Annotated in this window: 103 protein-coding genes, 1 tRNA gene and 6 pseudogenes (1 of these 110 cut by a window edge); 57 read left to right on the forward strand and 53 right to left on the reverse strand. The window is 62.2% G+C overall.

Going from position 1 to position 113,503, the window contains the following annotated elements; all coding sequences use genetic code 11:
- Positions 1-450, reverse strand: a 450-nt coding sequence (locus tag AC1RLZ_RS12840) for a hypothetical protein (protein WP_493188941.1), incomplete at its 3' end; no start/stop codon positions are given.
- A gap of 721 nt (positions 451-1,171) precedes the next feature.
- On the opposite strand from AC1RLZ_RS12840, the gene AC1RLZ_RS12845 reads away from it, so the two are divergent.
- On the forward strand, positions 1,172-1,441 hold the full coding sequence (locus AC1RLZ_RS12845) for a hypothetical protein (RefSeq protein WP_493188942.1): 270 nt from the start codon (positions 1,172-1,174) through the stop codon (positions 1,439-1,441).
- Positions 1,442-1,646: 205 nt separating this feature from the next.
- A pseudogene (locus AC1RLZ_RS12850) lies at positions 1,647-2,456 on the forward strand (IS481 family transposase); the annotation flags it as partial.
- A 174-nt stretch (positions 2,457-2,630) separates the two neighbouring features.
- Here AC1RLZ_RS12850 and AC1RLZ_RS12855 read toward each other — a convergent pair.
- Positions 2,631-3,524 (reverse strand): LysR family transcriptional regulator, encoded by an 894-nt coding sequence (locus AC1RLZ_RS12855; RefSeq protein WP_493188943.1) that lies wholly within the window; start codon positions 3,522-3,524, stop codon positions 2,631-2,633.
- A gap of 135 nt (positions 3,525-3,659) precedes the next feature.
- Here AC1RLZ_RS12855 and AC1RLZ_RS12860 point away from each other — a divergent pair, with 135 nt between their 5' ends.
- From AC1RLZ_RS12860 to AC1RLZ_RS12870, 3 genes are read left to right on the forward strand one after another with little or no spacing between them, the layout of a single operon-like run.
- Positions 3,660-4,856 carry an MFS transporter gene (locus AC1RLZ_RS12860; RefSeq protein WP_493188944.1) on the forward strand — a complete coding sequence of 399 codons (1,197 nt, stop codon included), beginning with the start codon at positions 3,660-3,662 and terminating at the stop codon, positions 4,854-4,856.
- Between the two features lie 26 nt (positions 4,857-4,882).
- Positions 4,883-5,977, forward strand: coding sequence for an alpha/beta hydrolase (locus AC1RLZ_RS12865; RefSeq protein ID WP_493188945.1), 1,095 nt, complete (start codon positions 4,883-4,885; stop codon positions 5,975-5,977).
- A 47-nt stretch (positions 5,978-6,024) separates the two neighbouring features.
- Complete coding sequence (locus AC1RLZ_RS12870; protein WP_493188946.1) at positions 6,025-6,522, forward strand: cyclophilin-like fold protein; 498 nt, start codon at positions 6,025-6,027, stop codon at positions 6,520-6,522.
- A gap of 101 nt (positions 6,523-6,623) precedes the next feature.
- Here the strand turns inward: AC1RLZ_RS12870 and AC1RLZ_RS12875 are convergent.
- Positions 6,624-6,803 (reverse strand): annotated as a pseudogene (locus AC1RLZ_RS12875) (LysR substrate-binding domain-containing protein); the annotation flags it as partial.
- Between the two features lie 57 nt (positions 6,804-6,860).
- Between AC1RLZ_RS12875 and AC1RLZ_RS12880 the strand changes: the two are divergent.
- The 3 genes and pseudogenes from AC1RLZ_RS12880 to AC1RLZ_RS12890 all read left to right on the forward strand — a co-directional run.
- Positions 6,861-7,024: pseudogene (locus AC1RLZ_RS12880) on the forward strand (transposase); the annotation flags it as partial.
- A 403-nt stretch (positions 7,025-7,427) separates the two neighbouring features.
- A pseudogene (locus tag AC1RLZ_RS12885) lies at positions 7,428-7,634 on the forward strand (DUF4864 domain-containing protein); the annotation flags it as partial.
- Between the two features lie 155 nt (positions 7,635-7,789).
- Positions 7,790-8,182 (forward strand): hypothetical protein, encoded by a 393-nt coding sequence (locus tag AC1RLZ_RS12890; protein WP_493188947.1) that lies wholly within the window; start codon positions 7,790-7,792, stop codon positions 8,180-8,182.
- Here AC1RLZ_RS12890 and AC1RLZ_RS12895 read toward each other — a convergent pair.
- Positions 8,179-9,399, reverse strand: coding sequence for an MFS transporter (locus tag AC1RLZ_RS12895; protein ID WP_493189130.1), 1,221 nt, complete (start codon positions 9,397-9,399; stop codon positions 8,179-8,181). The genes AC1RLZ_RS12890 and AC1RLZ_RS12895 overlap by 4 nt on opposite strands.
- A 241-nt stretch (positions 9,400-9,640) precedes the next feature.
- On the opposite strand from AC1RLZ_RS12895, the gene flhA reads away from it, so the two are divergent.
- Together flhA and AC1RLZ_RS12905 are read left to right on the forward strand one after the other, a co-directional pair.
- Positions 9,641-11,878 (forward strand): flagellar biosynthesis protein FlhA, encoded by a 2,238-nt coding sequence (gene flhA, locus AC1RLZ_RS12900; protein WP_493188948.1) that lies wholly within the window; start codon positions 9,641-9,643, stop codon positions 11,876-11,878.
- A gap of 328 nt (positions 11,879-12,206) precedes the next feature.
- Positions 12,207-12,413 carry a hypothetical protein gene (locus AC1RLZ_RS12905; protein ID WP_493188949.1) on the forward strand — a complete coding sequence of 69 codons (207 nt, stop codon included), beginning with the start codon at positions 12,207-12,209 and terminating at the stop codon, positions 12,411-12,413.
- A 429-nt stretch (positions 12,414-12,842) separates the two neighbouring features.
- On the opposite strand, the gene AC1RLZ_RS12910 is transcribed toward AC1RLZ_RS12905, so the two are convergent.
- From AC1RLZ_RS12910 to fliI, 4 genes are all read right to left on the reverse strand, one after another.
- Positions 12,843-13,745 carry an anti-sigma factor gene (locus AC1RLZ_RS12910; protein WP_493189131.1) on the reverse strand — a complete coding sequence of 301 codons (903 nt, stop codon included), beginning with the start codon at positions 13,743-13,745 and terminating at the stop codon, positions 12,843-12,845.
- Positions 13,745-14,293, reverse strand: a complete 549-nt coding sequence (locus AC1RLZ_RS12915) for a sigma-70 family RNA polymerase sigma factor (protein ID WP_493188950.1) — start codon at positions 14,291-14,293, stop codon at positions 13,745-13,747. The genes AC1RLZ_RS12910 and AC1RLZ_RS12915 overlap by 1 nt, the downstream gene beginning before the upstream one ends.
- A gap of 207 nt (positions 14,294-14,500) precedes the next feature.
- Positions 14,501-14,920 carry a flagellar export protein FliJ gene (gene fliJ / locus AC1RLZ_RS12920; protein ID WP_068737112.1) on the reverse strand — a complete coding sequence of 140 codons (420 nt, stop codon included), beginning with the start codon at positions 14,918-14,920 and terminating at the stop codon, positions 14,501-14,503.
- 109 nt (positions 14,921-15,029) lie between these two features.
- Positions 15,030-16,355 carry a flagellar protein export ATPase FliI gene (fliI, locus tag AC1RLZ_RS12925; RefSeq protein WP_315841180.1) on the reverse strand — a complete coding sequence of 442 codons (1,326 nt, stop codon included), beginning with the start codon at positions 16,353-16,355 and terminating at the stop codon, positions 15,030-15,032.
- A 372-nt stretch (positions 16,356-16,727) separates the two neighbouring features.
- Here fliI and ctrA point away from each other — a divergent pair, with 372 nt between their 5' ends.
- From ctrA to AC1RLZ_RS12945, 4 genes and pseudogenes are all read left to right on the forward strand, one after another.
- Positions 16,728-17,429, forward strand: a complete 702-nt coding sequence (gene ctrA, locus AC1RLZ_RS12930; RefSeq protein WP_068737116.1) for a response regulator transcription factor CtrA — start codon at positions 16,728-16,730, stop codon at positions 17,427-17,429.
- Between the two features lie 157 nt (positions 17,430-17,586).
- Positions 17,587-17,997: a DUF350 domain-containing protein gene (locus AC1RLZ_RS12935; RefSeq protein ID WP_493188951.1), complete on the forward strand. Its 411-nt coding sequence runs from the start codon at positions 17,587-17,589 to the stop codon at positions 17,995-17,997.
- A complete protein-coding gene (locus AC1RLZ_RS12940) occupies positions 17,994-18,395 on the forward strand; it encodes a hypothetical protein (RefSeq protein ID WP_493188952.1) in 402 nt (133 codons plus the stop codon). The genes AC1RLZ_RS12935 and AC1RLZ_RS12940 overlap by 4 nt, the downstream gene beginning before the upstream one ends.
- 6 nt (positions 18,396-18,401) lie before the next feature.
- Positions 18,402-19,558: pseudogene (locus AC1RLZ_RS12945) on the forward strand (glutathionylspermidine synthase family protein).
- Between the two features lie 6 nt (positions 19,559-19,564).
- Here AC1RLZ_RS12945 and AC1RLZ_RS12950 read toward each other — a convergent pair.
- The 6 genes from AC1RLZ_RS12950 to chpT all read right to left on the reverse strand — a co-directional run bounded on the left by AC1RLZ_RS12950 (position 19,565) and on the right by chpT (position 26,229).
- On the reverse strand, positions 19,565-20,443 hold the full coding sequence (locus tag AC1RLZ_RS12950) for a CheR family methyltransferase (protein ID WP_493188953.1): 879 nt from the start codon (positions 20,441-20,443) through the stop codon (positions 19,565-19,567).
- Complete coding sequence (locus AC1RLZ_RS12955) at positions 20,440-21,606, reverse strand: protein-glutamate methylesterase/protein-glutamine glutaminase (protein WP_493188954.1); 1,167 nt, start codon at positions 21,604-21,606, stop codon at positions 20,440-20,442. Before AC1RLZ_RS12955 ends, AC1RLZ_RS12950 begins: the two co-directional genes overlap by 4 nt.
- A gap of 110 nt (positions 21,607-21,716) precedes the next feature.
- A complete protein-coding gene (locus AC1RLZ_RS12960; protein WP_068737128.1) occupies positions 21,717-22,082 on the reverse strand; it encodes a response regulator in 366 nt (121 codons plus the stop codon).
- A gap of 45 nt (positions 22,083-22,127) precedes the next feature.
- Positions 22,128-22,622 (reverse strand): chemotaxis protein CheW, encoded by a 495-nt coding sequence (locus AC1RLZ_RS12965; RefSeq protein WP_493188955.1) that lies wholly within the window; start codon positions 22,620-22,622, stop codon positions 22,128-22,130.
- A gap of 11 nt (positions 22,623-22,633) precedes the next feature.
- Complete coding sequence (locus AC1RLZ_RS12970) at positions 22,634-25,366, reverse strand: hybrid sensor histidine kinase/response regulator (protein WP_493188956.1); 2,733 nt, start codon at positions 25,364-25,366, stop codon at positions 22,634-22,636.
- Positions 25,367-25,566: 200 nt separating this feature from the next.
- Positions 25,567-26,229: a histidine phosphotransferase ChpT gene (gene chpT / locus AC1RLZ_RS12975; protein WP_493188957.1), complete on the reverse strand. Its 663-nt coding sequence runs from the start codon at positions 26,227-26,229 to the stop codon at positions 25,567-25,569.
- A gap of 169 nt (positions 26,230-26,398) precedes the next feature.
- Here chpT and cysQ point away from each other — a divergent pair, with 169 nt between their 5' ends.
- Entirely contained in the window at positions 26,399-27,235 is an 837-nt protein-coding gene (gene cysQ / locus AC1RLZ_RS12980) for a 3'(2'),5'-bisphosphate nucleotidase CysQ (protein WP_493188958.1), read from the forward strand.
- Positions 27,236-27,244: 9 nt separating this feature from the next.
- On the opposite strand, the gene AC1RLZ_RS12985 is transcribed toward cysQ, so the two are convergent.
- Entirely contained in the window at positions 27,245-27,739 is a 495-nt protein-coding gene (locus tag AC1RLZ_RS12985) for a YHS domain-containing (seleno)protein (protein WP_493188959.1), read from the reverse strand.
- A gap of 113 nt (positions 27,740-27,852) precedes the next feature.
- Here AC1RLZ_RS12985 and AC1RLZ_RS12990 point away from each other — a divergent pair, with 113 nt between their 5' ends.
- The 4 genes from AC1RLZ_RS12990 to AC1RLZ_RS13005 all read left to right on the forward strand — a co-directional run bounded on the left by AC1RLZ_RS12990 (position 27,853) and on the right by AC1RLZ_RS13005 (position 31,947).
- Positions 27,853-28,440: a DUF1134 domain-containing protein gene (locus AC1RLZ_RS12990; RefSeq protein WP_371420628.1), complete on the forward strand. Its 588-nt coding sequence runs from the start codon at positions 27,853-27,855 to the stop codon at positions 28,438-28,440.
- Between the two features lie 133 nt (positions 28,441-28,573).
- Positions 28,574-29,836: a hypothetical protein gene (locus AC1RLZ_RS12995; RefSeq protein WP_493188960.1), complete on the forward strand. Its 1,263-nt coding sequence runs from the start codon at positions 28,574-28,576 to the stop codon at positions 29,834-29,836.
- A 170-nt stretch (positions 29,837-30,006) separates the two neighbouring features.
- A tRNA-Val gene (locus AC1RLZ_RS13000) sits at positions 30,007-30,081 on the forward strand.
- 375 nt (positions 30,082-30,456) lie between these two features.
- Complete coding sequence (locus AC1RLZ_RS13005; protein WP_493188961.1) at positions 30,457-31,947, forward strand: PAS domain-containing protein; 1,491 nt, start codon at positions 30,457-30,459, stop codon at positions 31,945-31,947.
- A 101-nt stretch (positions 31,948-32,048) separates the two neighbouring features.
- Here AC1RLZ_RS13005 and AC1RLZ_RS13010 read toward each other — a convergent pair whose 3' ends face one another.
- Positions 32,049-32,660 (reverse strand): MarR family winged helix-turn-helix transcriptional regulator, encoded by a 612-nt coding sequence (locus tag AC1RLZ_RS13010; RefSeq protein ID WP_493188962.1) that lies wholly within the window; start codon positions 32,658-32,660, stop codon positions 32,049-32,051.
- Between the two features lie 71 nt (positions 32,661-32,731).
- Between AC1RLZ_RS13010 and AC1RLZ_RS13015 the strand changes: the two genes are divergently transcribed.
- From AC1RLZ_RS13015 to AC1RLZ_RS13035, 5 genes are read left to right on the forward strand one after another with little or no spacing between them, the layout of a single operon-like run.
- Positions 32,732-33,196, forward strand: a complete 465-nt coding sequence (locus tag AC1RLZ_RS13015; RefSeq protein WP_493188963.1) for a RidA family protein — start codon at positions 32,732-32,734, stop codon at positions 33,194-33,196.
- Positions 33,197-33,252: 56 nt separating this feature from the next.
- Positions 33,253-34,824: a sugar ABC transporter ATP-binding protein gene (locus tag AC1RLZ_RS13020; RefSeq protein WP_493189132.1), complete on the forward strand. Its 1,572-nt coding sequence runs from the start codon at positions 33,253-33,255 to the stop codon at positions 34,822-34,824.
- Positions 34,821-35,798, forward strand: a complete 978-nt coding sequence (locus AC1RLZ_RS13025) for an ABC transporter permease (protein ID WP_493188964.1) — start codon at positions 34,821-34,823, stop codon at positions 35,796-35,798. Before AC1RLZ_RS13020 ends, AC1RLZ_RS13025 begins: the two co-directional genes overlap by 4 nt.
- Positions 35,795-36,775, forward strand: coding sequence for an ABC transporter permease (locus AC1RLZ_RS13030; protein WP_493188965.1), 981 nt, complete (start codon positions 35,795-35,797; stop codon positions 36,773-36,775). The genes AC1RLZ_RS13025 and AC1RLZ_RS13030 overlap by 4 nt, the downstream gene beginning before the upstream one ends.
- A 55-nt stretch (positions 36,776-36,830) precedes the next feature.
- Positions 36,831-37,805, forward strand: a complete 975-nt coding sequence (locus tag AC1RLZ_RS13035; protein ID WP_493188966.1) for a sugar ABC transporter substrate-binding protein — start codon at positions 36,831-36,833, stop codon at positions 37,803-37,805.
- 45 nt (positions 37,806-37,850) lie between these two features.
- On the opposite strand, the gene AC1RLZ_RS13040 is transcribed toward AC1RLZ_RS13035, so the two are convergent.
- From AC1RLZ_RS13040 to AC1RLZ_RS13065, 6 genes are read right to left on the reverse strand one after another with little or no spacing between them, the layout of a single operon-like run.
- Positions 37,851-38,819 carry a Bug family tripartite tricarboxylate transporter substrate binding protein gene (locus AC1RLZ_RS13040; protein WP_371420619.1) on the reverse strand — a complete coding sequence of 323 codons (969 nt, stop codon included), beginning with the start codon at positions 38,817-38,819 and terminating at the stop codon, positions 37,851-37,853.
- 34 nt (positions 38,820-38,853) lie between these two features.
- Positions 38,854-39,204, reverse strand: coding sequence for a cupin domain-containing protein (locus AC1RLZ_RS13045; protein WP_371420618.1), 351 nt, complete (start codon positions 39,202-39,204; stop codon positions 38,854-38,856).
- A gap of 4 nt (positions 39,205-39,208) precedes the next feature.
- Entirely contained in the window at positions 39,209-40,228 is a 1,020-nt protein-coding gene (locus tag AC1RLZ_RS13050) for a quinone oxidoreductase family protein (protein ID WP_493188967.1), read from the reverse strand.
- Between the two features lie 20 nt (positions 40,229-40,248).
- A complete protein-coding gene (locus tag AC1RLZ_RS13055; protein ID WP_493189133.1) occupies positions 40,249-41,133 on the reverse strand; it encodes a beta-keto acid cleavage family enzyme in 885 nt (294 codons plus the stop codon).
- A 19-nt stretch (positions 41,134-41,152) separates the two neighbouring features.
- Positions 41,153-41,899: an SDR family NAD(P)-dependent oxidoreductase gene (locus AC1RLZ_RS13060; RefSeq protein WP_493188968.1), complete on the reverse strand. Its 747-nt coding sequence runs from the start codon at positions 41,897-41,899 to the stop codon at positions 41,153-41,155.
- Positions 41,900-41,906: 7 nt separating this feature from the next.
- Positions 41,907-42,797, reverse strand: a complete 891-nt coding sequence (locus AC1RLZ_RS13065; protein ID WP_493188969.1) for a dioxygenase family protein — start codon at positions 42,795-42,797, stop codon at positions 41,907-41,909.
- A 119-nt stretch (positions 42,798-42,916) separates the two neighbouring features.
- Here AC1RLZ_RS13065 and AC1RLZ_RS13070 point away from each other — a divergent pair, with 119 nt between their 5' ends.
- A complete protein-coding gene (locus tag AC1RLZ_RS13070; protein ID WP_493188970.1) occupies positions 42,917-43,936 on the forward strand; it encodes a LacI family DNA-binding transcriptional regulator in 1,020 nt (339 codons plus the stop codon).
- A 441-nt stretch (positions 43,937-44,377) separates the two neighbouring features.
- Here AC1RLZ_RS13070 and AC1RLZ_RS13075 read toward each other — a convergent pair whose 3' ends face one another.
- The 3 genes from AC1RLZ_RS13075 to AC1RLZ_RS13085 form a co-directional block, all read right to left on the reverse strand.
- The gene (locus AC1RLZ_RS13075; RefSeq protein ID WP_493188971.1) at positions 44,378-44,557 is read right to left on the reverse strand and encodes a hypothetical protein; all 180 of its coding nucleotides are present in this window, start codon (positions 44,555-44,557) and stop codon (positions 44,378-44,380) included.
- A 450-nt stretch (positions 44,558-45,007) separates the two neighbouring features.
- Positions 45,008-45,988, reverse strand: a complete 981-nt coding sequence (locus AC1RLZ_RS13080) for an aldo/keto reductase (RefSeq protein ID WP_493188972.1) — start codon at positions 45,986-45,988, stop codon at positions 45,008-45,010.
- 31 nt (positions 45,989-46,019) lie between these two features.
- Positions 46,020-46,871, reverse strand: a complete 852-nt coding sequence (locus AC1RLZ_RS13085; protein WP_493188973.1) for an SDR family NAD(P)-dependent oxidoreductase — start codon at positions 46,869-46,871, stop codon at positions 46,020-46,022.
- 157 nt (positions 46,872-47,028) lie between these two features.
- Between AC1RLZ_RS13085 and AC1RLZ_RS13090 the strand changes: the two are divergent.
- Positions 47,029-47,177, forward strand: a pseudogene (locus tag AC1RLZ_RS13090) (aldehyde dehydrogenase family protein); the annotation flags it as partial.
- A 95-nt stretch (positions 47,178-47,272) separates the two neighbouring features.
- Positions 47,273-48,766, forward strand: coding sequence for an aldehyde dehydrogenase family protein (locus AC1RLZ_RS13095; RefSeq protein ID WP_493188974.1), 1,494 nt, complete (start codon positions 47,273-47,275; stop codon positions 48,764-48,766).
- 69 nt (positions 48,767-48,835) lie between these two features.
- Here the strand turns inward: AC1RLZ_RS13095 and AC1RLZ_RS13100 are convergent, their stop codons facing one another.
- The 3 genes from AC1RLZ_RS13100 to AC1RLZ_RS13110 all read right to left on the reverse strand — a co-directional run bounded on the left by AC1RLZ_RS13100 (position 48,836) and on the right by AC1RLZ_RS13110 (position 52,640).
- Complete coding sequence (locus tag AC1RLZ_RS13100; RefSeq protein WP_493188975.1) at positions 48,836-50,353, reverse strand: acyl-CoA synthetase; 1,518 nt, start codon at positions 50,351-50,353, stop codon at positions 48,836-48,838.
- Positions 50,354-50,431: 78 nt separating this feature from the next.
- Positions 50,432-51,616, reverse strand: coding sequence for an ABC transporter substrate-binding protein (locus AC1RLZ_RS13105; protein WP_493189134.1), 1,185 nt, complete (start codon positions 51,614-51,616; stop codon positions 50,432-50,434).
- A gap of 49 nt (positions 51,617-51,665) precedes the next feature.
- The gene (locus tag AC1RLZ_RS13110; RefSeq protein WP_493188976.1) at positions 51,666-52,640 is read right to left on the reverse strand and encodes an NAD(P)H-dependent flavin oxidoreductase; all 975 of its coding nucleotides are present in this window, start codon (positions 52,638-52,640) and stop codon (positions 51,666-51,668) included.
- A 95-nt stretch (positions 52,641-52,735) separates the two neighbouring features.
- On the opposite strand from AC1RLZ_RS13110, the gene AC1RLZ_RS13115 reads away from it, so the two are divergent.
- From AC1RLZ_RS13115 to AC1RLZ_RS13155, 9 genes are all read left to right on the forward strand, one after another.
- Positions 52,736-53,626, forward strand: a complete 891-nt coding sequence (locus AC1RLZ_RS13115) for a LysR family transcriptional regulator (protein ID WP_493188977.1) — start codon at positions 52,736-52,738, stop codon at positions 53,624-53,626.
- A gap of 234 nt (positions 53,627-53,860) precedes the next feature.
- On the forward strand, positions 53,861-54,835 hold the full coding sequence (locus AC1RLZ_RS13120) for an NAD-dependent epimerase/dehydratase family protein (protein WP_493188978.1): 975 nt from the start codon (positions 53,861-53,863) through the stop codon (positions 54,833-54,835).
- A gap of 4 nt (positions 54,836-54,839) precedes the next feature.
- Positions 54,840-55,598, forward strand: a complete 759-nt coding sequence (locus tag AC1RLZ_RS13125) for an SDR family oxidoreductase (protein WP_493188979.1) — start codon at positions 54,840-54,842, stop codon at positions 55,596-55,598.
- Positions 55,595-57,025 carry an NAD(P)-binding domain-containing protein gene (locus AC1RLZ_RS13130; protein ID WP_493188980.1) on the forward strand — a complete coding sequence of 477 codons (1,431 nt, stop codon included), beginning with the start codon at positions 55,595-55,597 and terminating at the stop codon, positions 57,023-57,025. The genes AC1RLZ_RS13125 and AC1RLZ_RS13130 overlap by 4 nt, the downstream gene beginning before the upstream one ends.
- Positions 57,026-57,177: 152 nt before the next feature.
- On the forward strand, positions 57,178-58,794 hold the full coding sequence (locus tag AC1RLZ_RS13135) for an ABC transporter substrate-binding protein (RefSeq protein WP_493188981.1): 1,617 nt from the start codon (positions 57,178-57,180) through the stop codon (positions 58,792-58,794).
- 112 nt (positions 58,795-58,906) lie between these two features.
- Positions 58,907-59,938: an ABC transporter permease gene (locus tag AC1RLZ_RS13140; protein WP_493188982.1), complete on the forward strand. Its 1,032-nt coding sequence runs from the start codon at positions 58,907-58,909 to the stop codon at positions 59,936-59,938.
- Complete coding sequence (locus AC1RLZ_RS13145) at positions 59,935-60,783, forward strand: ABC transporter permease (RefSeq protein ID WP_493188983.1); 849 nt, start codon at positions 59,935-59,937, stop codon at positions 60,781-60,783. The genes AC1RLZ_RS13140 and AC1RLZ_RS13145 overlap by 4 nt, the downstream gene beginning before the upstream one ends.
- Positions 60,780-62,480 carry a nickel ABC transporter ATP-binding protein NikE gene (nikE, locus tag AC1RLZ_RS13150; RefSeq protein ID WP_493188984.1) on the forward strand — a complete coding sequence of 567 codons (1,701 nt, stop codon included), beginning with the start codon at positions 60,780-60,782 and terminating at the stop codon, positions 62,478-62,480. Before AC1RLZ_RS13145 ends, nikE begins: the two co-directional genes overlap by 4 nt.
- 172 nt (positions 62,481-62,652) lie before the next feature.
- Positions 62,653-63,633: a Bug family tripartite tricarboxylate transporter substrate binding protein gene (locus tag AC1RLZ_RS13155; RefSeq protein ID WP_493188985.1), complete on the forward strand. Its 981-nt coding sequence runs from the start codon at positions 62,653-62,655 to the stop codon at positions 63,631-63,633.
- A gap of 58 nt (positions 63,634-63,691) precedes the next feature.
- On the opposite strand, the gene AC1RLZ_RS13160 is transcribed toward AC1RLZ_RS13155, so the two are convergent.
- The 6 genes from AC1RLZ_RS13160 to AC1RLZ_RS13185 form a co-directional block, all read right to left on the reverse strand.
- Positions 63,692-65,347: a dipeptide ABC transporter ATP-binding protein gene (locus tag AC1RLZ_RS13160; protein ID WP_493188986.1), complete on the reverse strand. Its 1,656-nt coding sequence runs from the start codon at positions 65,345-65,347 to the stop codon at positions 63,692-63,694.
- Between the two features lie 5 nt (positions 65,348-65,352).
- On the reverse strand, positions 65,353-66,183 hold the full coding sequence (locus AC1RLZ_RS13165) for an ABC transporter permease (protein WP_371420599.1): 831 nt from the start codon (positions 66,181-66,183) through the stop codon (positions 65,353-65,355).
- 13 nt (positions 66,184-66,196) lie between these two features.
- Positions 66,197-67,216, reverse strand: coding sequence for an ABC transporter permease (locus tag AC1RLZ_RS13170; RefSeq protein ID WP_493188987.1), 1,020 nt, complete (start codon positions 67,214-67,216; stop codon positions 66,197-66,199).
- A complete protein-coding gene (locus AC1RLZ_RS13175; RefSeq protein WP_493188988.1) occupies positions 67,213-68,799 on the reverse strand; it encodes an ABC transporter substrate-binding protein in 1,587 nt (528 codons plus the stop codon). Before AC1RLZ_RS13175 ends, AC1RLZ_RS13170 begins: the two co-directional genes overlap by 4 nt.
- A gap of 101 nt (positions 68,800-68,900) precedes the next feature.
- Positions 68,901-70,487 (reverse strand): ABC transporter substrate-binding protein, encoded by a 1,587-nt coding sequence (locus AC1RLZ_RS13180; protein ID WP_493188989.1) that lies wholly within the window; start codon positions 70,485-70,487, stop codon positions 68,901-68,903.
- A 168-nt stretch (positions 70,488-70,655) separates the two neighbouring features.
- Positions 70,656-71,585 (reverse strand): 2-hydroxyacid dehydrogenase, encoded by a 930-nt coding sequence (locus AC1RLZ_RS13185; protein WP_493188990.1) that lies wholly within the window; start codon positions 71,583-71,585, stop codon positions 70,656-70,658.
- Between the two features lie 144 nt (positions 71,586-71,729).
- Between AC1RLZ_RS13185 and AC1RLZ_RS13190 the strand changes: the two genes are divergently transcribed.
- A complete protein-coding gene (locus tag AC1RLZ_RS13190) occupies positions 71,730-72,608 on the forward strand; it encodes an AraC family transcriptional regulator (protein ID WP_493188991.1) in 879 nt (292 codons plus the stop codon).
- A 10-nt stretch (positions 72,609-72,618) separates the two neighbouring features.
- Here AC1RLZ_RS13190 and AC1RLZ_RS13195 read toward each other — a convergent pair whose 3' ends face one another.
- From AC1RLZ_RS13195 to AC1RLZ_RS13205, 3 genes are all read right to left on the reverse strand, one after another.
- The gene (locus AC1RLZ_RS13195; protein WP_493188992.1) at positions 72,619-72,849 is read right to left on the reverse strand and encodes a hypothetical protein; all 231 of its coding nucleotides are present in this window, start codon (positions 72,847-72,849) and stop codon (positions 72,619-72,621) included.
- The gene (locus AC1RLZ_RS13200; RefSeq protein ID WP_371422665.1) at positions 72,846-73,067 is read right to left on the reverse strand and encodes a hypothetical protein; all 222 of its coding nucleotides are present in this window, start codon (positions 73,065-73,067) and stop codon (positions 72,846-72,848) included. The genes AC1RLZ_RS13195 and AC1RLZ_RS13200 overlap by 4 nt, the downstream gene beginning before the upstream one ends.
- Before the next feature lie 203 nt (positions 73,068-73,270).
- Positions 73,271-74,812, reverse strand: a complete 1,542-nt coding sequence (locus AC1RLZ_RS13205; protein ID WP_371422664.1) for an acetolactate synthase large subunit — start codon at positions 74,810-74,812, stop codon at positions 73,271-73,273.
- Positions 74,813-75,051: 239 nt separating this feature from the next.
- Between AC1RLZ_RS13205 and AC1RLZ_RS13210 the strand changes: the two genes are divergently transcribed.
- On the forward strand, positions 75,052-75,666 hold the full coding sequence (locus AC1RLZ_RS13210) for a L,D-transpeptidase (protein ID WP_493189135.1): 615 nt from the start codon (positions 75,052-75,054) through the stop codon (positions 75,664-75,666).
- Between the two features lie 106 nt (positions 75,667-75,772).
- Positions 75,773-76,591 carry a DUF2927 domain-containing protein gene (locus AC1RLZ_RS13215; protein ID WP_493188993.1) on the forward strand — a complete coding sequence of 273 codons (819 nt, stop codon included), beginning with the start codon at positions 75,773-75,775 and terminating at the stop codon, positions 76,589-76,591.
- A 945-nt stretch (positions 76,592-77,536) separates the two neighbouring features.
- On the opposite strand, the gene AC1RLZ_RS13220 is transcribed toward AC1RLZ_RS13215, so the two are convergent.
- The 3 genes from AC1RLZ_RS13220 to AC1RLZ_RS13230 all read right to left on the reverse strand — a co-directional run bounded on the left by AC1RLZ_RS13220 (position 77,537) and on the right by AC1RLZ_RS13230 (position 81,087).
- The gene (locus AC1RLZ_RS13220; RefSeq protein ID WP_493188994.1) at positions 77,537-79,129 is read right to left on the reverse strand and encodes an MFS transporter; all 1,593 of its coding nucleotides are present in this window, start codon (positions 79,127-79,129) and stop codon (positions 77,537-77,539) included.
- Entirely contained in the window at positions 79,116-80,264 is a 1,149-nt protein-coding gene (locus tag AC1RLZ_RS13225; RefSeq protein ID WP_493188995.1) for an HlyD family secretion protein, read from the reverse strand. The genes AC1RLZ_RS13220 and AC1RLZ_RS13225 overlap by 14 nt, the downstream gene beginning before the upstream one ends.
- Positions 80,265-80,379: 115 nt before the next feature.
- On the reverse strand, positions 80,380-81,087 hold the full coding sequence (locus tag AC1RLZ_RS13230) for a MarR family winged helix-turn-helix transcriptional regulator (protein WP_493188996.1): 708 nt from the start codon (positions 81,085-81,087) through the stop codon (positions 80,380-80,382).
- A 143-nt stretch (positions 81,088-81,230) separates the two neighbouring features.
- Between AC1RLZ_RS13230 and AC1RLZ_RS13235 the strand changes: the two genes are divergently transcribed.
- Complete coding sequence (locus AC1RLZ_RS13235; RefSeq protein WP_493188997.1) at positions 81,231-81,812, forward strand: amino acid synthesis family protein; 582 nt, start codon at positions 81,231-81,233, stop codon at positions 81,810-81,812.
- 49 nt (positions 81,813-81,861) lie between these two features.
- Complete coding sequence (locus tag AC1RLZ_RS13240) at positions 81,862-83,061, forward strand: amidohydrolase family protein (RefSeq protein ID WP_493188998.1); 1,200 nt, start codon at positions 81,862-81,864, stop codon at positions 83,059-83,061.
- Between the two features lie 243 nt (positions 83,062-83,304).
- Here the strand turns inward: AC1RLZ_RS13240 and AC1RLZ_RS13245 are convergent, their stop codons facing one another.
- Positions 83,305-84,813: a 4-hydroxyphenylacetate 3-hydroxylase family protein gene (locus AC1RLZ_RS13245; protein WP_493188999.1), complete on the reverse strand. Its 1,509-nt coding sequence runs from the start codon at positions 84,811-84,813 to the stop codon at positions 83,305-83,307.
- 185 nt (positions 84,814-84,998) lie between these two features.
- On the opposite strand from AC1RLZ_RS13245, the gene AC1RLZ_RS13250 reads away from it, so the two are divergent.
- The 6 genes from AC1RLZ_RS13250 to AC1RLZ_RS13275 all read left to right on the forward strand — a co-directional run bounded on the left by AC1RLZ_RS13250 (position 84,999) and on the right by AC1RLZ_RS13275 (position 90,663).
- Positions 84,999-85,685 (forward strand): MarR family winged helix-turn-helix transcriptional regulator, encoded by a 687-nt coding sequence (locus AC1RLZ_RS13250; RefSeq protein WP_493189000.1) that lies wholly within the window; start codon positions 84,999-85,001, stop codon positions 85,683-85,685.
- Positions 85,686-86,176: 491 nt separating this feature from the next.
- Positions 86,177-87,403, forward strand: coding sequence for an ABC transporter substrate-binding protein (locus tag AC1RLZ_RS13255; RefSeq protein ID WP_493189001.1), 1,227 nt, complete (start codon positions 86,177-86,179; stop codon positions 87,401-87,403).
- 89 nt (positions 87,404-87,492) lie between these two features.
- Positions 87,493-88,371: a branched-chain amino acid ABC transporter permease gene (locus AC1RLZ_RS13260; RefSeq protein WP_371424735.1), complete on the forward strand. Its 879-nt coding sequence runs from the start codon at positions 87,493-87,495 to the stop codon at positions 88,369-88,371.
- Positions 88,371-89,207 carry a branched-chain amino acid ABC transporter permease gene (locus AC1RLZ_RS13265; protein ID WP_493189002.1) on the forward strand — a complete coding sequence of 279 codons (837 nt, stop codon included), beginning with the start codon at positions 88,371-88,373 and terminating at the stop codon, positions 89,205-89,207. Before AC1RLZ_RS13260 ends, AC1RLZ_RS13265 begins: the two co-directional genes overlap by 1 nt.
- Positions 89,204-89,956, forward strand: a complete 753-nt coding sequence (locus tag AC1RLZ_RS13270; protein ID WP_493189003.1) for an ABC transporter ATP-binding protein — start codon at positions 89,204-89,206, stop codon at positions 89,954-89,956. The genes AC1RLZ_RS13265 and AC1RLZ_RS13270 overlap by 4 nt, the downstream gene beginning before the upstream one ends.
- On the forward strand, positions 89,956-90,663 hold the full coding sequence (locus tag AC1RLZ_RS13275) for an ABC transporter ATP-binding protein (RefSeq protein ID WP_493189004.1): 708 nt from the start codon (positions 89,956-89,958) through the stop codon (positions 90,661-90,663). Before AC1RLZ_RS13270 ends, AC1RLZ_RS13275 begins: the two co-directional genes overlap by 1 nt.
- Positions 90,664-90,731: 68 nt before the next feature.
- Here AC1RLZ_RS13275 and AC1RLZ_RS13280 read toward each other — a convergent pair whose 3' ends face one another.
- Positions 90,732-91,847, reverse strand: a complete 1,116-nt coding sequence (locus AC1RLZ_RS13280) for a DSD1 family PLP-dependent enzyme (protein ID WP_493189005.1) — start codon at positions 91,845-91,847, stop codon at positions 90,732-90,734.
- Complete coding sequence (hydA, locus tag AC1RLZ_RS13285; protein ID WP_493189006.1) at positions 91,847-93,313, reverse strand: dihydropyrimidinase; 1,467 nt, start codon at positions 93,311-93,313, stop codon at positions 91,847-91,849. Before hydA ends, AC1RLZ_RS13280 begins: the two co-directional genes overlap by 1 nt.
- A gap of 87 nt (positions 93,314-93,400) precedes the next feature.
- Between hydA and AC1RLZ_RS13290 the strand changes: the two genes are divergently transcribed.
- The gene (locus tag AC1RLZ_RS13290) at positions 93,401-94,060 is read left to right on the forward strand and encodes an aspartate/glutamate racemase family protein (protein WP_493189007.1); all 660 of its coding nucleotides are present in this window, start codon (positions 93,401-93,403) and stop codon (positions 94,058-94,060) included.
- Between the two features lie 248 nt (positions 94,061-94,308).
- Here the strand turns inward: AC1RLZ_RS13290 and AC1RLZ_RS13295 are convergent, their stop codons facing one another.
- Positions 94,309-95,238: an N-carbamoyl-D-amino-acid hydrolase gene (locus AC1RLZ_RS13295; protein ID WP_493189008.1), complete on the reverse strand. Its 930-nt coding sequence runs from the start codon at positions 95,236-95,238 to the stop codon at positions 94,309-94,311.
- Between the two features lie 311 nt (positions 95,239-95,549).
- On the opposite strand from AC1RLZ_RS13295, the gene AC1RLZ_RS13300 reads away from it, so the two are divergent.
- From AC1RLZ_RS13300 to AC1RLZ_RS13315, 4 genes are read left to right on the forward strand one after another with little or no spacing between them, the layout of a single operon-like run.
- Positions 95,550-97,163: an ABC transporter substrate-binding protein gene (locus tag AC1RLZ_RS13300; protein WP_493189009.1), complete on the forward strand. Its 1,614-nt coding sequence runs from the start codon at positions 95,550-95,552 to the stop codon at positions 97,161-97,163.
- 24 nt (positions 97,164-97,187) lie between these two features.
- Positions 97,188-98,165, forward strand: coding sequence for an ABC transporter permease (locus AC1RLZ_RS13305; RefSeq protein ID WP_371424744.1), 978 nt, complete (start codon positions 97,188-97,190; stop codon positions 98,163-98,165).
- Between the two features lie 4 nt (positions 98,166-98,169).
- Entirely contained in the window at positions 98,170-99,000 is an 831-nt protein-coding gene (locus AC1RLZ_RS13310; protein WP_493189136.1) for an ABC transporter permease, read from the forward strand.
- Positions 98,997-100,631, forward strand: a complete 1,635-nt coding sequence (locus AC1RLZ_RS13315; RefSeq protein WP_493189010.1) for an ABC transporter ATP-binding protein — start codon at positions 98,997-98,999, stop codon at positions 100,629-100,631. Before AC1RLZ_RS13310 ends, AC1RLZ_RS13315 begins: the two co-directional genes overlap by 4 nt.
- A gap of 135 nt (positions 100,632-100,766) precedes the next feature.
- Here the strand turns inward: AC1RLZ_RS13315 and AC1RLZ_RS13320 are convergent, their stop codons facing one another.
- A complete protein-coding gene (locus tag AC1RLZ_RS13320) occupies positions 100,767-102,071 on the reverse strand; it encodes an NAD(P)/FAD-dependent oxidoreductase (protein WP_493189011.1) in 1,305 nt (434 codons plus the stop codon).
- Positions 102,072-102,194: 123 nt separating this feature from the next.
- Here AC1RLZ_RS13320 and AC1RLZ_RS13325 point away from each other — a divergent pair, with 123 nt between their 5' ends.
- On the forward strand, positions 102,195-103,052 hold the full coding sequence (locus tag AC1RLZ_RS13325) for a VOC family protein (RefSeq protein WP_493189012.1): 858 nt from the start codon (positions 102,195-102,197) through the stop codon (positions 103,050-103,052).
- 70 nt (positions 103,053-103,122) lie between these two features.
- On the opposite strand, the gene AC1RLZ_RS13330 is transcribed toward AC1RLZ_RS13325, so the two are convergent.
- From AC1RLZ_RS13330 to AC1RLZ_RS13350, 5 genes are all read right to left on the reverse strand, one after another.
- Positions 103,123-104,505, reverse strand: coding sequence for a M20 family metallopeptidase (locus tag AC1RLZ_RS13330; protein WP_493189013.1), 1,383 nt, complete (start codon positions 104,503-104,505; stop codon positions 103,123-103,125).
- A gap of 1 nt (position 104,506) precedes the next feature.
- Positions 104,507-105,850, reverse strand: a complete 1,344-nt coding sequence (locus AC1RLZ_RS13335) for an aspartate aminotransferase family protein (RefSeq protein WP_493189014.1) — start codon at positions 105,848-105,850, stop codon at positions 104,507-104,509.
- A 41-nt stretch (positions 105,851-105,891) separates the two neighbouring features.
- Positions 105,892-106,956 (reverse strand): phosphotransferase, encoded by a 1,065-nt coding sequence (locus AC1RLZ_RS13340; protein ID WP_493189015.1) that lies wholly within the window; start codon positions 106,954-106,956, stop codon positions 105,892-105,894.
- Between the two features lie 196 nt (positions 106,957-107,152).
- Positions 107,153-107,392 (reverse strand): DUF6719 family protein, encoded by a 240-nt coding sequence (locus AC1RLZ_RS13345; RefSeq protein ID WP_371424752.1) that lies wholly within the window; start codon positions 107,390-107,392, stop codon positions 107,153-107,155.
- A gap of 307 nt (positions 107,393-107,699) precedes the next feature.
- Entirely contained in the window at positions 107,700-108,035 is a 336-nt protein-coding gene (locus AC1RLZ_RS13350; protein ID WP_371424753.1) for a hypothetical protein, read from the reverse strand.
- A 170-nt stretch (positions 108,036-108,205) separates the two neighbouring features.
- On the opposite strand from AC1RLZ_RS13350, the gene AC1RLZ_RS13355 reads away from it, so the two are divergent.
- Positions 108,206-108,661 (forward strand): hypothetical protein, encoded by a 456-nt coding sequence (locus tag AC1RLZ_RS13355; RefSeq protein WP_371424754.1) that lies wholly within the window; start codon positions 108,206-108,208, stop codon positions 108,659-108,661.
- Between the two features lie 40 nt (positions 108,662-108,701).
- Here the strand turns inward: AC1RLZ_RS13355 and AC1RLZ_RS13360 are convergent, their stop codons facing one another.
- The 3 genes from AC1RLZ_RS13360 to AC1RLZ_RS13370 form a co-directional block, all read right to left on the reverse strand.
- Entirely contained in the window at positions 108,702-110,021 is a 1,320-nt protein-coding gene (locus AC1RLZ_RS13360; protein WP_493189016.1) for a UDP-glucose dehydrogenase family protein, read from the reverse strand.
- Positions 110,022-110,092: 71 nt separating this feature from the next.
- Positions 110,093-110,884 carry an FkbM family methyltransferase gene (locus tag AC1RLZ_RS13365; RefSeq protein ID WP_493189017.1) on the reverse strand — a complete coding sequence of 264 codons (792 nt, stop codon included), beginning with the start codon at positions 110,882-110,884 and terminating at the stop codon, positions 110,093-110,095.
- 127 nt (positions 110,885-111,011) lie between these two features.
- Positions 111,012-111,779 carry a sugar transferase gene (locus AC1RLZ_RS13370; protein ID WP_493189018.1) on the reverse strand — a complete coding sequence of 256 codons (768 nt, stop codon included), beginning with the start codon at positions 111,777-111,779 and terminating at the stop codon, positions 111,012-111,014.
- 376 nt (positions 111,780-112,155) lie between these two features.
- Here AC1RLZ_RS13370 and AC1RLZ_RS13375 point away from each other — a divergent pair, with 376 nt between their 5' ends.
- The 3 genes from AC1RLZ_RS13375 to AC1RLZ_RS13385 form a co-directional block, all read left to right on the forward strand.
- Complete coding sequence (locus AC1RLZ_RS13375) at positions 112,156-112,503, forward strand: hypothetical protein (RefSeq protein WP_493189019.1); 348 nt, start codon at positions 112,156-112,158, stop codon at positions 112,501-112,503.
- A gap of 94 nt (positions 112,504-112,597) precedes the next feature.
- A complete protein-coding gene (locus AC1RLZ_RS13380) occupies positions 112,598-113,326 on the forward strand; it encodes a metallophosphoesterase family protein (protein ID WP_493189020.1) in 729 nt (242 codons plus the stop codon).
- Between the two features lie 30 nt (positions 113,327-113,356).
- Positions 113,357-113,503, forward strand: the start of a protein-coding gene (locus AC1RLZ_RS13385; RefSeq protein ID WP_493189021.1) for a polysaccharide biosynthesis/export family protein. The gene runs 555 nt beyond the window's last position; the window shows 147 of its 702 coding nt (coding positions 1-147); it begins with the start codon at positions 113,357-113,359; the stop codon falls past the right edge of the window.

Consider the following 113,503-nt stretch of genomic DNA (forward strand, 5'->3'; position numbering starts at 1 on the left):
TATCCGCTCCCTGGCATTGCCGTCTGCCGTGACATGGGTCTCTCCCCGATTCTGGTCGTGAGAGGCTCTGGATGCGCCAGAAAGCAGGGCAGCTGATGGCGTTCGATCCATCAACGCCAGATCGAGAAGCGCAGAAAGCGCTGCAAGTGCGGCTATGCTGACAAATGGCCGAGCTGCCAAAAGCTCCGCATCAGGACATGCCGTCCGGTCGAACATCCATGCTGGAACCTCCAGCCAACGATCTGTTTGCGATCCATCCAGCGAGCAGCGGAAAGCGACTTCATCAGCCTTGTCGACCGTTCCGTGAATGTAAACTTGGCGACCAAACCAAGGATGATATCGATAAAGAACCTCGCGAAGAACGGTCCTGTGGGCGTTCTCAAACCTTGTTGTACAACACGATCCGACCGCACTCCTCGCTGAACTACCGACCACCTGCACCGCAGACATCAGCACCTGACACCCACCATCTAGATCGGAGCGTAGCAATGCAGTAGTCTCTATCCCGCTGGTCCAAAATATCCGTCAGGTCAGTGTTTCCGCTATTAGCGATGAGAAAGAAACTCGTTGAACGTGCTTCGGACATATGCGTAATGCCGACCGCCGATCACTGGCACAGGGAAAACGCAAATGAACGTCGCACGCCTTCGTCCGCATGTACCGCTTCCGAAGACTTCGACATGGAGATCACGAGGCACGCTCACGACCGGCATTTATTATGCCGAGGCAATTTTTGGGGCCAAGACCAGGATCGGCATGTGGGTCGAACGCGTCGCACCGCGGCGGTGGAAAATTGAACTGATAGTGCCACCGGACGGTCAAGACGGAGACGACGTCGTAGCTACGGGATTCGTCGCATCTCGGCACTATGCGAAACAGGTCTTGCAAGGGCGCGCAGAGGCACTTGTGTCACGCGAACTCCTGACGTCATCATTATAAGCGGGTGGCGGCACATTGCTTTCGATCTTCGCGGCAGGGAAACCACGGCCGTTTTTCTCAGGCCCGCTCAAAATATTTCTACACTGAGAATCCCCAGCGTTTGCCTACGTAATCTCTGGTCGGCCCCCCGGCGCGCCGAGCGCAGAGGCTTGCACCATGCAGATTTTGCACTCACCATTTTTGTGTAACCGGCGGAAATCGTTCCCAGGTACAAAGAACAGGAAGGCCATACATGTCCACGAGAGCAGACCGCGTTTCGCTGAACTGGGACGGCTTCGATCACGAAGGCTATCGCTACATGACGCAAGGTGTGGCGAACGTGAACGGGCGCCGCAAGGTCCAGGTCCACGTCTTCGAGCAGAACGAAGATGGTCACTATTGCTTCGAGCACAACGTTTACGTCCCGGTCCCCGGCAACACGGTGACGACCAACAAAGATAAGCTGATCAGTTTGGTGTGGCAGCGCATTCGTGAACTCACCGAAGACAACTACGCCGCCTGATCTGATGAAACGGTGACCACCGAATAGGTGGCTTGAAGACAAGGAGATTTGAGAGAGCGAAAATCGCAAAGGACGACAACGCTGTAACGCTGATCTATGACCATCCTGTTGATGCAACATTTCGCATAAACCGCAGGTTGTAGGAATGTACGGACTTGCGAGACATCCTTTAACCTGAGCCACAAGGGCAGGAAGGATGATTGCGATGCACAAATTCAGGCGAGATGGGGACCACAAGCTGCGTGTGCTTCAGCACGCTGATAAGATTGGCGATGTCGGCAAAGCTTGCCGCTATTTTGGTGTCGGTCGGGCCAGTTTCTATCGCTGGCGCACCGCCTATCGGCAGCACGGTTTGGCTGGCCTCGAGAACCGCAAGACAGCGCCGAAGAATCCTGCCAATCGCACGGCTCCAGAGGTTGTCGAGAAAGTACTGCACCTGCGCACGACCTACCGCTTAGGGCCAATTCGCATTGTCTGGTACCTGGCTCGCTATCACGCCATCACTATCTCCGATGCCGGCGTATATCGTATTCTCAGGCGGAACGGCCTCAGCCGATTGCCCGGTGGCACGCGCGTCCGCAAGATCCACACTCAGCGATACCAACAGCAGGTGCCGGGTCATCAGATCCAGGTTGACGTCAAGTTCTTGAAGTTCGAAGGCAAAGACGGCAAGCCGGTGAAGCGCTACCAGTACACGGCGATCGACGATGCGACGCGCGTTCGCGCCTTGAAAATCTACGATCGCCACAACCAGTCAAACGCGATCGACTTCATCAATACCATTATTGAGAAATTCCCCTTCCGCATCCGTGAGGTGCCAACTGACAACGGCCATGAATTTCAGGCTCAATTCCACTGGCATGTTGAGGACCTGGGCATGCGCCACGCCTATATCAAACCCGCGTCACCACAGCTTAATGGCAAGGTCGAGCGGTCACATCGAACGGATGAACAGGAGTTCTATCAGCTCCTCACCTACACCGACGACGTCGACCTTTGCGCGAGGCTGTCTGAGGCATCGAATTGACCGCCAAGGAGATGCTGTGTTTCGGCGTGGGGTTTGGACGCCGATCGGCACCGGGGTCACCGTTGTCACGCCAATAAAATCAGGACCTTAGATTCGCGCGTGCGACAATTGAGGGGTCAAAATTCGATCAGCATTCACAGCGTGCATGAAAATCCTCTCGCATCACTCCCGATGTCGTAGCGCATCAACGATGATCTTGAATGCGGAGAGATTCTGGCGGCGGCTCGGATAGTAGAGGAAATAGCCGTCGAAGAAGGGCGACCAGTCGTCCAGAACCTGGACCAGCGCGCCGGAGGCGATGTGCCGCTCCACGATGTTCTCTGGGACATAGGCCATGCCGTAGCCGTTCACCGTAGCATCGATCATGGCGTAGGAGTTGTTGAAGGTCAGTTGGCCGTTCACACGGACGCGCAATGCCTGTCCGTCCCTCTCGAACTCCCAGGCATAAAGGCCACCAGCGGTTTCGTGGCGCATGTTGATGCAGACGTGCCGGACGAGATCCTGGGGACGTTCCGGCACGCCATGCGCGGTGAAATACTCGGGCGAAGCCACGGCGACCAAGCGCCAGTCCGGACTAATGCGGACCGCGATCATGTCCTTCTCGACGCTTTCTCCAAGCCGGACACCGGCGTCGAAACCTTCCTCGACGATGTTGCGAAAGGTGCTGTCCAGGATCAGTTCGACGCTAACGTCGGGATATGCGGTGAGAACAGGCTTGAGCTTTGGCCAGACCACGCTTTCAAGCGCATGGTCGGATAGCGTCAGCCTGATCGAGCCCGAGGGTTTCTCACGAAACGCCATCAACGCCGCGATCTCGTCTTCGATTTCGCCGATGCGCGGGGCGATCGTCTGTAGCAGCCGTTCGCCTGCGGCGGTTGTCGCGACATTGCGCGTGGTGCGGGTCAGGAGGCGTATGCCCATGCGTGCTTCGAGCTGCTTGATTGTGTGACTGAGCGTCGATTGCGCCACGCCGAGCTTTGCCGCCGCCTTGGTGAAGCTGCGCTCTTCAGCAACGGCCTGAAACCACGTCAGTTGGTTGAGATCGGTTCTGGCCATGAAATTCCTTCGCTTGCCGTACGCTCGACAGATTATTCGATCAGGTCGATAAGTTCATGCCGATTTTGACGGGTAATCGTTTTATGGCAAAAGCGCTAGATTTGCACTGCAACAATTCAGCAGGAGCGAACGAACATGGTGGTTGCCGCCACAGCAGATGCAGGTAGCAAACCGGCCGCTTGGGGCGCGGTCCTCTCCATGGCGCTTTGCGTGGCGATGCTGATCGCTTCGGAATTCATGCCGGTCAGTCTGCTCACGCCCATGGCCGAGGGGTTGCGCGCAACCGAGGGCCAAACGGGACAGGCAATCTCGATCAGCGGCCTCTTCGCGGTCGCGGCCAGCATGGTCATCACCACCGCCGCCGGAACGCTGAACCGGAAATGGGTTCTGGTCGCCATGACGGCCTTCATGCTGCTGTCTCTGGTTCTGGTCGCCGCCGCGCCGAATTTTGCCGTGCTGATGATCGGTCGCGCCCTGCTCGGCATCTGCATCGGCGGCTTCTGGTCGCTGGCGACGGCCGTCATCATGCGGCTGGTTCCTGAAAGCGACGTGCCGCGTGCGCTTGCCCTGATGTATGGCGGGCAAGCCATTGCGGCCGCCTTCGCAGCGCCGATCGGCAGCTATCTCGGCGGCATGTTCGGCTGGCGCGCGGTGTTCTGGGCGTTGACGCCCATCGTTGCCATCAATCTCATCTGGCATGTGATTGCGCTGCCCTCGCTACCCGCACGCCAGCGGCAGGATTTCCGAACCATGTTCGACCTGCTGAAGCGTCCCTATTTCCTGCGCGGCATCATCGCCTCGATGCTGTCGTGGGGCTCGGCCTTCACCATGTTCACCTATCTGCGCCCGTTTCTGGAAAAGGTGACGGGGGCGGATGTAACAACGCTCTCGATCCTGCTGCTCGTGCTGGGCTGTGCCGGCTTCGTCGGCACCTGGGCATCCGGCCGCTTCCTGAGCGGCAGCGTTGCGCCTCTATTGAGACTGCCGGCATTGCTGATGGGCGGCTGCACGCTGGGGCTTTTGTTGTTGGGCGGCTCGGTGATCGCGGCGGGCCTGTTCCTCGCGATCTGGGGCGCGATGAACACCGCGATGTCGGTGATCTGGATGACATGGATGTCGCAGAATGCGGACGATGCGCCGGAGGCCGCCGGCAGCCTGATGGTTGCAGCCATCCAGGCATCGATCCTGCTGGGCGCCGTCGTCGGCGGGCTGCTACTCGACAGCATGACGGTCTCCGCGACCTTCATCGGCAGCGTGGCTCTGGCCGGCATCGCAATCGCGCTGATCGGCAATGGCCGGCGCTTGCTGAAGCCCGAGAGCCCACAGCGATGACTCATTCAACCAACAGGAGATCGGAAATGCCTATGAACAACCTTGACACGAACTTGTCGGCGCGCGGCATCCACCGGCGCGAGCTTCTGAAGCTGACCGGCGCGGGCGTCGCCGCATTCGGCGCAGCTTCGCTATTCAACACCTCCAACGCAAAGCCTCAGAACATGTCAAACGAATGGGACAAAACTTTCCCCAGAAGCGAAAATGTCGACCATCAGAAGGTCACGTTCAAGAACCGCTACAGCATCACCCTGTCGGGCGATCTCTATCTGCCGAAGGATCGTGCCGACCGACGCCTGCCGGCCCTTGCCGTCGGCGGCCCGTTCGGCGCCGTCAAGGAACAGTCCTCGGGTCTCTATGCACAGACGATGGCCGAGCGCGGCTTCGTCACCCTGGCGTTCGATCCGTCTTATACCGGCGAAAGCGGCGGCGAGCCGCGCAATGTCGCCTCGCCGGACATCAACACCGAGGATTTCAGCGCGGCCGTCGACTATCTCGGCCTGCACACTTCCGTCGACCGCGAACGCATCGGCGTCATCGGCATCTGCGGGTGGGGCGGCATGGCGTTGAATGCCGTCGCCGTGGACAAGCGCGTCAAGGCCGTGGTCGCCAGCACCATGTACCATATGACCCGTGTCATGTCGAAGGGCTACAACGACAGCGTGACCCCCGAACAGCGCGCACAGACGCTGGAGCTACTAAGCTGGCAGCGTTGGACGGATGCAGAAAACGGTGCCCCGGCTTATCAGCCGCCTTACAACGACCTGCACGGCGGCGAGGCGCAGTTCCTGGTCGACTACCACGACTATTACAGGACGCCACGCGGGTACCATGTGCGCGCGGTCAACTCAGGCAATTCCTGGACGCAGACCACGCTGCTGTCGTTCATGAACATGCCGATCCTGACCTACATCGCGGAAATCGCGCCGCGCCCGGTCCTGTTCATCCATGGCGAAAAGGCCCATTCGCGTTATTTCAGCGAAACTGCCTTCGCGGCAGCGGCGGAGCCAAAGGAACTTGTGATCATTCCGGGGGCCAGCCACACCGATCTCTACGACAAGGCGGACATGATCCCGTTCGACAAGCTGACCAGCTTCTTCAATCAGCATCTTGCTGCTTGACCGGGTCGTATCATCGAAAGGGTGCGACGTGTGTCGGAACGATGGACATGGCCGCACCGACTGGGGCGCCTGAAATGACACACGCCGCCGCAAGGCTTTCACGCCGCACTGTCCTGGCAGGCGCTGCCAGCTTCGTGCTTCCCTCGTTGGTGCGCGCGCAACCCAACATAGTTCCGGACCGGAAAGGAACCGCCATGCGCCTCAGATTTACCTTCGCGGATCAGGTCTTCACAGCAACGCTGGAGGATAATCCCTCCGCGCGCGATCTATTTTCCATGGCGCCACTTGATCTGACGATTAGCGACTATTCGACCAATGAAAAGATCGCCTATCTGCCGCGTAAGCTCACCGAGGAAGGTAGCGGTCGTTTCGGAAACGAGGCCGTTAGCGATCTTTGCTACTACGCTCCCTGGGGCAATCTGGCGATGTTTCATGGTCCCTATCGCTGGTCGCGCGGCCTGATCCGGCTCGGGCGGCTGGACCAAGGGCCTGCGCCGCTTCTGGTGCGCGGAGAACATCCGCTGCGCGTTGAAATCTCTTCTTGAAATTCACCGAACGACAAACATGGACGCAGTCGTCCTGCGCTGCCCCGGCGATATCCGCTGCGATCCTCAAACGCGCTTTTCGGAAACGTCGCGGGGCATCCCTAGCAACGGTATCTCAAGGCGTCGACCAGCAAGGCGAACGCCGGCGTCGGCTGACGGCGGCTCGGATAGTAGAGATGATAGCCGGGAAACGGCTCGCACCAGTCGGCAAGGACGCGGACAAGCCGTCCGTCGGCAAGATAGGGCGCGATCTGACCTTCGGTTAGATAAACGAGCCTGAGCTGCTGCCGGTTTGATGGACACCAAGTTTGGGTGTTTCATAAAGCCGGAGGAGGTTCATGCAGAGAAAAAGGTTCAGTCGCGAGTTCAAGGTCGAAGCGGTCAGGCGCGTTCGCGAGCGCGGGGTCTCGGTTGTGCAAGCGAGCCGCGACTTGGACGTGAGAACGTGTTGCGCAAATGGGTGAAGGAGTTTGGCTCTGATCCCGTGCAGGCCTTTCCCGGCGGCTGCGGCGCGAGGGCGACACGTCGCCGATAATGACGGGCATAGCTACGGCGAAGGCTGTGTTTCCTTCTCCCACGTTGGCATCAATATATGGTGATGCTTACATCCTAGTCCCGATAGGGTCTTCCGCTAAGTATCGAAACTCAGAAGTCGGTTGTTTTCGCCCCCCCCCGGGGGGGACGTGCTGGATTATGCAACAGATCTCAGGCGAGTATGGAAGCGAGGAGAAAGACATGGTCGGTCCAAATGACAAGAGCCGTGCGCATGCGCCACTGCATCCGTTTTCTGTTGGATTGGGTGGCGCGTTGCTTGACCGGCCCCCACGGAGTGGTCCGATTGGAATGTTAGTTTAAAGATTGCATTTTGACTATCTCCTTTGCTGCTGGCCAGACGAGGGCCTCGGGTGCGCAACGCCTATGCACCGGTCTATCGCCATCGCAGTTTCGAATTCACCGAGAGCAACACATCGGGCGGCACCATCGAGCAGAAGGTCCGCATCATCGATGCCGATGGCGTGCCGTGGGATGCGCTCTATACGCTGCAGCCGCAGCCGGATGGCAGTTTGAAAATCAGCGGCTGCATGCTGTTGAAGGTCGGCCAGGGCGTGTAGCACGCCACAGCGGCATTCACATTCGCACCGCACGTCATCTATAATAGGTTCTGCACTTCTCTCGTCCTGCGGTTGCTTCCCGGGTGAATTTGTTGCGGTATCCGTCCCTCAGCGCACTGTGTCCTATTGTCCTGGGCAGCCTGCTGGTATGCGGGATGCCGACGCTGTCGCTGGCCGACGCGCGCCGCCTGTCCCTGATGCCCGATCCGCGCGGCGAGTTCATCCGGCTCTGCGCACCCTTCATGGTGTCGCGCTATGCACATCCCGAGGCGATCTGCGACTGCGTGCGGAGCGCGCTGATCGGCGAGATCGGCGATCGCGACATTCTCGATGCCATCCTGTACGGCGTCACCGAGCGCGGCGTGCCCACGCTGAGCGAGAACTGGCTATCGCCCGAAAAACGAACCTTGATCCCGCGGACCATGACGGCAATTGCCGAGCCGACGCTGGATTGCATGTTCGGCGAGGGCCCGGCCAAACGCGCCCTCGAAAACGTGCCGATCGATGGATTTCCGGCGATGCCGCCGGTGCAGGATCTGACGCCTTAGGCGACCGACGGTGCCGACGGGAAAGCCAGCTGACGGCGCGCGCGCAGCATCAGCGCGGTGATGATGGTGACATTGAGCGCATTCCAGGCGAGCCCGTTCATGAACGCTGCCGCATAGGAGCCCGTGGCGTCGAAGATCACGCCGGACATCCAGCCGCCAAGCGACATGCCGCCAACCGTACCCAGGATAACGATGCCGACCCGCGTCGCGGCCTGGGACGCCGGCATCGCCTCGCGGATGATGATGGCATAGGCCGGCACCAGACCGCCCTGGAACAGGCCGAACATCGCCGAGATGATGTAAAGCGAGGCCAGACTGTCGAAGAACAAATAGAACAGCAGTGCGAATCCCTGCAGCAACGAGCCGATCAGCAACGTGCGAATGCCACCGATACGATCGGCCAGAAAACCCGAACCGACACGGCTGACAATCCCGCAGGCCAGCATCAGCGACAGCATCTCGGCGCCGCGCGTCACGCCGTAGCCGAGATCCCCGCAATAGGCGACGATATGGACCTGCGGCATCGCCATGGCAACGCAGCAGCCGATGCCGGCCACGAAGAGAAGCGTCGTCAGTGTGTTGTTGCTGAGCTGGAGATCCACCTTGGGCGGCGGCGCATTGACGTGACTCCGTCGTGTGACCGTGCCCATCTGCGCGCGCAGAACCGCGAGCATCAGGAGCATCAGGACGGTCGTGACGACCCCGACACCGATATGCGTCGAGCGCCAGCCAAAAGTCAGAATGCCCCAACTGACAATGGGCGGCCAGAGCGTGCCGCCGATATAGCTGCCGGTCGCGGCGACGGTGACCGCGATGCCGCGCCGGCGCTCGAACCAGTGCGACGCCTCCGCCATCAGCGGTCCAAAGGTCGCCGACGATCCTGCCCCGATCACCACATGCAGAAGATTGAACTGCCAGAGTGCCGTGGACCGCGACGCAATGAGATAGCCGATACCCATCAGGACGGCAGCGAGCGCAATGGTGGCCACGATGCCGAACCGGTCAGTGAGCTTGCCGGCGACCACGCCGCCGAGACCGAAGCCGACCATGGTCAGGGTAAAGGCCAGCGACGCCGCGCCGCGGCTGGCCGCGAAGTCGGCCTGCACGGCCGGCAGCGCCACCACCACCGACCACATGCCCACCGACCCCAGCGAGCCGATGACCAGGGCAAGCGACAGCCTGATCCAGGCCTGACGGGAGTCGGGCAGGAACGGCATCGAATCTGAGGTGGGGGTCGCGACGATCACGGCGGCAACATCCTCGGCGCGTCCCCACAGGTCAAGCGACATGCCGAAGGATTAGGCATGCAGAAGCAGTGCAACAGGGGCCGCCCGCGAAACCGGGCCCGGGCTTGTGGCAAAGCCGCGCAGTAACGCCTCGTTAACCCTTTGCTAACCATACACACGGCAAAAATTGCCGAGTGGAGTCGCGTCTCGTCAGCCGACCGGGGAAATGCCCGTGGATGCCAGTGCGGTGCCTCACTTGCGGATCGGCGGCCCTTCGGCCGCCGCGCAGACGTTCGGCAGTCGCGAGCGACATTCGCGCGGGGAAGCGGCATCGATGACGGATTTGATCGCGGGTCAGGGTCTCGGAGCGCCGCAGAGCGGCGGCTTCAACTTCACCGACCTTCGCACCATGGTAATGCGCGGCGACCTGGCGCTGGCATTCGGCGTTCTGACCATCCTGGTCGTGCTGATCATGCCGCTGCCGGCCATCGTGCTGGATCTGTTTCTGGCGATCTCGATCACCATGTCGGTGCTGATCCTGATGACGGCGCTGTTCATCCAGACGCCGCTGGAATTCTCGTCGTTCCCGACCGTGCTGCTGATCTCGACCATGCTGCGGCTGTCGCTGAACATGGCCTCGACCCGCCTGATCCTGTCCCACGGCCACGAAGGCACTGCCGCAGCCGGTCACGTCATCGAGGCGTTCGGCAATTTCGTGATGGGTGGCAATTTCGTCATCGGCATCATCGTGTTCGCCATCCTGGTGATCGTGAACTTCGTCGTCATCACCAAGGGTTCGGGCCGTATCGCCGAAGTCGCCGCGCGCTTCCAGCTGGACTCGATGCCCGGCAAGCAGATGGCGATCGACGCCGATCTCTCCGCCGGCCTGATCGACGAAGCCACCGCCAAGGCCCGCCGCAAGGACCTCGAAGACGAAAGCGGCTTCTTCGGCGCCATGGACGGTGCCTCGAAATTCGTCCGCGGCGACGCCATCGCCGGCCTGCTCGTCGTGTTCATCAACATCATCGGCGGCATCATCATCGGCGTCGCCCAGCAGGGCCTTTCCTTCGCCGAAGCCAGCCGCACCTATACGCTGCTGACCGTCGGCGATGGTCTGGTGACGCAGGTGCCGGCCCTGATCGTTTCGACCGCCGCTGGCCTGCTGGTGTCGAAAGCCGGTATCAGCGGCGCGGCCGACAAGGCGCTCATCAAGCAATTTTCCGGCTATCCGCAGGCGCTGGGCATGTCGGCCGGCGTCATGCTGACACTGGCGATGCTGCCGGGCATTCCGATGCTGCCGTTCCTCGCACTCGGCGGCGGCGCCGCCTATCTCGCGATCAACGCCAACAAGCGCAACAAGGTCGCTCGCGCCGAAGTCGCGCAACAGGCCGCAGCGCCCGCCGCTGCCGCCGCAGCACAGGCCGCCGCCGCTGACGAGCCGATCTCCGCATCCCTCAAGATCGATGACCTCAAGATCGAACTCGGCTACGCGCTGCTGCCGCTGGTCAACGGGCCGGACGGCACCGATCGCCTCACCGAGCAGATCAAGGCACTGCGCAAGTCGCTCGCCGTCGAGATGGGTTTCGTAATGCCGTCGGTCCGAATCCTCGACAACGTGCAGCTCGAAGCCAACACTTACATCATCAAGATCAAGGAAGTGGACGCCGGCACCGGCCGCATCTGGCCGAACCAGTTCATGGTCATGGATCCCGGCGGCAACCAGGTCAATGTGCCGGGTATTCACACGACAGAGCCGACCTTCGGCCTGCCCGCCACCTGGGTCGATGCCGGCCTGAAGGAAGAAGCCTCGCTGAAGGGCTACACCGTGGTCGATGCCGCCACGGTATTGTCGACGCATCTGACAGAGCTGCTGAAGGGCAATATGTCGGACCTGTTGTCCTATGGCGAAGTGCAGAAGCTGCTGAAGGACCTGCCAAAGGAACAAGGCGAACTGGTCAAGGATATCGTCCCGTCGCTCATCACCGTGTCGGGCATCCAGCGCGTGCTGCAATTGCTGCTCACCGAACGTATTTCGGTGCGCGATCTCTCGACCATCCTCGAAGGCATCGCCGACGCCCTCGCCTTCTCGCGCAACCCGTCGACCATCGTCGAGCATGTACGTGCGCGCCTCGCGCGACAGATCTGCGCGCAGAATACCTCCTACAACGGCTACCTGCCGCTCATCGCACTGTCGGCGCAGTGGGAGCAGGCCTTCGCGGAATCGATCATCGGCACCGGCGAGGAGCGCAGCCTTGCGATGCAGCCGTCGAAGCTGTCGGAATTCATGACCACCGTACGCGATCGCTTCGAACAGGCCGCGCGCGAAGGCGAAGCGCCGGTGCTGGTTACCTCGGCATCGATCCGGCCGTTCGTGCGCTCGCTGGTGGAACGGTTCCGCTCGCAAACCACCGTGCTGTCGCAGGCGGAAATCCACCCCCGCGCCCGCCTGAAGACAGTCGGCAGCGTCTGATCTGCCGATTCAAGGCCGAAAACGCCGCCCGAAAGCGATGCAAATTCGTCACAGACAAGGGATTTGCCAGAATGTCGCATCCCAAGGCCATTTTGGGCCGGACGCGCGAATCATGCACAATACACTGACAATAAATGATAATTCATGATTTTTGAGGCTGGGCCGGGTGTTCCAATCGCGCCGGATCACGTCTTATCACCGCCTTGTGATCGCCTATTTGGAACGTAAAGGCCCAATACTACGTTTCTTGAGCGTGATCAGTTGAACCTGCCGATGCGAGCCCGACACCAACGGACGTAGGCAGCGTAAGACGGCAGGGAGCGTTTCCATGAACCACTCGATTTACAGCGCGGATCGCATGACCCACCTCAAAGTGGTCATCGTTGCTCTCGTCGCCGGTATTTTCGTTGCAGGCTTTGGAATCTCGGCCCGTATGAATGCTGACGAAGGCTACGGCCAGACCGCGAGCGCCCGTGTGATCAAAGCGGGCCAGCCTTTTGCTGTAACCAATTCGAACGCCAGCATGGTGCGCTAAGGAATTTCGGAATTCGCGTGGCGATGTCCCCCAAGGTCGTCAGGTGAATACATAGAAGCTCTACTTCCCCCCGAGTGAGCTTCTGAATGGAAAACGCCCGCTCCCCACGGGCGTTTTTCTTTTGTGGGGTGCTTTGTTTGCGACGTCATCTGCGCCGCGATCACGGCGTAACGCCGCAGGATGGGGTGAGCGCCTTCGCAAAATCCATCATCTTCGTGAAGCGCGTGATCGATGGGTTTCGCGCCAGCGCGATACGCCTGTGCTCTCCCATCCCACGACCTCGACAGATGTGATTGTCAAATAGCCAAGCTTTCGTAGAGGTTCGCATTACAGCGACTGCGCCGCTTTCATACGTCCCAGGCAAACCAATTGGTTTGCCTGGGACTGACGAACATAGGACCAATGCCAAATGGCGAGAGAGCTAAACGATCACCGCGCCGGCGGCACGGTCTCGATCAGCTTGCCGGTAAACACGATCGGGCCCGTGGCGAGGCCGGTCGGCGAACCGCCTTCCGGCTCGACGGTCACGGCATAGGTGGCCTGATTGACGACATCGGGATCATAGGCCGCCAGCGCAGCGCGGGACGTGAATTCGTTGCTGCCAATCACGCCGAGCGAACGCGGGCGCTGCAGCTTGTCGGACACGATCCAGAGCTCGTAGCTCTTGCCAGCCTGCGGTTCGGCGCCAACCTTGCGTACTGTAAAGTTTTTTGTCGCCGCATCGACAGTGAGGATGAATGCCGGCGACGCAGCGTCGGTCTGCAGCAAGGCCACATACTGAGCCTGCGCGGCAGTTGCAGTCTGCGCGGTCGCTGGCGCAGGCGCCTGCACCACCTGCTGCGTCGCCTTCGGGCGCAAGCCCGCCGGCAGCAATTCGGGGCGATAGGCCTGCACGGCAATCAGCGTAACGAGCATGGCGGCAATCGCAGTCATGCCGGTGGCGATACTGCGCCAGCGCTTTGCCTGTTGCGAGAAGTCGATCACGTTCGAACCATCGAGCGTCGGACGATCAACTGCCGGACTATCAATGGCAGATGGTTCAGCAGCGGCGGCGGCTGCAACGGCAGGCTGCGCTGCTTCCGGATGCACGATCGCGTCCTGCGTACCGGCCAGACCGACTGCCGTGCGGATTTTCTCCCAGACCTCGGGACGAGGTTCGACCAAGCCGACCATCTGATTCAAAACGCCGAGCTTGCGCTCCCACGCCTCGACCACCGCGGCAAAATCCTTGTCGACGGACATCATGGTCTCGACCTGCACGCGCTCCTCGGCACTGAGCGTGCCAAGCGCATATTCTGCGGCAAGCGCGATATGGTCTTCGCTATAGGCCATCATGTCAGTCCCAGACACTCCCGGATGTCCATCATACTGCGGCGCAGCCACGTCTTCACTGTATTGACCGGCGCTTCGAACTTCGTCGCGAGTTGCTCGCGGCTCCAGCCATTGTAGTAAGCAAGCAGAACCAGTTTCTGCCGGTCCGGCTCAAGCCGGCCCACGCACTCCAGCAGGCGCTTCAATTCCTCGGTCATTTCCCGACGCGCGAGCGGGTCAGGTGTATCGGCTGCCACTTCCATTGCAGCCGGCTCTTCCTCGATGGACGTTTCGCTTCTCTTGCGAACCACATCGATGGCCCTGTTGCGAGCAATCGACACCATCCACGTGATCGGCGACGCGACACCGGGATTGAACTGCCCGGCGCTGTTCCAGATCCTGACATAGGCCTCCTGGATGACTTCTTCCGCGAGATCCTGTCTGCGCAAGATACGGAGCACGACTCCAAAGAGTTTCGCGCGCGTCGCTGCATAGAGTCGCTCGAAGGCGACTTCATCCCCTTTGGCAACTGCGGAAAGAAGCCAGACCAGTTCAGCCGGCGTCAGCATTACGTCTCCCCAACCTCAATATACCTTTCGCCTTACGGAGGTGCCGCCCGGCGGTATTCACTGTCGTAACATAGATCACGTTTGACGAGTCATGACCCTGTTTATGCTGTGGACAGACCACAAACAGCAAACCCGGACCTCGCGGCCCGGGCTTGATGACTTCAATCTTGGAAATCTTGGAGGCTTGTGGCTCGCCGCTGTTGCGGATCAGGCCACTGCACCGATGCGGGCGCGCATCAGGCCAATGCTGTCGAGGTCGGCCTGTTCGCGTGCGTTCTCTTCGTCGCGCGCGCGGGCCTGGTCGCGCTCGTCGAGCAGTTCGACCTTCTTGAGTTCCTCGAATGCTTCGGAGAGCAGCGCCTTCGCGTCTTCGAGCTGCACGCGCAGCTCATCGGCCGAACGCGTCAGGTTCTCGCGACGCTGGATCGCAGCTTTCGCATAGGTCGGATAGGCGAAGTGGGTGGGATCCTGAATACCGGCGCGATCCTGCTCGGTCTGGATCTCACGCTCGAGATCGACCGACATGCGCTGGAAATCCGCGATCATGCCTTCGATCTGATTGACCCGTCGGCGCTTCTCATCGACCTGGAACTTCTTCAGGCGGATCAGGGTGTCACGTGACTTCATCGACTCATACTCCCCAGAAGTCCCAGCCTCAACACGGGACACAACCGGCTGGCCGCAAGCGGCTGGCCGGTCGAAATTCTTCTCTCAGGGGCATGATGGCCTGACAAAGTTAGCGTTCCGTTTCCAAACTACCAACGATTTGTTGCAGTTGCTGATAACCTTGGGCCAGCCCGCAGACTTCGTCCTTACGCTGCCGCAGGAATGCCTCAAGCGGCTCATGCAGCCGGATCGCCTCGTCCACTTCAGGACTGGACCCTGCGCGATAGGCCCCTAAGCGGATCAGTTCCTCCATATCGGAGTAGGTCGCCATGATCTGCCGGGCGCGCGTAATGGTCGGCAGATAGGCGGGATCGCAGGACCGCGGCATGGTTCGCGACACCGATTTCAGGATATTGATAGCCGGATAGCGGCCGCGCTCGGCGATACCGCGCTGCATCACGATATGGCCATCGAGAATGCCGCGCACGGCGTCAGCAACGGGTTCGTTGTGATCGTCGCCGTCGACCAGCACCGTGAAAATGCCGGTGATCGAGCCTTCGTCGGTGCCCGGCCCTGCCCGCTCCAGCAATTTCGGCAGTTCGGTGAACACCGTCGGTGTGTAGCCTTTTGCAGTGGGCGGTTCGCCGACGGACAGGCCGATCTCGCGCTGCGCCATGGCGAAACGCGTGACCGAGTCCATCATGCACATGACGTCCTTGCCCTCGTCGCGGAAGAATTCCGAGATCGACAGCGTCAGATAGGCCGCCTGACGCCGCATCAGCGCCGGCTCGTCCGAAGTCGCGACGACGACCACAGCGCGGGCCAGACCTTCTTCGCCGAGATCCTCCTGAAGGAATTCCTGCACTTCGCGGCCGCGCTCGCCGATCAGCCCGATCACAGAGACGTCGGCGTCGACGTTGCGCGCCAGCATCGACAGCAAGACCGACTTGCCGACGCCCGAGCCCGCAAAGATGCCCATGCGCTGGCCGCGGCAGCAGGTCAGAAAAGTATTGAGCGAGCGCACCCCTAGATCGAGCGGCGCGCCGACGCGTTTGCGGGAATGCGCCGGCGGCGGGGACGCGCGATATGGCATCGGTGCCGGCCCCTGCAACAACGGCCCCTTGCCGTCGATCGGTTCGCCCATGGCGTTCACGACGCGGCCGAGCCAGGCGATCGAGGGTCGCACCTGACTGGCAGCATTGGCGATCACCGCGCGGCAGCCGCGGCGTACACCTTCCAGTCCGGCGAAGGGCATCACCACGGCGTTGTCGCCACTGAAACCGATCACCTCGGCGGGGATGGAGCGGCTGGTACCGGTCTCGATGGTGATGCGGGCGCCGACCGACATCGCGTGGATCGGCCCGGCCACCTCGACCATTAACCCTCGAACACCGACCACCCGGCCGTAGATGTTGACGCCATCGAGGTCGGTAATCTGTTCTGCAAGGGCTTTCATTGCAAAACCCTTAAGTTTCGCTTCATTGCCGGCCCGGCCTTAACCCCGTGTTTACCCGCATCGTTAATCATTACGTCACTGTCTTGGATGACTGAGAGCATTCGCGCCATCAGAATGAAGGGGCGAGTCGATGGAGTCGGTTAAGTCCGGCTCTTAATGTGGAGCTTGAGCGGGTACGGTTACAAAAAGAGTCTTTGCTGCAACATCTTATGGCGATTCGACAAAAATTGCACGATTAGAGCTTGCGCTGAAGAATCAGGTTTTGTTAACCATATCCAGTCAGGATCCGAATCAGTTGTTCGTAGGCGTTTTTTGGTGCCGCAAGTATGGCGGCCGACCTGACGCCCGGAGCGGCGACTAAAGGGGACTGGCATGCGCGTTTTGCTAATTGAAGATGATAGCGCCGTTGCGCAGTCGATTGAGCTGATGCTCAAATCCGAGAGCTTCAACGTCTATACGACGGATCTCGGTGAAGAGGGCGTCGATCTCGGCAAGCTCTACGACTACGATATCATCCTGCTCGATCTCAATCTGCCGGACATGTCCGGCTACGATGTGCTCAAGCAGCTGCGGGTGTCCAAGATCAAGACACCAATTCTCATTCTCTCGGGCCTCGCCGGCATCGAGGACAAGGTCAAGGGTCTCGGCGTCGGCGCCGACGACTACATGACCAAGCCTTTCCACAAGGACGAACTGGTTGCCCGCATTCATGCGATCGTGCGCCGTTCCAAGGGCCACGCCCAGTCGGTCATCCAGACCGGCGACCTGGTGGTCAATCTCGATACCAAGACGGTGGAAGTCGGCGGTCAGCGCGTCCATCTGACGGGCAAGGAATACCAGATGCTGGAGCTGCTCTCGCTCCGCAAGGGTACGACCCTCACCAAGGAAATGTTCCTCAACCACCTCTATGGCGGAATGGACGAGCCCGAACTGAAGATCATCGACGTTTTCATCTGCAAGCTGCGCAAGAAGCTGGCGAATGCGTCCGAAGGCCGCAACTTCATCGAAACCGTCTGGGGCCGTGGCTACGTGCTGCGCGAGCCGCACGAAGAAGAAATCCGCATCCCGGCCTGAGTTTCAAGCCGGCCTGATCTCTCCCCGAAAAGTTCTCAGCAAAGCCCCGCCGAAAGGCGGGGTTTTTGTTTGCGTGGATGAACTCTCCCATTGCTCGCCGAGACGAATACAATAAGCGGTATCGAGCGATGTCGCTTGAAGCGCATTCGGGGGCGGAATGGTTCTGCAATCTCTGGTCGGGCTGCCGGCCTTTCTCGTTTACTTCTGCACCGGCATCGTCGCCGTGATGCTCTATCTGTTCGTCTATCTGCGCGTGACCGCACATGACGAATTCGCATTGATCCGCAAGGATTGCGCGCCGGCAGCGATCGCGCTCGGGCTGAGCCTGCTCGGCTTCGTACTGCCGGTGGCCAGCGCCATCGTGCACTCCGCCAATGTCATCGACTGCCTGATCTGGGCGATCGTCGCGCTGATCGTGCAGATCGCCGTCTATTTCATCTTGCGCATTCCGGTGCCGCAATTGTCGGATCGCATCGCCAATAGCGAGATGGCGCCGGCCCTGTGGCTCGGCCTCGCCTCGCTTGCCGCGGGCGTGCTCAATGCCGCCTCGATGGTGTATTCGCCATGACAAGCGAGCCTGCGAAGGACTTTGGCAAGCGCCGGCCGGTGCAGCCGATGCATGAGGAAGCCCCCTCGCGCAAACGCTCCAACCATGTGGCGCTCCTGCTCATGGGCACCATGGCCCTGGGCGGCGGCGCCTATGCGCTGATGCCGAGCGAACATTGCGACCCGAACCGCGCGGCCATCGCGGGCCAGCAGCAGGAGTGTCAGCAGCGCGGTTCGTCGTCATCCACCGGCGGCCATGGCTATTCAGGAGGCAGCAGCAGTTCGTCTTCCGAACGCAGCAGCTTTGCCAGCAATACGTCCTCATCAAGCAGCACTGACGGAAGCTCGTCATCCAGCAGCAGCCATGTCACCCGCAGCGGTTTCGGCTCGTTCGCATTGCATTTTTCCGGCGGCGGCTAGTTTCTCATGCAACGCATCGCATGTTCCGAGCGCGATGATTGGCAGGCCACCGCGGCCGCGACGGGCTTTACGTTTCACACCGAGGCCGGCGACGGCTATTGGGACGAACGCGCCTATTATGCCTTCACGCTGGACGAGATCGAACAGCAGATCGAGGGACCGACAGCCGAGCTCAACGACATGTGCCGCGAGCTGGTGAGCCGCGCGGTCAAGGATGAGCGCACCTTGCGGCTGCTGAAGATCCCGCAGGCTTACTGGACACTCATTGCCGCAAGCTGGCAGCGCAGCGATCCCAGTCTCTACGGCCGTTTCGATTTCCAGTTCGAGGGCAAAGGCCCGGCCAAGCTGCTCGAATACAATGCGGACACGCCGACATCACTGTTCGTAGCTGCTGTGTTTCAATGGACCTGGCTCGAACAGGCGATCGAACGCCAGATCATCCCGAAACGCGCGGATCAGTACAATTCGCTGCATGAGCGACTGATCGAAGCCTGGCGCAGGATCGGTGCCGGCAAGGCGCTGCATCTCGCAGCCACCATGGACAATGCCGAGGACCGCGGCACAGTGCAGTATCTCGCCGATGTCGCACAACAAGGCGGCCTCACGCCGACGCTGCTCGATATCAGGGAGATCGGCTATACGGACGCCGGGCATTTCGTCGACCTCAAGGACCAGCCGATCGAGCTGATGTTCAAGCTCTATCCTGGGAGTGGATGTTTCGCGAGGAATTCGGCGGCCGCCTGAAAGGCGCCTCAACGCGCTGGATCGAACCGCCGTGGAAAGCCATTCTGTCCAACAAGGGTATCCTGCCGCTGCTCTGGGCGATGTTTCCGAACCACCCGAATTTGCTTCCGGCCTATTTCGACGATGATGCTGCAGCCGCCGGGCTCGGCACATCCTATGTGCGCAAGCCGCTCTATTCGCGCGAAGGCGCCAATGTCACGCTGGTGCACGGCGGTAGCGCCATCGATGCGCAGCCTGGTCCCTATGGCGAAGAAGGCTTCATCCGGCAGATACTGAAGCCGCTGCCGAACTTTGCGGGTCAGTATCCGGTGCTGGGCAGCTGGCTGGTCGATGAGGTGCCGTGCGGACTCTCGATCCGCGAGGATGAGAATCCGATCACCGGCAACATGTCACGGTTCGTTCCGCACGCGATCCTGTGACGGCGCTCAGCGTGCCGACGCAGCGGCCTTGAGACCCACAGGCGTCATGCCAGGCACAATCGACGGTGCGGCACGCAGCATGTTCGGACGGTACAGGCCGCGCTTGTCGGCATGTGGCTTGAACGCGTCGGTCAGCCCGACGACAGTCTCGGCAGCGCCCAGCGCCAGGAAGCCATCCGGCTCCATGCACTTGGCAAGACGGCCAAAGATCTGCGTCTTCATGTCCTGATCGAAATAGATCAACACGTTGCGGCAGAAGATGATGTCGAACTTGCCCAGGCTGGAGAAGTCCAGCAGCAGGTTCAGCGGGCGATACTGGATCATCGAGCGGATGTCCGGGTTGATCTGCCACATCTCGCCGGTCTGCTTGAAGTATTTCACCAGAAGCTGAATCGGCAGACCGCGCTGGACTTCGAACTGGGTGTAGATGCCCGACTTCGATTTCTCGAGCACCTGCTGCGAGATGTCGGTGCCGATGATCTCGATTCTCCATCCGGCGAGCTGGGCGCTCATTTCCTTGATGGTCATCGCGATCGAATATGGCTCCTGCCCCGTGGACGCTGCTGCACACCAGATGCGCAGGCTCTTGCGGGCGGCCCGTGCCTGGATCATCTCCGGGAGCACGACATCGCGCAGATGGTCGAATGGAACCTTATCGCGGAAGAAGAAGGTTTCGTTGGTGGTCATCGCCTCGACCACGTCGGACGCGACCGCGGACGAGCCGTTCTTGATCTTCTGGACCAGTTCTTCGATGCCCGAGAGGCTGGCCTTGCGTGCGAGCGGCATCAGCCGGCTTTCGACCAGATACTGCTTGTCAGCAGACAGATCGAGACCCGAACGCTCCTTCAGAAACTTGCGCAGGAAATCGTAGTCTGCCGGTGTCATGACCGATCTCCCGAGAAAAGACGAACCACTTTCGAACCGATTTGGTTGAGCGGCAGGATGGCGGAGCAGATGCCCGCATTGGCCGCAGCACCGGGCATACCCCACACCACGCTCGATGCTTCGTCCTGCGCGATGACATTGCCGCCAGCCGCGACGATATCCTTGCCGCCGCGCATGCCGTCCGACCCCATGCCTGTCAGCACGACGGCGAGGATGGCGCCCTGCCAGACGTCGATGGCGGACGTGAACAGCGGATCGACAGCAGGCTTGCAGAAATTCACCGGCGGTCCGTCATCAAGCGCGATGGCAATGTGGGCGCCCTGCTTGACGGCGCGCATATGCTTGCCGCCCGGCGCGAGGTAGATCTGGCCGGCCTTGACGAGCTCGCCATCGACACCTTCGCGAGCCGGACGCTTGCTGGCCCGCGCGAGATGTTCGGCGAGAATGGTCGTAAAGGTCGGCGGCATGTGCTGCGTGATCAGCACAGGCACCTTGTCAATCACAGCACCGATTTCGGCAACCAGCGTCATCAAGGCCTGGGGACCACCCGTGGACGAACCGATCAGCAGCGCGCGCGGCGTCACGGCGCTGAAAGGACGCTTCACGAGCTGCGCCTGCGCAGCGACTGATGTGGCGGACCGGAATGACGGCGCAGCCTCGCGCACCGCGGGAACCGGAACGATCGACGGCGTCGTCGCCGACTTCAGGCGGCGCACCTTGGCGCCGAGATGACGGATCTTCTGCAGCAGATCGTGCTTGAAGACGTCGGCTGCGGACATCTCCCGCGTGCTCTCCGGTTTCGGAATGTAGTCGGCGGCGCCGAGTGACATCGCCTTGAAGCTGATCTCCGCGTTGCGGCGGGTCAGCGTCGACGCCATGATGATAATGAGATTACGCTTCTTCGCCAGCAGCTGCGGCAGCGCCGAAATGCCATCAAGCTCCGGCATTTCGATATCGAGAATGGCAATGTCGGGATTGATGCGCTCGATCTGGTTGACGGCATCGAGACCAGTGCGGAGCGAGGCTGCGACGGCCATGTCGGGCTCAGCCTCGATCCAGCGCGAAATCAGGCCGCGAATAACGACGGAGTCGTCCACCACCATGACTCGCAGCGGCTCATACCGCGAATCGACAACAGGGGGACTGATCACATCAACACTCATGAACTCACCGGACGCAACACAACGCGACAAATGCACTGAAGAAACAAATGCACAAACAAAACAAAAAAAGGCTAGCGCCGGAAATCAGATACGGAATTCCGGCGTAGAAATCAGATCAGGCCGACTTCCTGAAACTTCGCCGACACGATTTCCTTGTCGAACGGTTTCATGATGTATTCGTTCGCGCCGGCGTGCAAAGCGCGCGCGATATGGGCCACGTCGTTCTCCGTCGTGCAGAACACGACCTTCGGAACGTCGCCGCCAGGCATGCGGCGCAGGTTACGCAGGAACTCGTAGCCATCCATCACCGGCATGTTCCAATCGAGCAGAACTGCGTCCGGCAGGTTCTGCTTGCAGATTTCGAGCGCTTTCTCGCCGTCTTCGGCTTCAGTGATCTCGAAATCGAGACCTTCGAGAATCCGACGGGCGACCTTACGGATGACACTGGAGTCATCGACAACCAGACATGTCTTCATGTGAGCCTCATTTCCACCGCGGACAAAATGATCCAAATGCCGGTCTTAGGCAGCCAGCTTGTCAGGCGAGATTTCAAGAATACGATCGACGTCGAGCACGACCATCAGCTGACCATCGAGACGATGGACACCATCGGCCATCTTGGCCATGCGTGGATCCAGATTGACCGGGTTCACTTCACGGCTCTCATCGGCGAGCTTGAGGACTTCACCGATCGAATCGATCAGCAAGCCGTAGGATTCACCGCGGAGATCGACGCCCACCGCCATCGGCGGTTTGCCGTCTTCGTTCTTCGGCAGGCCAAGACGCGAACGCATGTCGATCGCAGTGACGATGCGCCCACGCAGATTGAGCACGCCGGCGACATCGCTGGAGGCCAGCGGCACGCGGGTCAGGCGCTCCGGCATGAATACGTCCTGCACGCGCGAGATCGGCATGCCGAACAGCTGTCCACCGATCATGGTGGTCACATATTCGGTGATCGCGCCGTCAGCGCTCGGAGCCTTGGTGGTGGTGGTGGTCGTCGTGGTGCTGGTCATTGCGATTTCCCTCACGCAGCCTGGCGAACGTCAGCGGTCTGTTCTTTCAGCGCGGCGATCAGGCCGGGGCGATCGAACTTGGCGACATAGTCGTGGAAGCCTGCGAGGCGACCGCGCTCGATGGCCGCCGGGGAGATCATCGCCGACAGCGCGATAATCGGCGTGTGGCTCAGCCTCTGATCCGCCCGGACGGTTTCGGCGAATTCGAAGCCGTTCATGTCGGGCATTTCGATGTCGGTGAGGATCACGTCGACCTCCTGACCTGAACGCAGGAAAGTCAAACCTTCCTGCGCGTTGGTGGCGACGCGCACCTTGTAACCGGCAGCCTTGAGCACGGGCGAGAGCATGTTGCGGAAGAACGCGGAGTCGTCCACCAGCAGCACCGATTGGGCGGTTGAGGACACGCGCATTTCCTTGCGCGAGAACCAGTCGGCGAACGCCATCGGCAGGAAGTGGCCGACGTCGATCACTTCGGTGGCCAATCCCTTGATGACCGCGGAGCCGAGGATACCTTCGCGACCGCTTGCGACTTCGATGTGCAGGCGCTCTTCGACGATATCGACGATCTCGTCGACGACCAGACCCATCGAGCGGCCGTCGTCTGCGAAAACGAGGATCGGCTGGGTGCCCGACGTACGGACGGTCACGCCTTCCATCTGCACCAGCGGCATCAGCTGATCGCGGTACTGGACCATGTAGCGGCCATTCGACAGTTCGACCTTGTCAACGGTCACTTCTTCGAGACGCGTGACCAGACCGAGCGGCACCGCCTTGGGCTGTGCGGAACCAGCGCGGAACACCAGCAGCGAGGTCAGCTGTTCTGCATTCATCGCGCGCATCGCGGCGTTCTCGTCGGCGATCTCGTGGGCGTTGGATGCCAGGGCACCAAGCTCCTGTGCAATGCCGTTCGGATCGACGATCATGATCACCGCGCCATCGCCCAGGATGGTGTTGCCCGAGAACATGCCGATGTGACGCAGCTTCGTGGACATCGGCTTGACGACGATTTCTTCCGTGTGGAAGACGCCATCGACGACAATACCGAAGGTCTGGTTGCCCACCTGGGTCACGACGATGAAGCCGTTCTCCGGATCGGCCGAGCTGCCGTCATCGATCTGCAGCAGCTTCTTCAGATGCATCAGCGGCAGCAGCTTGTTGCGCAGACGGAGCACCGGGGTGTCCTTGATGCGCTCGATGCGATGTTCGGAATTGGCGCGCGCGCGCACCAGCTCAACGACCGCGAGCTGCGGGATCGCGAAGCGATCACCACCGGCTTCGACGATCAGCGCCGACACGATGGCCAGCGTGAGCGGGATCTTGATGGTGACGCTGGAGCCCTCGCCGGCGACCGACTTGATGTCGATGGTGCCGCCGATCTGATCGATGTTGGTGCGCACCACGTCCATGCCGACGCCGCGGCCGGAGACGCTGGTGACGGCAGCCGCAGTCGAGAAGCCCGGTGCGAAGATGAACTTGTGGATCTGGGCTTCCGACATCTTCTCGATATCGGCTTCGGTGGCCAGACCGTTCGAGATCGCCTTCGCCTTGATCCGCTCGGTGTTGAGACCGCGGCCATTGTCGGCGATGCAGATCAGGATGTGGCCGCCTTCGTGATAGGCGGACAGACGGATGGTGCCCTGCTCCGGCTTGCCTTCCTGAGCGCGCTCAGCCGGCGTTTCGAGGCCGTGATCCGCCGAGTTGCGCACCATGTGGGTGAGCGGATCCTTGATCAGGTCGAGCACCTGGCGATCGAGTTCGGTATCGGCGCCGTGCATCTCGAGCTCGATCTGCTTGCCGAGTTCGCCGGCCAGATCGCGCACGATACGCGGCAGCTTCTGCCAGGCATTGCCGATCGGCTGCATGCGGGTCTTCATGACGCCATCCTGCAGTTCGGCGGTCACGGTGGACAGGCGCTGCAGGGGGACCTTGAATTCGGTGTCTTCGTGGCGGCGGCTGATTTCCAGCAACTGGTTGCGGGTCAGCACCAGTTCCGAGACCATGGTCATCAGATGTTCGAGCGTGTCGACATTCACGCGGATCGACTGGTTTGCGACCTTGTCAGCTTCTGGCTGTTCGACCTCGACAGCGGTCTTCTTGGCGGCGGGCTTCGGGGCAGCAGCCTTGGGCGCAGCAGCCGTGGGAGCAGCAGGCTTCTCGGCAACCGGAGCCGGCGGCGCGACGGCCGCAGCAGCCACTACAGGCAATACAACTTCGATGGCGGTTTCCTGGAAGGCGCGCTCAAGCTCTTCGAGCGAGACTTCGCCGGGACGCAGCTCGCGCTCCAGGGTCGGAACGACCAGCGGGGCCGGCTCCGCAGCGGCAGGCGCGGCCGGTACGATCGGAGGAGCAGATTCCGTCATCGATTCCATGCCCTTTTCGACCATGTGATGCAGTTCGCCGATCAGATCTTCGTCGACGCCTTCAGGCTCCACTTCCGTGGCTTCGAGCTGACTGAGAATTTCCTTGATGCGATCGATCGTCGTGAGGATCAGCGTAACCGCCTCTCCGGTAACCGGCATTCCATCGCGGAATTTGCCCATCAACGTCTCGGCGGCATGGGCCAGGGCTTCGAGACGGGGCAGGCCGAGAAATCCGCACGTGCCCTTGATGGTGTGTACCAGGCGAAAAATATTATCGAGAATTTTCGCGTTATTCGGGTCCTGCTCAAAGCGGACCAGCTGATTGTCAACCGTATCCAGGCTCTCGTTGGTTTCCGTCAAAAACTCGCGGAGAAGATCATCCATGAAAATAGGCCTTCACACTCGAGGCGCGCGACTTTCGCTACGCCTTTCGAAGTCTGGCTACTTTCACTGCAAAGCGTTTAATATTAGTTGAGCATTCCCAAAAACAATGAACGCAGCGATTAGCTATACGCATGCGGGTTTATGGACCCGCCGGGCGGCGGATCCGTAAAGAGTTCATTAAGAGTTGAATGAGTTCGCGATCAGGCCGCGGAGACGACGATGGCGTCGCCTTCGGGAACCAGGGTCACCTTGAGGCCACAAGCCTGTGCCAGCAGACGCGTGTAATACGGCTGCACGGCGTGGGCATCGATGCTGCCAACTTGTTCGGAGGCCAGCATGTCAACGATGGCCTGCGGCAGACGCGCGTTGAGGCCTGCAGCGGTGACCTTGAAGCCCTGCGGCTCGCCCTCACCGATGCCATCGACCTTGAGCACGCCGCCGCGCGGAATCGTCTGCTGGGCGATCACCAGCATATTGAGCAGCAGTTTGACCTTGTTCTTCGGCAGCAGCAGCCGCGGCAGATTCCATTCGATCCTGGTCTTGGCGTCTTCGAGGTGACCGCGCGACATGGTCTGCGCGTCGCCGAGATCGATCTGCGCGCCAGCCGAACCGGCGGCACCAAAGGCGAGCCGGCAGAACTGCAGGCGGGCGGACGCAGTCTTGGCGCTCTTGCGGATCAGATCGAGTGCAAACTCTTTGTCATCCGGCTTGGGATTGTCATCGAGCACTTCGAGGCCGTTGACGATCGCGCCGACTGGGCTGATCAGGTCGTGGCACACCCGCGAGCAGAGCAATGCCGCGAGTTCGAGGGCATCGGGCGCCAGACTCAAAGTAACCTCGCCGGGAGTGGGGTTGTCAGACATGAAATGCGCTCCTGGGCCACACAGAATGAACGGCGAATCAAGCATTTGCTTTACGGTTAGATACACCGCAGACGGTGGCGCGACCACACCAAGGCTGGCAAAGTCTACCGGCGCAACGCCCAAGCGTAGAAATGAACCGGGATGAGATGCAGAGGATGAAGGCTTCTCGATGACGAATGATTCGCTTCCTCGCATGGATGTCGCGCACGCGGCCACTTTGATCGAGCCGTTGACCGAACTGGCCGTTCAGGCGGGTGCCGCCATCCTCAGGGTCAACCGCAAGGTCATGAATGTGGACGGCAAGGCTGACGGCTCGCCGGTGACCGAAGCGGACCTCGCTGCCGACCACGTAATCGGCGAAGGACTGGCGCGGCTGTTTCCGGGCATCCCGTCGCTGTCCGAAGAGCGCCTGCACCTCGCCACGCCGCCCTATGCCGGCACCATGTTCCTGATCGACCCGCTCGACGGCACCAAGGAATTTGTCGCCGGCCGCCAGGAATTCACCGTCAATATCGCCCTGATCGTCGATGGCGCACCCTTGCTGGGCATCGTGGGCGCGCCCGCCCTGGGGCTGATCTGGCGCGGGCTGGTCGGCCACGGCGCCGAACGCGTTGAACTCGCGCCGGACCTGTCCGTCCGCAAGGTCACGCCGATCCGGACGCGACAGGCGCCCGCCTCAGGCGCGCCATGGACAGCCGCCGTAAGTCGCTCGCACGGCGACGACCGTACCGAAGCCTTCATCGCCAGCCGACCCGGCGCGGTGAGACAGGAGTTTGGCTCGGCCCTGAAATTCTGCCGCGTCGCCGAAGGCCAGGCCGACATCTATCCGCGACTGGCGCCGACCTGCGAATGGGATGTGGCCGCCGGCCATGCCGTGGTTGTGGCTGCAGGCGGCAAGGTGACGGACACCTTTGGCAAGGCGCTTCGCTTCGGCGGCAACCGGGAAGACTTCATCGTGCCGGAATTCATCGCCTGGGGCGATCGCGCGGCGACCGCGCGCAACTGAGGCATTGCGCTACCTCGCCAGGATGTCCTGCACGCCCGGCCAGCGCTTGTGCGCTTCAGACAGGTATTTGGCGGGCGCCGCGGCGAAGGCGTCGCGGGTCTCCTCCCGGCCGAACAGATAGAGGCGTTCGCCCGCGACGAGCCACAGACGCGGATTGCCGGCAAAAGCGACGCCGCGGGCGACGTCGACGGGATCGTAGCCGCCGAATTGCGGGCCGTAGATGTCCGGATGCGCAGCGAAGGACGCGCGGTTGCCTTCGTTGCGGAAGCGCCAGACGGTGCCCTCCCCCGACAGTTCGAAATCCGGCTGCCCCAGCGTCGGCCGGCCTTCGGTGAAATAGGCCACCGGATCGAAGCCGCCGATCGCGAGACCCGTATACCGGTCAGTGACAATGCGCTCGCTGGTCGCGGCCATTGCTCGAGAGGGGACAACCGTGACCGCCAGCAGCAGAATCAAGGCAATTCCACGGCTCCAGCCTGACAATTCCCGCCGTTGTGCCGTCATAGTTCATACCGATAGTATAGGGAGTCGGGGACAATGACTGCAGAGTTAGACCGTGCTTCTCAGCATCCGGTTAAATTCGCGGTCGCAAATTTGAAATACCAGGGGTTCTTTTCATGACCTTCGCATCACGCCTGGCAGCGCTGGCGCTAGCCACGTTCACGCTCGCCTTCTCGCCGGCCTCTGCGCAGCAAGGGCCGCGCGTCCAGCAGGGCGCACCTGACACCTATCGGTCCGAAGAACTCATGACGGCCGGGCATCGCTTCTTCGGCAACGTCTCGCGCGGCCTCGCCTCGGTAATCGAGAAGGCCGTCAGCCAGTGGGGCCTGCCGAACGGCTATATTCTCGGCGAGGAAGGCAGCGGCGCGATTGTGGCAGGCCTGCGTTACGGCGAAGGCACGCTCTATACGAAGAATGCCGGCGATCTGCGCGTCTACTGGCAGGGTCCTTCGGTCGGCTTCGACTGGGGCGGCGACGGCGCCCGTACCATGACGCTGGTCTATAACCTGCCGGCGACCCAGGCGATCTATCAGCGCTTCGCCGGCATCGACGGCTCCGCCTATATCATCGGCGGCTTCGGCATGACGGCGCTGACCGCCAACAATATCGTGCTGGTCCCGATCCGCTCGGGTCTCGGCCTGCGGCTCGGTGCCAATATCGGCTATCTCAAATATACCCCCACCGCGACCTGGAACCCGTTCTAGACCCGGCGCTCCGGCAGTCCTCGATCAAGCGCTTCTGAGCGGCCGAATAAAGGTTAACGCGGCGTTACGCTGTCTTTGCCCGGCCCGCCATGGCATGGTAACCGCTGCATTTTAATGCGTGGGAGCATTCGTCATGGTTGAGCCGATCATGTATCTGGCGATCGGTTTTCTGGTCTCGATGCTGTGTGGCCTGATGGTCATGCCACTGGTCCATAACCGCGCCGTCCGCCTCACCACCCGCCGTCTCGAAGCCGCCACGCCGCTGTCGATGGCGGAAATCCAGGCCGACAAGGACCAGCTGCGCGCGGAATTCGCCATGGCGGCACGGCGGCTGGAAATGAGCGTCGACCAGCTCAAGAACAAGACCACCAGCCAGCTCGCCGAACTCGGCAAGAAGTCCGACGCCATCAACCGCATGAAGCTCGAACTCGGCGAAAAGAACGCGACGATCTTCGCGCTGGAAGCCCGCGAAGCCGCCGTGAAGGAAAAACTCGGCGTCACCGAAGCCGAGTTCACCGCCAAGGCGGCATCGCTGCGCGCCGCCGAACAGGCCTTGAGCGACAAGCAGGCCGAACTCGCCAGGCTCACTCACGAACTCTCCGACCGCTCCATGGTGGCCGACAGCCGACAGGTCGAGCTCATCGCCGTGCGGGCGCAGGTCGAGGAATTGAAGGGCCGCGTCGGCGATGCCGAACAGGAATTCGCCACCACCCAGCACCGGCTGGAGCTGCAGCGCGGCGAATCCGACACCGCGACGCGCGAACTGACCGAAGCCCGCGCCCGGGTCGAGAATCTCAGCCAGCGCGTGACGGATCTCGATCAGCAGCTCACCATCCAGGTCCGCGAAGCCGAACAGCTCGGCGCCCGCGTCACCGACCTCGAGAGCCAGCTCTCGACCCAGACCAAGATCCTGGCCGAGCGCGATTTCGAGAACAGCCAGTTGCGTCAGGCCAATGAGGCCGCCGAACAGATCGCACGCGATCTGCGTGTCGAACTCGCCGCCATGAACGGCGCCAAGGGATCGCCCATTATCGAAAAGCTGCGCGCCGAAAAGGCCGCCCTGGAGGCCGAGCTCGCCGCTGCCCGCGAGGAGCGCGCCAGGCTGCAGCGCGACCTCAACGGCGTCCACCAGCAGGCTGAAAGCGCATGGGCCACCGAGCGCATGGAAAATGCCCTGCTGCGCGAGCGCATCAACGACATCGCCGCCGAAGTCGCCAAGATGGCGATGACGCTGGAAGGGCCGAATTCGCCCATCGAGGCGATCCTGGCCGCCGAACCGGCGCCCGCCAGCCAGCCGCGCCCGGCCAATGACGCAGGTTTTGCCCCCAACAGCACCCTCGCCGACCGGATCCGGGCGCTGCAGTCCCACGCGTCCCGCGCCTCGCAACCCGGCTAGTACCGCCCCGGGGGGAACCCGGATCGGCCCAACCGGCCGGATGGGAGACTTATTGTGCGGACTTGCGGCAGGGTTCGCTTGACACCCCCGCCCCCTATTCCCTAAATCGCGCCACTAACGTCAGTCCCGCCGGGCCCTATCGCCCGGCCTTTTGGTCTGGACGGCATCCCGGGCGCATAGCTCAGCGGGAGAGCGTTCCCTTCACACGGGAGAGGTCCAAGGTTCGATCCCTTGTGCGCCCACCACCTGCCACTGATTTGCCTTCGATTGTCCTCGGCGATTGCCGGCAGAACGATCCGCAAACATCACGCATCCACAACGACCGCTTCGCACCAATCACGTGCCCTCCTTCATCGTATGTCGCACAGCCGGGCGGGATCATTCATCGCATCGCGACAGAGCGCGCTGAAAAATACAGGACTCAAGAAAGACTGCGCCGCTACTGGCAAAGTTGGCTTCGCGCCAGGAGCGGCCGTCCCGCCCGGGCCAGCTTGGACCCAAAGCAGCCATTGAGACTGGCTTTAGTCATTTCCCACTGTTGTGAACGCGGCTAAAATGGTGAGGGATAGCTGTGTTCCGCCGAACTGGAACAGGTCCCAACAGCATCAAGGGGAGTGGCCGTGAAGGGCTCGGTATCTGATGAATCCTTCCCGTTCGGCGGCGGTGAAAATGGCGCTCTTATTCGTGCGCTCGATTGGCCCAACGCGGGCTTGGGACCACTCTCCGAGTGGCCCGAAAGCTTGAAGACCACGGTTAGCGTACTGCTGCGCTCCCCGGTTCCCATTGTGCTGCTGTGGGGACCGGACGGCATCATGATCTACAATGACGCCTATTCTATTTTTGCCGGAGGACGCCATCCCCTCCTGTTCGGGTCAAAGGTGCGCGAAGGTTGGCCCGAGGTGGCCGACTTCAACGACAACGTGATGAAGGTCGGCTTGAGCGGGGGTACGCTCTCGTACCGCAACAAAGAACTCACCCTTCATCGTTCAGCAGTTCCTGAGCAGGTCTGGATGAACCTCGATTACAGCCCGGTGTTGGGCGACGATGGTCGTCCAGAAGGCGTTCTCGCCATTGTCGTAGAAACAACGCAACAGGTTTTGGCAGAGCGAGCTTTAGCCATCACCGAGGAGCGACTGCGGCAAGCTCTGAACGCTTCCGGGATGGTGGGTACGTTCGCTTGGCATGTGCAGTCCGACACTTTCTATTCCGACGCGCGATTTGCTGAAATGTTCTCGGTCGATCCTGCCAAAGGAGATAAGGGTGCCCCGTTGTCGGAGTATCTGGCTGGCATTCATCCCGAGGATGTTCAGCGGATCGCCGATGCTGTGAATCACACCGTCCTCACCCAGGAAAAGTATGTTCAGGAATACCGCCTTCTTCAGAAAGACGGGAGTATCCGCTGGGTCGAGATGCGTGGCGAGTGCCTGTGTGCCGATAATGGCAAGCCGGATCGCTTCGTAGGCGTGGTAATCGACATAACCAATCAGAAGAACGCACAGGAGCGTCAACGGTTGCTCGCTCGCGAAGCGGATCACCGAGTAAAGAACATTTTCGCCAATTTCCACTCAATGATCAGTCTGAGTGCTCGGAGTGCCGGAAGCCCAAAGGAGATGGCTCAAGCCCTTCGTGGCCGACTGGACGCGCTGTTGCGGGCCAAGGATCTTGTCCGTCCAGGTATCATGGGTACCGAGCACGAGAGCGAACAGACAACGATGGACACGCTGGTGCGCACAGTGCTGCAGCCCTATGAAGATGGCTCACCTGACCGCATCGTCATAAGCGGACCCAATGTGCCGGTGGGAGCAAAGGCCGTGACGGGCCTTGCTTTAGTGCTGCACGAGACGGCGACGAATGCGGTCAAATACGGGGCCCTGTCTCGGCCGGATGGTTCGATCCATGTCACATGGGACGCGAACGGTGACTACTTCAGTCTGAACTGGGACGAAACTGGCGGGCCCGAAATCAATATAAAACCGCAGACTCGCGGCTTTGGCAGCACTCTCATCGACCGCAGTGTGACCGGAGAACTGGGAGGCCGGATCGAGCATGACTGGCTGAGAAACGGTCTTAGGCTAAAGCTGAGCATTCCGCTGCAACGCCTTTTAATCTGAGCGAGCATAGCCGATCGCCGCCTGATCGAAGGTCCGCTGACAAAGGCCTCGCACACCGCCGGCGCCCTCCACAATCCCGGGGATCCTTCACGTGTCATCGTTCACGGACCCGGCCGCTCTGCTGCAATCAGGAGCTTGCGCAACAGGCGCGTGAGTGTTTGACGCTCGCTGGCTGTCAATACTCCGTCGACCGAACGGGATAGACTGAAGTGCCGAGCGATAGCTTTATCGACCGCGTTCCTGCCCTTGGCCGATAGGGTGATCCTTGCGCCCCGTCCATCATCAGGATCCTGGCGCCTGATGATGAAACCGTCCTGCTCGGCGCGCCGCAACCGCGCGGTGAGGCCTCCCGACGATAGAAGACATTCCGCATAGAGGTCGGTCGGTCGAACGCCGATGCTGCTGTCAGCCTCCCGACGGTAAATCGTCAGGAGCAGATCGAACAGTTCCCAATTGAAGCCCTGCTCCTCGAGCGCCGGCTCGATGGCGCTGCGCATATGCACGGACAGCCGGACAATCCGCCCGACAACATCGAGGTGGCCGGCGTCGAGGTCGGGCCGCCTCCGGCCCCAGCCCGCAATGATCTCATCAATCGAATCGGTGGTCATGCCGACCAGCATATAGGCACGGGGCACCGAATAGATGCAAATCCATCTATCTTTGTGAAAAGATATTTTATCTTGACTCAAAGATAGTTTGACCTCACGCTCCATGACGGGGCGGCCGGATGCCACCTCGCGAGAAGGTCCCAGAGCGACCAACGTCCGCCATCGAGGAAACGACCATGACAGCCAAGCCGGCCTTTGCGACATCGCCATCCAATCCGCACGTCAAGGAAATCCAGACGATGCCGGAGCGGAAGCCCGATATGCCCTATGCGCCCGCGATCCGCGTCGAAGTGCCCTGCGGCATGCTGTTCATCTCCGGGGCGACGCCCTCGCCGCTCTATCACAAGCATCCGCACGTCCTCGAAGAGCATGACCACCCCAATTCGATCGAGGACCAGACCCACCGGGCCATGCAGACGATCCAGTCGATCCTGGACCACGAAGGGCTCGCCTGGACCGACGTCGTCAAGGTGACGAAGTACCTGACCGACATCCGGGACCAGGACGGTATGGTGAAGGTGATGAAGGAATATTTCGGCGACTGGACACCGGCCAGCACCACCATCTGCATCAACCAGCTCTCGACCCAGGGCGCCCGTGTCGAGCTCGACATGATCGCCGCCATTCCCGTGCAGAAATAGACCGGATGTGACCTCCCGCCGGCCCCGGGTCATCGGGCCGAACGAGGCCGACAATGATGCACGGCACTGAAATTCAGAATGAGCAAGGGGGCGGCTCGCTGCACGCCCCAACAGGATCTGTGCCGCGAGCGACCGGAAGCGAAGCCGATGCGCCGCTGCTGCGTCTGGTCGGTATCGATAAGTCCTTTCCCGGTGTGCATGCGCTCAAGAACGTATCGCTCGACGTCTATGCCGGCGAGGTGCATGTCATCCTCGGCCAGAATGGCGCGGGAAAGTCGACGCTGATCAAGACGCTGTACGGCGCCTATGCGGCCGATCGGGGTCACATCGAGATCGAGGGCCGCCGGGTCGCAGTCGCCCGCCCGGCCGATGCCAGCGCGCTTGGCATCGCCGTCATCTTCCAGGAATTCTCGCTGGTCCCGTATCTCGACATTGCCCAGAACATCTTTCTCGGTCGCGAAGCCGCATTCAGCCGTTTCGGTCTCGTCGATTCCGCGGCCATGCATGCAGCCGCGCGCATCATCCTCGACGATCTCGGGCTTGACTACGACACTCGCTCCCATGCCGCCGACCTCGGCGTTGCCCAGCAGCAGATGGTGGAGATCGCCAAGGCGCTCTCGCAGAACGCGCGGGTGCTCGTGATGGACGAGCCGACGGCCGCGATCTCCGAGCGTGAATCAGATCGCCTGTTTCAAACCATCGCGCGACTGACGGAGAAGCGCGTCGCCATCGTCTACATCTCCCATCGCATGAAGGAGGTGCAGATGCTCGGCGATCGCATCACCATCCTGCGCGACGGCGCCGTCGTGACCAGCGTGCTGCGCGATCAGAAAAGCCAGGCCGAGATGGTCGGCGCGATGATCGGGAGGGCATCGGAATCGCAGCTTGCACGGACGCCACGCGCGCCCGGCGAGCCTATCCTGTTCGCCAGGGATGTAAGCACGGCCAAACTGTCGGACATCTCCATCGAAATTCTCGCCGGCGAGGTGGTGGGGCTTGCCGGTCTGGTCGGGTCCGGTCGAACCGAAGTGGTTCGCGCCTTGTTCGGCGCGGATCCCATCGCCAGCGGCGAGATCTCTCTGTCGGGATCGCGCGCGCCGGCCACACCGGACAGGCGGGTGCGTGCGGGCATGGCCCTGCTCCCGGAAGATCGCAAGCGGGAGGGATTGGCGCTGCCACTCGATGTCCGCGACAATGCGACGGTCGCTTCGCTGTGGCGCAGCTTCGCCTCCGGCTGGTTCTCGCCAGCCAGGGCGGAGCGGGACACACGCGGGCTGATCGCACAGCTCGGCATTGCCGCGCATGGTACGCGCCAGAGCGTCCACACCCTCAGTGGCGGCAACCAGCAGAAGGTCGTGCTGGCCAAATGGCTGGCCGCGGGAGCCAAACTGTTCCTGCTGGATGAGCCGACGCGCGGCGTCGATGTCGGCGCCAAGGCCGAGATCTATCGCCTGATCGATCAACTGGTGGAAGGCGGGGCCGGTGTCGTCGTCATCAGTTCGGAGCTGCCGGAGCTCGTCCAGCTCTGCGACCGCGCCTATGTCATGCGCGACCACCGCATCGTCGGGCATCTTGCCGGCGACCAGTTGACCGAACGGGCCATCCTCGAACTGGCGGTGCATCAATGAGCGTCTCGGTCCCACTGCAGCGAAAGTCCGGCATAGGCCAGTTGCTTGGCGCCATCCCCGGCGCCGGCCTCCTGCTGATCCTGATGCTGGCACTGTTCACGCTCGTCAATCCGAGATTCGTGTCCCAGACCAATCTCGTCAATGTCGGCTTGCAGACCTCGCTGCTGCTGATGATCGCGTTGCCGATGACGCTCATCATTCTGACCGAGGGTCTCGACCTGTCGGCCGGAGCCCTGCTCGGGCTGAGCGGCGTCATCGTCGCCGAGGCGCTTCTCGCCGGATGGGGCGTGTTTGCCGCCTGTGCGGCAGCTTTCGCAGTCAGCACCGTTTTCGGCGCCCTGAATGGCATTCTGATCGCCTATCTCGCGCTGCCCGCTTTCGTCGTCACGCTCGGCACGATGGGGCTGATGCAAGGGATTGCGCTGGTGCTCACCAATGGCGATCCGGTCGGCGGTTTCACGCCGGCCATTGAAACCTTCTATCGCTCGCAGCTCTGGTTCGTCCCGCTGCCGATCGCGATCGCGGCCGCCCTTTATGCCGCGCTGTGGCTGCTGCTGTACCGGACGCGGCTCGGCAACTATGTGATCGCCATCGGCGGCAACAAGGACGCGCTGCGTCTTGCCGGCATTCGCGCCAATCTCGTCCACCTTGCGGTCTATGTGGTCGGCAGCGCGATCATCGGTCTCTCGGCGGTGCTGTTGATCGGACGCACCAATTCGGCGCATCCGACCGTCGGCATTGGCATGGAGTTCGAGGCGATTGCCGCGGTGGTGCTCGGCGGCACATCCTTCGAAAAAGGACAAGGCTGGCTGTTCGGCGCCGTGCTCGGCGCGCTCGCCATCACCGTGCTGCGCAACGGCCTCAACATCCTCTCCATCGACTCGTCGCTGCAGGTCGTGTGCATCGGCCTCCTGCTCATTCTCGCGCTGCTGATCGACCAGGCGCGCAAGCAATTCGTGAGGCGTGCGGCATGACGGTCCCGGCAACGCTCGATATCCGCCCGTCGTCCCTCTCCCCCGACGCTGCGGCCCTGCTCGGCCGGCTCGTGCTGATCGTTCTGATTGCCGGCGCATTGACGGCGGTCGATCCGGGATTCGCTTCGCTGAGCAATCTCCTGAACATGTTGCGGCAGGCGAGCCTGCTGTTTCTCGTCGCGTCCGGTCTCACGCTCGTCATCATCGGCGGCGGCCTCGATCTGTCGGTCGGCGCCAATCTGACGCTGTCGGCCTGTCTCGCGGCAGCGGCGATCAAGACCACCGGCAATCCGTGGTACGGCGTCGCCGTTGCCATCGGTGCCGGCACGCTGATCGGTTTCGCCAACGGGCTGATGATCAACCGCCTGCGGCTGCCGCCCTTCCTTGCGACATTCGGCATGCTGTGGGTGGCGCAGGGCATCGCCTACTGGTTCATGGCCGGGCAGACCATCTACGGAATGCCCATGTCGTTTCGCTATTTCGGCACCGGCTTCTTCCTCGGCGTTCCGCTGCCGATCTGGATCACGCTTCTAGTCTGTCTCGCCTGCAGCATCCTCCTGCACCGTACGACCTTCGGCCGCGAGGCGTATTTCATGGGCGCCAACCAGACTGCCGCGCTGCTGTCCGGCGTCCCGGTCGAGCGTCGCCGGCTGCTGCTCTACGTGCTCAGCGGCCTGACGGCCGGCATCGCGGCGCTGGTCTACCTGGCGCGCCTGAATGCCGCGGAGCCCGGAATCGGCGAACCCTTGCTCCTCCCCGCCATCGCGGCCGTGCTTGTCGGCGGCACGTCGCTGTTCGGTGGCAGCGGCAACATTGTCGGTACCGTGCTCGGCGCCATCCTGCTCACCATCATCGTCAACGGTCTTAATCTGCTGAATGTCGCCGCGACCTGGCATCCCTTCGTCAACGGTGCGGTTGTCCTCATCGCCATTCTCGCGGACCTCGCTTTGAGCAGACGCCGATCAGGGAGCTCATAGACCCGGCATCATCCGTTCTCCACACGTCTCGTCATTCACAACCAGAGGGGCCATCATGCGAACCACCAGATCTATCCGATGCGTTCTTGCCGCCGTCATTTGCGGCACCCTGTTCAATTCGGCCGCGCGCGCCGATGGCGAAACGATCGCAGCCTTCACGAAGAACCAGGTGGACCCGCATTTCGAGGGTGTGCGCGCCGGCGTCGCGCAGATGGCCGAGAAGATGCGCGCGACGGTCAAGTATTACACGCCGACCAAACCGAACAACATCACCGAGGGCATGTCGCAGCTCGAAGATGTCGGCGTGACCAAGCCCAATCTGATGCTGTTCATGCCGATCGACGCCAAGGCGCAACTGCCGACGATCAAGCGGCTGATCGAATCCGGCCTCCCGATCATCAACTACAACGACCGCGGCGGCGACGCCCCCTACCTCTCCTTCGTCGGCCAGGACGATTACAAGCTCGGCTACGACATCGCCAAGACCCTGTTCGACCATCTCGGCGGCAAGGGCAATGTGGTGATCCTCGAAGGCGTCAAGGGCTCGACCACGGGCGACGAGCGCAAGCGCGGCTTCGACGCCGCGGCCAAGGACTATCCGAACATCAAAATACTGGCCTCCCAGCCCACCAACTTCCAGCGCCTGCTCGGCATGCAGACGATGGAAAACCTGATCCAGCAGTTCAGCACCATCGACGGCGTGATCGCCGCTGCCGACGCGTCCGCGCTCGGCGCTATCGAGGCGCTCAATGCCGCCGGCCGCAAGAACGTGGCTGTGGTCTCGATCAACGGCGTGCCGGAGGCAGTTGAAGCCGTGAAGGCGGGCAGCCTGCTGGCGATCGCGGAGTTTGACGGCTTCAAGATCGGCTGCGTCGCCACCGCGGTGGGCCTCAATGCCATTCGCGGCCAGAGCGCGCCGAAGCAGGTCACGATTCCGGGTGCGATTATCACCAAGGCGAACTACGCGCCCTGGCTCGTCCCCTACAAGAACCGCACCTGCCCGACCCCCGACGCCTATATCGCGAAGTAACACCAGCAGGCCTGCAGACACGTCGCGTGCTGCAGGCCCGCCTTCTTACTTGGCCGCCCCGTCGGTCGACATCGCGACGAGCTTGCCATAACGCTCCGCATCGTTGCGAAGCTCCGTTTCGAAAGCTTCCGGCGTCGAGCTCGCGATATCGACGCCCTGTCCGGCGAATTGCTTGATCAGGGCCGGATCGCTGAGCGCCTCGGCGGCGTCGCGCGCGATCTGGTTGACGATCGGCTTGGGTACGGCGGCGGCGGCGAGCAGGCCGAACCAGCTATCATAGGTGAATTCGGGAAGCCCCGCCTCGGCGAAGGTCGGCACATCGGGCAGTTGCGCCATGCGGCTCTTGCCGGTCACTGCCAGTGCGCGCAGCTTGCCTGACTGGATGAGATCACCGCCGACGCCGAAATAGGTGAAGGCAACCGAGGTGTCGCCGCGCATGATGCTGATCTGGGATTCCGGCAGTCCGCGGTGCGGGATCAGCACCATTTTGGTCTGCGTGAGATTCCTGAACAGCTCGGCCGCGATGCCGGTGGCACTGCCGACCCCCGCCGAGCTGTAGCTCAGCGAATCCGGCTTGGCCTTCGCTGCGGCGATCAGTTCGACCAGCGTCTTGAACGGTGCATCCGGCGGGACGATCAGGATGGAGGGCGTCGATCCGACACGGCTGATCGCAGCGAAATCCTTGATCGGATCGAAGTTGAGGTTCTTGTTGACCACGCCGACCACGCTGTGGCCGTTTGAGGTCAGCATGATCTGCGAGCCGTCGGCCGGTCCCTTGGCGACGCTGCTGACGCCCGCGATGCCCGGCCTGTTCTCGACGATGACCTGCTGCTTCCATTTCGCGGTCAGCTTCTCGGCAACCGAACGGGCAAGGATGTCGGTGATGCTGCCACCCGAAAACGGCACGATAAGGCGTACCAGCTGGTTTGGATAAGTCTGCGCAACGGCTCTGCCGCCCATCAGCGCCGTAGTCGCGGCGAGGCCAGAGCCGATTAGGAATTGTCGGCGGTCCATTTGTTTCTCCCTGGAGTATTTGAGTGCCGGGCCTTCAGCCTCTTGCGGTGTTGGGCAGTGGCATTGCGAGCAACACCACCGCCGGTCGTTTCGTCTCGTTGCGCAGGGCGCGCGTCTCGTTCGGCGCGATGCGGCAGGAATCCCAGGTGCCCAGGGTGGCGATGCCATCCGGCGTCTCGAAGGTCACCTCGCCTTCGAGGACGACGTAGAACTTCTCCTCCGGCGAGGCCGAGGGCGTAATGCCGCCGCCTGGCAGGATCTGGCTCATGCCGAGCCACATCACATCGCCTGGCCCGGCGTCGCGGCCCTGCAGGCGGAACATCCGCATGTCATTGTGGCCGGGGGCTTCATAGCGCGGGGCATCGTTCAGGCGGACGACATGCATGGCTTCACCCGTTCGGCTGAAAAACAAGACGATCGCGCGAGGAGCCGAGCACGGCGACATAGGCCTCTGCAGCGCGCTCCAGCGGGTAGATCGCATCCGGCTTGATCGGAAACGGTTTCAACGCGCCGCTGGCGAAACCCGGCACCAGCTCACGCAGGATCTCGCCGGCTTCCGGCGATGACAGCGATAGCGAGTCGACACCGAAGAAGGTGTGCTTGCCGCGATAGAAGGCGAAGATGTCGAACGGCACGGTGGCCTTGGTGGAGGCGATGAAGATCTGGCGGCCGAGATGCGCGAGCGATTTGGTGCCGGCGTCGTAATAGGGTTCGCCCACGGTGTTGTAGACGATGTCCGCGCCCTTGCCGCCGGTGAGTTCGCGCACCGTCGCGGCGACGTCATTGCGGCTGGAATCGATGACGGTCACCTCGCCGTGGGCATAGCCGGCATAAAGCTCGTCCTTGCGGACGACGCCGATCACGCGGGCGCCCTGCCACGACGCGATCTGCGTCGCCGCCTGACCGACCTTGCCGTTCAGACCGAGGATCAACACCGTCTCGCCGGGCTTCGGCATACCGCTACGGCGAAAGCCTTCCTGCGCGGTGACAAAGGGCACGCCGATGCCGGCCGCCTCCGCGAGGCTGATGTTCGCCGGCTTCTCGACCAGCGCAGACGCTTCGACCACCAGATGCGTGGCATGGGTGCCGTCGCGGCCGATCCCGAGTTGACCGGACGAGCCGAACACCTCCTTGCCGATCAGCTCGGCCGGCCCATCGATCACGACGCCGGCAAAGTCGCGGCCGGGCGTGCGGGGAAAGACCGCATGCGGCATCAGACCGAGCGTCGCCTTGGCGTCCGACGGATTGATCGCGGCGGCCTTTATCTCGACCAGCGCATCGCCCGGCCCGGTGCAGGCGAGTGTGCGTTGCTCGATGCCGAGCGCCACACTCTCGATGCGATCAGCCTTGGCGGCAACCCGCAGGCACGTTGCGGTGACGCTGGAGGTAGTCTTGGCGGCAGCAGTCATTTCAATCCTCGAATGCAGTGTTATGCGGCGCCCGGCAAATCAAACAGCGTGCGCGCCTCGGCGGGCGTCGCGATCTGCGCACCGAGTTCCTCGATGATGCGGCGTGCCTTGTCCACCATCACAGCGTTCGACGGCGCCAACACGCCGCGGCCGAGCATCACCGCATCTTCCAGACCGGTGCGGGCATGACCGCCGGCGAGCACCGATTGTGCCACCATGGGAAATGTGGAGCGGCCAATGCCAATGGCCGTGAAATGCGCATCCTGCGGCAGCAGACCGCGCGCGTATAACACCGTTTCCGGCGACGGCTGGAAGCCGTATTTCACGCCCATCACGAAGGAGGTGAGCGCCGGGCCGCCGAGCGTACCGTCGGCGAGGAGATCGTGCAGCAGCGCGATATCGCCGGAATCGAACAGTTCGATCTCGGGTTTCACGCCGGCCGCACGGATGACTTTCGCCATGCGGCGCACATTGCCGGGCGTGTTGATCACCACCTGCCCGCCGGAATTCATGGTGTTGAGATCGAGCGTGCAGATATCGGGCTTCAGCGCCGTGATATGGGCGACGCGTTCTTCCGGATTCATCAGCGTGGTGCCGGCGGCGGCGACCTTGGGATCGTCCTGCGAGGGCACGAAGCGACCGCCGGGACCAGTCGTGATGTTCAGGATCAGGTTGCGATTGCGGGCGCGAATGCGCGCCACGACGTCCTGATAATATTCGAGCTTCATCGACGGCGCGCCGGTGCCGGACTCGCGCACATGGATATGCGCGACTGCCGCGCCGGCTTCCGCGGCACCGAGGCAGGCGTCGGCGATTTCTTCCGGCGTGATCGGCAGATGCGGTGTCTGGTCCGGCCGCGTCAGGTTGCCGGTAACGGCGCAGGTGATGACGATCTTGTCGAGCATCGGGCGCATCAGTCTCTCCTTACAACGCTCGGCCGCCGTCGACGACGATCAGCGAGCCGGTGGAATAGGTCAGGTGGGTGGCGCAGGCCGCGATCGCGCGGCCGACATCCTCGGCCGTCGCAACACGCTTGAGCGGGATGGTCCCCGCGACCTTTTCCAGTGCGGCCGCATCGCGGCCCGGCACGAAGTCTGTGGCCACGACGCCCGGCGACACTGCCATCACGCGTACCGCCGGCGCCAATGCCCGCGCGAGCGACTTGGTCATGGTATCGATGCCGGCCTTGATCGCCGCATAAGCTAGATTTGAGCCGACGCCATTCAGCCCCGCGATCGAGGAGACATTGACGATGAGCCCGTCGCCGCTCGCCTTGAGCAGCGGCGCGAAAGCACGGATGGCCGCGAACTGGCCGCGCCAGTTCACCTTGAACATGTCGTCGATGAACTCGTCGGTCAGCGCGTCGAGATCGCCGATCGGGATCGGCCTGGTGTAGCCCGCGGTGTTGACGAGAATATCGCAGCGACCGAACGCTCGCTCCACCTCGCCGGCAAGCGCCACCAGCGTTGCGCTATCTTCAACGATCGCGCGTCTGGCGAGATGGCCCGCGCCCGGAAGGCCGGCCAGCAATGCGTTGGCGGCTGCTTCTCCGGAGCGCCAGGTGACGACGACACGGGCGCCTTCAGCGGCCAAGGCTTGCGCGGCCGCGGCGCCAATGCCGCCCGAACCGCCGATCACCACGGCTACCTTGTTTGCGAGAATATCCGGCATCGACAGCTCACTTGATGGGAGGTTGCGGAAGCACGGCTTCGCCGGGCTCCATCACGAAAGTGTAGGAGAGGCTGAACCATTCACCGGAGACATCCGGAGCGGGCGGCGCGCCCTCGCCCTTGCGGAAATCGCCGATCAGCGCACGCGTCACGCCGAATACGACGTCGCTCTCAAGATGCTCGTCATCATCGACGAAGATCTGCGTGATCAGCGTTTTGAAACCCGGCTTGAAGGCAAGCACATGCAGATGCGCCGGCCGGAACGGGTGCCGGCGCTGCGCGGCCAGCATCTCCCCGGTCGGACCGTGAGTCGGCACCGGATAACCAGCAGGCTTGACCGAGCGGAAGGCGAAGCGGCCGTTCGCATCGGTCTCGAACACGCCGCGCAGATTCATGTCGGCCTGACCCGCGTCCTGGTTTTCGTACATTCCGGATGGCGACGCCTGCCAGACATCAACGCGGACATCCGAGAGCGGCGCTCCCTGCGCATCGGTGATGCGGCAATCGACGAAAAGCGGCGCACCGGGCGTTGGCGACCGCAAGATCGAGGCACCGTTTTCCACCCGCGGAGCATTCGCCCGCCAGAACGGTCCGAGCAACGCGGCCGCAGTCTCGCTGGCGCCATCCTGGCCATTGTTCAACAGGCAGACCAAGGTCGAAAGCCCGACTGCGTCGCTGAAGAGCACGCCCTCATTGTGGGTGTCGTTCGTCGCCTGGCCGATGCGATTCAAAAAATCGATCGCGAATTCGAACTCCGCCTCCGTCAGCCGGACCTCGCGCGCAAAGTCGTGCAAGTGGCGAACGAAGGCGGTCATCACGGTGCGCTGCCGCTCATTGGGCGCACCGCCCATCGCGTTGAGCACCACCTGGGTAACGTCTTCCTGGCGGGTAATGATCATCGCCACTCCCTCAATATTTTGCGTTGGCGCCAGCCAAAGGCTTGCGCAATCGATTGCACAGGTAGCGCAATCGATTGCGCACGTCAACAACAACGCGTAATTTGAGGGTCATGGCCGGAATGACGACAATCAAGGATGTTGCGCGCGAGGTGGGAGTGCATCCGTCTACCGTATCGCGCGCGCTCGACCCTGCCCGCCGCGGGCGCATCGGCGACGCCGTGGTGCGCCGCATTCTGGAAGCCGCGGAGCGACTGGGTTACCGCCCGGATACGGTCGCTGCGAGCCTGCGCAGCGGCCGGTCGAACATGGTCGGCATCATCGTCCCGGACATCGCGAATCCTGTCTTCTCGCCAATCATCAGCGGCCTTGAAAGCGTGTTATCGGCGCGCGGCTACGCGCTGATCGTTGCGGATCCACAGCCACGGCGGTCGGGCGACGAGGACATCGTTCAACGGCTCGTCGCTCGCCGCGTGGATGGCCTCGTGCTGGCAAATGTCGCCCTCAAGGACGACGCGGTCGAGCGTTGTCTGAGTTGGAAAGTCCCTGTCGTGCTCGTCAATCGCGCGGAAGCGCAAGCGCGTGTGCCTTCGGTGGTCTCGGACGACGTCGCCGGCATGCGGCTCGCAGTCGCTCATCTTGTCCAACTTGGACATCACAGCATTCTTCATCTCGCAGGGCCGCAAACGCTATCGACCGGCTCGCTCCGGCGCCACGGTTTCATGGACGCGATGAGAGCGACGGGCTTTGCACCGACCGAGGACGATATCGAAGAAGCCGAAGCATTCACCCGCGACGCCGGAAAGGCTGCCGCACTCAGACTGCTCGCGCGGCGCCCCGAGGCCACAGCCATCGTCGCGGCAAACGATCTTCTGGCACTGGGCGTCTACGAGGCTCTGCGCGACATGGGTAAGCGATGTCCGGAAGACGTGTCGGTGATCGGCCACAACGACATGCCGCTGGTAGATTTGGTGGACCCGCCGCTATCCACTATCCGCATCAGCCACCGTGAGATGGGAGAACAGACCGGCGAGCTCCTGCTCGACCTGATCGAGGGCGTCCGCGGCGATGCGCGTCACGTGGTCACGGCTCCCTTGCTCGTCGCGCGTCGCTCGACTCGACCGCCGCCAGTTTTGCGATAGCCGCGGCGGCGGGTTCAACCGATCACGGGGAGCCTGTCGCTATCCAGGGCACGGCGGCTACAATGATCGTTCCGATCAACAGCGCCAGGAAGTAGGCGCTGCATTGATCTCAGTTAACCGAGACCGATCGTCGGCCACGAGAGCCGCGCCAGCTCGAAGGCGCATGGGGCAACGCTGCGTATGACGAAGAGCGCTTGATCGCCGCGGCGCCATGCAGCGCACGGTTCTTCAACGCAAGCATCCATGCGATCAGGCCCGACGCATTCCTGCACTGTGCCGCCGACCCCGACGGTGGGATCAGCGATGTCGTTCTCAATCCAAATTGCCTGGGCATTCAAACCTCCGTCCGGGAATCACAGGCTACGCCGAGGGGCGCTCCGAATTCCAGCCGAGGTTGAATTTATGCACCACAGTTGGGTGCATTCACTTGCGCTAGGTCAATCAGTGCAGAACGGCATGCACCATCTGCTCGTCCAATGGACGCGCGGCTATCTGCGCACGCAGCTCGGCCAGTTCGGTTTCGAGCTGCTGGTTGACGAGGATGAGCGCAGCAATGGTACCGCGGGTGTCGCCATGGCAGGCGGCGATGAGGTCATCGACTTCCGCGTCTAGCTTGGTCATTGAAAAAATCTCCTGCCACGCTTTCGGTTGCCTTCAAATATCGGCCAGGCGTTGCATCAATATTAAACGATACCGGAGTCCTCGGCTTCATCCTGAACGTGCATGAATACCGGTTAAGGTCGCCTTTCCGGGCTCCGAGAATCCACATGCGACTTTCTGCAATCGCCCGGCCACACGCTCAATCGCTGCGCTGCAACCGTCCATTGATCGCGAAATCACCGGTGTCTGACACCATGGACCGCCAAGGCGGCTATGGCCGCCATCCGCGGCGACATATCATCCACCGCGCCGGCGAGTTACTGGCCAAGAACTTCCGGACTTGGTTACCATCGAAGTCAAGCAGATCGGCCGCGCCCGCCGCGAGATGACCGCGCAGCTCGGCCGGCTGCTGCAGCTGACCTAAATACAAAGCCTCTGCGCACCGTATCGGTACGCAGAGGCTTTGTTGTCCTAGCCGAAACCTGCCACGGCATGCGGCACGTATGGCGCCTCAAGCGCAGCGATCTCCTCGCCCGATAGCTTGAGCGAAAGCGCAGCCACCGCATCGGTCAGATGCGCCGGCTTCGAGGCACCGATGATCGGCGACGTGATCCCTTTCTTCTGCAGCAGCCAAGCCATCGCGACCTGCGCCTGCGGCACGCTGCGCGCCTTGGCGACCGCAGCCACCTGCTCGACGATCTTGCGGTCCGACTCCTCGGACTGCACATAGAGCGTCTTCCCGAATTCATCGGTCTGCTGGCGCTCGCTGGTCTGATCCCAGGCGCGCGTCAGGCGGCCACGCGCCAGCGGGCTCCACGGCATCACCGCAATCTTCTGATCCGCGCAGAGCGGCAGCATCTCGCGCTCTTCCTCGCGGTTCAGCAGATTGACATGGTTCTGCATGCTGACGAATTCGGTCCAACCATTGAGGCGCGACGTATAGAGCGCCTTGGAGAACTGCCAGGCATACATGCTGGACGCGCCGATATAGCGGACCTTGCCGGCTTTCACGACGTCATGTAGCGCCTCCAGCGTCTCCTCGATGGGCGTGTTCTTGTCGAGACGATGGATCTGATAGAGATCGATATAGTCGGTGCCGAGACGGCGCAGGCTGTGATCGACCTCGGTCATGATCGCCTTGCGCGACAGGCCCATGCCGTTCGGACCCTTGCGCATGCGGTTATAGACCTTGGTCGCCAGCACCACGTCGTCGCGCTTGGTAAAATCCTTCAGCGCGCGGCCGACGATTTCCTCCGACGTGCCATCCGAATAGACATTCGCCGTATCGAAAAAATTGATGCCGAGCTCGATCGCCTGCTTGATCAGCGGCCGGCTCTTCTCCTCATCCAGCGTCCACGCATGCGCGCCGCGATCGGAGATGCCATAGGTCATGCAACCCAGACACAGACGCGAGACATCCAGACCGGTGTTTCCAAACTTGACGTAGTCCACGGCGCTTCTCCCTTGTTGTTCTATTTGGTTTCTATTTGCGTTTGACGAAGTCTGCGAAGGCATCGGCATAGTCGGGATGCCAGCGCGACAGCGCCGGCCTGTTCTCGACGACATCGCCGATCGCCCACAACATGCGGCGTTCATCGAGCGCCCGCGGCACGTCGTTGTCCGGGCAGAGGATGTAGAAGTCGCCGGCTTCAAGCCGTTGCATCATGAAGTCTACCGTTTGCTCGGCTGTCCACGCCGCATCCGGCTTCTCGGTGCGGCCACCGGCCGCGAGCGGCGTAAAGACGAAGCCCGGGATCAACAGATGCGCAGAGATCTGGCACCCCCCGGTATTGCGCAGCTCATGCGCCAGCGCTTCCGTATAGGCCTTCACGCCGGCCTTCGAGACATTGTAGGCGGGATTGCCGGGCGGCGTGGTGATGCCCTGCTTGGAGCCGGTATTGACGATCAGGCCCGGACGCTTCCGCGCGATCATGTCCGCAACGAAGGCCTGACAGCCATTGACGATGCCCCAGAGATTGACGCCGAGCAGCCGCTCCCAATTATCGCGTGGGCCGAGCGCCGAAGTCGGCACTTGAATGCCGGCATTGTTCATCAGCACATCGCAGCCACCGAAGCGCGCCTGCACATCGGCGGCGAGCCTCATCATCGCGCTGACGTCACTGACATCGACCGCGGCCGTCATCACATCGTCACGTCCGCCGCGCGCCACGCTGGCGATCTTGCCGGCCGCGTCCCTCAGGCGATCCTCGCCGAGATCGACAATGCAAATACGCAGGCCCAGCCGCGCAAACGCCGTTGCTGCGGCAAGGCCGATGCCCGACGCACCTCCCGTGATGACGGCAACGGAACCGGGGGACAGAGCGGCGTGGGACATATCGTTCTCCAGATCGAGGCAACTCCAGGCAACTGCGTATAACATCAACGCGCGTGATCGCATCTCACAACAGCGCTAACGCATGGACCGGCGTCCGTCCGCGCATGGCCCAAGACTTCTTGCCGTCAAACACCTCATTGATGGTCTTGATCGCACCGGTGTCGGACGCGGCATAGCCGGTAATTTCACCAGCGCGTCGCGGGGGGAAAATCGGCCAATGTGACCTTCGACGACGCCGATCCGGATTCCGCCACCAAGGCCGCTGCCTCCGGCATCTTCTTCAATTCCGGGCAAGTCTCCCATGCGTGGCGATGGGTTCCCCGCCTTTACCCGTTTCGCGAAAACGATATATTCCGCGCGCTACAACGACACTTCAATCAAACGTCCGGGAGGATCACATTATGGGCTTGATGCAGCCAATCTCTGCCACCGCGCACCCCTACGCGAACGGCTCCTACAAGCGGATGCTGATCGACGGCAAATGGCAGGACGCCCAGTCCGGCAAGAAATTCGAAACGCATAATCCGGCCACCGGCGAACTGCTCGCCACTGTCGCCGAAGGCGACGCCAGGGATATCGACCTCGCGGTCGCCGCCGCCCGCCGGGCCTTCGAAGGCCCGTGGAGCAAGGCCAAGCCTTATGAGCGCCAGGCGCTGCTGCTGAAATTCGCTGAGCTCGTCGAGAAGAATTTCGACGAACTCGCTTTGCTCGATACGCTCGATATGGGCGCGCCGGTCATGCGCACCTTCGCAGGAAAGCAACGCATCCTCGGCATGCTGCGCTTCTATGCCGGCCAGGCCACGCTGATCTACGGCGAGACCATCGAGAATTCGCTACCGGGCGAGATCTTCTCCTACACGCTGAAGGAGCCCGTCGGCGTCGTCGGCGCGATCATTCCGTGGAACAGCCCGCTCAGCGCAAGCATCTGGAAGATCGGTCCCGCCATCGCGACCGGCTGCACCATCGTGCTGAAACCTGCGGAAGAAGCACCGCTGACCTCGCTGCGCCTCGGAGAGCTGGCATTGGAAGCCGGCTTCCCGGCTGGCGTCATCAACGTCGTGCCGGGCTATGGCGAAACCGCCGGCGCCGCGCTGGCGTCGCATATGGACGTCAACAAGGTCGCCTTCACCGGTTCCCACTTCACGGGCCAGTCGATCATCCGCGCCTCGGCCGGCAACCTCAAGCGCGTGTCACTTGAGCTCGGCGGCAAGTCGCCGAACATCGTTTTTTCGGATGCCGACCTCGATGCCGCGGTTCCCGGCGCAGCCATGGCGGTGTTCGCGAATTCCGGGCAGATCTGCAGCGCCGGTACGCGTCTGTTCGTCGAGAAGAAAATCTATGACGAATTCGTCGGCCGCGTCGCCGAATTCGCCAAGAAGCTGAAGGTCGGTAATGGCGCCAATCCCGACACCCAGCTCGGACCATTGGTCTCCAAGGAACAGCTCGATCGCGTCACCGGCTACCTCACCACCGGAAGCGGTGAAGGCGCCAAGGCGCTTTCCGGCGGTGGCCGCCTGATGGACGGCGAACTGTCGAAGGGCTTCTTCGTGCAGCCGACCGTGTTCGCCAACGTTCAGGACACCATGAAGATCGCGCAGGAAGAGATCTTCGGGCCTGTGATCTCCGCGATCTCCTTCACCGATATGGACGAACTGGTGCAGCGCGCCAACAACACGACCTTCGGTCTCGGCAGCGGCGTCTGGACCAGGGATGTCAGCAAGGCGCATCGCCTCGCCAAGGCCCTGCAGGCCGGCTCGGTCTGGATCAATTGCTATCAGGCGATGGATCCCGCGGTGCCGTTCGGCGGCTACAAGATGAGCGGCTACGGACGCGAGTCCGGCGTCCAACACATCGACGAATATCTCAACATTAAGGCGGTCTGGATCAACACCTGATCGCGACGCGCCAAAACACGAAGGCGCGGGGTGAGGAGCCCCGCGCCTTTTTGTATCTCTTAACCCGCCTCAGGCCGCTGCGGCGGCTCCATACAGATCCCGCAGCTTGCGCTTGAAGATCTTGCCTGTCGATTCACGGGGCAGCGCGTCGTGGAAATGGATTTCCTTCGGCACCTTGAAGTTCGCCAACCGCTGCTTGAGATAGGCCTGGATATCCGCCGGCGAAATCTGCGCACCATCCTCGAGCTCGACGCAGCCTATCAGCCGTTCACCGAACTCGTCGTCGGGCACCCCAAACACCGCGCAATCGCGCACGCCGTCCATGCCGATCAGCGTGTTCTCGATCTCGGCGGGATAGATGTTGACGCCGCCGGAGATCACCATGTCGCGCTTGCGATCGCACATGAAGAGATAGCCGTCCTCGTCGAGATAGCCCACGTCGCCGACGCTGATGAGGCCGTCGCGCCCGGCTTCGGCCCGCGCGTCCGGGCGGCCCTGATAATCGAAATCCGGCACCGATGTCTGCCGCATGAAGATTTCGCCGGGCACGTTGACCGGACATTCCTTGCCATCCGCATCGAAGATCTTCACGACACCGCCTTCAATGGCGCGGCCGACGGTGCCGGGCTTCCTCAGCGCCTCCTCCGAGGAATGCCAGATCGGCACGCCGGTCTCGGTCGAGCCGAGATATTCGTTGATCACCGGTCCCCACCACTTGATCATTGCCTGCTTGACATGGATCGGGCATGGCGCCGCGCCGTGGATGATGAAGCGCAGTGACGACAGGTCATAGCGTGCCTTCACCTCGTCAGGCAGCCGCAGCAGCCGCACGAACATGGTCGGCACCATATGCATATTGGTGATGCGATGCTTCTCGGTCAGTTGCAGCAAGTCCTCGGGATCGAAACGCGGTTCGAGGACAATCGTGCTGCCATGCCGGAACGCCATCAGTCCGTACGAACTCGGCGCCGAATGATACATCGGCCCATTCATCAGGATGATCTGGTTCTCGTTCGGCTTTAGCCCATAGGTGATACCGCCGACGCGCTCGGATGCCGCCGCCTGTTCGGGCGTCATCGGCGCACGCGTCACGCCCTTCGGGCGGCCGGTGGTGCCCGACGTGTAGAACATGGTCAGCGCGCGTTTTGGCGGATTATCCATCGGCGCATGCTGCTCGCGCCACGTGTCGAAATCCGTGCAATCGGCGGGTGGTTCAGTCGCCGCATCGGGAACACCATAGGCGGCCGCGATTTCCGGCGGCGTGCGGACGATCAGAATCGGAAATCCTTCGGGTAAGCTCTCGGCGATCTGCGGCAACAGGTCGGCGTGACAGACGAGCAGCTTTGCACCGCTGTCGGCGAGAATATAGCTGACCTCCTCGCCCTTCAGATGCCAATTGATCGGGACGACGCGCGCGCCCAGCGCACCGGCGCCGAACGCCGTCTCGAACAGCGCGAAATCGTTGCGCAACATCATGCCGACCGGCGCACCGGCGCCCGCACCGAGGAGCTTGAACCCGGTCGCCACTTTGGCAATGCGCTGCATGATATCCGGATAGCTGATGGTCCGGTCGCCACTGACGATCATGATGGTGTTCCGATAAAGAAGGACATGGATGGCGGATAGCGCCGCCAGATTATACCCGGCGGCGCATCAAGCACAGGGCTATTGATCGTCGAGAACCTTGCCGAATCCGACCCAGCTCTTGCCGTCAAAACGACGTAGCAACAGTTGCTGGAACGGCAGGTAATCATCGGGGCCGGTCGTCACCGTAATGCCCGGCAGCAACAGTGGCAGTTCAACGTCTTTGATCGAAGCCGCCTGGCGCTTGATGTTCTCGCTGCTGAAGTCGTCCTTGCAGGCCCTGAGAACAGTCGCCAGCAGCGTGGCATAGTGATAACCGGCAGAGTAGTTGGAATTGTTGAGATCTGCACTGGGCATATACTGCTTCATGAACGCAAAGAACTCCTTCACGCCGGGATCATTGGCCCACTGAACGTCGTTGACATCTTTCTGGTTGCTGGACGAAATCATGCCGACGGCATTCTCAAGTCCGGCCGGCGCCAGAAACGAGATCGACGCCGCTGACGTGGGCAGGAATGTCAAATCCGGTTTCCAGCCCAGTTCCGCAACTCCCTTGATCAGCTGCGACGTGAACTTCCCGAGCACCACACCGAACAGCACGTTGGCGTTGGACGCCTTCAGGGTCGCAAGCTGCGAACTGATGGTCGGCGCGCTGGTTTCATAGCTTGCTTCGGAAACGATCATCGTTGCGGCCTTGGCGCCGAGCCCGCGCTTGAAGCCGTTGACGTAGTCGCGGCCGAAATCATCGTTCTGCGCCAGGATGGCAATCTTTGCATCAGGCTTTGTTTGCAGAATATATTTGGCGTAGATCACGCCCTCGGATTCGTAAGCCGCCATACCGGGCATCGTGTAGGGAAAGTTTTTCGGATCGGCCCATTTGGTTGCGCCTGATAGCACGAAGAGCTGCGGAATTTTCTTGCCGTTGAGATACCTATGCACGGCGTTGTTGGTCGCGGTTCCGAGCGAGCCGAACATGACCTGCACCTCGTCCTGTTCGACCAGCTTACGCGTATGTTCGACGGTCTTCGGCGGTGAATAGACGTCATCGAGGCTGATGAACTTGATTTTGCGGCCGTTGATGCCGCCTTCCGCATTGATCTTGGCGAAATAGGCCTCCTGGGTGCGACCGATCGCACCAAAGCCTGACAGCGGACCGCTATAGGGCAGCGTCTGCCCTATTCTAATTTCTTCCTTGGTGTCGGCCGTCGCCTGCGTTGGCCCATTCACGCAGACGGCAAAGGCGAACAGCCCAAGCGTCCTCAACATGACTGAAGTCACGATCGTCTTCTCCCTATTTTTCTTGATCGGGCCGCGCTTATGCGCGCGCCCGTCTCGCAAAGTCTCCGGTCGCCTCGGCATATTCGCGCTTCAGGCGATCGACGAGTTCGGCTACCGGCGGCGCATCGGTAATCTGCCCGATGCCCTGGCCGCAGCCCCAGATGTCCTTCCAGGCCTTGACCTTCATGTTGCCGCCCGAGCCGAAGTTCATCTTGGTCTTGTCGGCCACCGGGAGATTGTCGGGATCGAGACCGGCCGCAGCGATGGACGGGCCGAGATAGTTGCCATGAATGCCGGTGAACAGGTTGGTGTAGACCGTGTCATGTGCAGCGAATTCGGTCAGCGCCTTCTTGTAGGCCGGGTCGGCATTGGCTTCTTCGGTCGCAATGAAGCGCGTGCCCATGTAGGCAAGGTCCGCGCCGAGCGCCAGCGCCGATGCGATTCCATAGCCATCGGATATCGCGCCCGATACCAGCACCGTGCCCTTGAACCACTGCTTCACTTCGCGCACCAGCGCGAAGGGCGATAACGTGCCGGCATGGCCACCCGCACCGGCGCATACCAGAATCAGGCCATCGACGCCCTGCTCGGCCGCCTTGCGCGCGTGCTTGACGTTGATGACGTCGTGAAACACCACGCCGCCATAGGAATGAGCGGCCTCGACGATCTCCGAAGGCGGACGCAATGAGGTGATGATGATCGGAACCTTGTGCTTCACACAGGTCTCCATGTCCTTCATCAGCCGATCGTTGGAGGCGTGACAGATCTGGTTGACTGCATAGGGCGCAACCTTCTTGCCGGGATTCTTCGCCTTGTAGTCCGCGAGTTCATCCTCGATACGCGTCAGCCACTGATCGAGCATCTCGACGGGCCGCGCATTGAGAGCCGGAAACGAGCCGACGATGCCGGCCTTGCATTGTGCGATGACCAGTTCGGGGCCGGAGACGATGAACAGCGGGGAGCCGAGCACGGGCAGCTCGAGGGTGCCATCGAGGGCTTTGGGGAGCGACATGGGCGTTTCCTTATATTTTTATACCCGAACTATAGGGGTTGACCGGGTGCGCGTGTTGTTCGATTTTGAACAATCGACCTTCCGGATTTGATCACATGGACTGGGACCTCTGCCGCACCTTCAATGCCGTCGTCGACGCCGGGAGCTATCTCGGCGCGTCCAGGCAATTGCGCACCAGCCACCCGACCGTCAGCCGCGAAATTGCGGCTCTGGAGAAGCAGCTCGGCACCAAGCTGTTCGTGCGCTCCGACGAAGGGTTGGTGCTGACGGCGCGCGGCCGGCGGTTTCATGAAAACACAAGGGCGATGGCAGAGGCTGCGCTAAAAGCCGAGGCGGTTGCAGGCGCTTCGGGCCAGAGCGCACGCGGCGTGGTCAAGGTATCGATCGGGCCAACGCTGGCGAATTTCTGGCTGATGCCGCATATCGGCGCGTTCATCCGCCAGCATCCCCATGTCGAGATCCAGCTGGTGACCCACCCGTTCCCGGTCAGCGTGCGCAAGCGCGAAGCCGATATCGTGCTGCGCCTCTATCAGACCGGCGATGAAAATCTCACGGGACGGAAAATTGCGCGGCTGGGGGTTGGCTTCTACGCCTCGCGCGACTATGCGGCGCGACGCCCACTGCCCGAGCAGCGCGCGGCCTGGAAAGACCACACGGTCATCGGCTTTGCCGACAAATCCACGAATTCCGAGCTCGGGCGCTGGAGTGACCATATCACCAAGGACGCCACCGTCGCCATCCGCTGCTCCTCGCAAGCCGACATGCTCGCGGCGGTCCGCGCCGGCATCGGCATTTGCGTATTGTCATGCATTGTCGGCGACGCCCATCCGGATCTGGTTCGCGTCGCACCGCAGAAACTCACCAGCCTCTCAGACATCTGGCTGCTGGCCCATCCGGACCTCGTCGATCAGCCGCCGGTGCGCGCGGTGCTGGAATTCATCACCGCCTGCGCGCGCGACGATCGTGCGCTGCTACGCGGCCGTTGATACGGCCCTTGCCGGGATAGGGCCGGATGACGATCCCGAAAGCGGCCATCACCGAAAATTCTCCGGTGAGTGACATCAGCCACAAGATGCGACAAGCTTAAGGCGTGTCAAATTGCTGCTCGCGTCCGACTGCCACTCAACTGTGCGCCACACGCCTGCAAAACGTGCTTGGGGCAGGAAGCGTGATGGTCCAAAGAGGGGCGAAGGACCGCGACGCGGTTCATAGGCTGATCGATGAAGATTCTCGTTTTTGGCGGCACCGGCTTTGTCGGGCTGAATATCGCGGAAGCCCTGCTCAAGCACGGCCACACAGTCGCTCTGTTCGACCGCGCAGGGCTGCCACCGGCGGCGCAGCGGGCCTTCGCTGATCACGGCGACAGGCTTTCGGTGATCATCGGCGATGTGCTCGACCGAACACTGATCGACGGCGTCATCACGACCGGCTTCGATGCCGTTGTTCTCGGCGCAGCGATCACCGCAGGCACAGAGCGCGATGCCGCCGATCCCGAGAGCATCCTGCAGGTTAATCTGATGGCGCAGACGCCGATCTTGATCGCCGCGCGGCGCCATGGCGTCAAACGCGTGATCAACCTGTCATCCGCCGGTGCATACGGCGCCTCCGCGTTCAAATATCCTGTTCTCGACGAAGAACTGCCCTGCGATCCCGTCTCGCTCTACGCCATCACCAAATTCGCATCAGAAAAGGTCGCTGCGCGCCTCGCCGCACTCTGGCAGACCGATTTCATCAGCGTGCGGCTGAGCGCCGTGTTCGGACCGTGGGAGCGCGCAACGGGCGTGCGCGATACGCTCAGCCCGCTGATGCAGATTTTTACGGCGCACGCCAATCAAAGCGCCGCCGTTCTGGTCCGTTCCGGCGTGCGGGACTGGATCTATGCGCCCGATATCGCCGATGCCGTAACTCTGCTGATCGAGGCACCGCGAACCCAGCATCGCCTCTACAACATCTCGACGAGTTCGCCGTGGTCGGCGCTCGAATGGGGCCAGCAGTTGGCAGAGCACCATCCGGATTTTGTTTGCCGTCTGGCCGGCATCGGCGAAACCCCGACCATCGATCTGCACAGCGACAGCGACCGCGCGCCGCTCTCGGTCGCGCGGCTGGAACAGGAATTCGGATGGCGCGCCAAATTCGGCTGCGCCGACTCAGCCGCGGATCTGATCGACTGGTCAGCACGGCATAGTGAGGGATGATGACATGAGACTTCAGGGACGTACCGCAATCATCACCGGCGGGGGCTCCGGCATTGGCCAGGCCAGTGCCATGCTGTTCGCGCAGGAAGGTGCCTTCGTCGCACTGGTCGATCGTGATGAAGCGGGATTGAAGGAGACATTGGCGGCACTCCCGGATGCGAACAGCGCCTCGATGCATGTCGGTGATGTCGGCGACGGCGATTTCGCGCAGACCGTCACGCGTGAGATTGTCGCGCGCCGTGGTCAGCTCGACGTGCTGATGACATCGGCCGGCTTTTCCTGCGGCGGCACCGTGATCACCACGACTCCCGAAGACTGGGACGCCGTGTTTCGCACCAATGTCGGAGGCACCTGGCTGTGGGCGCGCGCGGCCGTCCCGCAGATGCAGACACAGGGCAAGGGTTCGATCATCACGCTGGCGTCGCAACTCGCCATTGCCGGCGGTAAGGGCAACAGCGCCTATATCGCTGCCAAGGGCGCGATCATCAGCCTGACGCGCACCATGGCCGTGGACTTTGCGACCGACGGCATTCGCGTCAATGCGATTGCACCAGGCGCGATCGACACGCCGCTGCTGCGCCGCAGCTTCGCACGCCATGCGGAACCGGAACCCGTGCGCGATGCCTCGCGCAACCGTCACGCCATGAAGCGGTTCGGCCTCGCCGCAGAAGTCGCGCAGACCGCGCTGCATCTGGCGAGCGATGCCTCGTCCTTCACCACCGGCACTGTGCTGCCGGTCGATGGCGGATGGCTCGCAGCATGAACGACGCGCTCAAGGCGCTCGAAGCGCAGGTCCGCGACGATCTCCACAAGATCGCGCATCCGAACATGCCGTGGCTGCAGCCGAAGTCGGCCCCGGACGGCACGCCCGCCGTTGACGTGCTCATCGTCGGCGCCGGCCAGTGCGGCGTCACAGCGGCCTTTGGCCTGCTGCGCTCGCAGGTCACCAATATTCTCGTTCTCGACAAAAGCGCAGAAGGCCGCGAAGGCCCCTGGCTCACCTATGCCCGCATGCCGACGCTGCGCAGCCCTAAGCACTTCACCGGCCCAGATCTCGATATCCCCGCCCTCACCTATCAATCATGGCACGAAGCCATGTTCGGTAAGGACCATTGGCATGCGCTCGACCGCATCCCCCGCGGACACTGGGCGGACTATCTCCTGTGGTTCAGGCGCATCACCGGCTTGCCGGTGCGCAATGGCTACGAGGTGCTCAACATTGGGCCTGCTTCGAATGGCCTGCTTGCAGCCACCGTGCAGAGCACCAACGGCATTGAAGTCATCCATGCGCGCAAGGTCGTGCTGGCGACTGGCCAGGAAGGCATGGGCGACTGGATGATTCCGGAGCAGCTCCAGCACCTGCCATCGTCACTCTGCGTCAACGCATCCGCGGATATCGATTTCGAGGCCCTGCGCGGCAAGACCGTTGTCGTCATCGGCGCCGGCGCATCTGCGTTCGACAACGCAGCGACCGCGCTCGAAGCCGGCGCGGAGGTGCATCTGCTGTGTCGGCGTGCCGAGATGCAGATTGTCCAGCCCTATCATTGGCTGACCTTCCGCGGCCTGCTGCGCCACTTCAGCGAACTCGACGATGCGTGGCGCTGGCGCTTCATGCGGCGTCTCATGGATCTGCGCGAGGGTTTCCCGCAACCGACATGGGATCGCTGCGCACGGCATACGGGCTTTCATCTGCATGAGAACGCGCCCATTCAATCGGCACAAAAAATGGGCAACCGGGTTTCGCTACAGACACCACAGGGTACCTTCACTGCAGATTTCGTGATCTGCGGCACCGGCATCGACATGGATTTCTCGACTCGCCGAGAATTGCAGAATTGCGCGGGTAATATCGCGACCTGGGACGATCGCTACCAGCCGCCGGAAACCGAGCTCAGCCCACGCCTCGGCCGTTTCCCCTATCTCGCGGACGATTACGCGCTGATGGAACGCGTTCCCGGCGCAACGCCGTGGATCTCCGACATCCATCTCTTCGCAATTGCGTCCACCATGAGCTTCGGGCCGTCGGGGTCATCGATCAACGCCATGACCACGGCAATTCCGAAACTGGTGCATGGCCTGACGCGCGGCTTGTTCCGCGCGGATATCGAGCGATACTGGACCGCGTTCGAGGCCTACGACGTTCCACAAGTGACCATTGCGAGGGCGGCGGAAGCTGCGGCAAAAAGCTAAAGGACCAAATTATCCCGGACGGGAAAACTCCTCCCGCCCGGCACCTATCGACCGTCGTTTGGCGCGTTCCTTGCTTCAATGGACAGGTCGCTCGACAGGTCAGGCACTGACGAGTCCGTTCAGAGTTTCCGTCGAATTCAGAGGATAGGGTTATGGGACTGATCTATTCCAAGCAGATGCTCGGCGCCGCCGCAGCGCTGGCATTCTTCACCGCTGCCGTTCCTGCCAATGCGCAAACCCGTGCAGAAACCCTGCGCTACGTGACCGGCGCCGCCGTCAACACGCTCGATCCCAATATTCCCGGCTCGACCCGCGAAGCTTTCGCCGTCAGCCTCTCGACCTATGACCGTCTCGTCTCGTTCGGCCGCAAGCAGCTCAATGGCAAATGGGTGTTCGATCTCGATACCATTCGCGGCGAACTCGCCGAGTCCTTCGATGTGAGTCCCGACGGTTTGAAGATCACCTTCAAGCTGCGCAAGGACGCTAAATTCCAGGACGGCTCCCCCGTCACCGCCGAAGATGTGAAGTGGTCGCTCGATCGCGTTGTGACCGCAAAAGTGCTTGGCAAGGCGCAGCTGCTCACGGGCTCCATGACCGATGCGAGCCAGTTCAAGGTCATCGATCCGCTGACCATCGAGGTCACCCTGCCGCAGCCGGACAAGCTGGCGCTGCCGAACCTCGCTACCGTCTATCCGATCATCATCAATTCGAAAGTCGCCAAGGCACATGCCACAGAGGAAGATCCTTGGGCGCAAGCCTGGCTCAAGGAAAATACTGCGGGATCCGGCGCCTTCATCATCGAGCAGTTCAAGCCCGGCGAGCAGGTGATCCTCAAGCGCAACGAGGCCTGGAATCGCGGACCTGACAACAAGCAGGCCTTCTTCAAGCGCCTTATCGTTCAATCCGTGCCGGAACCCGCGACCCGCGCCAATCTTGTCGAGAAGGGCGATGCCGACATCGTCATCGACCTGCAGGCCAACGACGCACAGGCACTCGAGGCCAAGGGCAAGCTGCAGGTGATCTCGACGCCGCAATACAATGCGCTCACTTTCATCTCGATGAATAACCAGATGCCGCCTTTCGACAAAGTGGACGTGCGGCGCGCCATTGCCTATGCCCTGCCTTACGACGACATGTTCAAGGCCGCCCTGTTCGGCCGCGGCGCGCCGTTGTTCGGCGCCACCTGGGCAGACGGCAAGGCGCCGAGTGGCGCGTATCCCATCCCGCAGCCGGTCAAGCTCGACCTTGAAAAGGCCAAGGCCTACCTGAAGGCGGCCGGCTATCCGGACGGTTTCTCGACCACGTTCAGCTTCAATGTCGGACAGGCGGCAACCGCCGAGCCTATGGCCGCGCTGTTGAAGGAATCTCTCGCCAAGATAGGTATCAAGGTCGATATCCAGAAACTGCCGGATGCGCAGATGTCGACCCAGATCACCGAGAAGAAACTGCCATTCTTCACCGAAGGTGTGGTCGCCTGGCTGCCCTCCACCGACTACTTCTATCGTAACTTCTACACCGGAAATCAGCGCTGGAACTATTCATCGATCGACAATGCCGAACTGACCGCGGTCGCGCAGAAGGCTCGTTTCGAGGCAGACAAGGCCAAGTACGAAGCCGACGGCAAGGTGCTGAATGCGATAAACTTCGACGTGATGCCACAGATTCCGCTATGGCAGCCGAGCCAGGATGCGGTGATGGCCTCGAACCTGACGGGCTACACCTATCAGTTCCATCGCCAGGTCGATTACCGCGACCTCAGCCGGAAGTGATTGTCCGGGCACCATGCGAGCCAATCCCGGAGCGCCATTCTGTGGCGCTTCGGATCTGCGCAGCTTGCGAAGCTAGCCGTAGCGAGCTGCCCATGACGACGAGTAACCGATCATGACGACACTGGGCGCAACGGCCATCCGTGCCGCGCGACGCTTCGCATCCTCTTTACCTGCGTTGTTCGGCGTGCTGATTTTCACCTTCCTGCTGATGCGCGTGCTGCCCGGTGACCCCGCCGTGTTCTTTGCCTCCGGACCCAATTCCGGCAAGGAGGAAATCGAGACCATTCGCAAGCAGATGGGTCTCGACAAGCCGGTGCCACAGCAGCTGTTCCTGTATCTCTACGACGTCGGCCGCGGCAATCTCGGCCGTTCGCTGATGACGGGCCAGAACGTCACCAAGGATCTGCGAGAACGCCTGCCAGCCTCCCTGGAATTGACCTTCTCCGCACTGCTGATCGCGATGGTGCTGGCCATTCCGCTCGGTGTGCTGGCCGCGCTCAAACCGGGCTCGCTGATCGATCACGGTGTGCGGTTGTTCTGCGCGCTAGGGGTCTGCGTCCCGACCTTCGTGTCGGGCCTGCTGCTGATCTATATCTTCTATTATCTGTTCGGCGTGTCGCCCGATCCCACCGGGCGCGTCGATATCTTCACGACGCTGCCGCCCGCACATACCGGCTTCCTGCTGATCGACTTTGCGCTCGCTGGCGACTTCGACGGTTGGTGGGCTGCATTCAAGCAATTGATCCTGCCGGCCTGCACCATGGCGCTGTTCGTCATCGCACCATTGGCGCGCATCACCCGCGCCTCGATGCTGGCATCGCTGGGCAGCGACTTCGTCCGTACCGCGCGTTCCGTCGGCCTGTCCTGGTGGCGCATCATCGTCACCTATGCGCTGCGCAACGCCATCCTGCCCGTCATCACCATTGCCGGCATCGTGTTTTCGACCATGCTCGGCGCCAACGTACTGGTGGAGAAAGTGTTCTCCTGGCCCGGCGTCGCCTCCTACGCGCTCGACGCGCTGCTGTCGTCGGACTATGCGCCGGTGCAGGGCTTCGTGCTGCTGATGGCGTCGGTCTTCGTTATCGTCAATCTCGTCGTCGATGTGCTCTATGGCATCGCCGATCCCAGGATCTCCATCGGATGAGCAGCGCAACACTTCAACACGCCGCCTTCATCCTGCGCGGCAATCCCATCACCGGCATTGCGGCCATCGGCGCATCGCTCTTGATCTTTGTGGGCATTTTCGGCCCGTGGATCGTGCCCTACGATCCCATTGCATCGAATGTCCAGAATGCGCTGATGCCGCCGAACGCCGCGCATTGGGCCGGCACCGATCAGCTCGGCCGCGACGTGTTCAGCCGCATCATCGTGGCTGCGCAACTCGATCTCGCGATTGCTGTCTCCGCCGTCGGCATCTCCTTCGCGCTGGGCGCCGTCATCGGTGCCCTCTGTGGTTATTCCGGCGGCAAGCTGGATCGCGCCGTCGGCCGCTTCGTCGATGTGCTGATGGCGTTCCCGCTGTTCGTGCTGGCCATGGCAATGGTCGCCGCACTCGGCAACCGCGTGGAGAACATCGTCATCGCCACCGCCATCATCAACCTGCCCTTCTACATCCGCTTTGCACGCGCCGAAGTGAATGTCCGCCGCAATCTCGGCTGGGTCGAGGCCGCCCGCGCCTGCGGCGACAGCCATGTTTCCGTAGTACTGCGCTTTCTGCTGCCGAACGTGCTACCGGCGATGGTGGTGCAGATGTCGCTCAATCTCGGCTGGGCCATCATCAACGCCGCCGGCCTCTCCTTCATTGGCCTCGGCGTGAAACCGCCGACGCCGGAATGGGGCATCATGGTCGCGGAAGGCGCGCGCTTCATCTCCACCGGAAAATGGTGGCTGGTGGCGTTCCCCGGGCTGGCGCTGATGCTCGCCGTGCTTTGCTTCAATCTGCTCGGCGATGGACTCCGTGACATCCTCGATCCAAGACAACGTACATGATTGCAGCGAAAGAGATGACGACACCAAAGCCGCTGCTCGATATCGAAAACCTTCAGGTCACCTTCTCGACACGCCGCGGTCCGGTCGAGGCCGTGCGCGGAATCTCGCTGTCGCTTGCCGAGGGTGAGACGCTCGGCATCGTCGGCGAGAGCGGCTCCGGAAAATCCGTCACCGGCTTTGCTATGACGCGCCTGCTGGACGCGTCGGGTAAAATCTCCGGCGGCCGCATCAATTTCCGTGACCGCGATATTACCAGGATGACCAGCGCCGGCCTGCGCGAGATGCACGGCTCGGCGATGGCCATGATCTTCCAGAATCCACGCGGCGCGCTCAATCCGATCCGCGCCATCGGCCAGCAGATTGCGGACGCCATTCTGGCGCATCGCAAGATCTCTGCATCGGAGGCCCGCACACAGTCGCTCGAACTGCTGCGCGCGGTGAAGATCCGTGATCCCGAAAAGCGCATGAACGCCTATCCGCACGAGCTCTCCGGCGGCATGTGCCAGCGCGTGATGATCGCCATGGCGATCTCCAGCAATCCGGCCCTGCTGATTGCCGATGAGCCGACCACCGGCCTCGACGTCACCACGCAGAAGGTGGTGATGGATCTCCTCGCCAGCATTGCCGCCGAGCGGGGCATGGCGACGATCCTCATTACCCACGACCTCGGCCTCGCCGCGCGCTATTGCCGCCGCGTCGTGGTGATGGAACAGGGCAAACTGGTCGAGGAAGCCGACGCCCTGACGCTGTTCCGCTCACCGCAGCATCCCTACACCAAGCGTCTCGTCGCAGCGTCGCCGACCGCGACCTCGCGGGTCGAGGATCTCGTGACCGACGAAGAGAAGCTGCTGGCGCCAGCCGTTCCGTTGCCAGCGCCTCCCAAGCCGACGCATGGCACGCCGCCGCTGCTGGAAGTGCTTGATCTCGTCAAACGCTTCGACGACGGCACTGTCGGCGTCGAGAATTTCTCGATGGCGATTGCGCCCGGCGAAAGTGTCGGCCTCGTCGGCGAATCCGGCTCGGGCAAGAGTACGACCTCGCGCATGATCTGCCGTTTGCTCGATCAGACCGAAGGCACCATCAATTTCAACGGCCAGTCGATCAGCCATGTTCCCGCGCGCGACTTCCACCGCGCGCCGCAGCGCCGCGAGATCCAGATCGTCTTCCAGGATCCGAACGACAGTCTCAATCCGCGCTTCAACGCCTTCGATTGTATCGCCCATCCCCTGATCCGCCTGCTCGGCATGCGCAATGGGGCGGCGCTGCGCCAGCGCGTCGGCGAATGCGCTCACCGCGTCGGCCTTCCGGCCAATCTTCTGGAGCGGTTTCCGCATCAGCTGTCCGGCGGCCAGAAGGCCCGTATCGGCATCGCCCGCGCAATTGCCTGCCGGCCGAAGCTTCTGGTGCTGGACGAGCCGACGGCCGCGCTCGACGTCTCCGTCCAGGCCGTGGTGCTGCAATTGCTCGAGCGGCTGCGGCGCGAGGACAATCTCGCCTTCCTGTTCGTGAGTCACGATCTCAACGTCGTCCGCATGATGTGCCAGCGGACCATCGTGCTGCGCAACGGCGCCATCGTCGAGCAAGGTGAGAGCCATCAGCTGTTCGACAATCCGCAGACTGATTACACCCGCGAACTCGTTGCTGCGGTTCCGCATATCGAGATGATCGCCGCGCAACGGGTAGCGGCCGACGCCTAGCCCGGGTGCTCGCGGCGAAACGCCGCAACGGACGCCTTGTTCGGTCCCGCCCGCGGGATCATACCGACTATAGTGTGAGTTGGTCCGGCGCCGGATACCTTGCATCGGGGACCCATCTCGCCGAACATAAGATCAAGCGCCGCCAATGGCGCAGCAAAATCGGGAGGATTCCGTGCGGATCAAAGCCGTTCACGTTGCCTTGCTTGCCGTCATGGCCGGCTGTTCTGCCATGACGTCAGGCGCTCACGCCCAGGCATGGCCCCAGAAACAAGTCACCTTCATCGTACCTTTCGCCGCCGGCGGCGGTACCGATGCCTTTGCGCGGCCACTGGCGGCGCAGCTCGACACCCAGATCGGCAAGCGCGTCATCATCGAGAACCGGGCCGGTGCCGGCGGAACGGTCGGCGCCTCGGCAGCCGCCAAGGCGGCGCCTGACGGCTACACCTTCTTCATGGGCGCCGCGCATCACGCGATCGCGCCGTCGCTCTATCCCGCCCTCGATTATGACATCGAGAAAGACTTCATCCCGGTGGCGCTGATCGCACGACCGCCGCAGGTCATCGTGGTCAACCCCGACAAGGTCTCCGCCAAGACGCTCGGTGAATTCATTGCCTATGCGAAGGCCAATCCGGACAAGCTCTCTTACGGATCGGCCGGCGCCGGCACCACGCACCATCTGGCTGGCGAACTGTTCAAGATCCTGACCCAGACCAAGATCCAGCACGTGCCCTATCGCGGTGCAGGTCCGGCCATGCAGGATCTGATCGCCGGTCACGTACCGGTGGTGTTCGATGGTCTCGGCTCATCGGCCGCACCGATCCGCGCCGGGCAACTCCGCGCGCTGGCGATCGCCGCGCCGAAGCGCGTCGCCGCATTCCCCGATCTGCCGACCGCGGCAGAAGCCGGTTTGCCGAATTATGAAGTATCGACCTGGTACGGGCTGTTCGCGCCTAAGGGCACGCCGCCCGACGTGGTCGAGCGGATGGCGAAGGAATTGAAGGCTGCGTTGCAGGTGCCGGCGATCAAGGAAGCGTGGGAGCGCAATGGCTCCGACGTGCCCGATGTGGCTGGTGCCGACTTCGGCAAGATGGTGTCGGCGGAAGTTGCGCGCTGGCGCAAGGTCGTGACCGAGGCCAACGTCAAGCTGGACTGATCTGAGCGGATTTACAAAGGCCCCCCAGATGCGGATGGGCTGCATCTGGGGTCTCATTCTATGCGGAAGCAGCTTCCGCCTGCCTGGCGCCCGGACCGGCGAACATCGCGCGGCCGGGGATCGCATCCAGCAGCGCACGCGTATAGGCGTCGCTCGGATTCTGGAAGATCTTCTGCGTTTCGCCCTGCTCGACAATCTCGCCGCGCCGCATCACCACGATTCGGTCGGCGATTTCGGCGGCGACACGCAGGTCATGGGTGATGAAGATCATGGCCAGATTCATCTCCTCGCGCAGTTCCGCGAGAAGCTGCAGCACCTGCGCCTGCACCGAGACGTCGAGTGCCGAAACGGCTTCGTCAGCCACAAGCACCGAAGGCTTCAGGGCCAGCGCACGCGCGATACAGATGCGCTGCCGCTGACCGCCGGAGAATTCATGCGGATAGCGGTTGGCTGCACTCTCCTGCAGGCCAACGCGGGCCAGCAGACGCTTGGCATCGGCCATGGCTTCCTTGGAAGGCGTGCCATAGGCAATCGGGCCGCCGGCAATGGCGTCGCCGACCTTCTGCCGCGGATCGAGCGCCGCGAAGGGATCCTGGAACACGATCTGGATCTTGCGGCGCATCTGGCGCAATTTCTCGCCGCGTTGTGCCAAAAGATCAGCGCCGCTGAAATGAACCGAGCCCGTATCAGGCTCGATCAGCCGCATGATCAGCCGCCCGAGCGTGGACTTGCCCGAACCGGACTCGCCGACGATGGCCACAGTTTCGCGCGCCTTCAGGCCGAGCGAAATGTTCTGCACCGCATCGGTCCGGCGCGGCGGCAGGAACATGCCCTGCTTGGTGATGAAGGTCTTGTTCAGGCCAACAGCGTCCAACAAAGGCTCGCCAGTGATCTTGCGGTCGGTCCTGGTCAGCGAGCGCGCGCCTGGGACGGCGGCGATCAGGCTCTTGGTATAGTCGTCCTTCGGATTGCGCAGCACCTCATCGACAGTGCCCTGCTCGACGACACGGCCATTGCGCATGACGACAACGCGATCGGCGACGTCGGCAACGACGCCGAAATCGTGGGTGATCAGGAGCACGCCCATGCCGCGCTCCGACTGGAGCTTCTTCACCAGCGCCAGAATCTGCTTCTGTGTGGTGACGTCGAGCGCCGTGGTCGGTTCGTCGGCCAGGAGCAGCGCCGGATTGTTGGCCATCGCCATGGCGATCATGATGCGCTGACGCTGGCCACCCGAGAGCTGGAACGGAAAGCTGCGCGCCAGCGCCACCGGGTCCGGCAGGCCGACGTCTCGGATCAGTTCCTGCACGCGCGCATCAGCCGCCTCCCTGGACGGAGCCGGCTTGGTATGCGTGATGATCGATTCCGCGATCTGCTGACCGACACGGGCCAGCGGATTGAGCGCGCTGAGCGGCTCCTGAAAAATCATCGAAATAGCACCGCCGCGCAGCTTGCGCATTGTCGGCTCGTCGGCCTTCGCGATGTCGTTGCCGTTGAAGCTGATGCTGCCCTGCGCAACACCTGTACGCTCGGGCAGCAGCCGCAGGATCGCATGCGCGGTCATCGACTTGCCGGAGCCGGACTCACCGACCAGACAGACGATCTCGTTGCGGTTGACGGTAAGCGACACATCTTCGATGGCGAAAGGACGATCAGCGCCCGGCGGCAGGCTGATGGAGACGTTCTCGATGGCAAGCAGTGTTTTGTCGGTCATGAATACTATCGCTTGCGTGAGATGCGGGGGTTCAGCGTGTCGTTGAGACCTTCACCCACGAGATTGATGGCGAGCACGGTGAGCAGGATGGCGAGACCGGGAAACACGCTCATCCACCACGCCTGACGGATCACGGTACGCGCGGCACCGATCATGAAGCCCCATGACATCAGATTGGGATCGCCGAGGCCCATGAAGCTCAAGGCGCTCTCGATCAGGATGGCGCTGGCAACCGCCAGCGATCCGGTGACGATGATCGGCGAGATCGCGTTCGGCAAAATGCGGCGCAGCACCACGGTCAGCGGACGCTGGCCCTGGCACACCGCAGCCTGGACGAATTCACGCCCACGCAGCCGCATGAACTCGGCGCGCGTCAACCGCGCCAGTGGCGGCCAGCTCACGATACCGATGGCGAAGATCACGTTGGAGATCTTCGGTCCGAGCGTCGCGACCAGAAGAATGGCGAGGATGAAGCCCGGGATGGTCTGGAACAGTTCGGTGATGCGCATCATCACCTCATCGACCTTGCCACCGAAATAACCGGCAATGGCGCCGATGGTGACGCCAATGATCAGCGCCGTCAGCGTCGAGATGACGCCGATGATCAGCGAAATCCGCGCACCATGCGCGATGCCGGCAGCTACGTCGCGGCCGAGCATATCGGAGCCGAGCCAGAGCCCTTCACTCAGCGGCGGCTGGAATGGCGCGCCGACCATGTCCCAGGGATCGTCGGGGAACAGCCACGGCGCCGACACCGCGAGGAGGACCACCGCGAGGAGGACGAGCAGACCGATCATGCCGGTCGGATGGCGGAGAAACGATTTGAGCGTAGACATCATAAAATCCCGTTCACGATGCCGCACGCACGGAGACGCGCGGATCGATCACCCGGTAGATCGCATCGGTGAGAAGATTGAGCGCGATCACGATCACCGACATCACCAGGAACACGCCGAGCAATACCGGATAATCGCGCTGCAGCAGCGCGTCATAGATGAGACGGCCGAGACCAGGCCAGGCAAACACGGTCTCGATCACCACCGCGCCGCCAACCAGCGCACCGGCCTGCATACCGGCGACGGTGACGATCGGCAGCATCGCATTACGCAGGATGTGGCGAATGATAATGCGGCCCTGCTTCAGGCCTTTGGCCTTCGCGGTCTTGATGAAGTCCTGATGGGTAACCTCCAGCACCGAAGAGCGCATCAGACGTGTATAGATTGCGAGATACACGGCTGCGAGCGACACGGCCGGCAGGATCAGATGCATCCCGATATCGCCCATGCGCTCCAGTGTCGTCATCGGCACGCCGATGGTGGCGTAACCGAAGGCCGGTAGCCAATCGAGCTGAACCGAGAACAGCAGTACCAGCATGAGGCCGAGCCAGAACACCGGCGTCGCATAGAGCAGCAGCGACACGATGGTCAGGACGGTGTCCGACCATTGGCCGGCACGCACACCGGCCAGCGTGCCGAGGATGATCCCGGACAGCAGCGCGAGAATGAAGGCTGTTGCCGTCAGCAACAGTGTTGCCGGCAAACGCTCGATAATGAGCGACGCCACCGTACGCTGCTGGCGGTAGGAATAGCCAAGATCGAGCGTCACGACGCGCTTCAGATAAGTCGCGAGCTGGATCGGAAACGGCTTGTCGAGCCCGTATTCCGCACGCAACTGCTCCAGAAGCTTTTCGTCGGAGGCGCCGCTCTGGCCGGCAATCACCTGTGCTGGATCGCCGGGTGCGGCGTGGACGAGGATGAAGTTGAAGGTCGCAATGACCAGAACGACCGCAACGAATTTGACAAACCATCCCGCGAGCGCGAGGGCGATCGCGAAAACACGACCGCCGTTGTTGATTGAGGCAGAGGTCATCCGAAGCTCACGGAGCTGAAGGACTCGTGCACGCCAACGCCGGTTGAGGTGACGTTCTTCAGGCGCTTGTCGATGAAGGTCGGATAGGCCGCCTCGAACATCCAGACCACCGGCACATCCTCGACCAGGATCTTCTGCACCTTGCTGTACAGCTCCTGACGCTTGGCATCGTCAATTGCGGATGCTGCCTCGTCGAACAACCGATCGACCTCCGGGTTGGAATAACCGGCGGTGTTCGAGAACAGAATGCCCTTCTTGATGTTGGACGAGATATAGGTGCGCGACACGCCCAGCGCGGGATCGCCGTACTGATAGACCAGGTTGCCGGTCATCTCGTAATCCCAGTTGCTGAACTTCTCGGCCCAGCCGCCGACATCAGTGTTCTCGAGCTGGATGTCGATGCCCACACGGCCGAGCGTCTGGCGAATGAATTCGCCGGCACGCTGATAGACCTCGCCATAGGGCGGGATCAGATATTTGAGCGTGACGCGCTTGCCGTCCGCACCGGGCTTCAGGCCCATCTCGTCGAGCAGCGCCTTGGCCTTCTCGATCGAGTAGTCATAGCGCTTCACATCCTTCTCGTAGAAGCGGGTCTTCGACGACACCGGCCCGGTCGCGATCTTGGGCATACCGAAATAGACGCGCTGCGCCATCGACTTCAGATCGAGCGCATGCGCAATGGCCTGACGGAAGCGCTTGTCGTCCATCGGCTTGACGCGGTTGTTGAGCTCGAGCCACTGATGCGGGGCGAAATATTCATAACCCTTGGTGGTCATCTCGTAATTCGGCAGCTTCGACAGGCGAGCGACATCATAAAACTCGATGTCGTTCCATTGCGTGAGCTGGATCTTGCCCTGCTCCAGCGCCAGCGAGCGCGACGCGGCGTCCGGAATGATTCGATAGATGACCTCGTCGAGATACGGCTCATCCTTGCGGTAATAGCCTTCGTGGCGGACGAGATGGACGTGGGACCCTTTGACCCACTCTTTCAGCTTGAACGGACCCGAGCCGATCGCCTGCGCATTCGCCGGGTTCTTGCGATAGTCCGAACCATCATAGATGTGCTTCGGCACGATCGGGCCGGTGGTGCAATCGAGCGCGGTGAGGAACGGCGCGAACGGCGCTTTCATCTTGAAGATCACCGTGAGCGGGTCGGGCGTCTCGGCCTTGTCGATGCGCGAATAAATTGCACGCGCACGCGCATGCGTCTCCGGCAGCATCTTGGTCATCGAGAACGCGACGTCCTCCGAGGTGAGCGGCTTGCCGTCGTGGAAGGTGATGCCCGGGAACAGCTTGAACGTGTAGGTGAGGCCATCGGGCGAAACCTCCCAGGACTGCGCGATGCCGGGCATCGGCTTGAGGTCGGTACTGTAACGCAGCAGGCTCTCATAGATCTTGCCGCCCAGGGTCAGCGTCGGCTGCTGCTGGTTCAGCGCGGTGACGAGAATCGGAGGCTCAGGCTGAATGATCGTGTTCAGCGTGCCACCCTTGGTCTGGCCAACAGCACGGGTGACGCCGAGGGGAATACCCGAGAGTGAAACCGCGCTCACGCCCATCAGCTTTGCGAATTCACGTCTATTCATAGCCTCTTCCTTTTAGCATTGGCACCTGACAGCGGCTGTAGCCGGACGCTTGCACGTCTGGCTACAGCCGAGCCATCAAGTGACTTTCAGTAACTTCGGCTTCACCCGAGCGTCACGGCTCCAAAAGTCTCGTGCACACCGATGCCGGTGGTGATGACGTTCTTCAACCGCTTGTCGATGAAGTTGGGGAAGTCTTGCTCGACCATCCATGCGATCGGGACTTCTTCTACGACGATTTTCTGCACGGCCGTGTAGAGCTCCTGGCGTTTTGCGTCAGATGTCGCCACGGCGGCTTCCTCGAATAGCCGGTCTACTTCCGGATTGGAATAGCCCGCGATATTTGAGAACAGAATACCTTTGCGGATATTCGCCGTAACGTAGCTGCGCGACACGCCCAGCGCCGGATCGCCGAACTGGTACAGCAGATTGCAGGTCATCTCGTAATTCCAGTTGCTGGTGCGTTCGGCCCAGCCGGCAAGATCGAGATTCTCCAGTTGCAGATCGATGCCCACACGACCCAGCGACTGCTTGAAGAATTCAGCCGAGCGCTGCCAGATTTCGCCGTAAGGTGGCACGAGGAACTTGATGCTGACACGCTTGCCGTCGGCGCCGGGCTTCAGGCCCATTTCGTCGAGCAGGGCCTTCGCCTTGTCCAGCGAGTAGTCGTACTGCTTGACGTCCTTTTCGTAGAACCGCGTCTTCGACGAAACGGGGCCGGTTGCAACCTTGCCGAGATTGAAGAACACGCGCTGCAGCAGCGCCTTGCGATCGACCGCGAACATGACGGCCTGACGGAAACGCTTGTCATCCATCGGCTTGACGCGAAGATTGAACTCCAGCCAGAAATGCGGCGCGAAGAATTCGTAGCCCTTCGTCGTCATTTCGACATTGGGCAGCTTCGAGAGACGTGCGACGTCGAACAGTTCGACATCGGTCCACTGCGTCAACTGGACCTTGCCCTGTTCGAGCGCGACAGCGCGCGAGGCACCGTCCGGAATGACCCGGTAGATGATCTCGTCGAGATGCGGCTCGCCCTTGCGGTAATAGCCCTCGTGCTTGACGAGATGAACATGCGATCCCTTGACCCATTCCTTCAGCTTGAACGGACCCGAGCCGATCGCCTGCGCGTTGGCAGGGTTCTTGCGGAAATCGGTGCCGTCATAGACGTGCTTCGGCACGATCGGCGCGGTGGTGCAATCGAATGAATTGAGGAATGGCGCAAACGGCGCCTTCAGCGTGAACACGACCGTGAGCGGATCGGGCGCTTCAGCCTTGTCGATGCGCAGGAAGGTGCCGCGTGCACGCGCGTGGGTTTCGACGAGAACCTTGGTGACCGAGAACACCACATCTTCCGATGTCAGCGGCTTGCCGTCATGGAAGGTGATGCCCGGAAACAGCTTGAACGTATAGACGAGGCCATCGGGCGAAACGGTCCAGGATTCAGCAAGACCCGGAAGCGGCTTGAGGTCGGAACCGTAGCGCAACAGACTCTCATAGATCTTGCCGCCCAAAGTCAGCGTCGGCTGCTGCTGGTTCAGCGCCGTCACCAGGATCGGCGGCTCGGGCTGGATGATGGTATTGAGCGTGCCGCCCTTGGTCTGTCCAACGGCGCGGGTGACGCCGAGGGGAATTCCCGAAAGCGCAGTCGCACTCAAACCCAATAGCTTCGCGAATTCACGTCTGTTCATGCCGGTCCCTCTTGATGATCGCCTGACTGGACTGTCGCGAATGCGCGACCTGTGCAGGCAAGGATGTTCTTGCAAGTTTCAGACCGCCGCCGACCGCGGGCCGACAATTGTCGCGATCGGGCCGTCCCGTGTTCCTCGAACAGGCATGCCGCGTCAACAGGCAGAGGATCAATATCCCAATGCCGGATCGACGCGGTTGAGTAGAACCTCTCCAGCGTTGAGGCGGCGGATATTCTCGGCAATCTGATCGGCAATGACTCGCGGTTTGGCCAATCCAGCCATATGCGGCGTCACCAGGATACCCGGCTCCGTCCACAGCGGATTGTCGGGCTGCAACGGCTCCTTGTCGAATACATCGAGAATCGCGCCGCGCAGATGGCCCGAACGCAATGATGCGACGAGATCGGGGATGTTCAGATGCTCGCCGCGGCTGCAGAGGATGAGCGCCGCTCCTTTCGGTAGGCGAGCGAAGCGGTCGGCGTTGAGGATTCCCATCGTGCTCGGCGTTAGCGGCAGCAGGCAGATCAGAATGTCGGCCTGCGCCAGGAAATCGTCGAGTGCGCCGTCGCCCGCGAAGACGTCCACGCCCTCGACCTGCTTCGCCGAGCGTGACCAGCCGGAAACCTTGTAACCGACCGATTTCAGCAGCGTAGCGGCCTGGATGCCGAGGGTGCCGAGACCGAGGATGCCGACGCGCTTGTCGGTGGCAGCGACCTGGTCGTAGCGATGCCAATGACCATTGCGCGCATTGGTGGAGACGCGATCGAACTCGCGGTGAAAATACAGCGTTCCCCACAGCACATATTCGGCCATCGCCTTGCCCAGCAAGGGATCGACGATCCGGCAAAGCGGCAGGTTCGGCAGCGCCGTGTCGGACAGCACGTTGTCCACACCGGCGGCGATGGAGTGGATCAGCCGCAAATTCGGCATGGTCGCCATCACGCTTGAGGGCGGTTTCCAGCAGACCACCACCTCCCCGTCCAATGCGCCCGGCTCCGGCCAATGGGATACGACCGCGCCGGGAACCGCCCGTTTCAAGTGATCCTCCAGGAAGCCCATGGTATTGGACAGGGTGGTCATGAGGGTAATGCGGGTCATCAAATTCCTGCGTTTGTTTCTGCCATTGGCATGAAGCCTGCTTTGAGAATGGCAAACGTCCGGAACGATGCGCTCAAAACCTCTATCCCAAGGTACGATGTCGGCGCATCATCTCCGTCTTCACAGGGTCAGGATCTGTCGCATATGGGCCATCTGTCTTCAATTTCGTGCAGCACGCCGCGCCAGCGCATCGCGCCGCCGGCCATGGTGAGTTTTTCCGGCTTCGAGGCCAGCGGCCGCCGCGCCGATGCACTGCAGGCCGCACAACGCCCGGTCGTTGCGATGGCTGCCGAATTCTCCTCGGGCGGCGTCGGCGTCCGGCATAGCCACCGCCGCGCGCAGTTTCTCCATGGCCTGACCGGCGTCATGACCGTGATCACCGAGACCGGCAGCTGGACCGTATCGCCGCAGCACGCATTGTGGATTCCGCCGGGCGTCGTGCATCAAAGCCGCTGCTGGGGCACGGTGCAGCTCCGCACGCTCTATGTCGAACCGGAAGCGACCATCGGCCTGCCGAAGACCTGTCAGTTGATGGAGGTCTCATCGCTGGTGCGCGCGCTGCTCAACGAAGCCGTCACCTTCCCGACCGAATACGACATGGATGGCCGCGAGGGCCAGATCATGAATTTGATGCTCGCGGAAATCGGTCGCATGCCGGCCGTGCCGCTGCGCGCGCCGATGCCGCAGGACCGCCGCCTCGCACGCATCTGCGAGGCGATCCTGCGCGAGCCCGGCAACAATCAGGATCTGGAAGCCTGGTCGCAGATCGGCGGCCTCGGCCGACGGACGCTGACGCGGCTGTTTCGCCGCGAGACCGGCATGAGCTTCGCTGAATGGCGCCAGCAGGTGCGCTTGATGGAAGCGCTGTCGCGCCTGACCATGCGCGAACCGGTGACCAACGTCGCGCTCGATCTCGGCTATGATAGTCCGAGTGCCTTCAGCGCCATGTTCCGTCGCTCGATGGGGATTTCACCACGCGACTATCTGCGCTGGAGCGAACAGACGGCAGAGCTGGCAACGTAAGCAACTCGCTTTAGAGTTCGCTGGCAGGTCGGTCTTCGACCGCCGCGCGCAATCGCCGGATACCGGCCTCGATCTCGCGGATGTCGTCGTCGAGCTGCCCGAGCAGTACCCAGAAATTGAAATCGGTGCGATTACGGATCGACATCGCGAGGCCTTCGCGGTGCACCTTCATATCTTGCAGCGCACTCAACTGGTTTGTTTCGACATAGGCCGCAACGACAAGTTCAATCGCACTATTCACCGCAAAGTCGCTTTCTTCTCGGCTTCTTCAATCTTGGCTTTCAGCAGCGCCTTGGTTTCACGCACGCCCGGAAAGGGCGTGCCGAGCCGGCGCGCCTGGATTTGCACCGAGCTTTGCGGCCGCTTCAAGATGACGGCTGCGCGCGCCAGTGAAATCTTGCGCGCGATGAGGTCCTTCAGGATTTCGAGCTGCGCGTCGTCCCAACGATTTTTTGCCATGGCGGCTTATGACTGTCGTCCCAATATCTGTCTGCACGATCTCTCACTGATCGCAACGCGAAGTTCACAGATATTGTTCCGACGCAGGCGGATGATCGATCGCCGTCAATACCGTCCATTCCCAGAAAAGAAGGCTCCGGATTGCTCCGGAGCCTTCTTCGTTGCAGCTCTTGTCTGGTTCGACAGCGCGGCTTGGCCGCCGCTTACATCACCACTTCGATCAGCTTCGGCCCCTTCGCGGCGATCGCGTTGGCAAGCGCCTTGTTGAAGTCATCGACATTCGACACCGAAACTCCGGGGACGCCCATGCCCTTGGCGAGCGACACCCAGTCAAGCGCCGGGCGATCGAGATTGAGCATGTCCAGCGCGCGCTGGCCGGGCTCGCCGGCATCGACGCCGGCGAATTCGCCGAGCAGGATTTGATACTTGCGGTTGGCGAACACGATGGTGGTGATGTCGAGTTCTTCGCGGGCCTGGGTCCACAGCGACTGCAGCGTATACATCGCGCTGCCGTCGCCGACCATGCAGATCACCTTGCGATCCGGGCAGGCCACGGCGGCGCCGGTGGCGACCGGTGTCGAGAAGCCGATCGAGCCGCCCATGTTCTGCAGCCAGTCATGCGGCGCTGCAGCAGCGGTCGGCGGGAAGAACCCGCGGCCGGTGGTCAGCGACTCATCGACCATGATGGCGTTTTCCGGGATCGCATAGGCGATCGCCTGCGCAATCGTGGTGTGGTTCAGCGCGCCGGTCGGCTTCACCAGTTCGGCGAGCTTCTGCGGCTTCACATCCGACGGCTTGGCACCGAGCGCACCGGCCAGCGCTTCCAGCGCAGCGATCGAGTTCTCGCCGCCGGCGGTCACGCGATGCACTTCGCAGCCTTCCGGCTTCAGCATGCTCGGCTTGTTCGGATAGGCGAAGAAGGCCACGGGATCGTTGGCCTCGACCAGCACGATGTTCTTGAAGTCCTTCAGCAGCGGAAGTGCGGCTTCGATCACATAGGGAATGCGGTCGATGGAGAAGCGGCCGCGGCCACGCGCCATGCGCGGATTGTAGGTCTGGCCCATCACCTTGCAGCCGGTCTTGCCGGCGATCTGCTCGGCCAGCGCCAGGCCCTTCTCGGTGAGCGCCTGGCCGGTCATCAGCAGCAGCGTCGAGGCGCCGCCGTCCTTCATGATCCTGGCGGCGGTCTCGACGGCCTGCGCCGAATAGCCGGCGCTCTGCTTTTCGGTCGGCACCGGAGCCACGCCATCGGCGGCGCCCCATGCGGTGTCCGCGGGCAGGATCAGCGTGGCGATCTGGCGATCCTTGGCGGCGGCAATGGCGGCGGCACCGTCCTTGGCGACGGACTTGGAATCCGGCGAGGTGTGCACCCACTGCGACATCGGGCGGGCGAGGCCCTCGATGTCCGACGTCAGCGGCGCGTTGTATTCGATGTGATAGACGGCGTGCTGGCCGACGATGTTGACGATGCCCGAATTGGCCTTCTTGGCGTTGTGCAGGTTGGCGAGGCCATTGGCGAGGCCGGGGCCGAGATGCAGCAGCGTCGAGGCCGGGGTGCCCTTCATGCGGTAGTAGCCGTCAGCGGCGCCGGTCACGATGCCTTCGAACAGGCCGAGCACGCAGCGCATGCCCTCGACGCGGTCGAGCGCCGCGACGAAATGCATTTCCGACGTTCCTGGATTGGCAAAGCAGACATCCACATTGCCCGCCACCAATGTCCGCACCAGGCTTTCCGCACCGTTCATCGTCTCACTCCGTTTGATTTGGTTCGCAATCTCGGTTTCTTGATCTCGGGGGCTGATGAACCATTGTTCGGAGGGCCCGTCAAAGGGTCCGAACGCAAGGCTTCGTTGTGAGGGCCGCGGGGCGGCCTGAACGCCGCTTGTTATCGCTCCATCCGGGCTGTCCTCACACGGCCGTGGCTTGCGGATCAGGGCGATTTATGCCCTGTCTTGGGCCTCAATTTTTATTGGCGAGGACCATGATGAAGCGCCTTTTTGCTCTCTTTTTTGCCGCAGCCGCGTTCACGACGATTGCAATGCCGGCCGATGCACGTGTCCGCAACCAGCCCCCGGCCCAGGACTTCGTGGTCGACGATTCCCCGTCGCTCTCCAACTTCTTCTCCAATTTCGGCAATGGCGGCGGCAACAGCTCCGGCCCGATCCCGCGCCAGACCGTCGGCTTCCAGAGCAATTACGCGCCGGGCACCATTGTCGTGAACACCGCTGAGCGGCGGCTCTATCTGGTGCAGGGCAATGGCCAGGCGCTGCGTTACGGCATCGGCGTCGGCCGCGACGGCTTCCGCTGGGGCGGCGTACACAAGGTCACCGCCAAGAAGGAATGGCCGAGCTGGACCCCGCCGGCGCAGATGCTCGCCCGGCGGCCCGATCTGCCGCGCCACATGGAAGGCGGCATCGACAACCCGCTGGGTGCCCGCGCCATGTATCTCGGCTCGACGCTGTACCGCATTCACGGCTCCAACGAGCCGGAAACCATCGGTCAGGCGGTGTCCTCTGGCTGCTTCCGCATGACCAATGAGGACGTCACCGACCTCTATAACCGCGTATCGGTCGGCGCGACGGTGATCGTCAAGAACTGAGCTTGACCTGAGAACGGGGGCTTCCTGCGGGAAGCCTTCGAATTGTCCGCGGGGGCGGCGCTGAAACGCTTGCGCAAATACGCGCATTGCGAGAACTTGAGTAATAATGCCCGCCCCGAAACCAGAGCGATTCACCGTCCGGACGATTGCCGCGCTGCTGGCTCTCTCGTTTCTGACCACCCTTGTGCCGCAGCCGCCTTATGCCGGCGCCAGCGAACCGCCCGGCGTCACCGCACGCCAGCGCGCCGAGAAGAAGACCTTCACCGACAGCGAGATCATCGACGGTTTTTTCAAGACCGCCTTCGGCGCCGAGTATCACCTCGCCGGCCGCGTCGACCGCATCCGCAAATATGAGCTTCCGGTGCGGGTCTTCGCCGAGGGCCGCGCCGACCGCAAGACGCAGATCGCCAAGGTCGTGACCGACATCGCGCACCGGGTGCAACATCTCAACATCGCCATGGCGGACAAACGCGACGACGCCAATGTGCTGGTGAAGCTGGTGCACGACCGCGATCTCTATCGCACCATCTCGACCTTCTACGGCACCGACCGGGCCAACGAGATCCGCGACTCCCTCGACCCGCAATGCCTGTCCGGCTTCCGCAAGAACGAGGCCTTCGAGATCGAGCGCTCCGACGTCATCCTCACTGTCGATAATGGCGACTTCGTCTTTCTCGATTGCGCCTATGAGGAATTGCTGCAGTCGCTGGGCCCGATCAACGATACCAATTCGGTACCGTGGACGATGTTCAACGACAACGTCCAGATGGGCTTCTTCGATATCTATGATCAGTACATCCTCAATATCCTCTACGACCCCCGCATCAAGGCCGGCATGACCGTGCAGGAGGTCAAGGAGGTGCTGCCGCAGGTGCTCACCGACGTGCGGATCTGGGTGAGCAAGGTGAACGACCTGCAGGATTAGCGGCGACCATGGTCGGCATCGCAGCATCGCAGCATGGGGTGAGCGTCTTCGAAACCCGTCATCTTCTTCGCTTTACATGATGGGTTTCGCTTAGGCGCGATGCGCCTGCGCTCACCCCATCCTACGGTCATGCGTGATGCTCTCGGTCGTCATGGCCGAACTTGCTTCTGCGTTACCGGGCATGACGGTGCACAGCGTAGGATGGGGTGAGCGCAGCGAAACCCATCGCTTTCTTCGTCTGCAGTTGATGGGTTTCGCTCCGGCGCTTCGCGCCTGCGCTCTACCCATCCTACGGCCTCATCCGATTCAACTGTCAAACAGCCACTGCTTCAGACATGCGTCATCGCCCCTGTTGTTTGCGGCGCGGGGGCGCCGTCGTCTCCTGCATTCCCGCCCCCTGGCGAGAGGGCGTGCGGAACGCCGGGTGCCTGATGCACCCCTGGGCCTGATGCCGATGCGGTCTTCCGCAAGTTGGCGCATCAGGACTTTCGGAAAGCACGGGCCAGTGCCCGACGTTCCGCCTGCGGTGTTTTGTCGGCTTGCCGATGCTTGCCCAGGCGACCGATCAAGGTCACCCTTGTTTGGCCCTGCGCGACAGGGCCGGGGGAGCACAAGCTCTTGGGCCGGACGCGTTTCGAATCTGGTCGTCCGTCACTTGATCCGCAGGTTCTTGCTATCCGAAGGCAAGGCGTACCGCCTGTCCCAGTGGTATCCTGACCACAGGCGATGCGGCCTGTCCGCAGACAGCCGTACCCCACACATCCCGTGACGCCGCATCTCCGGCGTCCACCGCCTCCCGCCCCGCAATCGTGACGATCGCGATCGCCCCTCTCGGTGGGGCAGGACGGAGGGGAAAATAATCAAGATAGGGATGCTGTCAATATGGATAGGAAAAAATGTTTGATGCTTTCCAGCCCCAGGCAATGACAAGAGAGATCGGTCCCCTCACCCCCGCGGCTTCGGCGTGAACGGTCCCTTTGGCGCATTGCCGATCAGCGACACAGTGATCAGCGCGGCAATCCCGAACCAGAAGGTCAGCCAGAAGCCGTCGATATAGGCCAGCGTATTGGCCTCGCGCTGCACCAGTGTTGCGAGCGTGCCGACGCCGCGGGCCTGGGCGAGGCCCTCGCCATGGCTGGCGAAGCGGCCGGTGAGCTTGGCGAGAATGCCGACGACATCGGCATCGCCGCTGGCCACATGCTGGCCGAGCAGATTCGAATGGATCTGTTCGCGCACGCGCAGCCAGGTGCCCATCAGCGCGATGCCGATCTCCGCGCCGCCGAGTCGGAAGACCTGGATATAGGCCGCAAAGGCGGTGGCGCGCGACGGATCGGAATTCGACAGCGCGATGATCACGATAGGCAGCAGCGTGAAGCTCTGCCCGAGCGATTGCAACATCACCATCGGGATGAAGTCGCCAAGCGCCCATTCATGGGTGAGCTGCGTGCCGAGAAGACCCGCAGCAGTAAAGGCGGCAAGGCCGATGATGAGCGTCAGTTTCACGTCGTAATAGCGAATGAGCCGGATCGACAGCGGCACCAGCACGATCATCGGCACGACGGCATAGAGCAGAAACAACATGCCGGACTGTTCCGGCCGCAACAGCGCGATGTTGGTGAGGAAATTCGGCGCCAGCGACGAATTCGACAGGCTCGTCATGGTGTAGAGAATGATCGTCAGCAGCGCGAGCCCGATATTGCGCGACAGCAGCACTTCGGCATGCGCCCATGGTCGCTTGACCAGCGCCTCATTGATGAAGAACCCGATCGTCAGGACCGTGCCGCCCCCGAGCAGCGCCACCACGGTGCCGGAGCCGAGCCAGTCCAGCCGGTTGCCCTGATCGAGCCCGGCATAGATCATCGCCATGCCGGTGCCGAGCAGCAGCATGCCGCCCCAATCGGCCTCACACAGCACGAAGCGATTGATCGGCTCGCGCGGCGTGCCGAGCCAGACGAACAGCGCCAGCAGCGGCGCGATGATAACGTCCTGCCAGAACATCCATTGCCAGCCCAGGTGATCGACATAGAAGCCGACTATCGCAGTGCCGGAATTGAGCGAGAAGCCAACGCGGATGGCGTAGATTGCGATGGCCGGCAGCCACCATTGCATCGGCAGATTGCGAAAGATGATCAGCAGCGTCGCCGGCACGAAGGTGCCGAGCAGCATGCCATGTGCAATGTTGAGGACCAGAAGCAGATTGTAGTCGCGCACCAGCGGGATCGTCAGCGAGATCGCCGCATAGACCAGAGCGGGGATGCCGAGCACGCGGCGCAGCCCGAACACCGTGGCCATCCAGGCTACCGCCGGGGCGATGAAGATCTGCGACGCCGTACCAGCGGTGGACAGCCACGCGCCTTCGTCGAAACTCAGCGACAGCGCGCCGCGCAGATCAGCGAGGCCGATGGAAAAGATCCGCGTATCGAAATTGGCGAGGAAGGCGCCGAGCAGTACCGCGCCGACCGCAAAGATCGGATGATGCGAAACGCCCCCGGTCGAGACCGGGCCGCTTTCGATGATCTTGCTTTCACTTTCCGCCATTGTCGGCCGCCGGCGCGTCGGTGTTGATACTCGCGGTCACCGACATGCCCGGCAGCAACCGGTCGAGCAGCGGCTGCCCCTTGTCGAGCGTGATACGGACCGGCACGCGCTGCACGACCTTGGTGAAATTGCCGGTGGCATTATCCGGCGGCAGCAATGCGAATTGCGATCCCGACGCCGGCGAAATGCGCTCGACGCGGCCACGCAGCGTCTCCGCCGAGAACGTATCGACCACGATGTCGACGGGCTGGCCGGGCTTCACGCGCGTGAGTTGCGTCTCCTTGAAATTCGCGATCACATAGACGTCGGGCAGCGGCACGATGCTGATCAGGCTGGAGCCGATATTGACATAGTCGCCCGGCTGCACCTGCCGTTCGCTGACCACGCCATCGAAGGGCGCCACGATCTTCGTGTAACCGAGACGCAGCTTCGCGGCCTGCAGCGTCGCCTTGGCGCCGAGCAGATCGGCGGCGCGCTGCTTGCGCGTGCCGGCAAGAACTTCGAGCTGATGCTTCTGCGCAGCGATGACCGCCCCGCTCGCCTTCACGTCGGCCTGCGCCTTGGCATAGGCGGCGGTGGCCTGTTCAAAGCGCTGCCGCGTGCCGGCTTCGGTCTGGGTCAGCGAGGTCTGACGTTCCTGCTCCTGCTGCGCCTGGACTTCGAGCGCCTGCGCCGACACGCGCTGCGCCTCGGCCTGCGCGATGGTGGCATATTGCAGCTCGACCTGGTTGGCGAGATTGTCGAGCGCGGCCTGCGCGCCGGCCACGCCGGCTTCGGCCTGCGCCACCTGCGCCTCGTAATCCGCGGGGTCGATCTGGATAAGGAGATCGCCGGCTTTGACGTGCTGGAAGTCGCTGACGGCGACGGCCTTCACCGCCCCCGCCACCCGGCTCGACAGCCGCGTCGTCTGCGCGCGGATATAGGCATCGTTGGTGGTCTGCACCGCGCGGTTGCCCATCCAGATGTCCCAGCGCGCTGTCGCCAGAACGACGAACAAGAGCGCGGCGACAACCGCAAACAACGGGATGGCCAGACGACGCCATGTCTTTTGTGCGGGGGTGAGCTCTGCGGGTGTCGGGCCGACAGGCGGCGCCGGTGCCGGCTGTGGCGTCGGGGGGGCATCAACCTGGGACATGTCTTCCTCACAGCAACCTGAGTGGCATTATGTCTCATGTCGCCGCATGCGATTCAATCGCCCGCTGGGCGCCGGTCAGACCAACACCACAGAATTCGGGCCATGCGCGAGGATGTCAGATTATCTTCTTGCGGCGTGCCGGTTTGGTGCCATCATCCGCCGGTACCGACGTGTCCAGACCGCGCGGCTGCAGATAGCGCTGCAGGGCGATGGCACGTTCGCTGGATTCGACGAGGCGCTCGACACTGCCGAGCAATTGATGAAATTCGTCTGCGCTGAGGCAATCGAACTGCACGTCATTGACCTGGCGCTGGGTCGGATTGAGGCTCGCCAGCAGCGCCTCGCCGGCCTGTGTCACCGTGAGACGCAGGCGCCTGCGATCCGCGGGGTCCACGAGCTTGTCGAGCAGGCCCATCTGCTGCAGCTTGTTGGAGACGGTGGTGACGAAAGCGCCGCTGAGATGCAGATGCGCCGCGAGCTCGCGCACGCTGACGTCGCCTTCAGCGGCCAGATACTTGACCGAGATCAGCACGGTGTATTCGATTCCGGCCAGGCCGATCGCGGCGGCATGCCCCTCACGCACGGTCTCGTGTCGCGCGAGGAACGCCAGCAATGTGTGCACGAGTTGCCGGAATGCGTGGTCGGAGCCATCGACCAGCAGCGCCTTGCGCGACGTGGTCAGCGCCGGCGCCGGAAGTTTTGCCTTGACCGCGCTCTTGCCGGCCAGCTTTGCGATCGGTTTGGCCTCCGGCTTGGCAACAGCCTTGCCGGATCTACGCAATGCCGGCGTCTTGGAGAGCGGCGCAACCTTGGAACGAGACATACCGCTTCCTAGTGAACGATCCGCTACAGAATTGGCTGGCGCCCCCTGCTTCGTCAAGCGATTCCGCATACCTTCTAAACGAAGCTATTGATCAAATGCATTTACTGCGTCAGGATCGGCGCCAAATCTGACGGGAGAACATCATGAAACTCGATATCAGGCGCCTGCTCTCTTTCACCGACCACAAGGAGGTCGAGGCCGGCCACCGGCATGACCAGCCCTTGCGGCGCGTCGCCGCCGTGGCCATCGTCGCCAATCCCTATGCCGGACGCTATGTCGAGGATCTGTCCGACGCGATCGCCGCCAGCGTCGAGGTCGGCGCCGTGCTGGCGAAGCTCGCCGTCGAGGCGATGGGATCGTACAAGGTCGAGAGCTACGGCAAGGGCGGCGTCGTCGGCCTCGGCGGCGAGCTTGAACATGCCAATGCGATGCTGACCACGACTTTCGCCACGCCGCTGCGCGAGGCCGTGGGCGGCGCCGAAGCCTGGATCCCCTCCTTCACCAAGCTCGCCGCTCCCGGCTGCCTGATCGACGTTCCCCTCGCGCACAAGGACGCGCTCTATGTCCGCTCCCACTATGACGGCGTCTCGGTGACGCTGCCACCGGATGCGCCGGCGGCTGACGAAGTTGCACTGATCGTCTGCCTCGCCAATCGCGGGCGGCTCAATGCGCGGGTCGGCGGGTTGAATGCCAGGGATATCGGCGGCAAGGACGGCTTGCGCTAGGCTGCAGCTTTGTGCGGCCTTGGACGGTCTTGGGATTGCGGAGACGGATATGAAAACGGCCATCGTCAATATCGGCACCATCGTCACCGGTGATCTCAAGGCGCCGTTCGCCAGTGGCGACGGCATCCTGATGCAGGACGGGCGCATCAGCGCGATCGGCACGCTGTCATCGGAGCAGGTCTCCGCCGCCGATGTGGTGATCGACGCCGCCGGGACGACGGCGATTCCCGGACTGATCGACAGCCATGTGCACATCACCTTCGGCGATTACACGCCGCGGCAGCGCGTGGTCGGCTATCTCGAAAGCTATGTGCATGGCGGCACGACGACGTCCATCACCGCATCGGAAGTGCACGTCCCCGGACGTCCCAAGGATCCCGCCGGCGTGAAGGCGCTGGCGCTGGCCGCACGCGCCTGTTTCCTCGACTATCGTCCCGGCGGCATGCGCGTGCATGCCGGCTCGATCATCCTCGAGCCCGGCCTGACCGAAGCCGATCTGGAAGAACTGGTGGAGGCCGGATTGTGGCTTGCGAAAGCCGGCTTCGGTGCGTTCGACACGCCGTATGACTATGCGCCGCTGATGCAAGCGGCACGCAAGCTCGGCATGGTCACCACCATGCATACCGGCGGCTCGTCGATCCCCGGTTCGTCCGGCATCTGGGCCGAGCATGTGCTGAAATCGAATCCGAGCGTCTCGTTCCACGTCAATGGCGGACCGGTGGCGATGCCCGAAGCCGGCTTCGCGCGGCTCGTGAACGAAAGCGACATCGCGCTGCAGCTCTGCACCGCGGGCAATCTGCGCACCGCATTGCTGACGGCGAAACTGCTCGACGAAGCCAAACAGCCGGAGCGCCTGCTGATCGCGACCGACACACCGACCGGCAGCGGGATCATGCCGCTCGGCATGTTCTACACCATCAGCCATCTCGCGAGCCTGGGCCACATGCCGCCGGAACAGGCGATTGCGGCGGCCACCGGCAACAATGCCATGGTCTACCGGCTGAACAGCGGATTCCTGAAAACCGGCAAGGATGCCGACGTGGTGCTGATCGACGCCTGCGCGGGCGGCTCGCAGGATGACGCGCTCTCGGCACTCCGCAATGGCGATGTGCCGGCGGTGAGCGCGGTGATCACCCATGGCATTCCTCGGTTTGTCGGCCGCAGCCGCAATACGCCGGCGGGTATGCGGAGCGTGCGCGTGGCGGAGACGAGATTGCCGCGGGATTTTTCAGGCGCCGCGGCGCATTGATTGAGTTAACCAATAGAAGCGAAGCGCGCTGTAGCCCCCTCCCCGTTCTGCACGCGAAGAGGGTTGGGGTGAGGGGCGAGGCACACACGACAACTTAACTTCGGCCTCGCGCACTCTGCAGCAAGCGAACCGTGAAAGCATTGGCGTAGGATAGTGTGGCGCGCCGCCCCTCACCCGCGCGCAAGAAGCGCGCGACCTCTCCCCGCGCAAGATGCGGGGAGAGGTTAGGGACGCGACTGCGCTTTAGTTGCTGCCCTTGAATTCCGGCAGATCGTATTTCGCGGTCATCGTCTCGGCCATACCCGCCGCCCGCTCCCAGTCATAGGTGCGGTAGCTGTGGCCGCGGGTGACGAACTGGGCGCCGGCATAGAACATCTCATATTGCAGATGGCGCGAGGCGAATTCGGAGCCGACGGCGTCCCAGGTCAGCTTCAGCAGCTTGACGCGGTCCTGGCCGGACATTGCCGGCGAGATCTGGGTCAGCCCGATAATATCAGCGATTTCCGGATTGCTGAAATCATCCACCGAGGACGGCAGCATCAGCAGTGCGCCGCCAGCGAGTTCACGGATCGTGCTGATGATCTGCGGATACATCTCCTGCGACTGCACCTGCGCCGCATAGAGCAGATGCTTGTTGGGCAGGAAATACTCGCCGCGCATCGCGCCGCCGGCTTCCATGCCGAGCACCATGCCCTCGATCAATGCTGCCTGCGAGGCGAGCTTGCCGAGCACATCCACCACCGGCGGGAAGTTGATGGTGCCGATGGTCCTGGCGATGCCGCGCGCGAGCCCGACCAGGAAGCGCAGCTTCACCGACAGGCGGATCTGCGCCTGATAGTTCTGATACACATGGGCCGGCGTGTCATGGAGCTGGGCCCGGCACATGTCGGTGTTGCGCAGCAGGAACACGCGCTCCCATGACACCTTGACGTCGTCGAAGAACACCAGCGCATCGTTCTCGTCATAGCGATAGGCCAGCGGGTTGTCGTATTCGTTCGGCGCATGCGCCTCAAAGCTCTTGCGCGACAGCATCTTGAGACCTTTGGTCTCCATCGGCAGCGCGCATGAGAAGGCGAGATGCTCTTCGCCCGGCCGCAGCGGCTGGCCGGAGCCGACGAAGATCTCGTTGGCCATGATGGCGGACGTGGCGAACAGTTTTGCGCCGCGGATGGTGATGCCCGACGCATCCTCGTCGACGATGCGCGCCACCATGTCCTGCGCATTCTTGCCCTGATCGCCGAACGCCTTGGAGCGATCGCCCTGCACGTTGTTGATCACATAGGTCAGGAACAGGTCGCTCTTGCGGGCATAGTCATACCAGTCGCGGAACGCCTGCGCGCGTTTCGGATCGTAATTGTCGAACACCTCGATGCCCATCATCATGCCGGACATGGATGAGGCCACGTGATCGGGCGAGCGGCCGAGGAAACCGCCGGACAGTTCGGCCCATTCCACCAGCGCCTTGCGGCGCTCGACCAGCTCCGCGTAGCTCTTCGGCAATTGCCAGGCGCGATTGACCCGGCGGCCGCCGCCGATGTCGAAGGTCATACGCTCGCTATTGGCGGGGTCGGCCTGATAGTCGTACAGCGCGCCGGCCGAGGCGACCGCATGGCGATAGGCGGGATGGGTCGAGACGTCGTCGACCTTCTTGCCGTCGAGATAGACCGCGCGGCCGTCGCGCACGGCGGCGACATGGTCGGCGCCGTTCTTGACGCCGGCAACTGCCGTCCCGGATCCAAATGCCTTGTTCATCACTCTTCTCCGTCACCTGCTGCCGGCCCCGCGCCGGTCACCTTCATTAATAGCTATCATCCGAAGCTATTTTGAATCTGTTGTCAAGCGGACCTGTGGCATTGGCACCTTGCATCGTTCGTCGTGATTGCAATTACCGCACGAAGCCGCCAAGCTCGGGCAAGTTTGATGCATGGAATCATCACGTGGCCAAATCCGCAGCGCGCTCCACACCGACCGGCAAGTCAGTCACCAGCAAGTCAGTTACCAAGGAGATCGGCAAGAAGCCTGCCACGGGCCGGCCGGCGCCCCGCGCTGCACTTACGGTGTCCCGCCCGGAGCTGCTTGTGGATGGCTCGGACGCCCAATTCCGCCGCCTCGTGCACAGCCTGTTCGGGTTTCTGGTCCGCCATCAGACCTTGCGCGAAGGCCATGCCGCCGTCATCGGCCTCGCCGGCATCGAATACACGACCCTGATCTCGATCCGGCATCTGTCGGCGCAAGGCGACGTCCATGTGCGCGCCGTGGCCGATCACCTGCATCTCAGCGGCGCCTTTGTCACCACCGTCACCAACAAGCTCGAGACCAAGGGGCTGATCACCAAGACCTCGCATACCGGCGATCGCCGCCGCATCAGCCTGGTGGTGACGCCCCATGGCGCCGAATTGCTGGAGCGGCTCGCGCCGACTCAGGCGCAGGTGAACGATGTCCAGTTCGGTTGCCTCGGCGCCCGGGAATTCCACCAGTTGCTGGAGATGGTGCAGCGGCTCGTCGATTCCAGCGACCGCGCCATTGCGCTGCAGCGTTATCTTGCCGATACCAATGTGAAGCAGCTCTCCCCCGAAGCGCAATCGATCGCCGTCGCCAAGCGCGGCAAGTCGCGCAAGGGTTGAATCAGGCCTGCAATAGACAGCTTGTCATGGTGTAGGGTGGGTAGAGCGTCTTCGCGAAACCCACCAATCACCCGCATTGGAATCGATGGGTTTCGCTGCGCTCTACCCATCCTACGGGCTCACCCCACTGCTGCGACAAAACGGCACCCGTGCGTGCGGCCCCTGCCCGCCCAGGAGCGGGACGGGAATCGGCCGCAACGCGCCCGCAACACCCAAACACCCGTGAAACAGGCAGTTGCGCGCATTCCCGCCAGCAGCAGATTGCTGCATTTCCGGGCTGCACTGCCGCATAAAATAGCTTCTTAAGAGAACTATTTTATAAAGATACTCACAATGGCGATTGTCAAAGCTTCAAATTTATTGGACGATCCGCCCAACGCTGTCATTCGGCCGTCACGGCCGGCAATGGCACATGGCGTGCATAGAAATCTTTATCTGGATTATGCTGCGGATCACTGCAGCAAAAGCATCAGCAAAGAGGACGATCGTCGATGTCACGGATCAAATCGAATTTGCCGCGCGTATTGGGCACAGTTGCTGCCGTTACGCTGTCGGCCATGGTTGGCGGCCAGGCTGTCGCGCAGGAGATCGCCATCGGCGCCGTGGTGCCGTCGAGCGGCCCGTTTGCCGAATGGGGCCGCAGCAACACCGTGACGCTGAAGATGCTGGAACAGCAGACCAACGATGCCGGCGGCATCAATGGCGCGAAGCTGAAGATCACGATCCTCGACGACGCCGCTAAGCCGGCGCAGGCCGCAAGCTCGCTGCGCAAGCTGGCCGGCGACGAAAAGGTTCTCGCCGTGGCCGGCCCGCTGACCTCGAGCGCCGCCGAAGTGACCTTCCCGGTCGCCAATGAGATGAAGGTGGTCTCCACCTCGCAGGCCTCCTCGAAGCCGGGCGTGGCGAAGCTCAACCGTCCGTGGGCTTTCCGTAACACCATCGACGAAGGCGTTCTCGCCAAGACCACCGTGCCTTTCTACAAGAAGGCCTTCAACATCAAGACCGTCGCCGTGATCTTCGACGCCAAGGATGCCACGGCTTCCACCGTCGGCAAGGCGATCATGCCGGCCGTGCTGAAGGCCAACGACATCACCATCGCCAACGAGAACGATCTGCTGTCGTTCAACACCGGCGACCTCGACGTGTCCGCACAGGTCACCAAGCTGAAGGCCCTGAACCCCGACGGCGTCGTTGTCAGCGCCGATTACAGCCAGGCCATCACCGTGCTGCGCGAAATGAAGCGCCAGGGTCTGATCAAGCCGGTCGTCGGCGCCACCCAGTTGATCTCCTCGGCGATTCTCAAGGCTGCGCCGGAAATCCCGGTGATTGCGCCCGCAACCTTCTACGCCACCATGAAGGGCCCGGCCCCCGAGAAATTCACGGCAACACTGACGCCGCTGCTGCGCAAGGAATCGGGCCTGCCGAAGGATATCGAGCCCAGCATGTATGACGCCAACATCTACGAGATCGTCTCGATGTATATCGACGCGATCAAGAAGGCCGGTGTCACCGGCAAGCCGGCCGATCTCGAAGCCGACCGCACCAAGATCCGCGATCATCTCGCCAAGCTCGAAGGCTTCGCCGGTCTCGGCGGCCCGATCGGCTTCAATGACGAGGGCGACGCGATCAAGGCCTTCTACGTGCTGCAGGGTCAGAACGGCACCTGGGACACCAAGGTCAAGGGCTGCAGCTCGGCGCCGAACCATCCGGCCTGCTGATCTTTCATACCATTCACGCCGCTGCGGCCGGGAAGTCTTCCCGGCCGCAGTCGTGATGACGACCACCTGATTTAACGATTGCGATCCCCATGCTGATACAGCAACTCGTCAACGGACTGACGCTCGGAGCGGTTTATACGCTTCTGGCGCTGTCGTTCTCGCTCGTGATGGGCATTCTCGGCATTCTCAATCTTGCGATTGCCGAACTGTTCATGATCGGCGGCTATCTCGGTTTCACACTGATCCAGGCAGGCTTTCCGCTGCCCGTCGCCGTGCTCGGCGGCATGACCGGCGCGGCCATGATCGCCATCGTGATCGAGAAGATCGGCTACCAGCCGCTGCGCGATGCGCCGTTGGTCACGCCAATGCTATCGACGCTGGGTTTCTCGATCATCCTGCAGAACGTCGCCACCAACATTTGGGGCTCGGATCCAGCCCAGCTCCCCGACGAATATTTCGGCAAGCAGTATACGCTCGGCCCGGTCAATATCGGCGAGATGCAGCTCATCGTCCTCATCGCCACTGTCGTGCTGGTGGCACTCGTCGCCTTCATCGTCCAGAAGACCCCGATGGGCCGCGCGCTGCGCGCCGTCGCCGAGAATCGCGAAGTCGCACGCATCCTGGGCGTATCCGCCGACCGCCTGACCATGCTGGCCTTCATCCTGTCTGGCTCGCTCGCCGGTGTCGCCGGCGTGTTGATCGCCCTGCACTACGGCACCATCACGCCCTATCTCGGCGTCGAGATCGGCCTCAAGGCCATCGCCGTGATGGTGATCGGCGGCACGCGCCAGATCTGGGGCGCGCTGGTCGCGGGTCCGCTGATCGGCATCGCCGAAGTGCTGACTGTCGCTTACGGCGGTTCGCAGGTCCGCGACTTCGTCGTCTACGGCTTCATGATTTTGATTTTGTTGCTGCGTCCGCAGGGCCTGCTCGGCGGTGCGCGATCCGATCAGGGGCAGCGCGTCTGATGTCGACCTATTATGCAAGCCTGCTCGCCGAGTCCGGTATCCTCCTGCTCGGCGCACTCAGCGTCTATATCATCCTCGCCACCGGCCAGCTCTCGCTCGGCAACGGCGCCTTCATGGGAATCGGCGCGTATCTGTCGTCGTATCTCACCGTCGCGCTGAATGTGCCGCTGACGCTCGCCCTTGTGATCTCGGCCATCGTTGCCGGCATCATCGGCGCGATCGTCGCCTTCCCGGCGCTGCGCCTGAAGGGCATCTATCTCGCAATGGCCACCGTCGGCTTCGGCGAAATGGTGCGCAGCTTCTTCCTCAATTTCGACGCCATGGGCGGCTCCGGCGGCTATCGCGGCATGCAGCACATTTCGGTCGGCTATGTCTGGCTGTGGGCCGGCGGCATCCTGATCGCCGTGATGCTGCTGGAACGCTCGCGCGTCTGGCTGGAAATGCAGGCGGTGCATGACGACGAGACGGCCGCCGGCCTGATCGGCCTCAATACCACCGTGACCAAGATCGTCGCCTTCGGCGTCGGCGCAGCCGTGGCCGCCATCTCCGGCGGATTGTTCGCCCATCACAATGTCTATATCGAGCCGGCCAATTTCGGCTTCGATCGCTCGATCGAATTCGTGCTGGCCGTGATCCTCGGCGGCTCCACCGTCGGGCCGGGCTCGCTGGTCGGTTCGCTTCTTCTGGTGTTCCTGCCTGAATTCCTGCGCCCGATCGCCGACTGGCGCCTCGCCGCCTTCGGTACGCTGCTGATCGTCGTGCTGCTGGTCCGGCGTCAGGGCATTCTTGATCGTTCGCTGATCCGAACACTCACCTTCCGGAGGGCCGCAGCATGAGCAACACGCTGCTTCAACTCACCGGCGTCACCAAGACGTTCGGCGGCATCCATGCGCTGTCCGGCATGGTCTGCGAGGTGCCGGAAGGCAAGATCGTCGGCGTGATCGGCCCCAACGGCGCCGGCAAGACGACCTTGTTCAATACCATCACCGGCGCCTATCGCGCCGATGCCGGCGAAGTCAAACTCAAGGGCGTCGACGTCACGCAGTGGCCGTCCTATCGCATCGTGCGCGAGGGCATCGCCCGCACCTTCCAGAACATCCGGCTGTTCGGCAGCATGACGGTCTGGGAGCATCTGCTGGTGGCGCAGCCGCACAGCGAAAGCGCGTGGCGGCGTCTGCTGCCGATCGCTTGGGCCAATCCGGCGGCGCAGGCCCGTGCCGAAGAGGTGATGGCGTTCTTCGGTCTCACCGAACTGCGCGACCGCCCGGCGAAATCCCTGCCTTACGGCATCCAGCGCAAGGTGGAGATGGCGCGCGCCGTCACCGCCAGGCCGAAGCTGCTGCTGCTCGACGAGCCCGTTGCCGGCATGAACCATGACGAGGCCGAGGAAATCCGCGAACTGATGATCCGCTTGCGCGACACCGGCCTCACCATTCTCCTGATCGAACACGACATGAATTTCGTGATGCGGCTCTGCGACTATCTCTATGTCCTCGATTTCGGCGTGCTGATCGCCGAAGGCAAGCCCGAGGACGTGCGCGCCAATCCCGTCGTCCTCGACGCCTATCTCGGAAAGGACAACTGATGCTCACGATCCGGGGCTTGCAGGTCCGCTACGGCGCCATCACCGCCGTGCGCGGCGTCGATCTCGACATCAAGCAGGGCGAGATCGTCGCGCTGCTGGGCGCCAACGGTGCCGGCAAGAGCACGATTGCGCGGTCCATCGCCGGGCTGCTGCCGTTCCAGGGCGACATCACCTATCAGGGCGACAAGCTCGCGCCCAATGCCGCCGAGAAGAACCTCCGCCGCGGCATCGCGCTGGTGCCGGAAGGCCGCGGCATTCTCGCGCGCATGACGGTGCATGAAAACCTGCTGATGGGCATCTACACGCGCAGCGACAAGTCCGCGGCGATGGCCGATGTGGAAAAGATGCTGGAGCGCTTCCCGATCCTCGGCAAGCGCCGCGACGGTCTCGCCAGTCTTCTCTCCGGCGGCGAACAGCAGATGCTGGCCATCGGCCGCGCATTGCTGTCGAAGCCGAAGCTGCTGCTGCTCGACGAGCCGTCGCTCGGCCTCGCGCCGCTGATGACCGACACGCTGTTCAAGATGATCGCCCAGTTCCGCGACGAAGGCCTCACGGTGCTGCTGGTGGAGCAGAAGGCGCGGCAGACGCTGAAGATCGTCGACCGGGCCTATCTGCTGGAGACCGGGCGCGTGGTGACGTCAGGGACGGCGCAGGCGCTGATCAACGATCCGACATTGTCGGAAGCGTTTCTGGGCGGGGGGCATTAGGCCCTCACTTGTCGTTCCGGGGCGTGGGCGGCGCTAGCCGAACGCGAACCCGGAATGACAGCCCGGGGCTACGCCCCATACCGCGCCAGCACCGGCCAGCTCTCGATACCGTTATTGTGCCCGACCACCTGATAGCTCGCATGCAGGTTCACCGTCGGATCGCAATGCGTGGTCAGCAGCAGCACGCGGCTGCCGAGTTTCGGCGCCTCCGCACCCGGCGGCACGGTGATCATGCCGTGCTCATCGCCGCCGAAGCGATAGGTCGAACCTTCCGGCACGCCTAACATCAGCGACGGCACCGGCCCGTTGAAGGCCATCGCCTTGACGCCGGCATCGACGGTGAATTCGCCGGCACGATTGACCGATGTCACCGTGGCGAGAATGAACAGGCTTGGATCGTAAGGCAGCGCACCGCCCTCGTGCTCCAGCCTGCCGTAATCAGAATCCATGAACACGTAGGAACCGACCTGCAGTTCCGTAAAGGTGCCCGTGGTATCATAGGCGCAGGCGCCCGTGCCGCTGCCGGTGACGATCGCCGCCTTGATGCCGGCTTCCGCCAGTACATGCAGATGCTCGTCGAGCATGGCGCGCACGCGCGCGGCGCCTGCCCTGCGCTCCTGCGAGTCGATCATGTGCTGCACATGCCCCGCAAAGCCCTGAATGCCGCCGAATGTCATGCCCGGCGTGGCCTCGATCAATTGCGCCAGAGCCAGCGTCGCGGCCGTATCCACCACGCCGGTGCGGCGCTGGCCGACATCGATATCGATCAAGACCTGCAGCGGACGGCTGTCCGTATCGAGCAAGTCATGCAGCACATGGATCTGGTCGGCGTGATCGACCACAATGCTGATGTCGGTGTCATCGGCAATGGCCGCGAGGCGTGCGAGCTTCGGCCGATCGGCAACAGGCGTCGTCAGCAGCAAGCCGGGAATGCCGGCCTTCGCGAAGGCCTCCATCTCGGCCACCGTGGCGCAGGAAATTCCGACAGCGCCGGCTTCGATCTGCATCTGCGCGATGCGTGTCGACTTGTGCGTCTTGGCATGCGGGCGCAATGCGATGCCGTTCGATTTGGCAAATTCTGCCATCCCCTGGATGTTGCGTTGAAGCGCAGACGCATCCAGCACCAGAGCAGGCGTCTGAATATCTGCGAAGGCCGGCAGATTGGGATCGAGCGTGTTTGTCATCACAGCAGCTTCGCGCCAAAATTCTTCGCCGGGTCCATCTCGGCAGCAAGCCTGCCCGATGGCGCGGCCGCCTTGCCGCCTTCGCGCAGCATCAGGCGTCCCTCGCCCGGCTTGCTGGCGAAGATGTCGCCATCGACAAGGACACGGCCACGCAGCAGCACCTTCTCGGGCCAGCCGGTGACGGTGCGGCCGGAGAACGGCGAGAAGCCGGCGAGATCGTGCATCATCTCATCTGATAGCATCACCTTGCGCGCGGGATCCCAGATCGCGATGTCGGCATCGTTGCCGATGGCGATGGAGCCCTTCTTCGGCAGGTTGTAGATCTGCGCCGGCGCGGTCGATGTCAGCTCGACGAATTTGGACAGGCCGAGGCGACCTTTCGACACCATGGCATCGAACAGCAGCGGCAGGCGCACTTCGAGGCCAGGCAAACCGTTGGCGACCTGCTTGAATGTCGGGTTCGGGCCGGCGCGCAGCTTGCCGGTCTCGTCATAGCGATAGGGCGCGTGATCCGACGAGATCAGTTGCAGATCGCCGAGGGCCAGCGCGTGCCACAGCGCTTCCTGATCGTCGGTCGTGCGCGCCGGCGGGCTGCACATCCACTTCGCGCCTTCGGCGCCGGGCTTGTCCATGTCCCCGGCGGTGAGGAACAGATATTGCGGGCAGGTCTCGGCGAAGATCTTGACGCCGCGGCCGCGCGCCTCGCGAATCACGGCGGCGCCTTCGCGGGTCGAGACGTGGAAGATCATCACCGGCTGGTCGAGCAATTCGCTGAACGCGATCAGCCGCGTGAAGGCCTCGGATTCCGAGACGCGCGCATGGCTGACGGCGTGATATTTCGGCGCGGTGTAGCCCTTGTCGATCAGCCGCTTCACCATCCACGCAATGACGCCGTGGTTTTCCGCGTGAACGCAGACCAGTGCTTTGGCCTCGCGCGCGGCCGCGAGGATATCCAGCAGCTTCTCGTCATCGACCTTGAGCCGGTCATAGGTCATGAAGATCTTGATCGAGGAATGGCCCTGCTTCACCAGCGCCGGAATATCCTCGGCGATCACCTTGTCGGTGACGTCCGACACGATGATGTGGAAGGCGTAGTCGATCATCGCGCCCTTCTTCGCCAGCGCCGTGTAATCGCTGACGACCTCCTGCACATCCATGCCGACATGCTGGGCGGCAAAGGAGATCACGCTGGTGGTGCCGCCGAAGGCCGCGGACCGCGTCGCGCTCTCGAAGGTGTCGGCATTCATGATGCCCGCGGCGGAGAGCTGCTCGATATGGGCATGGGCATCGACACCGCCGGGCAGAACCAGCTTGCCTGTTGCATCGATCTCTTTCTTGCCGGCTGCGAGCCCGCTGCCCAGGGCCACGATGGTTTCACCGGCAATACCGACATCGGCGGCAAACACGTCGCTCGATGTGGCGACGGTGCCACCGCGGATCACGAGATCGTAGACGGGATCGGACAAGGGCAGAACTCCGGATATTCGAACATTTTACAGGCTTTGACGCCCAACACTTTCCGGCAATACTGCTGTCCTGACAAGGAGCCTGACATGCAGCCTCGCAAGAAGATTCTGGTGGTCAATCCGAACAGCAATCCGCAGGTGACGCGCAATCTCGCGGAGGCGTTGCAACCGGTCATGTTCGATGCCGGGCCCGAGATCGAATGCGTCACGCTGGCGGAAGGACCATTGGGCGTACAGACGCAGGCCGATCTGGAAAGTGCCGTCATGCCGTTGCGCCGGCTGGTCGCCGCGGACAATTCGGCCGATGCCTTCGTCATCGCCTGCTATTCCGATCCCGGCCTGCATGTCTGCCGCGAGGCAACGCAACGCCCGGTGTTCGGCATCGCCGAATCCGGCGTGCTGACCGCGTTGTCACGTGGCGACCGTTTCGGCGTCATCGCCGTGGCGCAGGGCTCGATCGGCCGCCACATGCGTTATCTCCGCCAGATGTGCCTGATGGATCGCCTCGCGGGCGAGCGTCCGCTCAACATGACCGTGGCGGAAGCGGCTTCCGGCGACGACACGCTGGCGCGCATGATCAAGGTCGGCCGCCAGTTGAAGGACGAAGACGGCGCCAATGCCGTTGTCATGGGCTGCGCCGGCATGTCGCGCCATCGCAGCGCGCTCGAGGATGCGCTGGGCATTCCGGTGATCGATCCGACACAGGCCGCAGTGAGCATGGCCATCGGCACGGTGATGTTTCAGTAGGTTTGAGCTCCGGCAGTGAGCTCCCTCTCCCCGCTCTTGCGCGGGGAGAGGGGTGGGGTGAGGGGCGAGGCACGAATCTCGACTGAAACTCGGCAGCAATGCACCGCTCAGTGAGCGACACGAGAATCCGACACGAACGCGACTGCGGTGAACCGCCCCTCACCCGCCGCGAAGACGCGGCGACCTCTCCCCGCACAGATGCGGGGAGAGGTTAGGTCAGCGCCTCTCGTCGATTTAAGAGCGTCGTTTCACTCCGGCGGCAACACCACACCGGTCTGCGAGGTAATGCGGCCGTAATGCTCGATGCGCCGATGGCGCTTGAAGTCGAAGATGGTGTCCTTGCCGAACTTTGTGTCGTCGAGATCGACGGTGCACACCAGAAGTTCGTCGCCTTCGGTCCTGGCCTCGGCGAGGATGATGCCATTGGGATCGACGATCAGCGAGCCGCCGATCAGGGGATGACCGTCTTCATCGCCGGCCTTGGCGACAGCGACCACGAAAGTCGAATTCTGATAGGCGCCGGCCTGCACCGACAGGCGATTGTGGAACAGGCGCTGCTCCGGACCCTCGTCCGACTTCTGCGAATTCACCGACGGCGTGTTGTAGCCGAGCACGATCATCTCGACGCCCTGCAGGCCCATCACGCGGTAGGATTCCGGCCAGCGGCGGTCGTTGCAGACCATCATGCCAAAGATGCCGCCCAGCGCGCGGAACACGGGAAAGCCGAGATCGCCCGGCTCGAAATAGCGCTTCTCCAGATGCTGAAAGGCACGCTCGGTATCGAATTCCACATGGCCGGGCAGATGCACCTTGCGATATTTGCCGACGATCTTGCCGGTCTTGTCGGTGAGGATCTGGGTGTTGAAGTGATGGCCGTCCGGCGTCAGTTCGGCGTAGCCGATGGACAGCGCGATATTGGCTTTGGCGGCAGCATCGAACAGCGGCTGCGTCGCGGCGTTCGGCATCTCCGACTCGAACCAGGTGTCGACTTCCTTCTGGTCGGTCATGTACCAGCGCGGGAAGAAAGTCGTCAGCGCCAACTCCGGATAGACGATCAGATCGGCGCCCTTCCCCCTCGCTTCGTCCAGCAGCACCAGCATGCGCTCGACCACGGCCTCGCGGCTTTCGGCTTTCTGGATCGGGCCCAATTGGGCGGCGGCGACGGTCAGCTTGCGCATGGGATCATCCGGATTCGAGTGGTCAAGACATCTGCGAGAAATGCATCAAGGCTTGTATCAGGTCCCGGCCCTCGCTTCGAGCCGAATGGGCAGGCGTTAGAAGCCCCGATAAACCGGGAATTTGCTTAGCCGGATAGCTTGCCTGCCTAACAATCGGGCGCAGCATTCATGCCAGGGAACACCTTGGTTCTGCAAGAATTCTCCCTCCCCCGGAGGATTAGAGAATGACTCCCTCCGGCCTTGTGCCGTAGGTTGCGCGGGCTATGCGCCGGTTCCGTCTGCGCAGGCACGACGCAGGAGACTTCGACACCATGACCCGCCTGGAAATGACGCGCCGCACGGCGCTGCTGACCTCCGCCGCCATTGCCGCCAATGTCGCGAACCCGCTGCGCGCCTTCGCGCAGGAAACGCCCAAGAAGGGCGGCGTGTTCAATGTCCATTACGGTGCAGAGCAGCGTCAGCTCAACCCCAGCATTCAGGCCTCGACCGGCGTCTACATCATCGGCGGCAAGATCCAGGAAGCGCTGGTCGATCTCGACGCCAATGGCCAGCCGGTCGGCGTACTCGCGGAGAGCTGGGAATCCACCCCGGACGGCAAGACCATCACCTTCAAGCTGCGCAAGGGCGTGACCTGGCACGACGGCAAGCCGTTCACGTCGGCCGACGTCGAATTCACTGCCATGAACATGTGGAAGAAGATCCTGAATTACGGATCGACCCTGCAGCTGTTCCTCACCGCGGTGGAAACCCCGGACGCGCAGACCGCGATCTTCAAATATGAGCGGCCGATGCCGCTCGGCCTGCTGCTGCGCGCCCTGCCGGACCTCGGCTATATTTCGGCCAAGCACCTCTATGAGGGCAGCAGCGACATCCGGCAGAACCCGGTCAATCTCGCCCCCGTGGGCACTGGCCCGTTCAAGTTCAACAAATACGAGCGCGGCCAGTACATCATCGCCGACCGCAACGAGAATTACTGGCGCCCCAACGCGCCCTATCTCGACCGCGTCGTCTGGAAGGTCGTCACCGACCGCGCCGCGGCCGCCGCACAGATGGAAGCCGGCGACATCCAGTACAGCCCGTTCACCGGCCTGACGATTTCCGACACCGCACGGCTCTCCAAGGACAAGCGCTTCATCGTCTCCACCAAGGGCAATGAAGGCAACGCACGCACCAACACCATCGAGTTCAATTTCCGCCGCAAGGAGCTGGCGGATATCCGCGTCCGCCGCGCCATCGCCCATGCGATCAATGTGCCGTTCTTCATCGAGAACTTCCTCGGCGATTTCGCCAAGCTCGGCACCGGTCCGATCCCCTCGGTCTCCACCGACTTCTATCCGGGCCCGGACACGCCGCAATATCCCTACGACAAGAAGAAGGCGATCGCGCTGCTCGACGAGGCCGGCTTCAAGGCAGGCGCCGGCGGCACCCGCTTCTCGCTGCGCCTGCTGCCCGCGCCCTGGGGCGAGGACATCTCGCTGTGGGCGACTTTCATCCAGCAGTCGCTGGGCGAAGTCGGCATTCCCGTCGAGATCGTCCGCAACGATGGCGGCGGCTTCCTGAAGCAGGTCTATGACGACCACGCCTTCGACCTCTCAACCGGCTGGCATCAGTATCGCAACGACCCCGCCGTCTCGACCACGGTCTGGTATCGCTCGGGCCAGCCGAAGGGTGCACCCTGGACCAACCAGTGGGACTGGAAGAACGACGCCATTGACAAGGTGATCGACGACGCCGCCACCGAAATCGATCCCGTGAAGCGCAAGGCGCTCTATGCGACCTTCGTCAAGGAAGCCAATACCGAACTGCCGGTATGGATGCCGATCGAGCAGATCTTCGTCACGGTGATCACGGCCAAGGCGCGTAACCATTCCAACACGCCGCGCTGGGGATCGTCGAGCTGGCACGATCTTTGGCTTTCCGCCTGAGCCAAACTTCGCCACAATAGCCAGATGCGCATCCTGAGCCTTGCGGGGCGGCGTCTCGCCGCCTCGATCCCCACTTTGTTCCTGATCCTGATCGGCGTGTTCCTGCTGCTGCAATTCGCACCGGGAGACACGGTCGACGCCATGATGGCGCAGATGGGCGGCGGCGATGCCGCAACCGCGCGCGAGCTGCGCAAGTTCTACGGGCTCGACCTTTCGATTCCCATGCAGCTTGGCAACTATCTGTGGCGGCTGATCCGCCTCGATCTCGGCTTCTCCTCGATCTATGGCAAGCCGGTCGCCACCGTGATCATCGAACGCCTGCCGCCGACGATCCTGCTGATGACCGCGTCGCTCTCCTTCGCGTTTTTCTTCGGCCTGCTGTTCGGCGTCATTGCCGCACGCGGCGTCAACAAATGGCCGGACACGCTGATCTCCACCCTCGGCCTGGTGTTCTACGCCACACCGTCATTCTGGTTCGGGTTGATGGCCATCGTGGTGTTCTCGATCTATCTGCAATGGCTGCCGGCCGGCGGCTTCGAGGATATCGGCGCCGTGCAGACCGGATTTGGCCGCACCATCGACATCGCGCAGCATCTGATCCTGCCGACCTTGACCCTGGGGCTGATCTTTCTCGCCATTTATCTCCGCATCATGCGCGCCTCGATGCTGGAAGTGCTCAATCTCGATTTCGTCCGCACCGCACGCGCCAAGGGCCTCGACGAGACCCGCGTGGTGGTCCGCCATGTGCTGCGCAATGCCCTGCTGCCGATGGTGACGCTGATCGGTCTGCAGGCCGGCACCATGCTCGGCGGCTCCGTCGTCGTGGAGAGCGTGTTCTCTCTGCCCGGTCTCGGGCGTCTCGCCTATGAGTCCGTCGTGCAGCGCGATCTCAACACGCTGCTCGGCATCGTCTTCGTCTCGGCGCTTCTCGTGATCCTCGTCAACTTCCTCGTCGACCTGCTCTATGCCCGGCTCGATCCGCGCATTCAGGCGGAGGCGTGAGATGATGGACGCGATCAAACGCTATTTCCGCAGCCCGGCCGCCGTGGTCGGCCTGCTGCTGTTGCTGATAGTCATCGCGATGGCCATCACCGCGAGCTGGATCTATCCGCGCGATCCGCTGGCGCTGGCCGGCCGGCCGCTGATCTGGCCGTTCTCCAATCCGCGTTTTCTGCTCGGCACCGACAATTCCGGCCGCGACATCGCCGCGCAGATTTTCTACGGCGCGCGCATCTCGCTGCTGATCGGCGGCGTCGCAACTGTGATCGCCGTGGTCATCGGCGTGCTGATCGGCGCCTTTGCCGGCTATTATGGCGGCTGGGTCGACACGGTCTTGATGCGCATCACCGAAGCGTTCCAGACCCTGCCGAATTTCGTGCTGCTCCTGGTGCTGGTCGCCGTATTCGGCTCGACGCTCACCACCGTCACCATCGCCGTCGGCATCGTCTCATGGCCCGCGCCGGCGCGATTGACGCGGGCGGAATTCATGTCGCTGCGCAGCCGTGAATTCGTCCAGGCCGGACGCACGCTGGGGATGAAGGACATTCAGCTCATTCTGGGCGAGATCCTGCCCAATGCCCTGCCGCCGGTGATCGTCTATGCCAGCGTGGTGATGGCCGTGTCGATCCTGCTGGAAAGCGCGCTCGCCTTCCTGCGCCTGTCCGATCCCAATGTCGCATCATGGGGCAATCTCATCGGCCTTGGCCGCGATGTGCTGCGCGTGCAGTGGTATGTCTCCGCAATCCCCGGCATCGCCATCCTGCTCACGGTGCTGGCGGTGTCGCTGGTCGGCCAGGGCCTCAATGATGCGCTCAATCCGAGACTGAAAAGCCGATGAGCGCCGCGGACAACACGATCCTCACCATTGAAGGCCTGAGCGTGAAGCTACCGAAAGGCGCCGACCGCTCGCATGCACTGAACGGCGTCTCGCTCGCCATCAACGCCAACGAGATCGTCTGCGTGGTCGGCGAATCCGGCTCCGGCAAGTCTGTCATGGCCAACGCCATCATGCGACTGCTGCCCGGCGAAGTCGCGATCGATGGCGGCCGCGTGCTGTTCGAGGGCAAGGATCTCGCCAGCGCCAGCAATGCCGAGATGCGCAAGGTGCGCGGCGCCGGGATCGCGATGATCTTCCAGGAGCCGATGACGGCGCTCAATCCGCTGCGCACCATCGGCGACCAGATCGGCGAGATGTTCGAGATCCATACCGAACTCTCGAAGGCCGAGATCAAGGCGCGCGTGCTGGCGCTGCTTGCCGACGTGCACATTCCCGATCCCGCACAGGCGGCGCGCGCCTATCCGCACGAACTTTCCGGCGGCCAGCGCCAGCGCGCGATGATCGCCATGGCGCTGGCACTCGATCCGCGCCTCCTGATCGCGGATGAGCCGACTACCGCGCTCGACGTCACCACGCAGGCGCAAATCCTCAAGCTGATCAAGGAACTGCAGACCCGCCGGAATACGGCAGTGCTGTTCATCACCCACGATTTCGGCGTGGTTGCCGAGATCGCCGACCGCGTCGTGGTGATGCAGCACGGCAATGTCGTCGAGCAAGGCGCCGTGAAGGATGTGCTGACCGATCCGCAGCATCCCTATACGCAGCAACTGATCGCCGCCGTGCCGCCGCTGACGGCGCCGCCGCCGCGAGCGCTTTCAGAGGATATCATCCTCGATCTCGCCGATGTCTCGAAGACCTATCGCAATGGCGGCTTCCTCGGCCGCGGCGTGCGCGTGACCCATGCGGTGAAGTCCGTGTCGCTGCAACTGCCGCGTGGCGCGACGCTGGGCATTGTCGGCGAGTCAGGTTCGGGCAAATCGACGCTGGCGCGCTGCATCATCAGGCTGATCGATCCCGATGGCGGCGCGATCGTGCTGGAAGGCAAGGACTGGGCGAAGCTCACACGCGACGAGGTGCGCCACGAGACCAAGCATATCCAGATGGTGTTTCAGGATCCGTTCGCTTCGCTCAATCCGCGCCGCAAGGCCGGCGATCTCGTGGCACAGGGGCCGATCGTGCACGGCACACCACGCGCCGAAGCCGTGGCGAATGCGAAAGAACTGTTCAGGCTGGTCGGTCTCGATCCCTCGGCCATCGATCGCTTCCCGCATGAATTCTCCGGCGGCCAGCGCCAGCGTATCGGCCTTGCACGTGCGCTCGCGCTGAAGCCGGCTGTGCTGGTGGCGGATGAAGCCGTGTCCGCGCTCGACGTCTCCGTGCAGGCGCAGGTGCTGACAATGCTGCACGAGCTGCGCGAGCGACTCGGCCTCTCCATCGTCTTCATCACGCACGATCTGCGCGTTGCCGCGCAGATCTGCGATCTTGTCGCTGTCATGAAGGACGGCGAAGTGGTCGAGCACGGATTGGCCGGCGAGGTCTTCGGCAATCCGCAGCATGCCTATACGCAGGCCCTGCTGGCCTCGATCCCCGGCGGCGATTTCGCGCGCAGCCGGAAGCCGGTGACGGTGTAGCTCCATCCCTCATGGTGAGGAGCGCGCACTTGCGCGCGTCTCGAACCATGAGATGGCTAGGTTCCGAGCTCGCGCCCATCCTTCGAGACGCCGCTGCGCGGCTCCTCAGGATGAGGGCTGAGTGTGTGGCGTCCGCTACGCCATCTCCTTCGCATCGCGACGCCGATAGACCAGCAGCATGAAGGGCGCGAGCAGGCGCATCAGCCCGTGTGCCGCGATCGGCACCGGCTCGGAGAAAGGCAGCGCCAGCTCGCTCTCCGGCACGCCGCGCACCACCTTCGAGAATTCATCGCCGAGCGCCACCGACAACGCGACGCCGCGGCCGTTGCAGCCGGTCCAGCCATAGGCATTCTGCCCAAGCTTGTGCATGCGCGGCAGGAAATCCGTGGTCATACCGACATAGCCGTTCCAGACATAGTCGAACTGGACATCGCCGATAACAGGCCACAGCCGCTTCAACCGCTCGGCCACCATCACCTTCAACCGCTCCGTCTTGTCGCCGAGCCCGACCACATTGCCGCCGGTGACCAGACGATTGCGCGCATCGTAGCGCGCGAAATAGAGCTCGCCATGGGTATCGGACATCGACTGCCGGCCGGGGATGATGGTCTTGCGCGCCTCGTCCGACAACGGTTGCGTCGCCATCTGCCAGGACAGCACCGGCATCACCTCACTGGCGATAACCGGGGAGAGTTGCCTGGAAAATTCGCCGGTATAGGCATTGGTGGCGACGACCAGGCTGCGCGCGCGAACCTCGCCGTTCTTCGTCTTGACGATCCAGCGATCGCCCTTGCGCTCGTAACTCTCCACCGGCGAGCGCGCATAGATGCGGCCGCCCTGCTCCAGCACCACGCGTGCGAGCCCCCGGGCCAGCGCCAGCGGATTGATGTGGCCGCCGGTCCTGTTCCAGAAGCCGCCGAACCATGCGTCAGAGCCAAGCAGCGTGCGCATCTGCTCGCGCGAGAGCAGCTCCACCGGCGCGCCATGCTTCGACCATTGGCGCACGCGCCGTTCGGCGATCTTGATGCGGCCGGGCGAATGCACCGGCTGAATCCAGCCGTTCTGCTCAGCCTCGGCCTGAATCTGATAGCGGCGCGTCAGATCGAACAGGATCGAGGCGCTGTCGCGGATCAGCCCGACGAGACGCTCGCCGGCGGCGCCATAGCGCTTGATAATGTCTTCAGGATCGGGCCGCGACAGCGTCGGGATCACCTGGCCGTTATTGCGCCCCGAGGCGCCCCAGCCCGGCTCCACCGCCTCGATGACCGCAACGTCGACACCGGCTTCGCGCAGATGCAACGCCGTCGAGAGCCCCGTGAAACCGCCGCCGATGACGACCACATCGGCCTCGACCGGGCCTGTCAGCTCGGGCAAGTCCGGCCCCGGAGGCGTGACGCCGGCCCACAGCGACTTCGGCCAGGGCACATTTGCGGTATCCATCGTCACGCCTTTCTGCAGCATCAATCATGCGTTGCGCCGCGCAACCGGACATAACCGTTCTCTTGCGGCACCCCTGCATTCTGCATAGTTTACGCGCCTGATCCATTGCAAGGTAATGAGCACGTGACGCTGAAAAACATCGTTGGAATCGACCACGCCGTGGTCGTCGTGAAAGACCTCGACGCGGCCGCCGCGAACTGGAAGAGCCTCGGCTTCACCGTCTCGCCGCGCGGCACCCACAGCGCCAAGATGGGCTCGGGCAATTACACCATGATGCTCGGCCCGGACTATGTGGAGCTGCTCGGCGTGCTCAACGAGACCGAGCACAATGCGCCGACGCGGGCGTTTCTCGCCAAGCGCGGCGACGGCATCGAACGCATCGCCTTCACCACCACCGACGCCACCGTCGGCGCCGAGGAAATCCGCGCGCGCGGCTATACGCCGATCGGTCCGACCGATTTCGAACGCCCGGTGACAATGCCGGACGGCACGCAGAGCGCAGCGAAATTCGCCACCTATCAGTGGCCCTATGAGGAAGCCCCGGGCGGCCTGCGCATCTTCGCCTGCCAGCACAAGACCCGCGAGACGGTGTGGATTCCCGAACTGCAGGTCCATGCCAATACGGCGAAGCGCCTGAAGAAGGTGTTCATCGTCACGCCTGAGCCGGAGAAGGACGCGCAGCACATGGCGAAGCTGATCGACGGCGCTCCACGCACCGAAGCCGATGGGGCCGTGACCGTGCCGTCAGGCGGCGACCGCGCGGACTTCGTGTTCGTCACGAAGGACGTGCTCGCCAAGCACTTCCCCGGCACATCGCTGGCCGGCATTCCGGACCGCGGCGGCATTGCACTGGTATTCGGCGTTGCTGATGTTGCAGCGGCCGAGAAGGTGATCGGTTCAGCCGGCAGCCGCAGCGATGTCGGCGTCGTCGTGCCGCCGAGCAAGGGCAACGGCGTGCTGCTGGCATTTGTGCAGGATTGAGATCAACTGTCATTCCGGGGCGCGAGCGCCACTTGGCGATCGCGAACCCGGAATGACGAGTGAAAAAACGCTACGCCCGCACAGGCGCCTCACCCAGATCCCAGAACAACCCCGCCATGATGTTCAACGCTTCTACCGTCACCGGCAGAAGAATGTGTTCATCGGGCGCATGCTGCGAGCAGCCCGGATAGGAATGCGGCACCCACACGGTGGGCAAGCCCAGAATATCCGTGAACACATCGTTCGGCAGCGAGCCGCCGAAATTCGGCAGCAGCGCCGGCGCCTTCCCCGTCGTCTTGCGCACGGACTCCACCGCCCAGCCGACCCATGGATTATCGATATCGGTGCGTGACGCCGAGAAATACTGTGACTGGCTCACCTTGATATCGCCGAAGCCGTTGGCCGCGAGATGCTTCTCGATCGCCGGCACGACGTTTTCGATATCGGTGCCCACGACAAAGCGTAGCTGCAGCACCGCGCTTGCCTTGCCCGGAATGGCATTGGCGGGATTGTTGATATTACCGGCATTGATGGCCAGCACTTCCAGCGTATTCCACGCATAGAGCCGCTCGGCTGGCGACAGACCGTCTTCGCCCCAGTTCTCCGAGATCGAAGGTTCATCGGCGGTCGGCGCGACGATCACATCGGCCAGCGCCGCGCGGATCGCATTGGAGACCCGCGGCGGCTTCAGCGCATCGAGCAGGATACGACCGTTCTTGTCGACCAGCGTCGCGATGGCCGACGCCAGGATCGTCGCGGGATTGGCCAGCAGGCCGCCCCAGTTGCCGGAGTGATGCGCGCCCTCGCGCAGTTCAATATCGAGATGAATGCGGCGACCACCGCGGCAGCCGAGAAAGATCGTCGGGCGCTCGGCGGAAAGACGCGGGCCATCGGAGGCGAGGAACAGGTCGGCCTTCAGCTCGTCGCGATGCGCATCGCAGATTGTCGGAAGATCGGGCGAGCCGATCTCTTCACCCATCTCGATAATGAATTTTGCATTGAAGCCCAGCTTGCCGCCGCGCGCCTCATGCACCGCGCGGAGAGCCGCGATGTTGATCGCATGCTGGCCCTTGTTGTCCGCGGTGCCGCGGCCATAGACGCGCTCGCCAACCGTCGTGCAGCGCCATGGATCGAGACCATCCCGCCACTCGCCTTCCATACCGCCGACCACGTCGCCATGGCCATACATCAGCACGGTCGGCAGATCCGCGCTCTCGCGATAGTCGGCGAGCAGACACGGTCCCTTGCCGCTCGGTGAACGGACCAGCTTGGTCGTGAAGCCGAGCGCCGTGAAGGCCGGCGTCAATTCCTGTTCGAGATAGGCGCGCAGCTCATCGCCGCGCTTGTCGCTCTGGCTTTCGGTCTTGTAGCCCACCATGCGGTCGAGCATCCCGAGAAACTCGCCGGAGGTGAACTGCGCGTTGACCCGCGCGATGGCATCGATCCGCGACATCTCAGAGCGTCGCCATCACGGCTTCCGCCTCGGTGAGGAGACGGTCCGCATGGGCTTCGGTGAACACCAGCGGCGGGCGAACCTTCAGTACATTGGCATGAGGACCAGTCGCCGAAATCAGCACCCGACGCGCGCGGAGACCATTGACCACGGCCGATGCAGCCGCAGCATCCGGTTCCCTGGTGCTGCGATCCTTCACGAGTTCAACGCCGATATAGAGGCCGGAGCCGCGGACGTCACCGATCTGCTCGTATTTCTTCGCCAGCGCATGGAAGCCGTCGCGCAGGACCTTGCCGGTGCGGAGCGAGTTCTCGACCAGCTTCTCGTCGCGAATGACGTTCAGCACCGCCTGCGCGGCCGCCATCGCCACGGTATTGCCGCCGAACGTATTGAAGTAGCGGTTGTCGCGACCGAATTTCTCGACGATCTCCGGCAGCATCACAGCAGCCGCGACGGGATAGCCGTTGCCCATCGGCTTGCCCATGGTGATGATATCCGGCGTGATGCCGTGGCGCTGATAGCCCCACAGTTTTTCGCCGCTGCGGCCGAAGCCGGATTGCACTTCGTCGGCGATGAACACGCCGCCGGCCTTGTGCACGACATCAAGCACCGGCTTCAGCACGTCCGTCGGATGCGAGAAGATGCCGTCGGACGAGAACATCGAATCCGCGATGAAGGCGGCGACACCAACGCCGCGGCGCTGCAGGTCAACGATCTGCTCGGACACTTTCTCGGCCATCCACGCACCGATCTTTTCCGGCGCGATGCGATAGGAATCCGGCGCGGGCACGCGGCGCACATAGGTGCCGAGCGGCGAATAGGGCCCGAGCGATGGCGAGAAGCCGGCGGTCAGCTCCGAATTGCCGTGATAGGCCTCCTCGGTGATGATGATGCCCTGATTGCCGGTGTGATGCTTGGCCATGCGGACGGCGAGATCATTGGCTTCCGAACCGGTGCAGGTGAACATCACATGCCGCTTCGGCCCGTCGAACGTGCCGAGCAGGTCCTCGGCGTAATCGAGAATGCCCTTCTGGATGTAACGCGTATGGGTGCAGATGGTCTGCGCCTGCTGGGTGATCGCATCGACCACGCGCGGATGGCAATGGCCGACCGACACCACGTTGTTATAGGCATCGAGATATTCGTTGCCCTCGGAGTCATAGAGCAGCACGCCTTTGGCGCGCGCGACCTCGACCGGGTTGCTGTAGAACAACCGGTAAGCTGGGCCGAGCAGATCGCTGCGGCGCGCGACGAGCTTGCGGCTCTCTTCGGTGAGGCCGGTGGCCGTCGCGGGGTCGAAGCCGTTGACCATCTTGCCGCGCTGGGCGCTGGTGGTGGCGGTCATGTTCTTGTTTCCTCTGGAAGCAGGGTCGGATGTGGCGGAAATTATCTGGCGAAGCTCATCAGTTGATCGGAGATCTCGTCCATCGAGCGGGCGATGAACCAGTCCATCTGGACCCAGGTCTGCTCGTTGTTGCGCAGGACATAGGCGGCGACGGACGGCACGCGATTGGCCATCGCGGTGGACAGCAGCAGGCGCGTCGCCAGCCGGGAGAAGATCAGATGCGGAATGAGGCTGAGCTCTTCCGCCGTCAGATCGGCGATGGAGAGATAACCTTTGAGGAGATCGCGGCCATCGGCAAAGACATCGCCATCCATTGCAACGGGCAACTGGTTGAGCATCGCCGTCGACGCGTCGATGGCAATTGCAGTGCGGACGGTATCGCCGAAATCGATGATGCCGCTGACGAAACCCGGCAGCGCGGCATCGACGACGACATTGGAGCGCGTGAAATCGTTATGCAGTACCTGCTTGCGACATTTTTGAAGCCGGCCTTCGATGGCGGCAAAGCGCTCCAGCGCCACCTCGACCTTGCGACGCTGCGCCGCATCAGTGATTTCCGCGAGCAGATCGCGCAGCGTGAGCAGATTCTTCACGTCCCATGCGACGACCCGGGAATCCGACGGATGGCTGAAATCCGCCAGCGCGAGGCGAAGCCGCGCCAGCAATTTGCCGATCTCGGCACGACCGGATGCCGTGGACGGCACCTCGCTCAGAGGCTGGCCTTCGAGATAGGACATCATCCGCGCCTGACGGCGCTGGCCGGCGCGATCGAGATAGCTGAAATGCCGCTCGCCCTTGTCGTTGGGGATGATGCGCGGCACCGGAAGGTCGGGCGCGCGCGCCGCGACGTGATCGAGCACCTGCACCTGCAGATCAATCTCGGGAATGTCCTCGACGGGATTCGCAACCTTCAGGATAAAACGCGGCCCGCTGGCAGGCGCGATCCGGAACGTATCGTCCTTCTCGGTAGCGAAGCGCGTGGGGCGCCCCTCGATGCCAAAACGTTCGCGGGCGAGGTCGACAGCCTCATCGTCCGCCATGTTCGTATACGATGCCGCGAGTCCGCCCTGCATTGCAATCGGACGCGCGGGAGTCTCAAATGTCACCGGAATTGATCCATCTCGATTCGGAACCCGGTACAGCGCGACCGGTATGCCCGACCATAGCAATGCTGTTCCCGCTTGTCAGTGCGTCCGAGCGGATGGGGGCATTTTCGATGAATTAAGCCCGCATTTTCTGCCTGAGCTGCCTATTTGGGCATGGATGCCACGAAGCCCTGGGGATCGATTGATCGCGCGGTTGCTATTTGCCTCTGACGGCACCGGGGCCGCGAACGTCGCTGATCGGCACGCAGCTCTTCTTGCGACGCTGATTGTTCGGTGCGCCCTGCACCTTCAGCACCTTGCCGGCAGAGCACGACCCGTTGTCGACGAACACGGTCGCATACGGGTCCATCATCAAAGGTTCGAAGGACAGAAATTTCTGGGCGAAGCACGGCTGAGCAACGGCCGATAGCAACAGGCCGAGAAGAAGAACACGCACAATAGTTATCTCACATAGATGACAAGACTGCCGATCACCACCAGGGCCGCGATAGCAAGGATATGGGCGCATGCGATCGAAACCGCCTCTATGGCGGAACCGGCCTTCTCCCTGAACCCCGACTCTTTGAATCGGAGCATAGGCATGCGAGACGCCACTTGCGCCTTGAAACGAGGTTCAGTCAATGAGCAGTCCCCAAAAGCCGACGCAAGATGTGTCCCACTTTGCCGGCAAGCAAAGACTTGCGGTCAAATGAGGCGACAGTGAGTCAGGGCAACAACCGACAATGATCGCCGGGACTCGCCGACTAGTTGGATTCCATAATCCATGCCCTGCCCGCTTGCGCGACGGATGGCGAAACGTCGCGGCCGCAAAACTCCGCAGCGCGCTCGAACTGCTCCTGAATTTCCGATGTTACCACACCATTGGCGGCATCGAGTTCCCGCAGCGAGATCGTCGATGTGAAGGTTCCGGCAAAACAGTTGCAGAACTTTCTGGAATCGTTCGAAGGCCTGTTCGGCCGCTTGCGAAAGTGGTTCGAACAGCTTGTTTCCAGATTGTTCGCCATCTGATCGATTTCGTTCGCATAGGTCGGCGATGCGATGACGGCGGCAAGCGCCAATGCAAGTGCAGTTTGTCTCATGGTGCAATCATAACCCCGGTCCTCTGCCAACGCATCGTCACTCTCGCGTCATCCTCAGGTTCCACGCGAGAAAGCCCCTCACGCGCCTGTGTTCGCTATTCCGACATTCTGGGTTGAATTGTCGCAATTGTGACGGTTGAACGAATGAGCCGCATTGGCCATGTTCGCGAATGCAACGGATACCGAAACTGATTGCGATTCTGGCGATTTGCGGTCTGAGCGCCGCATTGTTCGCTTATTCGATTGGTTCACTGGTCATCGACGATCTCGGCATTTCCAGCAGACATGTCAGATCGATAGCGCTACACTGTGCAGGACTGATTGCGCTGTTTCTTGCGCTCGAATTCCTGAGCACCATCTGGACCACGCCGTTGCAGGATAGCGGCATGCCCCATAGGGAATCCTTCATGCACAAGATCACCAAAGCCGACATCGTATTCTCCGTCGGCCGCGGCCTCGTCATGGCTGCAGCCGTCATAGGCGCCACGTATTTTCTCGGAAGCTGGTATCTCGGCGGAAACGACTTCGAATCGCTCTATCAAACCGAGACATATAGCGATGCATCCACGACGCCGCGCGTCGAGCACGCGACCGCGCCGGCCACTGCCGAAGAAGCGACGCAGTAAAGATCCTGCGCGCTCTCCCGCCTCCGCGTGGGATCGCGGATCAGTAGGCCACTGCTTGTGGCCGGCCGACGCCGCTGTAGAGAAATCCGTTCCGCGTCACTTCATCCGGCGAATAGATGTTGCGGAGATCGATGATCACCGGACAGGCCATGATCGCCGCCATCTCCTTGAGATCCAGCGCGCGGAATTGCTCCCATTCGGTAACGATGACCATGGCGTGGCAACCGCGCGCGCATTCATAGGGCCCCTCGCAAAAGGTGACGTTTTCAAACACCTTCTTCGCCTGCTCCATGCCCACGGGATCATAGACCCGCACCTCTGCGCCCATATCCTGCAATGCCGTGATCAGCGGAATCGACGGCGCGTCGCGCATGTCGTCGGTATTGGGCTTGAAGGTCACGCCGAGAATGGCGATGGACTTGCCCCGCAGATTACCGCCAAAGGCATGAGCCACCTTGCGCGCCATCGCGCGCTTGCGCTGGTCATTAACGGCCACAACCGTCTCGACGATGCGCAACGGCGCTTCGTAATCCTGGCCGGTCTTGATCAATGCCAGCGTGTCCTTCGGAAAACACGAGCCGCCATAGCCCGGCCCGGCATGCAGGAACTTCAGGCCGATCCGGTTGTCGAGGCCGATACCCCGCGCGACTTCCTGCACATTGGCACCCACCTTCTCGGCGAGATCGGCTATCTCGTTGATGAAGGCCACCTTGGTCGCAAGGAACGAGTTGGCGGCGTATTTGGTCAGCTCGGCCGTGCGGCGATCCGTATACATGATCGGCGATGAATTGAGATGCAGCGGCCGGTAGACTTCCGCCATCACGTCCTTGGCGCGCTGGTCGGCGGAACCGATGACGATGCGATCGGGATGTTTGAAGTCTCTGATAGCAGCGCCTTCGCGCAGGAATTCGGGGTTCGAGACCACGGCGAATTCGGCATCCGGGTTCTCCTCGCGGATGATGCGCTCAACCTCGTCGCCGGAACCGACCGGCACCGTCGACTTGTTGACCACGACGGTGAACTTCTTGATGGCCTTCGCGATCTCGCGCGCCGCTGCATAGACATAGGAGAGGTCCGCATGGCCGTCACCGCGCCGCGAGGGCGTGCCGACGGCGATGAACACCACCTCGGCCGCACCGACAGCGGATTCGACGTCGGTAACGAATTTCAACCGTCCCTGCTTGGCATTGCTCGCCACCAGCGCATCGAGACCCGGCTCATGGATCGGGATCTCGCCACTGTTCAGCGCATCGATCTTTCCCTGATCCGTATCGACGCATGTGACGTGATGGCCGAAGTCCGAAAAGCACGCCCCCGACACGAGCCCCACATAGCCCGCGCCAATCATGGCAATTCGCATTGCATGTCCTGTCTTGTAAACAGTCCGCGGTCAGAACGACCCGGACATCCCCCGAGAATTCCGCATGCGCCTCAGCTGTTGAGGATCAACTCGCCGTCGAGATGCTGCGGAAAGAAAAAGAAGTTGTTGACGTAGGCTTGCCCGGGTTTGCGGCCACCATTGGGCAGCAGCGCATCGGCGTCCTGCATTTCCCCGGCATCGAAATGATCGATGGAGACCACCGCGTCGTCCTGGAGGAAGAAACCGCGATAGGATTTGTCGCGAAAGAAATCGAACACCGAGCGCGTCGCCTCGGCACGGTGGCGATCCTCCGCCTCGACCAGGAACACGGGCTGACACCGGTCGATCAGCCCGACGGCGCCCTGCAGGACGTTCAACTCGTGCCCCTCGACGTCCACCTTCACGAAGGACACATCTTCACGCACGACACCATCGAGACGCGCCAAAGGAACATACGTCGCGACCAGTTGCTTCACCGACGGCTCATATTGCTGCTCGAGCGAGGCCCGTCCGTAAACGAGCCCGTCCTCGCCTTGCGGCGTGTAAAGCTCGGCATCGCCTTCATGATCCGAGAGCGCCACTTCATGAATGCGGACATTGGACGCCGAGGTCCGCCGCAACAGGTCGGCCATCTCGTGCGACGGCTCGAACGCATGGACCTGACCGGACAGCCGCGCCAGTTGCTGGGTATAGAGACCGCAATTGGCGCCGACATCGACCGTGACAGCGCCCTGCGGCACGATCTTGTCGAGATAGGCAAGTTCCCGCTCCGCCGATTTGGGACGCTTCATGAAGCGCCAGCGCAGATACATCGAGGGGAAAGCGTCTTTCAGGAGCTGCTTGGTCCGTTGCGTCGCAGTCATGGCTGTCACCCTTCGTTCGAGGCTCGTTTCAAGGCAAAAAAATCCAGGCGTCCGGCGATGCTCCGCCAGCGCAATGTCTGCAATGTGTGATGTGGGCGCCGCGCTCTCGCTCAGACGATCGTCGGCATCAGAAGCCACTGCCGGAGAGGAATTCGCGCCGAACAGTCTGCACGATGATCATGATGTCCATGCGCATCGACCATTTTTCGATATAATCGAGGTCGTAATCGATGCGCGAGATCGCCCGTGGCGCCTCGACGGTGCTGCCGCGGCAGCCGCTCACCTGGGCCAGACCGGTGATGCCGGGCCGTGCACTGTGACGCGTAAAGTAATACGGCACGAGATCTTCATAGAGCACGTTGGCGGCCAGCATGCCCGGCACATGGGGCCGCGGCCCAACCAGGGACATATCGCCCTTGAGTACGTTGATGAGCTGCGGAATCTCGTCGAGGCTGGTCTTGCGCAGCAGCTTGCCGATCCGCGTCACCCGGGCGTCGCCTTCGACGGTCTGCTGAATGCCGCGCTTGTCGCCGGCATCGGTGCGCATCGAGCGGAACTTGTAGATCTTGAAGAACCGGTTGCGGTAGCCGTAGCGATACTGAGTGAAAAACACCGGACCCGGGGAGGTCGCCTTGATGATGATTGCGATGGTGATCAGCAGCGGCGCCAGGAACAGCAGGGCCGAGCCCGCGGCAGCCATGTCGAACAATCGCTTGGCAATCGACTCCGATGGCTCGCACCGCGCCACCTGGCCGGTCCGGCGGCGGCGATAGGCACTGTTGCGATAGGACCCATGCCCGGCAAACTCGACCGGCCGCACGGAAATGAACTGCCGCTCCTTCCAGAGCGGCGTCACCTTGTTGCGATCAAAACCAACTGAAACTGTAGAGGCCATGCTCTCGCTCCCTGCTGGAACTTGGTGCGCGATAATCGGATAGAAACATGCCCATGTGGCAGGCATGCGAACTCAGAGCCCTTCCCGTCGACAAACATTCGCAATTGCGAAACCATGTTCATCGACCAGCAAGAACCTTCATCACTGAAGATTTCTTAACTGTGCGAACGAATTGGGGCGGCAAAACGGTATTGGCGTGCAACGTTACGCAGTCGCAATATTGATATAATTGTGCGACGCGCAAAATTCTTTGTGCACGGAAGCGGTTAGATCGTTTTGCGCATCTATTGCGCTGCATCTCATTCACGGCAGCCATGCAAAATAATTGAACTACCGAGATCGCTGAATTGCATCGCGTCGTTGCGAGATCGGGTGCATGATCTCTGCAATTAACAAATCGCCACCAAGCGGCAATCGATTCGAGCTTGATTTTTCATTCGACACTAAAGCGCGTCCATTATGTTGCGCACTGAGAATGCTCACTCCGCCAGATATTGCCGGCATCGCCATGGTCGCTCGACGAACACCTCAGATGAATAGAGGGGACATCTCATTTCCCCCGCGGGTGATCGGCGCGGATACGGCGGCGACGTCCAGCCCTGTGGATAGCGCTACCCGCGAGGTGCGTAACGCATCTGGCCGCAGACTGCGAAATAGACTTCTTCTGATCAACGCGGCCGTCTGGGTCGCTGTGATCGTCGCCTGTCGCATGATTTTCTTCTGAGCTCCTGACGATCCTCAAAGCTTTATGAGTCTCAAGGCATTACGCAACCGATTGAAATTGACCGCGACGGTTCCCTGATCGTAGTTTGCACACAATGCCGCGCTCCCTCTCCAGGTCAGGTTCGAACAAGGCGGCCCTGCCGCCCGATACGCGCATCTATGCTATCGGCGACATTCACGGACGCGCCGACCTGCTGCAGGAAACCATCGCGCGTATCGATGAGGACATTCAACGTCGCCCGATCGCCTATGCGGCAGAGGTCTATATCGGCGATTACATCGATCGTGGCGCGGATTCAAAAGGTGTGATCGATTTGCTGGCAGTCCGCATGGTTCATAACCATGCAATCTGCCTGCGCGGCAATCACGAAGCTATCCTGGAAGACTTTCTGGCAGATGCCAGCGTGCTCGATTACTGGCGCCAGCTCGGCGGCCTCCAGACCCTTGCATCCTATGGCGTTTCTCCATCACGGACCGCGACCGCGAGCGACGTACAGCAAGCCTTCCACGCCGTGTTCCCGCCGGCACATGACGCTTTCTTGCGCTGTTTGCGGAACAATATCAGATGCGGCGACTTTCTCTTCGTTCACGCGGGCATACGCCCGAACGTCCCGCTATCATCGCAAGATCCTCACGATCTGATGTGGATTCGAAATGAGTTTCTCGATTCAAAGAACGATCATGGCGTCTATGTGGTGCACGGACACACCCCGGTTCCCCATCCTGATATCAGAGACAACCGTGTGAATATCGACACGGGGGCGTGGCACAGCGGAACTCTCACTTGCATCGCCATCGAAGGCACCGAGATTCTGGTTCTGTAAAAACACACTAGTACGCAATCAGCGCACTCTGTGAGCACACCACATTCTTTCGCCGCTTTTTGTCGGACACTCTCGCGCGCGAATGTCATCCGTTCAATTGTCATCGAATTGATGCAGATGATCACAGTGATGTTGTGTTGGGGGTCTAACATGTTGCGAACGAACCGATGCGCCGGC

Source organism: Tardiphaga sp. GW822-FHT04G09, assembly GCF_058800725.1.

Bases quoted from the DNA above. Each gene is read 5' to 3' on its own strand.
- AC1RLZ_RS13185 (WP_493188990.1), bottom strand. From the start codon at position 71,585: ATGACCCGCATTACCCTCATGACCACCCTGTCCAATACCATGGGCTTC.
- AC1RLZ_RS13180 (WP_493188989.1), bottom strand. From the start codon at position 70,487: ATGAACAGACGTGAATTCGCGAAGCTATTGGGTTTGAGTGCGACTGCG.
- AC1RLZ_RS13205 (WP_371422664.1), bottom strand. From the start codon at position 74,812: ATGAACGGTGCGGAAAGCCTGGTGCGGACATTGGTGGCGGGCAATGTG.
- AC1RLZ_RS13055 (WP_493189133.1), bottom strand. From the start codon at position 41,133: ATGCTCGACAAGATCGTCATCACCTGCGCCGTTACCGGCAACCTGACG.
- AC1RLZ_RS13010 (WP_493188962.1), bottom strand. From the start codon at position 32,660: ATGGAGCGTGAGGTCAAACTATCTTTGAGTCAAGATAAAATATCTTTT.
- AC1RLZ_RS13035 (WP_493188966.1), top strand. From the start codon at position 36,831: ATGCGAACCACCAGATCTATCCGATGCGTTCTTGCCGCCGTCATTTGC.
- AC1RLZ_RS13045 (WP_371420618.1), bottom strand. From the start codon at position 39,204: ATGCATGTCGTCCGCCTGAACGATGCCCCGCGCTATGAAGCCCCCGGC.
- AC1RLZ_RS13265 (WP_493189002.1), top strand. From the start codon at position 88,371: ATGTCGACCTATTATGCAAGCCTGCTCGCCGAGTCCGGTATCCTCCTG.
- AC1RLZ_RS13330 (WP_493189013.1), bottom strand. From the start codon at position 104,505: ATGTCGCGGATCGATGCCATCGCGCGGGTCAACGCGCAGTTCACCTCC.
- AC1RLZ_RS13190 (WP_493188991.1), top strand. From the start codon at position 71,730: ATGGGCCATCTGTCTTCAATTTCGTGCAGCACGCCGCGCCAGCGCATC.
- AC1RLZ_RS13240 (WP_493188998.1), top strand. From the start codon at position 81,862: ATGAAAACGGCCATCGTCAATATCGGCACCATCGTCACCGGTGATCTC.
- AC1RLZ_RS12960 (WP_068737128.1), bottom strand. From the start codon at position 22,082: ATGAAGACATGTCTGGTTGTCGATGACTCCAGTGTCATCCGTAAGGTC.
- AC1RLZ_RS13125 (WP_493188979.1), top strand. From the start codon at position 54,840: ATGAGACTTCAGGGACGTACCGCAATCATCACCGGCGGGGGCTCCGGC.
- AC1RLZ_RS13375 (WP_493189019.1), top strand. From the start codon at position 112,156: ATGATCTCTGCAATTAACAAATCGCCACCAAGCGGCAATCGATTCGAG.
- AC1RLZ_RS12895 (WP_493189130.1), bottom strand. From the start codon at position 9,399: ATGCCGTTCCTGCCCGACTCCCGTCAGGCCTGGATCAGGCTGTCGCTT.
- AC1RLZ_RS13015 (WP_493188963.1), top strand. From the start codon at position 32,732: ATGACAGCCAAGCCGGCCTTTGCGACATCGCCATCCAATCCGCACGTC.
- AC1RLZ_RS13305 (WP_371424744.1), top strand. From the start codon at position 97,188: ATGCGCATCCTGAGCCTTGCGGGGCGGCGTCTCGCCGCCTCGATCCCC.
- AC1RLZ_RS13320 (WP_493189011.1), bottom strand. From the start codon at position 102,071: ATGGATACCGCAAATGTGCCCTGGCCGAAGTCGCTGTGGGCCGGCGTC.
- AC1RLZ_RS12860 (WP_493188944.1), top strand. From the start codon at position 3,660: ATGGTGGTTGCCGCCACAGCAGATGCAGGTAGCAAACCGGCCGCTTGG.
- AC1RLZ_RS13110 (WP_493188976.1), bottom strand. From the start codon at position 52,640: ATGTCGCTCCCCAAAGCCCTCGATGGCACCCTCGAGCTGCCCGTGCTC.
- AC1RLZ_RS13280 (WP_493189005.1), bottom strand. From the start codon at position 91,847: ATGACAAACACGCTCGATCCCAATCTGCCGGCCTTCGCAGATATTCAG.
- AC1RLZ_RS12855 (WP_493188943.1), bottom strand. From the start codon at position 3,524: ATGGCCAGAACCGATCTCAACCAACTGACGTGGTTTCAGGCCGTTGCT.
- AC1RLZ_RS12845 (WP_493188942.1), top strand. From the start codon at position 1,172: ATGTCCACGAGAGCAGACCGCGTTTCGCTGAACTGGGACGGCTTCGAT.
- AC1RLZ_RS13165 (WP_371420599.1), bottom strand. From the start codon at position 66,183: ATGTCTACGCTCAAATCGTTTCTCCGCCATCCGACCGGCATGATCGGT.
- AC1RLZ_RS13370 (WP_493189018.1), bottom strand. From the start codon at position 111,779: ATGGCCTCTACAGTTTCAGTTGGTTTTGATCGCAACAAGGTGACGCCG.
- AC1RLZ_RS13050 (WP_493188967.1), bottom strand. From the start codon at position 40,228: ATGACTGCTGCCGCCAAGACTACCTCCAGCGTCACCGCAACGTGCCTG.
- AC1RLZ_RS13270 (WP_493189003.1), top strand. From the start codon at position 89,204: ATGAGCAACACGCTGCTTCAACTCACCGGCGTCACCAAGACGTTCGGC.
- AC1RLZ_RS13215 (WP_493188993.1), top strand. From the start codon at position 75,773: ATGCCCGCCCCGAAACCAGAGCGATTCACCGTCCGGACGATTGCCGCG.
- AC1RLZ_RS13335 (WP_493189014.1), bottom strand. From the start codon at position 105,850: ATGACCGCCACCACCAGCGCCCAGCGCGGCAAGATGGTCAACGGCTTC.
- AC1RLZ_RS13290 (WP_493189007.1), top strand. From the start codon at position 93,401: ATGCAGCCTCGCAAGAAGATTCTGGTGGTCAATCCGAACAGCAATCCG.
- AC1RLZ_RS13085 (WP_493188973.1), bottom strand. From the start codon at position 46,871: ATGTCCCACGCCGCTCTGTCCCCCGGTTCCGTTGCCGTCATCACGGGA.
- ctrA (WP_068737116.1), top strand. From the start codon at position 16,728: ATGCGCGTTTTGCTAATTGAAGATGATAGCGCCGTTGCGCAGTCGATT.
- AC1RLZ_RS12870 (WP_493188946.1), top strand. From the start codon at position 6,025: ATGGCCGCACCGACTGGGGCGCCTGAAATGACACACGCCGCCGCAAGG.
- AC1RLZ_RS13225 (WP_493188995.1), bottom strand. From the start codon at position 80,264: ATGTCCCAGGTTGATGCCCCCCCGACGCCACAGCCGGCACCGGCGCCG.
- AC1RLZ_RS12950 (WP_493188953.1), bottom strand. From the start codon at position 20,443: ATGACACCGGCAGACTACGATTTCCTGCGCAAGTTTCTGAAGGAGCGT.
- AC1RLZ_RS13355 (WP_371424754.1), top strand. From the start codon at position 108,206: ATGCAACGGATACCGAAACTGATTGCGATTCTGGCGATTTGCGGTCTG.
- AC1RLZ_RS13230 (WP_493188996.1), bottom strand. From the start codon at position 81,087: ATGTCTCGTTCCAAGGTTGCGCCGCTCTCCAAGACGCCGGCATTGCGT.
- AC1RLZ_RS13235 (WP_493188997.1), top strand. From the start codon at position 81,231: ATGAAACTCGATATCAGGCGCCTGCTCTCTTTCACCGACCACAAGGAG.
- AC1RLZ_RS12865 (WP_493188945.1), top strand. From the start codon at position 4,883: ATGCCTATGAACAACCTTGACACGAACTTGTCGGCGCGCGGCATCCAC.
- AC1RLZ_RS13070 (WP_493188970.1), top strand. From the start codon at position 42,917: ATGACGACAATCAAGGATGTTGCGCGCGAGGTGGGAGTGCATCCGTCT.
- AC1RLZ_RS13160 (WP_493188986.1), bottom strand. From the start codon at position 65,347: ATGACCGACAAAACACTGCTTGCCATCGAGAACGTCTCCATCAGCCTG.
- AC1RLZ_RS13145 (WP_493188983.1), top strand. From the start codon at position 59,935: ATGAGCAGCGCAACACTTCAACACGCCGCCTTCATCCTGCGCGGCAAT.
- AC1RLZ_RS13115 (WP_493188977.1), top strand. From the start codon at position 52,736: ATGGACTGGGACCTCTGCCGCACCTTCAATGCCGTCGTCGACGCCGGG.
- AC1RLZ_RS13060 (WP_493188968.1), bottom strand. From the start codon at position 41,899: ATGCCGGATATTCTCGCAAACAAGGTAGCCGTGGTGATCGGCGGTTCG.
- AC1RLZ_RS13350 (WP_371424753.1), bottom strand. From the start codon at position 108,035: ATGAGACAAACTGCACTTGCATTGGCGCTTGCCGCCGTCATCGCATCG.
- AC1RLZ_RS13030 (WP_493188965.1), top strand. From the start codon at position 35,795: ATGACGGTCCCGGCAACGCTCGATATCCGCCCGTCGTCCCTCTCCCCC.
- AC1RLZ_RS13360 (WP_493189016.1), bottom strand. From the start codon at position 110,021: ATGCGAATTGCCATGATTGGCGCGGGCTATGTGGGGCTCGTGTCGGGG.
- AC1RLZ_RS13200 (WP_371422665.1), bottom strand. From the start codon at position 73,067: ATGGCAAAAAATCGTTGGGACGACGCGCAGCTCGAAATCCTGAAGGAC.
- AC1RLZ_RS12985 (WP_493188959.1), bottom strand. From the start codon at position 27,739: ATGACGGCACAACGGCGGGAATTGTCAGGCTGGAGCCGTGGAATTGCC.
- AC1RLZ_RS13135 (WP_493188981.1), top strand. From the start codon at position 57,178: ATGGGACTGATCTATTCCAAGCAGATGCTCGGCGCCGCCGCAGCGCTG.
- AC1RLZ_RS13245 (WP_493188999.1), bottom strand. From the start codon at position 84,813: ATGAACAAGGCATTTGGATCCGGGACGGCAGTTGCCGGCGTCAAGAAC.
- AC1RLZ_RS13210 (WP_493189135.1), top strand. From the start codon at position 75,052: ATGAAGCGCCTTTTTGCTCTCTTTTTTGCCGCAGCCGCGTTCACGACG.
- AC1RLZ_RS12940 (WP_493188952.1), top strand. From the start codon at position 17,994: ATGACAAGCGAGCCTGCGAAGGACTTTGGCAAGCGCCGGCCGGTGCAG.
- AC1RLZ_RS13040 (WP_371420619.1), bottom strand. From the start codon at position 38,819: ATGGACCGCCGACAATTCCTAATCGGCTCTGGCCTCGCCGCGACTACG.
- AC1RLZ_RS13075 (WP_493188971.1), bottom strand. From the start codon at position 44,557: ATGACCAAGCTAGACGCGGAAGTCGATGACCTCATCGCCGCCTGCCAT.
- AC1RLZ_RS13170 (WP_493188987.1), bottom strand. From the start codon at position 67,216: ATGACCTCTGCCTCAATCAACAACGGCGGTCGTGTTTTCGCGATCGCC.
- AC1RLZ_RS12935 (WP_493188951.1), top strand. From the start codon at position 17,587: ATGGTTCTGCAATCTCTGGTCGGGCTGCCGGCCTTTCTCGTTTACTTC.
- AC1RLZ_RS13255 (WP_493189001.1), top strand. From the start codon at position 86,177: ATGTCACGGATCAAATCGAATTTGCCGCGCGTATTGGGCACAGTTGCT.
- AC1RLZ_RS12915 (WP_493188950.1), bottom strand. From the start codon at position 14,293: ATGCTGACGCCGGCTGAACTGGTCTGGCTTCTTTCCGCAGTTGCCAAA.
- AC1RLZ_RS13095 (WP_493188974.1), top strand. From the start codon at position 47,273: ATGGGCTTGATGCAGCCAATCTCTGCCACCGCGCACCCCTACGCGAAC.
- fliJ (WP_068737112.1), bottom strand. From the start codon at position 14,920: ATGAAGTCACGTGACACCCTGATCCGCCTGAAGAAGTTCCAGGTCGAT.
- AC1RLZ_RS13300 (WP_493189009.1), top strand. From the start codon at position 95,550: ATGACCCGCCTGGAAATGACGCGCCGCACGGCGCTGCTGACCTCCGCC.
- chpT (WP_493188957.1), bottom strand. From the start codon at position 26,229: ATGTCTGACAACCCCACTCCCGGCGAGGTTACTTTGAGTCTGGCGCCC.
- AC1RLZ_RS12965 (WP_493188955.1), bottom strand. From the start codon at position 22,622: ATGACCAGCACCACGACGACCACCACCACCACCAAGGCTCCGAGCGCT.
- AC1RLZ_RS13275 (WP_493189004.1), top strand. From the start codon at position 89,956: ATGCTCACGATCCGGGGCTTGCAGGTCCGCTACGGCGCCATCACCGCC.
- AC1RLZ_RS13315 (WP_493189010.1), top strand. From the start codon at position 98,997: ATGAGCGCCGCGGACAACACGATCCTCACCATTGAAGGCCTGAGCGTG.
- AC1RLZ_RS13295 (WP_493189008.1), bottom strand. From the start codon at position 95,238: ATGCGCAAGCTGACCGTCGCCGCCGCCCAATTGGGCCCGATCCAGAAA.
- nikE (WP_493188984.1), top strand. From the start codon at position 60,780: ATGATTGCAGCGAAAGAGATGACGACACCAAAGCCGCTGCTCGATATC.
- AC1RLZ_RS13380 (WP_493189020.1), top strand. From the start codon at position 112,598: ATGCCGCGCTCCCTCTCCAGGTCAGGTTCGAACAAGGCGGCCCTGCCG.
- AC1RLZ_RS12995 (WP_493188960.1), top strand. From the start codon at position 28,574: ATGGTTGAGCCGATCATGTATCTGGCGATCGGTTTTCTGGTCTCGATG.
- AC1RLZ_RS13220 (WP_493188994.1), bottom strand. From the start codon at position 79,129: ATGGCGGAAAGTGAAAGCAAGATCATCGAAAGCGGCCCGGTCTCGACC.
- AC1RLZ_RS12990 (WP_371420628.1), top strand. From the start codon at position 27,853: ATGACCTTCGCATCACGCCTGGCAGCGCTGGCGCTAGCCACGTTCACG.
- AC1RLZ_RS13100 (WP_493188975.1), bottom strand. From the start codon at position 50,353: ATGATCGTCAGTGGCGACCGGACCATCAGCTATCCGGATATCATGCAG.
- AC1RLZ_RS12905 (WP_493188949.1), top strand. From the start codon at position 12,207: ATGAACCACTCGATTTACAGCGCGGATCGCATGACCCACCTCAAAGTG.
- AC1RLZ_RS13065 (WP_493188969.1), bottom strand. From the start codon at position 42,797: ATGATCATTACCCGCCAGGAAGACGTTACCCAGGTGGTGCTCAACGCG.
- cysQ (WP_493188958.1), top strand. From the start codon at position 26,399: ATGACGAATGATTCGCTTCCTCGCATGGATGTCGCGCACGCGGCCACT.
- AC1RLZ_RS13025 (WP_493188964.1), top strand. From the start codon at position 34,821: ATGAGCGTCTCGGTCCCACTGCAGCGAAAGTCCGGCATAGGCCAGTTG.
- AC1RLZ_RS13260 (WP_371424735.1), top strand. From the start codon at position 87,493: ATGCTGATACAGCAACTCGTCAACGGACTGACGCTCGGAGCGGTTTAT.
- AC1RLZ_RS12910 (WP_493189131.1), bottom strand. From the start codon at position 13,745: ATGGCCTATAGCGAAGACCATATCGCGCTTGCCGCAGAATATGCGCTT.
- AC1RLZ_RS13365 (WP_493189017.1), bottom strand. From the start codon at position 110,884: ATGACTGCGACGCAACGGACCAAGCAGCTCCTGAAAGACGCTTTCCCC.
- AC1RLZ_RS12890 (WP_493188947.1), top strand. From the start codon at position 7,790: ATGCCGACGCTGTCGCTGGCCGACGCGCGCCGCCTGTCCCTGATGCCC.
- AC1RLZ_RS12955 (WP_493188954.1), bottom strand. From the start codon at position 21,606: ATGAGTGTTGATGTGATCAGTCCCCCTGTTGTCGATTCGCGGTATGAG.
- AC1RLZ_RS12970 (WP_493188956.1), bottom strand. From the start codon at position 25,366: ATGGATGATCTTCTCCGCGAGTTTTTGACGGAAACCAACGAGAGCCTG.
- AC1RLZ_RS13140 (WP_493188982.1), top strand. From the start codon at position 58,907: ATGACGACACTGGGCGCAACGGCCATCCGTGCCGCGCGACGCTTCGCA.
- AC1RLZ_RS13020 (WP_493189132.1), top strand. From the start codon at position 33,253: ATGCACGGCACTGAAATTCAGAATGAGCAAGGGGGCGGCTCGCTGCAC.
- AC1RLZ_RS13130 (WP_493188980.1), top strand. From the start codon at position 55,595: ATGAACGACGCGCTCAAGGCGCTCGAAGCGCAGGTCCGCGACGATCTC.
- AC1RLZ_RS13175 (WP_493188988.1), bottom strand. From the start codon at position 68,799: ATGAATAGACGTGAATTCGCAAAGCTGATGGGCGTGAGCGCGGTTTCA.
- AC1RLZ_RS13120 (WP_493188978.1), top strand. From the start codon at position 53,861: ATGAAGATTCTCGTTTTTGGCGGCACCGGCTTTGTCGGGCTGAATATC.
- fliI (WP_315841180.1), bottom strand. From the start codon at position 16,355: ATGAAAGCCCTTGCAGAACAGATTACCGACCTCGATGGCGTCAACATC.
- AC1RLZ_RS13105 (WP_493189134.1), bottom strand. From the start codon at position 51,616: ATGTTGAGGACGCTTGGGCTGTTCGCCTTTGCCGTCTGCGTGAATGGG.
- AC1RLZ_RS13310 (WP_493189136.1), top strand. From the start codon at position 98,170: ATGGACGCGATCAAACGCTATTTCCGCAGCCCGGCCGCCGTGGTCGGC.